General features: G+C 61.3%; 89 protein-coding genes, 1 tRNA gene and 2 pseudogenes (2 of these 92 cut by a window edge). 48 read left to right on the top strand and 44 right to left on the bottom strand.

Going from position 1 to position 115343, the window contains the following annotated elements; translation table 11 throughout:
* A protein-coding gene (locus ABWL43_RS20535) for an SDR family oxidoreductase (protein ID WP_404483999.1) crosses the window boundary here: on the bottom strand, positions 1-246 show its beginning. The gene continues 627 nt to the left of window position 1, outside the view; the window shows 246 of its 873 coding nt (coding positions 1-246); its start codon is at positions 244-246; the stop codon falls past the left edge of the window.
* 13 nt (positions 247-259) lie between these two features.
* Positions 260-2038, bottom strand: coding sequence for an acyclic terpene utilization AtuA family protein (locus ABWL43_RS20530; RefSeq protein WP_404483996.1), 1779 nt, complete (start codon positions 2036-2038; stop codon positions 260-262).
* Between the two features lie 153 nt (positions 2039-2191).
* Here ABWL43_RS20530 and ABWL43_RS20525 point away from each other — a divergent pair, with 153 nt between their 5' ends.
* Both ABWL43_RS20525 and ABWL43_RS20520 read left to right on the top strand, forming a co-directional pair.
* Positions 2192-2815, top strand: coding sequence for a TetR/AcrR family transcriptional regulator (locus tag ABWL43_RS20525; protein WP_145158829.1), 624 nt, complete (start codon positions 2192-2194; stop codon positions 2813-2815).
* 93 nt (positions 2816-2908) lie between these two features.
* Positions 2909-3697, top strand: a complete 789-nt coding sequence (locus tag ABWL43_RS20520) for an ABC transporter substrate-binding protein (RefSeq protein WP_145158827.1) — start codon at positions 2909-2911, stop codon at positions 3695-3697.
* Positions 3698-3737: 40 nt separating this feature from the next.
* Here ABWL43_RS20520 and ABWL43_RS20515 read toward each other — a convergent pair whose 3' ends face one another.
* Positions 3738-4289 carry an RNA polymerase factor sigma-70 gene (locus ABWL43_RS20515; protein ID WP_145158825.1) on the bottom strand — a complete coding sequence of 184 codons (552 nt, stop codon included), beginning with the start codon at positions 4287-4289 and terminating at the stop codon, positions 3738-3740.
* A gap of 337 nt (positions 4290-4626) precedes the next feature.
* Between ABWL43_RS20515 and ABWL43_RS20510 the strand changes: the two genes are divergently transcribed.
* From ABWL43_RS20510 to ABWL43_RS20495, 4 genes and pseudogenes are all read left to right on the top strand, one after another.
* Positions 4627-5379 carry a thioesterase II family protein gene (locus tag ABWL43_RS20510; protein WP_404483992.1) on the top strand — a complete coding sequence of 251 codons (753 nt, stop codon included), beginning with the start codon at positions 4627-4629 and terminating at the stop codon, positions 5377-5379.
* A gap of 51 nt (positions 5380-5430) precedes the next feature.
* Complete coding sequence (locus ABWL43_RS20505; RefSeq protein ID WP_404483990.1) at positions 5431-18327, top strand: non-ribosomal peptide synthetase; 12897 nt, start codon at positions 5431-5433, stop codon at positions 18325-18327.
* A 248-nt stretch (positions 18328-18575) separates the two neighbouring features.
* Complete coding sequence (locus ABWL43_RS20500) at positions 18576-19211, top strand: lytic polysaccharide monooxygenase auxiliary activity family 9 protein (protein WP_404483987.1); 636 nt, start codon at positions 18576-18578, stop codon at positions 19209-19211.
* A 40-nt stretch (positions 19212-19251) separates the two neighbouring features.
* Positions 19252-20250: pseudogene (locus ABWL43_RS20495) on the top strand (chitinase); the annotation flags it as partial.
* A gap of 266 nt (positions 20251-20516) precedes the next feature.
* Here ABWL43_RS20495 and dsbG read toward each other — a convergent pair.
* The 3 genes from dsbG to dsbD are packed head-to-tail and all read right to left on the bottom strand — an operon-like array spanning position 20517 to position 23826.
* Positions 20517-21278 (bottom strand): thiol:disulfide interchange protein DsbG, encoded by a 762-nt coding sequence (gene dsbG / locus ABWL43_RS20490; RefSeq protein ID WP_404483984.1) that lies wholly within the window; start codon positions 21276-21278, stop codon positions 20517-20519.
* Positions 21254-22099, bottom strand: coding sequence for a TlpA disulfide reductase family protein (locus ABWL43_RS20485; protein WP_106576499.1), 846 nt, complete (start codon positions 22097-22099; stop codon positions 21254-21256). Before ABWL43_RS20485 ends, dsbG begins: the two co-directional genes overlap by 25 nt.
* A complete protein-coding gene (gene dsbD, locus ABWL43_RS20480; protein WP_404483981.1) occupies positions 22099-23826 on the bottom strand; it encodes a protein-disulfide reductase DsbD in 1728 nt (575 codons plus the stop codon). The genes ABWL43_RS20485 and dsbD overlap by 1 nt, the downstream gene beginning before the upstream one ends.
* Before the next feature lie 177 nt (positions 23827-24003).
* Between dsbD and ABWL43_RS20475 the strand changes: the two genes are divergently transcribed.
* From ABWL43_RS20475 to ABWL43_RS20465, 3 genes are all read left to right on the top strand, one after another.
* Positions 24004-24699, top strand: coding sequence for a response regulator transcription factor (locus ABWL43_RS20475; protein WP_106576501.1), 696 nt, complete (start codon positions 24004-24006; stop codon positions 24697-24699).
* Positions 24699-26018: an ATP-binding protein gene (locus ABWL43_RS20470; RefSeq protein ID WP_242195561.1), complete on the top strand. Its 1320-nt coding sequence runs from the start codon at positions 24699-24701 to the stop codon at positions 26016-26018. Before ABWL43_RS20475 ends, ABWL43_RS20470 begins: the two co-directional genes overlap by 1 nt.
* Positions 26019-26141: 123 nt before the next feature.
* Positions 26142-26909, top strand: coding sequence for an N-acetylmuramoyl-L-alanine amidase (locus ABWL43_RS20465; RefSeq protein WP_404483978.1), 768 nt, complete (start codon positions 26142-26144; stop codon positions 26907-26909).
* A gap of 346 nt (positions 26910-27255) precedes the next feature.
* On the opposite strand, the gene ABWL43_RS20460 is transcribed toward ABWL43_RS20465, so the two are convergent.
* Positions 27256-28080, bottom strand: a complete 825-nt coding sequence (locus ABWL43_RS20460; protein WP_404488431.1) for an IS3 family transposase — start codon at positions 28078-28080, stop codon at positions 27256-27258.
* 8 nt (positions 28081-28088) lie between these two features.
* Positions 28089-28391, bottom strand: coding sequence for a transposase (locus ABWL43_RS20455; protein ID WP_014717988.1), 303 nt, complete (start codon positions 28389-28391; stop codon positions 28089-28091).
* A gap of 520 nt (positions 28392-28911) precedes the next feature.
* Here ABWL43_RS20455 and ABWL43_RS20450 point away from each other — a divergent pair.
* Both ABWL43_RS20450 and ABWL43_RS20445 read left to right on the top strand, forming a co-directional pair.
* Complete coding sequence (locus ABWL43_RS20450) at positions 28912-30324, top strand: aspartate aminotransferase family protein (RefSeq protein WP_404483975.1); 1413 nt, start codon at positions 28912-28914, stop codon at positions 30322-30324.
* A gap of 83 nt (positions 30325-30407) precedes the next feature.
* Complete coding sequence (locus tag ABWL43_RS20445; RefSeq protein WP_028617283.1) at positions 30408-30632, top strand: MbtH family protein; 225 nt, start codon at positions 30408-30410, stop codon at positions 30630-30632.
* Positions 30633-30744: 112 nt separating this feature from the next.
* Here ABWL43_RS20445 and ABWL43_RS20440 read toward each other — a convergent pair whose 3' ends face one another.
* The 8 genes from ABWL43_RS20440 to minC all read right to left on the bottom strand — a co-directional run bounded on the left by ABWL43_RS20440 (position 30745) and on the right by minC (position 38992).
* Complete coding sequence (locus tag ABWL43_RS20440) at positions 30745-32091, bottom strand: amidohydrolase (protein WP_404483972.1); 1347 nt, start codon at positions 32089-32091, stop codon at positions 30745-30747.
* Positions 32092-32107: 16 nt separating this feature from the next.
* Positions 32108-34273 (bottom strand): mechanosensitive ion channel family protein, encoded by a 2166-nt coding sequence (locus ABWL43_RS20435; protein ID WP_145158801.1) that lies wholly within the window; start codon positions 34271-34273, stop codon positions 32108-32110.
* Positions 34274-34345: 72 nt separating this feature from the next.
* On the bottom strand, positions 34346-34522 hold the full coding sequence (locus ABWL43_RS20430) for a hypothetical protein (protein ID WP_178119653.1): 177 nt from the start codon (positions 34520-34522) through the stop codon (positions 34346-34348).
* 245 nt (positions 34523-34767) lie between these two features.
* Entirely contained in the window at positions 34768-36057 is a 1290-nt protein-coding gene (locus tag ABWL43_RS20425) for a M18 family aminopeptidase (protein WP_404483969.1), read from the bottom strand.
* Positions 36058-36252: 195 nt separating this feature from the next.
* On the bottom strand, positions 36253-36888 hold the full coding sequence (locus ABWL43_RS20420; protein ID WP_106576508.1) for an RluA family pseudouridine synthase: 636 nt from the start codon (positions 36886-36888) through the stop codon (positions 36253-36255).
* A gap of 96 nt (positions 36889-36984) precedes the next feature.
* Positions 36985-37239, bottom strand: a complete 255-nt coding sequence (gene minE / locus ABWL43_RS20415) for a cell division topological specificity factor MinE (protein WP_003175252.1) — start codon at positions 37237-37239, stop codon at positions 36985-36987.
* A gap of 3 nt (positions 37240-37242) precedes the next feature.
* Positions 37243-38055 carry a septum site-determining protein MinD gene (gene minD / locus ABWL43_RS20410; RefSeq protein ID WP_003175251.1) on the bottom strand — a complete coding sequence of 271 codons (813 nt, stop codon included), beginning with the start codon at positions 38053-38055 and terminating at the stop codon, positions 37243-37245.
* Positions 38056-38254: 199 nt separating this feature from the next.
* Positions 38255-38992: a septum site-determining protein MinC gene (minC, locus tag ABWL43_RS20405; RefSeq protein ID WP_106576509.1), complete on the bottom strand. Its 738-nt coding sequence runs from the start codon at positions 38990-38992 to the stop codon at positions 38255-38257.
* A 117-nt stretch (positions 38993-39109) separates the two neighbouring features.
* Here minC and ABWL43_RS20400 point away from each other — a divergent pair, with 117 nt between their 5' ends.
* The gene (locus ABWL43_RS20400; protein WP_145158797.1) at positions 39110-40045 is read left to right on the top strand and encodes a lipid A biosynthesis lauroyl acyltransferase; all 936 of its coding nucleotides are present in this window, start codon (positions 39110-39112) and stop codon (positions 40043-40045) included.
* Positions 40046-40073: 28 nt separating this feature from the next.
* Positions 40074-41222 carry a patatin-like phospholipase family protein gene (locus ABWL43_RS20395; protein WP_404483964.1) on the top strand — a complete coding sequence of 383 codons (1149 nt, stop codon included), beginning with the start codon at positions 40074-40076 and terminating at the stop codon, positions 41220-41222.
* Between the two features lie 109 nt (positions 41223-41331).
* Here the strand turns inward: ABWL43_RS20395 and ABWL43_RS20390 are convergent, their stop codons facing one another.
* From ABWL43_RS20390 to puuE, 7 genes are all read right to left on the bottom strand, one after another.
* The gene (locus ABWL43_RS20390; protein ID WP_262207082.1) at positions 41332-42117 is read right to left on the bottom strand and encodes an outer membrane protein OmpK; all 786 of its coding nucleotides are present in this window, start codon (positions 42115-42117) and stop codon (positions 41332-41334) included.
* Between the two features lie 444 nt (positions 42118-42561).
* Positions 42562-43905 (bottom strand): nucleobase:cation symporter-2 family protein, encoded by a 1344-nt coding sequence (locus tag ABWL43_RS20385; RefSeq protein WP_145158791.1) that lies wholly within the window; start codon positions 43903-43905, stop codon positions 42562-42564.
* Positions 43906-44101: 196 nt separating this feature from the next.
* Positions 44102-45403 (bottom strand): urate hydroxylase PuuD, encoded by a 1302-nt coding sequence (locus ABWL43_RS20380; protein WP_262207079.1) that lies wholly within the window; start codon positions 45401-45403, stop codon positions 44102-44104.
* A 50-nt stretch (positions 45404-45453) separates the two neighbouring features.
* The gene (locus ABWL43_RS20375) at positions 45454-45957 is read right to left on the bottom strand and encodes an ureidoglycolate lyase (protein WP_106576515.1); all 504 of its coding nucleotides are present in this window, start codon (positions 45955-45957) and stop codon (positions 45454-45456) included.
* Positions 45958-46083: 126 nt separating this feature from the next.
* Positions 46084-47079: an allantoicase gene (alc, locus tag ABWL43_RS20370; RefSeq protein ID WP_242195532.1), complete on the bottom strand. Its 996-nt coding sequence runs from the start codon at positions 47077-47079 to the stop codon at positions 46084-46086.
* 78 nt (positions 47080-47157) lie between these two features.
* The gene (gene uraD, locus ABWL43_RS20365) at positions 47158-47673 is read right to left on the bottom strand and encodes a 2-oxo-4-hydroxy-4-carboxy-5-ureidoimidazoline decarboxylase (RefSeq protein ID WP_404483960.1); all 516 of its coding nucleotides are present in this window, start codon (positions 47671-47673) and stop codon (positions 47158-47160) included.
* Positions 47670-48596 carry an allantoinase PuuE gene (puuE, locus tag ABWL43_RS20360; protein ID WP_145158784.1) on the bottom strand — a complete coding sequence of 309 codons (927 nt, stop codon included), beginning with the start codon at positions 48594-48596 and terminating at the stop codon, positions 47670-47672. The genes uraD and puuE overlap by 4 nt, the downstream gene beginning before the upstream one ends.
* A gap of 388 nt (positions 48597-48984) precedes the next feature.
* Between puuE and uraH the strand changes: the two genes are divergently transcribed.
* Positions 48985-49338: a hydroxyisourate hydrolase gene (uraH, locus tag ABWL43_RS20355; RefSeq protein ID WP_106576519.1), complete on the top strand. Its 354-nt coding sequence runs from the start codon at positions 48985-48987 to the stop codon at positions 49336-49338.
* 153 nt (positions 49339-49491) lie between these two features.
* A complete protein-coding gene (locus ABWL43_RS20350; protein ID WP_404483956.1) occupies positions 49492-54765 on the top strand; it encodes a dermonecrotic toxin domain-containing protein in 5274 nt (1757 codons plus the stop codon).
* Here ABWL43_RS20350 and ABWL43_RS20345 read toward each other — a convergent pair.
* The 3 genes from ABWL43_RS20345 to ABWL43_RS20335 form a co-directional block, all read right to left on the bottom strand.
* The gene (locus ABWL43_RS20345) at positions 54740-55381 is read right to left on the bottom strand and encodes a LysE family translocator (protein WP_169367315.1); all 642 of its coding nucleotides are present in this window, start codon (positions 55379-55381) and stop codon (positions 54740-54742) included. The two genes, ABWL43_RS20350 and ABWL43_RS20345, sit on opposite strands and share 26 nt — an antisense overlap.
* A 66-nt stretch (positions 55382-55447) precedes the next feature.
* A complete protein-coding gene (locus tag ABWL43_RS20340) occupies positions 55448-56794 on the bottom strand; it encodes an NCS2 family permease (RefSeq protein ID WP_145158778.1) in 1347 nt (448 codons plus the stop codon).
* A 188-nt stretch (positions 56795-56982) separates the two neighbouring features.
* Positions 56983-57417 carry a MarR family winged helix-turn-helix transcriptional regulator gene (locus tag ABWL43_RS20335; protein ID WP_404483952.1) on the bottom strand — a complete coding sequence of 145 codons (435 nt, stop codon included), beginning with the start codon at positions 57415-57417 and terminating at the stop codon, positions 56983-56985.
* Between the two features lie 81 nt (positions 57418-57498).
* Here ABWL43_RS20335 and ABWL43_RS20330 point away from each other — a divergent pair, with 81 nt between their 5' ends.
* Both ABWL43_RS20330 and ABWL43_RS20325 read left to right on the top strand, forming a co-directional pair.
* Positions 57499-58665 carry a PLP-dependent aminotransferase family protein gene (locus ABWL43_RS20330; protein WP_404483949.1) on the top strand — a complete coding sequence of 389 codons (1167 nt, stop codon included), beginning with the start codon at positions 57499-57501 and terminating at the stop codon, positions 58663-58665.
* Positions 58666-58675: 10 nt separating this feature from the next.
* The gene (locus ABWL43_RS20325) at positions 58676-59278 is read left to right on the top strand and encodes a glutathione S-transferase family protein (protein ID WP_145158772.1); all 603 of its coding nucleotides are present in this window, start codon (positions 58676-58678) and stop codon (positions 59276-59278) included.
* 347 nt (positions 59279-59625) lie between these two features.
* On the opposite strand, the gene ABWL43_RS20320 is transcribed toward ABWL43_RS20325, so the two are convergent.
* The 5 genes from ABWL43_RS20320 to ABWL43_RS20300 form a co-directional block, all read right to left on the bottom strand.
* Complete coding sequence (locus ABWL43_RS20320) at positions 59626-59997, bottom strand: glutathione S-transferase N-terminal domain-containing protein (protein WP_094951448.1); 372 nt, start codon at positions 59995-59997, stop codon at positions 59626-59628.
* Between the two features lie 103 nt (positions 59998-60100).
* Positions 60101-60646, bottom strand: coding sequence for a GTP cyclohydrolase I FolE (gene folE / locus ABWL43_RS20315; protein ID WP_003442011.1), 546 nt, complete (start codon positions 60644-60646; stop codon positions 60101-60103).
* 78 nt (positions 60647-60724) lie between these two features.
* On the bottom strand, positions 60725-61282 hold the full coding sequence (locus ABWL43_RS20310; RefSeq protein ID WP_369301216.1) for a Smr/MutS family protein: 558 nt from the start codon (positions 61280-61282) through the stop codon (positions 60725-60727).
* A 75-nt stretch (positions 61283-61357) separates the two neighbouring features.
* On the bottom strand, positions 61358-61678 hold the full coding sequence (locus tag ABWL43_RS20305) for a hypothetical protein (protein ID WP_053257227.1): 321 nt from the start codon (positions 61676-61678) through the stop codon (positions 61358-61360).
* 141 nt (positions 61679-61819) lie between these two features.
* Positions 61820-62410 (bottom strand): cysteine hydrolase family protein, encoded by a 591-nt coding sequence (locus tag ABWL43_RS20300; RefSeq protein ID WP_242195513.1) that lies wholly within the window; start codon positions 62408-62410, stop codon positions 61820-61822.
* A gap of 239 nt (positions 62411-62649) precedes the next feature.
* On the opposite strand from ABWL43_RS20300, the gene prmB reads away from it, so the two are divergent.
* Positions 62650-63558 carry a 50S ribosomal protein L3 N(5)-glutamine methyltransferase gene (gene prmB, locus ABWL43_RS20295; RefSeq protein WP_106576533.1) on the top strand — a complete coding sequence of 303 codons (909 nt, stop codon included), beginning with the start codon at positions 62650-62652 and terminating at the stop codon, positions 63556-63558.
* 139 nt (positions 63559-63697) lie between these two features.
* Here prmB and ABWL43_RS20290 read toward each other — a convergent pair whose 3' ends face one another.
* Positions 63698-64504: a hypothetical protein gene (locus tag ABWL43_RS20290; RefSeq protein ID WP_242195510.1), complete on the bottom strand. Its 807-nt coding sequence runs from the start codon at positions 64502-64504 to the stop codon at positions 63698-63700.
* A gap of 99 nt (positions 64505-64603) precedes the next feature.
* A complete protein-coding gene (locus ABWL43_RS20285; RefSeq protein WP_242195507.1) occupies positions 64604-65566 on the bottom strand; it encodes an alpha/beta hydrolase in 963 nt (320 codons plus the stop codon).
* Positions 65567-65709: 143 nt separating this feature from the next.
* Here ABWL43_RS20285 and aroC point away from each other — a divergent pair, with 143 nt between their 5' ends.
* The 4 genes from aroC (at position 65710) to ABWL43_RS20265 (ending at position 69022) form a co-directional block, all read left to right on the top strand.
* Positions 65710-66801, top strand: a complete 1092-nt coding sequence (gene aroC / locus ABWL43_RS20280; RefSeq protein ID WP_404483942.1) for a chorismate synthase — start codon at positions 65710-65712, stop codon at positions 66799-66801.
* Between the two features lie 52 nt (positions 66802-66853).
* Positions 66854-68020 (top strand): MFS transporter, encoded by a 1167-nt coding sequence (locus ABWL43_RS20275; protein ID WP_404483940.1) that lies wholly within the window; start codon positions 66854-66856, stop codon positions 68018-68020.
* Positions 68017-68547, top strand: coding sequence for an acireductone dioxygenase (locus ABWL43_RS20270; RefSeq protein ID WP_145158763.1), 531 nt, complete (start codon positions 68017-68019; stop codon positions 68545-68547). The genes ABWL43_RS20275 and ABWL43_RS20270 overlap by 4 nt, the downstream gene beginning before the upstream one ends.
* A gap of 208 nt (positions 68548-68755) precedes the next feature.
* On the top strand, positions 68756-69022 hold the full coding sequence (locus tag ABWL43_RS20265) for a response regulator transcription factor (protein WP_262207943.1): 267 nt from the start codon (positions 68756-68758) through the stop codon (positions 69020-69022).
* Between the two features lie 57 nt (positions 69023-69079).
* Here ABWL43_RS20265 and ABWL43_RS20260 read toward each other — a convergent pair whose 3' ends face one another.
* Positions 69080-69358 (bottom strand): DUF3509 domain-containing protein, encoded by a 279-nt coding sequence (locus tag ABWL43_RS20260; protein ID WP_016970113.1) that lies wholly within the window; start codon positions 69356-69358, stop codon positions 69080-69082.
* A gap of 393 nt (positions 69359-69751) precedes the next feature.
* Here ABWL43_RS20260 and ABWL43_RS20255 point away from each other — a divergent pair, with 393 nt between their 5' ends.
* The 5 genes from ABWL43_RS20255 (at position 69752) to ABWL43_RS20235 (ending at position 75541) form a co-directional block, all read left to right on the top strand.
* Positions 69752-71578 (top strand): long-chain-acyl-CoA synthetase, encoded by a 1827-nt coding sequence (locus ABWL43_RS20255; RefSeq protein WP_404483936.1) that lies wholly within the window; start codon positions 69752-69754, stop codon positions 71576-71578.
* Between the two features lie 111 nt (positions 71579-71689).
* Positions 71690-72205, top strand: coding sequence for an ankyrin repeat domain-containing protein (locus ABWL43_RS20250; protein WP_124418126.1), 516 nt, complete (start codon positions 71690-71692; stop codon positions 72203-72205).
* A gap of 41 nt (positions 72206-72246) precedes the next feature.
* Positions 72247-72777 carry a hypothetical protein gene (locus ABWL43_RS20245; RefSeq protein ID WP_262207939.1) on the top strand — a complete coding sequence of 177 codons (531 nt, stop codon included), beginning with the start codon at positions 72247-72249 and terminating at the stop codon, positions 72775-72777.
* A 67-nt stretch (positions 72778-72844) separates the two neighbouring features.
* Positions 72845-73036: a PLDc N-terminal domain-containing protein gene (locus ABWL43_RS20240; protein ID WP_003172956.1), complete on the top strand. Its 192-nt coding sequence runs from the start codon at positions 72845-72847 to the stop codon at positions 73034-73036.
* A 417-nt stretch (positions 73037-73453) separates the two neighbouring features.
* Positions 73454-75541, top strand: coding sequence for an LTA synthase family protein (locus ABWL43_RS20235; RefSeq protein ID WP_262207937.1), 2088 nt, complete (start codon positions 73454-73456; stop codon positions 75539-75541).
* A gap of 55 nt (positions 75542-75596) precedes the next feature.
* Here ABWL43_RS20235 and ABWL43_RS20230 read toward each other — a convergent pair whose 3' ends face one another.
* On the bottom strand, positions 75597-75749 hold the full coding sequence (locus ABWL43_RS20230; protein ID WP_003236711.1) for a DUF3309 family protein: 153 nt from the start codon (positions 75747-75749) through the stop codon (positions 75597-75599).
* A 329-nt stretch (positions 75750-76078) separates the two neighbouring features.
* On the opposite strand from ABWL43_RS20230, the gene ABWL43_RS20225 reads away from it, so the two are divergent.
* Together ABWL43_RS20225 and csrA are read left to right on the top strand one after the other, a co-directional pair.
* The gene (locus ABWL43_RS20225; protein WP_262207934.1) at positions 76079-76894 is read left to right on the top strand and encodes an SDR family oxidoreductase; all 816 of its coding nucleotides are present in this window, start codon (positions 76079-76081) and stop codon (positions 76892-76894) included.
* A 228-nt stretch (positions 76895-77122) separates the two neighbouring features.
* Positions 77123-77314, top strand: a complete 192-nt coding sequence (gene csrA, locus ABWL43_RS20220) for a carbon storage regulator CsrA (RefSeq protein WP_369301208.1) — start codon at positions 77123-77125, stop codon at positions 77312-77314.
* 7 nt (positions 77315-77321) lie between these two features.
* On the opposite strand, the gene ABWL43_RS20215 is transcribed toward csrA, so the two are convergent.
* From ABWL43_RS20215 to ABWL43_RS20200, 4 genes are all read right to left on the bottom strand, one after another.
* The gene (locus tag ABWL43_RS20215) at positions 77322-77549 is read right to left on the bottom strand and encodes a YheU family protein (RefSeq protein WP_064453367.1); all 228 of its coding nucleotides are present in this window, start codon (positions 77547-77549) and stop codon (positions 77322-77324) included.
* Between the two features lie 73 nt (positions 77550-77622).
* Positions 77623-78807: an osmoprotectant NAGGN system M42 family peptidase gene (locus ABWL43_RS20210; protein ID WP_404483930.1), complete on the bottom strand. Its 1185-nt coding sequence runs from the start codon at positions 78805-78807 to the stop codon at positions 77623-77625.
* A 259-nt stretch (positions 78808-79066) separates the two neighbouring features.
* Entirely contained in the window at positions 79067-80815 is a 1749-nt protein-coding gene (ngg, locus tag ABWL43_RS20205; RefSeq protein ID WP_242195481.1) for an N-acetylglutaminylglutamine synthetase, read from the bottom strand.
* Positions 80816-80818: 3 nt separating this feature from the next.
* A complete protein-coding gene (locus tag ABWL43_RS20200) occupies positions 80819-82591 on the bottom strand; it encodes an N-acetylglutaminylglutamine amidotransferase (protein WP_404483927.1) in 1773 nt (590 codons plus the stop codon).
* A 310-nt stretch (positions 82592-82901) separates the two neighbouring features.
* On the opposite strand from ABWL43_RS20200, the gene ABWL43_RS20195 reads away from it, so the two are divergent.
* Positions 82902-87731, top strand: coding sequence for an NEL-type E3 ubiquitin ligase domain-containing protein (locus tag ABWL43_RS20195; RefSeq protein WP_404483925.1), 4830 nt, complete (start codon positions 82902-82904; stop codon positions 87729-87731).
* 11 nt (positions 87732-87742) lie between these two features.
* Here ABWL43_RS20195 and mnmC read toward each other — a convergent pair whose 3' ends face one another.
* Entirely contained in the window at positions 87743-89731 is a 1989-nt protein-coding gene (gene mnmC / locus ABWL43_RS20190) for a bifunctional tRNA (5-methylaminomethyl-2-thiouridine)(34)-methyltransferase MnmD/FAD-dependent 5-carboxymethylaminomethyl-2-thiouridine(34) oxidoreductase MnmC (protein ID WP_404483922.1), read from the bottom strand.
* A gap of 155 nt (positions 89732-89886) precedes the next feature.
* Between mnmC and pap the strand changes: the two genes are divergently transcribed.
* From pap to ABWL43_RS20175, 3 genes are all read left to right on the top strand, one after another.
* Positions 89887-91404: a polyphosphate:AMP phosphotransferase gene (gene pap, locus ABWL43_RS20185; protein WP_145158741.1), complete on the top strand. Its 1518-nt coding sequence runs from the start codon at positions 89887-89889 to the stop codon at positions 91402-91404.
* A 338-nt stretch (positions 91405-91742) separates the two neighbouring features.
* Positions 91743-92927 carry a thiolase family protein gene (locus tag ABWL43_RS20180; RefSeq protein ID WP_262207924.1) on the top strand — a complete coding sequence of 395 codons (1185 nt, stop codon included), beginning with the start codon at positions 91743-91745 and terminating at the stop codon, positions 92925-92927.
* A gap of 195 nt (positions 92928-93122) precedes the next feature.
* A complete protein-coding gene (locus ABWL43_RS20175; RefSeq protein ID WP_242195467.1) occupies positions 93123-94079 on the top strand; it encodes a DMT family transporter in 957 nt (318 codons plus the stop codon).
* Between the two features lie 386 nt (positions 94080-94465).
* Here ABWL43_RS20175 and ABWL43_RS20170 read toward each other — a convergent pair whose 3' ends face one another.
* Positions 94466-95854: a class II fumarate hydratase gene (locus tag ABWL43_RS20170; RefSeq protein ID WP_242195464.1), complete on the bottom strand. Its 1389-nt coding sequence runs from the start codon at positions 95852-95854 to the stop codon at positions 94466-94468.
* A 193-nt stretch (positions 95855-96047) separates the two neighbouring features.
* On the opposite strand from ABWL43_RS20170, the gene ABWL43_RS20165 reads away from it, so the two are divergent.
* From ABWL43_RS20165 to ABWL43_RS20135, 7 genes are all read left to right on the top strand, one after another.
* Entirely contained in the window at positions 96048-96566 is a 519-nt protein-coding gene (locus ABWL43_RS20165; protein ID WP_003175221.1) for a DUF2059 domain-containing protein, read from the top strand.
* 6 nt (positions 96567-96572) lie between these two features.
* Entirely contained in the window at positions 96573-96866 is a 294-nt protein-coding gene (locus ABWL43_RS20160; protein WP_262207922.1) for a BolA family transcriptional regulator, read from the top strand.
* 188 nt (positions 96867-97054) lie between these two features.
* Positions 97055-97996 (top strand): rhodanese-related sulfurtransferase, encoded by a 942-nt coding sequence (locus ABWL43_RS20155; protein ID WP_131700399.1) that lies wholly within the window; start codon positions 97055-97057, stop codon positions 97994-97996.
* A 36-nt stretch (positions 97997-98032) separates the two neighbouring features.
* Positions 98033-98635: a DsbA family protein gene (locus ABWL43_RS20150; RefSeq protein WP_177410076.1), complete on the top strand. Its 603-nt coding sequence runs from the start codon at positions 98033-98035 to the stop codon at positions 98633-98635.
* The gene (locus ABWL43_RS20145; protein WP_404483917.1) at positions 98628-100430 is read left to right on the top strand and encodes an ABC transporter ATP-binding protein; all 1803 of its coding nucleotides are present in this window, start codon (positions 98628-98630) and stop codon (positions 100428-100430) included. Before ABWL43_RS20150 ends, ABWL43_RS20145 begins: the two co-directional genes overlap by 8 nt.
* 195 nt (positions 100431-100625) lie before the next feature.
* On the top strand, positions 100626-103100 hold the full coding sequence (locus tag ABWL43_RS20140; RefSeq protein WP_145158729.1) for an EAL domain-containing protein: 2475 nt from the start codon (positions 100626-100628) through the stop codon (positions 103098-103100).
* A gap of 77 nt (positions 103101-103177) precedes the next feature.
* Entirely contained in the window at positions 103178-103951 is a 774-nt protein-coding gene (locus tag ABWL43_RS20135; protein WP_372241439.1) for a TenA family transcriptional regulator, read from the top strand.
* 22 nt (positions 103952-103973) lie between these two features.
* Here the strand turns inward: ABWL43_RS20135 and ABWL43_RS20130 are convergent, their stop codons facing one another.
* Positions 103974-104903, bottom strand: a complete 930-nt coding sequence (locus tag ABWL43_RS20130; RefSeq protein ID WP_145158725.1) for a GGDEF domain-containing protein — start codon at positions 104901-104903, stop codon at positions 103974-103976.
* Between the two features lie 281 nt (positions 104904-105184).
* Complete coding sequence (gene lldD / locus ABWL43_RS20125) at positions 105185-106327, bottom strand: FMN-dependent L-lactate dehydrogenase LldD (protein WP_242195446.1); 1143 nt, start codon at positions 106325-106327, stop codon at positions 105185-105187.
* A gap of 101 nt (positions 106328-106428) precedes the next feature.
* On the opposite strand from lldD, the gene ABWL43_RS20120 reads away from it, so the two are divergent.
* The 5 genes from ABWL43_RS20120 (at position 106429) to ABWL43_RS20100 (ending at position 112008) form a co-directional block, all read left to right on the top strand.
* Entirely contained in the window at positions 106429-107313 is an 885-nt protein-coding gene (locus ABWL43_RS20120; protein ID WP_404483914.1) for a LysR family transcriptional regulator, read from the top strand.
* An 86-nt stretch (positions 107314-107399) separates the two neighbouring features.
* Positions 107400-107475 (top strand) — tRNA-Asn (locus tag ABWL43_RS20115).
* Positions 107476-107609: 134 nt separating this feature from the next.
* Complete coding sequence (locus ABWL43_RS20110) at positions 107610-108116, top strand: sigma-70 family RNA polymerase sigma factor (RefSeq protein WP_404483911.1); 507 nt, start codon at positions 107610-107612, stop codon at positions 108114-108116.
* On the top strand, positions 108113-109078 hold the full coding sequence (locus ABWL43_RS20105) for a FecR domain-containing protein (protein ID WP_404483908.1): 966 nt from the start codon (positions 108113-108115) through the stop codon (positions 109076-109078). Before ABWL43_RS20110 ends, ABWL43_RS20105 begins: the two co-directional genes overlap by 4 nt.
* A 95-nt stretch (positions 109079-109173) precedes the next feature.
* The gene (locus tag ABWL43_RS20100) at positions 109174-112008 is read left to right on the top strand and encodes a TonB-dependent receptor domain-containing protein (protein WP_404483905.1); all 2835 of its coding nucleotides are present in this window, start codon (positions 109174-109176) and stop codon (positions 112006-112008) included.
* Positions 112009-112074: 66 nt separating this feature from the next.
* Here the strand turns inward: ABWL43_RS20100 and ABWL43_RS20095 are convergent, their stop codons facing one another.
* Positions 112075-113937 (bottom strand): DUF3857 domain-containing transglutaminase family protein, encoded by a 1863-nt coding sequence (locus ABWL43_RS20095; protein ID WP_404483902.1) that lies wholly within the window; start codon positions 113935-113937, stop codon positions 112075-112077.
* 258 nt (positions 113938-114195) lie between these two features.
* Between ABWL43_RS20095 and ABWL43_RS20090 the strand changes: the two genes are divergently transcribed.
* From ABWL43_RS20090 to ABWL43_RS20080, 3 genes and pseudogenes are all read left to right on the top strand, one after another.
* Positions 114196-114849 carry a hypothetical protein gene (locus ABWL43_RS20090; RefSeq protein WP_242195426.1) on the top strand — a complete coding sequence of 218 codons (654 nt, stop codon included), beginning with the start codon at positions 114196-114198 and terminating at the stop codon, positions 114847-114849.
* Between the two features lie 48 nt (positions 114850-114897).
* A pseudogene (locus ABWL43_RS20085) lies at positions 114898-115176 on the top strand (MFS transporter); the annotation flags it as partial.
* Positions 115177-115305: 129 nt separating this feature from the next.
* Positions 115306-115343 carry the beginning of a DNA/RNA non-specific endonuclease gene (locus tag ABWL43_RS20080; protein ID WP_404483900.1) on the top strand. 829 nt of this gene lie beyond the right edge of the window, so 38 of the gene's 867 nt are visible here — the first part of the coding sequence; it begins with the start codon at positions 115306-115308; its stop codon lies beyond the right edge, outside the window.

Genomic DNA, 115343 nt, shown 5'->3' with positions numbered 1-115343 from the left:
GACCAGCGCCTTCACCGCGTCTTCATCGCGTATATCGCAAGCCTGCCAATGCGCCGTGCCGCCGTCTTCGGCAATTTCAGCGGCCACCGTTTGCAGTTTTTCCGGTTTGCGCCCCACCAGAATCACTTGAGCGCCGAGGGCTGCGAGTTCATGCGCGGTGCAGCGGCCAATGCCACTGCCGCCACCGGTGACGATCACGGTTTGCCCGTAGAACAGGTCGGCTTTGAAGATTGAGTCGAAGGCCACGGCAACGCTCCTTTTATTTGAGTTGATCGGCGATGTGTTGCGGCACGGCGATGGGGATTTCCAGCAGTTGCTGGGCGAAGGCTTTGCCCTGCGGGTCGATGCGCAGGCTGGCGATACCGCCGCCGCCCAAGGCGTTTTCCAGCAGGAAATTCAGGCTGTGGCTGCCGGGCAAGTACCAGCGTTCGACGCGGCCGTGGAAGGGGTCGAGCACGTGGCTCATCCAGTCGACGATCACTTGCGGGGTCAGCACTTCGGCGATCCACGGCAAGTAGTCGGGGTGGCGGGCGATCACGCCGATATTGCTGTGGTTGCCTTTGTCGCCGGAGCGCGCGACGGCCAGCTTTACCAGGGGCACGCTGGCGTCGGCGCGGCCTTGAGGCTTGGGCGGGTCGATCGGCTCAGCCGGGGTGACCAGTGGCGCAGAGGCGGGCAGTTCAATGGCGTGGCGCTGGCCTTGGAAGTCGATCACCAGCTCACAGGATGATTTATCGATCAGGAACGAAAACAGCCGAATCAGCGGATACACCGTCGGGCGGCCGCCAACAATTCCGGTTAACCCCGGCGCCATACCGGTGGCTGCCTGGGCGATCTCGCGGGCGAACAGCACCAGCGCCTGTTTGCTCGGATGCCGCACTGCCAGTTTCACCACCACCTCGCGGCAATCCTGACGCTGGGCGTGGGCGCCGTAGGTGGCTTCGCTGCCGAGCAGTTCGATGTTGACCTCGGTGTAAGGCGCCCAGCCGCGCTGGCTGAACAGTTGGGAGGTCTTGTTGATGAGCGCCTGGCTGACACGCTCGGCCTTGGCCACCGCGTCGATCCCGGCGATCAGGCAGCTGGCGGTGCAACGAAAACCGTCCGGGTAGGTGGCGCTGACTTTGTACTGATCGGTGGGCGGCAAACCTTTGGCGCCGTGCAGGCGCACTTGGTTTTTGCCTTGCTGCTGCAGTTTGACCTGGCTGAAATCGCAGATCACATCGGGCAGCAGGTAGGCGCGCGGGTCGCCGATTTCATACAGCAACTGTTCGGCCACGCTGAGTTCGCTGATCAGCCCGCCCGTGCCGTCGACTTTATTGACGGTGAACTGGCCGTCGGCGCTGACCTCGACGATGGGAAAACCAATGTGCTCGTAGTCCGGCACGTCACGCCAATCGGTGAAGTTGCCGCCGGTGCACTGTGCGCCGCATTCGATGATATGCCCGGCCAGTGCAGCCTGGGCGAGACGGTCATAGTCCTGCCATGACCAGTTGAATTCGTGCACCAGTGCGGCGCTGACCACGGCGCTGTCGACCACGCGGCCGGTGATCACGATGTCGGCGCCCAGCTCAAGTGCCTTGGCAATGCCTGGCGCGCCGAGGTAGGCGTTGGCCGACACGCACATCGGCGGCAGCGGCGCGCCGTTGAACATATCGCTGACGCCGTGCAGGTGCTTGAGCTGCGGTTGCAGGTCATCGCCCAGCTGCACGGCGATTTTAAGCGGGATTTGCGCCTTGTCGCAGGCCGCTTGCAGGGCGGCGGCGCACGCTTGCGGGTTGATGCCGCCGGCATTGCTGATCACGCGGATGCTCTGGCGCTGGATGTCGCCCAGCAGCGGCGTGAGCACTTCGACGAAATCCGTGGCGTAGCCGGCCTGAGGGTCTTTCATTCGTGCGCCGGCAAGGATCGACAGGGTGACTTCCGCCAAATAGTCGAACACCAGGTAATCCAGCGCGCCGCCGTGCACCAGCTGGGCGGCGGCGGTGCAGGTGTCACCCCAGAAAGCGCTGGCGCAGCCGATACGTACCGTCTTGCTCATGAGAAATCCGTCCTCGAATGGCTGGCGTCGAGACTACCAAGCAAGCGCTTGGTTTGTAAACTCTGTACACAAGTTTTGCCCAAGCGCTTGCTTGGGTGACGGCCACGGCCTAAATTGCCGCCCACGACGTCAGCACACGTGAAGGAGAGAGGCATGGATGAGCAAAAAGCCCTGAGGGTGATGCGCACCATGGTCGATGCCGGCCAATTGACCGACCCCGACAGTGCCCGGGGCAAATTGCTGCAAACCGCAGCTCACCTGTTTCGCAACAAAGGCTTTGAGCGCACCACCGTGCGTGACCTGGCCAGCGCGGTGGGCATTCAGTCCGGCAGCATCTTTCATCACTTTAAGAGCAAGGACGAGATCCTGCGCGCGGTGATGGAGGAAACCATCCACTACAACACCGCGATGATGCGCGCCTCACTTGAAGAAGCGAACAGCGTGCGTGAACGCGTGTTGGCGCTGATTCGCTGTGAGTTGCAGTCGATCATGGGCGGCAGCGGCGAAGCCATGGCGGTGCTGGTCTACGAATGGCGTTCGCTGTCGGCCGATGGCCAGGCTCAGGTGCTGGCGCTGCGGGATGTGTACGAAGACATCTGGTTGCAGGTGCTGGGCGAGGCCAAGGCCGCCGGATACATCAGGGGCGATGTATTTATCACCCGGCGTTTCCTCACCGGCGCGTTGTCGTGGACCACCACGTGGTTCCGCGCTCAAGGCAGCATGACCCTGGAGCAATTGGCCGAAGAAGCCCTGCTGATGGTGCTGAAGGCCGATTAAGGCGCAAGCCATTAATTTGCCGATGGAAAGTTGTCTCACCTGACAAAAACGCCTAGCTTATCGCCATCAGAGTATTAAACGGTGTGTGCCTCAATGTTTTCGCCATGGCGGCTGGCTGCAGGACTAACTTTATGGGCACTGGGCACCGCGGGGTGGATGCCGGCTTCGGCTGCGCAATTGGTGAGGATCGGCGCCGCGCATTTTCCGCCCTACACCGTACGCCCCGAGCAGGGCGCCGACACCGGTTTACTGCCGCAACTGGTCGAGGCGCTGAACGCCTCGCAAACCGACTACCAATTTGTACTGGTGCCGACGTCGATCCCACGGCGTTTTCGCGATTTCGAGCAAGGCCGGGTCGACATGGCGATCTTCGAAAACCCCGATTGGGGCTGGCAGAACATTGACCACACTGCCGTGGACATGGGGCTTGAAGACGCGGAAATTTTCGTCGCCCAACGTGAGCCCGGTCGCGATCAGCGTTATTTCGCCGACCTCAACGGCAAGCGTCTGGCCGTGTTCAGCGGTTATCACTACGCCTTTGCCAACTTCAACCCCGACCCCAAGTACATGACCGAGCATTTCAACGCCACGTTGACCTATTCCCATGACAGCAACTTGCTGATGGTGGCGCGCGGGCGTGCGGACATCGCGCTGGTCACGCGTTCGTACTTGAGTGATTTCATGGTGCGCAACGCGGACATGGCCGGGCAGTTCCTGGTCTCGGAGCGGATTGACCAGGTGTACCACCACTACGCGTTGCTGCGGCCAAAGGCACCGATTACCGGAGCGGCGTTTGCCGAGATGCTCAAGCGCCTGCGCGATAACGGGCAGCTGTTGAAGATCTTCGAGCCGTATCGCATTGATGTGACAGCGGTGCACTGAGCGCGGATCAGGCTTGCCACAACAAGCCCTTTCCCCACACTCAGACTCGCCGTGCAAACGTATCGCTGTGGCTGCCCGACACCTTGCGGCAATGCACCAGCGCATCACGAATCATGAAGTTCACCAGGGTCGGCGAGACGCCGAGTTCCTTGGCGATGTCCTTTTGCGGCACGCCGTGCAGGCGATACATCTCGAACGCGTAACGGGTGCGTTGGGGCAATTGCGTCAGGGCGTCGGCGATGTTTTCCAGGGTGTTGAAGTTGATGTGCGAGGTTTCCGGTGAAGCGCCGTGAATGACCACATTCAAGCCTTCCTCTTCGGTTCCGGAGTATTTGAGTTCCAGGGCCTGCTTGCGGTAGTGATCGATCGCCAGGTTGCGCACGATCTGGAACAGATAACTCAGTTGGGCCTTGAACGATGAGGTGATCGTCGGCGCCGATTGCAGCCGGAAGTAGGCGTCCTGCACGACGTCTTCGGCGCGCGAGCGGCAGCCGGTAATGCGTGCCGCGATCTTCACCAGAATCAAACGATTGTCGACGAATGCCTGGAGAAGCGGTGAGTCGCACCTGCCTGTGAATACTTGTTCCGTCATGGAAATCACCTTGTCGCAAAAGAGGTTAGGGGAGGGCGTCCGTGCTGAGGCCTCCTACACATCGGGCAACAAATTATGCTTAATGATAATGATTGTCAAATGAGAAGACGAACTAATCTTATGCCTTCCTGAAAGGTGTGAACCAGGTCTCGCGCTTGACCGCAGACTAATTATTTGCCGGCACCGTCCGTTCTCATGGGTGACAGGTCCGTTAACAAACGGCCAAGGATCAGCGCCCGCAGGAGGACGACATGGGTTTGTACGGTGCATACAGCGTGTTTCAGTTTGGAGCCTTTAGCCTATCGGGCACCCTCAGCCTGATGAGAGCGCTCAGCCGATGAGTGCCGCCACGCGACTGCGCCTGTTTTGCCTGCCCTATTCGGGGGCCAGCGCCATGGTCTATGCGCGTTGGCGTCGGGCTCTGCCGGATTGGTTGCAAGTGTGCCCACTGGAATTGCCGGGGCGCGGCATGCGCATGGATGAGCCGTTGCAGCGCGACATCAAGGCCTTGGCAGCGCAGTTGGCGGATGAAATCAGCCGCGACCTGAACGGCCCGTATGCCCTGTTCGGCCACAGCCTCGGCGGCCTGCTCGCCTTCGAATTGGCCCACGCCCTGCGCGAGCGCGGTGCGCCTGAGCCGCTGGCGTTGTTTGCCTCTGGCACCGCCGGCCCGGCGCGTCGTGATGTGAGCGACTACGCCATTGAAAAGACCGATCAACAACTGATCGCCCGCCTGCGCGAACTGCAGGGCACCGCCGAAGAGGCCCTGGCCAACCCCGAATTGATGCAGTTGATGCTGCCGATCCTGCGCGCCGACTTCCTGCTCTGCGGCAGCTTCACCTACGGCCAGCGCGAACCGCTGGGCATGCCGATCCACGTGTTTGGCGGCAAGCAAGACAGCGTGCGCGCCGACCAGTTGCTTGACTGGCAGGCCGACGCCGCCAGCGGCTTTTCCCTGGACATGTTCGACGGCCACCACTTCTTTCTCGTGCAGCACGAAAGCGCCGTGCTGCGTTGCCTGCGGCGCTACGCCGACGAGCACCTCGCACGCTGGCGCAGTGACGCGGCGCGGCAGCTGGCCGCCGGCTGAACGCTCTCTATTTCTCGATTTTCCCGTAAGCCGATTTCAGGCAGGAACCCCATGATGGACGCCTTCGAACTTCCCCGCACTCTGGTCCAGTCCCTTCAACGCCGCGCCGCGCAGACCCCGGACCAGGTGGCCCTGCGCTTCCTCGCCGACTCTGCCGAGCAAAACGTTGTGCTCAGCTACCGTGACCTGGACCAGCGCGCCCGCGCCATCGCCGCCGCCTTGCAGGCCAATGCGGCGTTGGGCGAGCGCGCGGTGCTGTTGTTCCCCAGCGGCCCGGACTACGTCGCGGCGTTCTTTGGCTGCCTGTACGCCGGGGTCATCGCAGTGCCGGCGTATCCGCCAGAGTCCACGCGCCGGCATCATCAGGAGCGCCTGCTGTCGATCATCAGTGACGCCGAACCGCGCTTGCTGCTGACCATCGCCAGCCTCGGCGACGGCCTGGCGCAGATCGAAAACGCACCCCCGGTGCTGAGCGTCGACACCCTGGATGCACAGCTCGCCGAGCGCTGGGTCGAACCCGAACTGCACGCCGACGACATCGCCTTCCTGCAATACACCTCCGGCTCCACCGCATTGCCCAAAGGCGTGCAAGTCAGCCACGGCAACCTGGTGGCCAACGAAGTGCTGATCCGCCGTGGCTTCGGCATCGACCTCAACCCGGATGACGTGATCGTCAGCTGGCTGCCGCTGTACCACGACATGGGCCTGATCGGCGGCCTGCTGCAACCGATCTTCAGTGGCGTGCCGTGCGTGTTGATGTCGCCGGCGTACTTCCTTGGCCGGCCGCTGCGTTGGCTGGAGGCGATCAGTGAATACCGCGGCACCATCAGCGGTGGCCCGGACTTCGCCTACCGCCTGTGCAGCGAGCGGGTCAGCGAATCAGCCCTGGAGCGCCTCGACTTGAGCACCTGGCGCGTGGCCTATTCGGGCTCTGAACCGATCCGCCTCGACACCCTGGAGCGCTTCGCCGAGAAGTTCGCGACGTGTGGCTTCACCCCGAACAATTTCTTCGCCTCCTACGGCCTGGCCGAGGCGACCCTGTTCGTCGCCGGCGGCACCCGTGGCCACGGCATCCCGGCCTTGCGCCTGGATGAACAGGCGTTGGCCGCCAACCGCGCCGAACCGGGGCAGGGCAGCGCGATCATGAGTTGCGGCACCAGCCAGCCGGAGCACGCGGTGTTGATCGCCGACCCGCACACGCTGAGCGAACTGCCGGATAACCACGTCGGCGAACTGTGGGCCAGCGGCCCGAGCATCGCCCACGGTTACTGGCGCAACCCGCAAGCGTCGGCCAAGACGTTTGTACAACACGCCGGTCGCACCTGGCTGCGCACCGGCGACCTGGGTTTTATCCGCGAGGGCCAGGTGTACATCACCGGCCGCCTCAAAGACCTGCTGATCGTGCGCGGCCATAACCTGTATCCCCAGGACATCGAACAGACTGTGGAGCGCGAAGTGGAAGTGGTGCGCAAGGGCCGCGTTGCCGCTTTTGCAGTGAATGACCAGGGCCTGGAAGGCATCGGCATCGCCGCCGAAATCAGCCGCAGCGTGCAGAAAATCCTGCCGCCCGAGGCGCTGATCAAAGCCATCCGCCAGGCCGTGGCCGAGGCGTATCAAGAAGCCCCGAGCGTGGTGGTGCTGCTCAACCCCGGCGCCTTGCCGAAGACCTCCAGCGGCAAAGTGCAGCGCTCGGCCTGTGCCCTTCGCCACGCCGATGGCAGCCTCGACAGCTACGCGCAGTTCCCCGACCTGCAAGCGCAAGCGAGCGATGCGGCGTTGGAATCCGATCTGCAAAACCAGATCGCCGCCATCTGGTGCGAGCAGTTGCAGGTCGCAACCGTCGCGGCCGATGACCACTTTTTCCTGCTCGGCGGTAACTCCATCACCGCCACCCAAGTGGTCGCCCGCCTGCGCGAAACCCTGGGGCTGGAGCTGAACCTGCGCATGCTGTTCGAAGCGCCGACCCTGGCGAGCTTTGCCGCAAGCGTTGCGCAATTGCAGCAGGACGGCGGCGTTGCTCAAGGCGCGATTCATGCCTTGTCGCGCCAGGACGACCTGCCGCAATCCCTGGCGCAAAACCGCCTGTGGATCACCTGGCAACTTGACCCGCAGAGCAGCGCCTACACCATCCCCGGCGCCTTGCGTTTGCGCGGCGAGTTGGACGAAGACGCGGTGCGCGCCAGCTTCCAGCACTTGATCGAGCGTCACGAAGCCCTGCGTACGCGTTTCTACGAGCGCGACGGCCAGGCCTTCCAGCGTGTGCAGGCAAGCGCCGAATTCGACCTGCAAATTATCGACCTCAGCGACCTGCCGGGCGCCGAGCGTGAGGCGCGCGCGCAGCAGATCCGCGAAGACGAGGCGCGCACCCAGTTCGACCTGGAAAAAGGCCCGCTGCTGTGGGTGACCCTGGTGCGCCTGGACGATGAAGATCACCAATTGCTGGTGACGCTGCACCACATCATTGCCGACGGTTGGTCGCTGAATATCCTCATCGACGAATTCTCGCGCCTGTATGCCGCCGCAACGCAAGGCCAGACCCTGGAGCTACCACCATTGGCCCTGCAATACGCCGACTACGGCAGCTGGCAGCGCCAATGGCTGGCCGAAGGCGAAGGCCAGCGGCAACTGGCGTACTGGAAAACCCAGTTGGGCGAGGAACATCCGAGCCTGAGCCTGGCCACCGACCATCCGCGCTCGTCGCAACAACGCCACAGCGCGTCGCGCCATAGCGTGCGCCTGGAGGCCGGCCTCAGTGCAGCGATTCGCCAGACCGCCCAAGACCACCAAGCCACCCCGTTCATGCTGCTGCTGGCGGCGTTCCAAAGCCTGCTCTACCGCTACAGCGGCCAGCGCGATATTCGCATCGGCGTGCCGAATGCCAACCGCCCGCGCCAGGAAACCCAAGGCCTGATCGGCTTCTTCATCAACACCCTGGTGCTGCGCGCCGAGCTGGATGGCCGTCTGCCGTTCGATCAATTGTTGGCGGCTACCCGTCAGGCTGCGTTGGGCGCCCAGGCGCATCAGGACCTGCCGTTCGAGCAACTGCTGGAAGCCTTCCCGCACGCCCGCGAACAGGGCCTGTTCCAGGTCATGTTCAACCACCAGCAACGCGACCTGAGTGCCTTGCGCCGCCTGCCGGGCATGCTCGCCGATGAGTTGCCCTGGCACAGCCGCGAGGCCAAGTTCGACCTGCAACTGCACAGCGAAGAAGACCGCAACGGGCGCCTGAGCCTGTCGTTCGACTACGCCGATGAGCTGTTCGAAACCAACACCATCCGGCGTCTCGCCGAGCACTTCATTAGTCTGCTGCACGCCGTGTGCGAGCAACCGCAACAGGCCATCGGCGACTTGCAGCTGATGCAAGCCGACGAACAACAGCCGTGGAGCGCCGCGCCGTGCACGCCGGCGCAGCAGTGGCTGCCCGAGCTGCTCAGCCAACACACCGCGGACAACACCGCGTTGGTCTGGCAGGACGGCAACCTGACCTTCGCCCAACTGCACACCCAGGCCAACCGCCTGGCCCATTACCTGCGTGACAAGGGCGTTGGCCCGGATGTGTGCGTGGCCATCGCCGCCGAACGCTCGCCGCAACTGTTGATCGGCCTGCTGGCGATCATCAAGGCCGGTGGCGCCTATGTGCCGCTCGACCCGGATTACCCCGCCGACCGCCTGGCCTACATGCTCCAGGACAGCGGCGTGCACCTGCTGTTGACCCAAACCTCACTGCTCGATCTGCTACCGGCACCCGAAGGCGTGTGCGTGATCGCCATGGACAGCCTGCACCTCGACAGCTGGCCGACCCAAGCACCGGGTTTGCACCTGCATGGCGACAACCTCGCCTACGTGATTTACACCTCCGGCTCCACCGGCCAGCCCAAGGGCGTGGGCAATACCCATGCGGCGCTGGCCGAGCGTTTGCAGTGGATGCAAGCCACGTATCAACTCAACGACACCGATGTGCTGATGCAAAAAGCACCGATCAGTTTCGACGTGTCGGTGTGGGAGTGCTTCTGGCCATTGATCACCGGTTGCCGCCTGGTGCTGGCCGGTCCCGGCGAGCATCGCGACCCGCACCGCATTGCGCAGTTGGTGCAGGAACACGGCGTAACCGCCCTGCACTTTGTGCCGCCGCTGTTGCAGCTGTTTATCGATGAGCCGCGGGTGGCCGAATGCACCAGCCTGCGCCGCCTGTTCTCCGGCGGTGAAGCCTTGCCCGCCGAACTGCGCAACCGCGTCTTGGCACAGTTGCCGGCGGTGCAATTGCACAACCGTTATGGCCCGACGGAAACCGCGATCAACGTCACCCACTGGCAGTGCCATGCCGAAGACGGCGAACGCTCGCCGATTGGCCGGCCGCTGGGCAATGTGATCTGTCGCGTGCTGGACGAACACCTCAACCCATTGCCGGCCGGTGTGCCGGGCGAATTGTGCATCGGCGGCATCGGCCTGGCGCGCGGTTACCTCGGCCGCGCCGGGTTGACCGCCGAACGTTTCGTCGCCGACCCACTGGGCGAGGCGGGCACACGCCTGTACCGCACCGGTGACCGCGTGCGCTGGAGCGCTGACGGCGTACTCGACTACCTCGGCCGGCTCGATCAGCAGGTCAAACTGCGTGGCTTTCGCGTGGAACCGGAAGAAATCGAAGCACGCCTGTTGGCCATGGACGGCATCGCTCAAGCCGTGGTGCTGGTGCGTGACCAGCAACTGATCGGCTACTACACCGCCAGCACTGCGCTGGACGAGCAGCAGGTAAAAACCGCCCTGGCCGCCGAGCTGCCGGAATACATGGTGCCCGCGCAACTGCTGCGGCTGGAGGCGATGCCGCTGAGCCCCAGCGGCAAACTGGACCGCCGTGCCTTGCCGGCGCCGGTGTGGCAAACCCGTGAACACATCGAACCCCAAACTCCGTTGCAGCAGCAGATTGCGGCAATCTGGCGCGAAGTCCTCGGCCTGCCTCGCATTGGCCTGGGCGACGACTTCTTCGCCCTCGGTGGCCACTCGTTGCTGGCCACGCAAATCATCTCGCGCACCCGCCAGGCCTGCGACGTCGAGCTGCCGCTGCGCACCTTGTTCGAAGCCAGCGAGCTGGGCGCGTTTGCCGAGCAAGTCGGGCTGATCCAGGCCTCGGGCCAGCGCAACCAGCAAACCGCTATCGCCAAGGTCGACCGCAGCGCGCCGGTGCCGCTGTCCTATTCGCAGCAGCGCATGTGGTTCCTCTGGCAGATGGAACCGGACAGCCCGGCGTACAACGTCGGCGGCATGGCGCGCCTGCGTGGCGTGCTGGATGTGGGGCGTTTCGAGGCGGCGTTGCAAGCCTTGATCATGCGTCACGAAACCCTGCGCACCACCTTCCCGAGCCTCGACGGCGTGGCCCAGCAAAAGGTCGCGCCGCAAACCGGCCTGCGCATGGACTGGCAGGATTTCTCGGCGCTCACTGAAGCCGAGCGTCAGCTGCGCCTGCAACAACTGGCCGACCACGAAGCCCATACACCTTTCAACCTGGAAACCGGGCCATTGCTGCGCGCGTGCCTGGTCAAGGCCGGCGAGCAGGAACACTACCTGGTGCTGACCCTGCACCACATCGTCACCGAAGGCTGGGCGATGGACATCTTCGCGCGTGAACTCAGCGCGCTGTACGAGGCTTTTATCGACGAGCGCGATTCGCCGCTGGCGCCGTTGCCGGTGCAGTACCTCGACTACAGCGTGTGGCAGCGCCAATGGCTGGAGTCCGGCGAGCGTCAGCGCCAACTCGACTACTGGATCGGGCAGCTTGGGCATGAGCATCCACTGCTCGAACTGCCCGGCGACCGCCCGCGTCCGCCGGTGCAAAGCCATCAGGGCGAGCTGTACCGCTTTGACCTGAGCGATGAACTGGCCGCCCGCGTGCGCGCCTTCAATGCCGAACGCGGCCTGACCCTGTTCATGACCATGACCGCCACCCTGGCCGTGTTGCTCTACCGCTACAGCGGCCAGACCGACCTGCGCATCGGCGCGCCGGTGGCCAACCGCATTCGCCCTGAAAGCGAGGGCCTGATCGGCGCATTCCTCAACACCCAGGTGCTGCGTTGCCAGCTCACTGGGCAGATGAAGGTGGGCGAGTTGTTCGAGCAGGTGCGCCACACCGTGATTGAAGGCCAGTCCCATCAGGACCTGCCGTTCGATCATTTGGTGGAAGCCCTGCAACCCCCACGCAGCGCGGCCTACAACCCGCTGTTCCAGGTGATGTGCAACGTGCAGCGCTGGGAATTTCAGCAGAGCCGCCAACTGGCTGGCATGACCGTCGAGTACCTGGCCAACGACGCGCGTGCGACCAAGTTCGACCTCAACCTGGAAGTCACCGACCTCGACCACCGCCTGGGTTGCTGCCTGACCTACAGCACCGACCTGTTCGACGAACCGCGTATTGCGCGCATGGCTGAGCATTGGCGCAACTTGCTGGAGGCACTGATCGCCAACCCGCAGCAGCGCCTCAGCGAATTGCCGTTGCTGACCGCCGTCGAGCAGCGCGCGTTGCAGGACAGCCTCGGTATGGAAGCGGGCGAGCATCGCCTCGATCAGTGCATTCATCAGTTGTTCAGTCAGCAGGCGAGCAAGCGTGCCGATGCGCCGGCACTGACCTTTGCCGGTGAAACCCTTACCTACCGCGAACTGGACGACCGCGCCAACCGCCTGGCGTGGATGCTGCGCGAGCGCGGCGTGGGCCCACAGGTGCGCGTCGGCCTGGCGTTGCCGCGTTCTCTGGAAATGGTGATTGGCTTGTTGGCGATTCTCAAGGCCGGTGGCGCCTATGTGCCGCTCGACCCGGAATACCCGCTGGACCGCTTGCACTACATGATCGAAGACAGCGGCATAGGCCTGCTGCTCAGTGACGCGGCACTGTTCGAAGCCCTCGGTGAACTGCCGGCGACGGTGGCGTGCTGGTGCCTGGAAGATGACCTGCCGATGCTCGCCAATTACCCGGCCGACGAGCTGCCCTTTATCAGCTTGCCGCAACATCAGGCGTACTTGATCTACACCTCAGGTTCCACCGGCAAGCCCAAAGGCGTGGTGGTGTCCCACGGTGAAATCGCCATGCATTGCCAGGCGGTGATCAAGCGCTTTGGCATGCGTGCGGACGATTGCGAACTGCACTTTTATTCGATCAATTTCGACGCCGCCACCGAGCGTTTGCTGGTGCCGCTGCTCAGCGGCGCGCAGGTGGTGTTGCGCGCCCAGGGCCAGTGGGATGCCGAAGAAATCTGCGCGCTGATTCGCACCCATCGCATCAATATCCTCGGCTTCACCCCAAGCTATGGCAGCCAGTTGGCGCAGTGGCTGGCGACTCAGCAGCAAACCTTGCCGGTGCGCATGTGCATCACCGGCGGTGAGGCGCTGACCGGCGAACACTTGCAGCGTATCCGCGCAGCGTTTCAGCCCGAGGTGTTTTTCAACGCCTACGGCCCGACTGAAACCGTGGTCATGCCGCTGGCCAGTCTGGCGCCCGAGCACGTGGAGGAGGGCGCTGGCAGCGTGCCGATCGGCAGCATCATTGGCGACCGCGTGGCCTACATTCTCGACGCCGACCTGGCGCTGGTGCCGCAAGGTGCGACCGGCGAGTTGTATGTCGGCGGGGCCGGTCTGGCCCAGGGTTACCACCAGCGCCCGGGCATGACCGCAGAGCGTTTTGTCGCCGACCCGTTTGCTACCAATGGCGGGCGTTTGTACCGCACCGGCGACCTGGTCCGCCAACGCGCCGATGGCCTGGTGGAGTACCTGGGCCGTATCGACCATCAGGTGAAAATTCGCGGTTTCCGCATTGAACTGGGTGAAATCGAAACCCGCCTGCTGGAACACCCAGCGGTGCGTGAGGCGGTGGTGCTGGCGCTGGATTCGCCGAGTGGCAAACAGTTGGTGGCTTATCTGGTCAGCGACGCCGACCACGGCACACTGCGCGACGCGCTCAAGGCACACCTTAAGGCGCAACTGCCGGACTACATGGTGCCTGCGCACCTGATCGTGCTGGACAGCATGCCGCTGACCGCCAACGGCAAGCTCGACCGCCGCGCCTTGCCGCAACCGGACCCGGAGGCGAACCGCCAAGACTACGTGGCGCCACGCAACGAACTGGAGCACACCCTGGCCGCGATCTGGTGCGCCGTATTGAACGTGCAGCAGGTCGGCATGGACGATAATTTCTTTGAACTGGGCGGCGACTCGATTCTGTCGATCCAGGTGGTCAGCCGTGCGCGGCAGGCCGGGATTCACTTCAGCCCGCGCGACCTGTTCCAGCATCAAACCGTGCAAACCCTGGCGGCCGTGGCCACGCGGTCCGAGCGGGTCAGCGCCGAACAAGGGGTGCTGACGGGCAGCTCGGGCCTGACGCCGATCCAGCATTGGTTCTTCGATACGGCGATTCCGAATCGTCAGCACTGGAACCAGGCGTTGCTGCTCAAACCGCTGCAACTGCTCGACCCTCATCGCCTGGAGCAAGCGCTGCTGGCCGTGCTGGAACACCACGACGCCCTGCGCCTGAGCTTTACGCCGCGCGACGCCCAATGGCACGCCGAGCACTTGGCCGTGCCGCGAGGCGGCGTGCTGATGCAGGCGCAAGTGCGCGATATGGCGCAGTGCACCGCGCTGTTCACCGATACCCAACGCAGCCTCGACCTCGAACACGGTCCGCTGCTGCGCGCCTTGCTGGTGGATGGCCCGCAGGGTCAGCAACGCCTGCTGATCGCGATTCATCACCTGGTGGTGGATGGCGTGTCGTGGCGCGTATTGCTTGAGGACCTGCAAACGGTCTACCGCCAACTGAGCGACGGCCAATCGGTCAGCCTGCCGGCCAAGACCAGCGCCTTGCGTGATTGGGCTGCGCGTTTGCAGGCCTATGCGAGCAGTGAATCCCTGCGTGAAGAGTTGAGCCTTTGGCAAGACCGGTTGGCCGGTGCTGCGGCGGTATTGCCGGTGGATCGCCCACACGGTTCGCTGCTCACTCGGGATGCCGACACAGTCAGCGTGCGCCTGGACGCGCAACACACCCGCCAGTTGCTGCAACAGGCGCCAAGCGCCTATCGCACTCAGGTCAACGACCTGCTGCTGACGGCGTTGGCCCGTGTGCTGTGCCGCTGGAGTGGTCACGATTCAGCGCTGGTCCAGCTGGAAGGCCATGGCCGTGAAACCTTGTTTGATGACATCGACCTGACCCGCAGCGTCGGCTGGTTTACCAGCGCTTACCCATTGCGCTTGACCCCGCAAGTTGAGCAGGGCGCGTCGATCAAGGCGATCAAAGAGCAACTGCGCGGCGTGCCGCACAAAGGTTTGGGCTATGGCGTGCTGCGTTACCTGGCGGACGATCTGTGCAAGCAGACCATGGCTGCACTGCCAAGCGCCGACATCACCTTCAACTACCTCGGCCAGTTCGACCAGAGCTTCGGCGCCGATGCGCTGTTCCACCCGCTGGATGAGCCAGCCGGCCTGGCGCATGACCCGCAGGCGCCGTTGCCCAATGAGTTGAGCGTCGACAGCCAGGTGTACGGCGGCGAACTGGTGCTGCGCTGGACCTTCAGCCGCGAGCGCCACGATCAACAGACCATCCGCGAACTGGCCGAGGCCTACCTGGGCGAACTGCAAAGCCTGATCGCGCATTGCCTGAGCGACGCTGCCGGCGGCCTCACGCCGTCGGACTTCCCGCTGGCGCACCTGACCCAGCCACAACTCGACAGCCTGCCGGTGCCGGCCAGCGCCATCGAAGACGTGTACCCGCTGACGCCGATGCAGGAAGGCCTGCTGCTGCACACTTTGCTGGAACCGGGCACGGGCCTCTACTACATGCAGGACCGCTACCGCATCAACAGCGCGCTCGACCCGCAGCGGTTTGCCCAAGCCTGGCAGGCGGTGATCGCCCGTCACGAAGCCTTGCGCGCGTCGTTCTGCTGGAACGTCGGCGAAGACATGCTGCAAGTGATCCACAAGCCGGGCAGCACGCCGATCGAGTACCTGGACTGGAGCGCCGATCCGGAAAGTGAACAGGAGCCGCGCCTGCAAGCCTTGCTCAAGGCCGAGCGTGAAGCCGGTTTCGATCTGCTTAACCAGGCGCCGTTTCACCTGCGCCTGATCCGCGTCGGTGAAGCGCGCTACTGGTTCATGATGAGCAACCACCACATCCTCATCGATGCCTGGTGCCGTTCGCTGTTGATGAATGACTTCTTTGAAATTTATATGGCCCTGGGCGAAGGTCGCGAAGCACAGTTGGCCACACCGCCGCGCTACCGCGATTACATTGCCTGGCTGCAACGCCAGAACCTCGCCGAAGCGCGCCAGTGGTGGCAGCACAACCTGCAAGGTTTCGAGCGCACCACACCGATCCCGAGCGACCGGCCGTTCCTGCGTGAACATGCGGGCCATAGCGGCGGCATGGTGGTGGGCGACTGCTACACCCGCCTTGAGGCACGCGACGGTGCGCAACTGCGTGAACTGGCGCAGGCCCATCAACTGACTGTCAACACCTTCGCCCAGGCGGCATGGGCGTTGGTGCTGCGTCGCTTGAGCGGCGAGCGTGATGTGTTGTTCGGCGTTACCGTGGCCGGGCGCCCGGTGGACATGCCCGAGATGCAACGCACTGTCGGCCTGTTCATCAACAGCATCGCGCTGCGGGTGAAACTGCCTGAAGACGGTCAGCGCTGCAGCGTGCGCCAGTGGTTGAGCGGCTTGCTTGACAGCAACATGCAGCTGCGCGAGTACGAGTACCTGCCGCTGGTGACCATTCAGGAACACAGCGAATTGCCCAAGGGCCAACCGCTGTTCGACAGCCTGTTCGTGTTCGAGAACGCGCCGGTGGAAGTCTCGGTGCTGGACCACGCGCAAAGCCTGAATGCCACCTCGGATTCCGGCCGCACCCACACCAACTTCCCGCTGACCGCGGTGTGCTACCCGGGCGATGACCTAGGTTTGCACCTGTCCTACGACCAGCGTTACTTCGACGAAAGCACCGTGCAGGGCATGCTCGGCGAGTTCAAACGCCTGCTGCTGGCGCTGGTGCAAGGCTTCCATGGCGACATGGCCGACCTGCCGTTGATTGGCGCGCAGGAACGTGAATTCCTGCTCGACGGCTGCAACCAGAGTGAGCACGTCTACCCATTGGAGCGCAGCTATGTCGAGCTGTTCGAGGCGCAGGTGGCCGAGCATCCACAGCGCATCGCCGCCAGCTGCCTCGACCAACAGTGGAGTTACGACGAATTGAATCGGCGCAGCAACGGTTTGGGTCACGCGCTGATCGCAGCAGGCGTTGGCCTGGACCAGCCGGTGGCACTGCTGGCCGAGCGCAACCTCGACTTGCTGGGCATGATCATCGGCAGCTTCAAGGCCGGCGCCGGTTATCTGCCGCTGGACCCAGGCCTGCCAAGCCAGCGCCTGAGCCGGATTATCGACTTGAGCCGCACGCCGTTGCTGGTGTGCACCGAGGCGTGTCGCGAGCAGGCGATTGAATTGCTGGAAGGCACCGACTGCCAACTGTTGGTCTGGGAGGAAGTGCCGGGCCGTGGGGAAAATCCAGGTGTCTACAGCGGCCCGGACAACCTCGCCTACGTGATCTACACCTCGGGCTCCACCGGCCTGCCCAAAGGCGTGATGGTCGAACAGCGCGGCATGCTGAATAACCAGTTGAGCAAAGTGCCTTATCTGGACCTGAGCCCGGCGGATGTAATCGCCCAAACTGCGTCGCAAAGTTTCGATATTTCCGTGTGGCAATTCCTCGCTGCGCCGCTGTTTGGCGCGCGGGTGGATATTGTGCCGAACACCCTTGCCCATGACCCGCAAGGCTTGCTGGCCCATGTGCAGGCCCAGGGCATTACTGTGCTGGAAAGCGTGCCGTCGCTGATCCAGGGCATGCTCGCCCAGGAACGCATGAGCCTGGACGGCCTGCGCTGGATGCTGCCGACGGGCGAAGCGATGCCGCCGGAGCTGGCGCATCAGTGGTTGCTGCGGTATCCAGACATTGGCCTGGTCAACGCTTATGGCCCGGCGGAATGTTCGGATGACGTGGCGTTCTTCCGCGTCGATCTGGCGTCAACCCAAAGCACTTATTTGCCGATTGGCACCCCGACCGACAACAACCGGTTGTATGTGCTCGATGGCGCACTGGCGTTGGTGCCACAGGGCGCGGTTGGCGAGCTGTGTGTGGCAGGGACTGGTGTGGGCCGTGGTTACGTCAGCGATCCGTTGCGCACGGCGCAGGTGTTTGTGCCCAACCCGTTTGGCGCACCCGGCGAGCGTCTCTACCGCACCGGTGACCTGGCACGTCGGCGCAGCGATGGCGTGCTGGAATATGTGGGGCGTATCGACCACCAGGTGAAGATTCGCGGCTACCGCATCGAGCTGGGTGAAATCGAAGCGCGCCTGCATGAACAGCCGCAGGTGCGTGACGCCGCGGTGGGCGTACAAGAGGGCGTCAACGGCAAGCACTTGGTGGGTTACCTGGTGGCGGCGGATGAATGCCTCAACCCGAGCGAGCGCCTGGACCGCATCAAGCAACGCCTGCGCGCAGAGCTGCCGGAATACATGGTGCCACTGCACTGGTTATGGCTTGAGCGCCTGCCGCTGAACGCCAACGGCAAACTCGACCGCAAGGCCCTGCCGGCGTTGGAGATCGGCCAGTTGCACAGCCAGGATTACTTGGCGCCGCGCAACGAACTGGAAACGACGTTGGCGGCTATCTGGGCCGAGGTACTGAAAGTCGACAAGGTGGGCGTACAGGACAACTTCTTCGAGCTGGGCGGGCATTCGTTGCTGGCCACGCAGATTGCCTCCCGGGTGCAGAAAACCCTGCAACGCGATGTACCGCTGCGGGCGATGTTTGAGTGCAGCACGGTGGCGGAGTTGGCCGAGTACATCGAGGGCTTGGCGGCGAATGAGATCAGTGCCGAGAAGGTGGATCGGTTGAGTGATTTGATGGCGGAGTTGGAGGGGCTTTAAGGAAAACTGGAACAACTGGCGGTGAGAGAAATTGTGCTTATTTCCGCCTTTGTTTGTAGGATATCGACCTCGAGTGGCGTAGGTGGTTTCCATAATACTGTTTTTATATACAGTGTTTTAAGGGCTGTTGCCTGATGGGAAGCAAATGAGTGAAAAACGGGCCTGTGGCAAAAAAAGGCAACTCCGTTAGGTTGAGGTTCTCTCCTTCAGGAAGGGAGAGTTCTTAATCACTATCAATGGAGTCACACATGAACAAACCACACACCCAGACACCTCTTCGCCATGGTCGTGTCACGTCCCCTTCCAGCCGTGGCGCAGTCGCCGTGGATCTCGGCCTGCTGGCTACCTGGCAGGTCAATGAAATGGAAGGCGGCAAGAACTTTCCGGCACTGATTGCCGGTCCGTTCCCGGCGCCTTATCAAACCGACAGTGACAGCGTCACCCCACCCGCCGACGGCTTCATCCTCAGCGGCGGCAAGACCGATGCCCGTGACTGCATCAACTTCACCAACGAGGAAATGGCCAAGAAACTCAACCGTGCTTTCACCTGGCCGCTGCTCAATGTCGACCCGGGTCAGACCTTCGAGGTCACCTGGGAATACACCGCGCCGCACACCACCCGTGGCTATCGCTGGCTGATCACCAAGGATGGCTGGGATCCGAAACAGCGCATCACCCGTGCACAACTGGAAACCCAGCCGTTCGCCGAAGACTTCTATACCCAGGTGCCGTACTTCAGCCATGCAGGTGAACTGAAGGCCAAGGTCAATCACGAAGTGAAACTGCCGGCCAACAAAAAGGGCAAGCATGTGATCGTATTGATGTGGATCGTCGCCAACACCGGCAACGCCTTCTATCAAGCCTTCGACGTGGACTTCAAATAAGCCCGCGCCGTTAAACCCATACGTTCTGAAGGATTAGAACATGACAAATATTGACTTCAACTCACTGAAATCGCCGCTGAACGATGTCGCTTCGCTGATGCCGAGCATTGCCGGCAAAAAGATCCTCATGGGCTTCTGGCACAACTGGCCTGCCGGCGCGAGCGACGGTTACCAGCGTGGCCAATTCGCCAATATGAACCTGGCGGACGTGCCGAAGGATTACAACGTGGTGGCCGTGGCCTTCATGAAAGGCAACGGTATCCCAACGTTCAAGCCATACAACCTTTCCGACGCCGAGTTCCGCCGCCAGGTGGGCGTGCTAAACAGTCAGGGCAGGGCGGTGCTGATTTCCCTTGGCGGCGCTGATGCGCACATCGAGCTGCATAAAGGCAACGAACAGCCACTGGCCAACGAGATTATCCGCCTGGTGGAAACCTATGGCTTTGATGGCCTGGACATCGATCTTGAACAGAGCGCGATTGATTTCGCCGACAACAAGACTGTCCTGCCCGCCGCGTTGAAACTGGTCAAGGACCATTACGCCGGTGAAGGCAAACACTTCATTATCAGCATGGCGCCGGAGTTTCCTTACCTGACCACCGCCGGCAAATACGTCGGTTACATCCAGGCGCTGGAAGGCTATTACGACTTCATTGCCCCGCAGTATTACAACCAGGGGGGCGACGGGATCTGGGTGCAGGAGGCCAACAACGGCAACGGTGCCTGGATTGCCCAGAACAACGACGCGATGAAAGAGGATTTCCTGTTTTACCTGACCGAAAGTCTGGTGAGCGGAACGCGAGGGTTTACCAAAATCCCGGCGGACAAGTTCGTCATTGGTCTGCCGGCCAACGTCGACGCAGCCGCCACCGGTTATGTGATCAACCCCGCAGCCGTGACCAATGCATTCAAGCGTTTGGACGCCAAAGGGCTGTCGATCAAGGGCCTGATGACATGGTCGGTGAATTGGGACAACGGGATCAGCAAAAACCACGTGCCCTACAACTGGGAATTCAGCCGCCGTTATGGGCCGTTGATCACAGGCACTCATCTGTCTGGCCTCGGTGAGGATGAGGCGGATCTCGACGTCGCCAATCGGCGGTAGCGCAAAGAGACATCGGGCAGACGTGCCTGATCTCAAACAGCTATGTTTATGAGCTGATCGTTGGCTTTATCAAATAGAATCCGATGCCCTCTTTGGGCATCGGATTTTCTGCGTCAGGCTCAAGTTTTCATCCGGTTTTTATGAATTTGCTTTGCTCGTTTCTGTTGCGCAAGCCCGAAGCAGTCTTAGGCAAACGCCGATTACTTGGGCCCCAGAATCTTCGCCAGCTTGTCCGGCGACGGTGCGCCTTGCTGTTGCTGCAACCCGCCTTTGTCATCCAGATAGAAAATCGCCGGCGTCGCCGACAATTCCAGCTCTTCCATCAACTTCATGTTGGCATCGAGCTTGGCTTCGATGTCCGCCGGGATCTTGTCCAGCGCCTGCAATTTGCTGCCTTTGCCGGCGGCTTCGTGTTCTTCCAGGGCTTTTTGCGGGTCTTTGGCGGCGAACAGCGCAGCCGACTTGCCTGGGCTGTCCTCGCGGATAATGCCCACCATGATGTGGCGCAACTGCACCTTGCCGGCTTTTACCCACGGCCGTGCCTGTTCCCAGAACATGTTGCAGTACGGGCAGTTGGGGTCGCTGAACAGGTAGACGATACGTGGCGCGTTTTTATCGCCGTCCTGAATCCAGTTGCTGTGTTCCATCTTGGCCCAGACTTCCTTGGCCATCGGCGCATACACCAGTTTTTCCAGGGGCGCGCTGCTCAGGTCTTTACCGTCGGCGTCGTACAGGTTGCCGGCAATCACACTTTTGCCGTCGGCGGTCAGGTACAGCGCCATGCCACGGTTCTGGTACTGCGCGGCGTAGCCAGTGAGGCCGCTGGGCGCATCGAACTTGCCGAGGATCTTGGCGCCTTTGGCTTCGATCTGTTTGATCGGTGCCGGCCAGTCTTCGGCCTGGGCCAGGGTGGCCGCGAGCGTCAGCGGCAGCAGGGTCAGCAGGTGGCGGAGGCTTGGCATGTCGGTTTCCTTTCAGGGGCGGTGTCGAAGGGTTCCATGGCACGGGCCAGGCTGGCTTGGGACAGCTCACCGAGGTGGCTGTTGATCAGGCGCCCATCGGCTTGGTAGAACAGCGTGGTCGGCAAGGCCATGGAGCCCACGGCCTGGCCGAGTCGGCCGCTGGCGTCAAACAATACGTTATCGAGGGTCAGGCCTTGGGTCGCGAGGAAGGTGCTGACGCTTTGCATGCTTTCGGCCTGGTTGACGAACAGGAAGGTCACGTCGGGGCGCTGGTGCTGGGCGCGCTCCAGTACCGGCATTTCCCGGCGGCACGGTGGGCACCAGGTGGCCCAGAGGTTGATCACCAGCGGGCCGCCTTTGTAGTCGGCCAGTTGCACCACGTCGCCATTGGCGTTGCGCAAGGTGATGTCCGGCAGTTGCGCGCCTTTGTCGTACAGGCTCAGCGATAAACTGGTCAGGCCCCAGAACACCAAGCCCGTGACCACCCCGGCGCTCAACGGTTTGCGCAGGGCAGGGCGGCGCCAGCCGTACAACAGGGCGCCGAGTACCAGTGCAATCACGCCGGGCCAGGCGAGGAAACCACCGTCGCGCAGGTCGACCATCTGCAGGGGATCGCGGCTGTAATCGCTCCAGTACATCACGACAAAGCTGACGCGCGCGGCCAACATGCCCAGCAGGAACAGGGTGAACAGCACCGATTCGGGGTTTTCGCCGCCACGCTTGGCCACCCGCCAGCCCACCAGGGTGGCGAGAATCAACGCGCTGATCAGCAGGATGTGATTCAGGGCGATGGCGAAGGTGCCGATGGTCAGGGTCAGCATCAGCGTGCGTCTCGGGTTTGCGTCCAGCGTTGCAGGAAGGCGGCGGCATCCACTTCGCCGGTGATGCGTTGGGCGCGACGTTCTTCACCGTTGGGGCCGATCCACACAAAGCTCGGTGGTCCCGGTACCTTGTAGCGACCCAGCAGCTCACGGCTGGCAGCGTTGTCGGCGGTGACGTCGAGGCGCAGCAGGCGCACATCTTTAAGAGCGTCCATCACCTCCGGTTTGCCGAATACCTGTTTTTCCATGATCTTGCACGACACACACCAGTCGGCGTAGTAATCCACCAGCACCCATTGGCCCTGGGCCTTGGCACTGTCGAGCTGGGTCTGCAGCACGGCCGGGTTATTGATGGTCATGAACGCGTCATGGGCGCTCGGTGCGGCGGCAGCCCGCGAGCCACCGTAGACTTTCAGCGGTTGCCAGAGGTCGTCGCTGCCACCGGCCGCGCCCACCACCAGCACTGCGCCCCACAGGCCCAGCACCAGGGAGCCTGCGCCAAACACTTTGGCCGCCAGCCCGTATTCGCGCGCCAGGCCCCAGCCGCAGTAAGCCATCACCAGGGCCAATACGCCCCACAGGCCGAGCCACAGGCTTTCGCCGACCACCGGGCGAATCATCAGCACCGCGGTGCCCAGGAACAGGAAGCCGAAAACGCCCTTGAGCACGTTCATCCAAGTGCCCGGTTTCGGCAGGAAGCGGTTGCCCACCGTCACCAGCAGCAACAGCGGGATGCCGATGCCGATGCCCATGGCGAAGAGAATCAGGCCACCGTGCAGCGCATCGCCGCTCTGGGCGATATACAGCAGCGCGCCGGCCAGTGGCGCGGTCATGCACGGCCCCACCAGCAAGCCGGAGAGCGCACCGAGCACGCCGGCGCCTACCAGGCTGCCGCCGCTTTGCTGACGGCTGACGTTGTCCAGGCGATCACGCAGGAAGGCCGGCAATTGCAGTTCAAAGAAACCAAACATTGGAAGGGCGAGGATCACAAACAGCGCGGCGAAACTGCCAAGAATCCACGGCGTTTGCAGCCATGCTGCGAGGTTGCCGCCGAGCAGCGCGGCCAGTACGCCCAGCGCTGCATATACCAGCGCCATGCATATCACGTAGCTGCTGGCCAGGGCGAAACCACGACGCGGGCTCGCGCCACTGCCGACCACCAGGCCTGCGAGAATCGGCAGCATCGGCAGCGAACACGGGGCAAATGCCAGCAGCAGGCCCAGACCAAAGAACACCAGCAGGCTCCAGCCCAGGCTGCGCTGTTGCAGGCCGCTGGCCAGGCTCTGGTCCTGGGCTTGTGCGGTGGCGGCGACGGCGGGGTTGCCGCCCAGGTCCACGGTGATCGACTGCGGCGGGTAGCACAGGCCGGCATCGGCACAACCCTGCCAGCCGAGCTTGACCTGGCCGGTGGCGCCGGCCGGAATCTTCACTTCCAGGCCCTGGCGATACACTTGCTGCTCACCGAAGAACTCGTCGCTGTGGGCTTCGCCTTGCGGCAATACCGGCTTTTCGGCCAGGCCGTCGAACTTCATGCGTTGCTGGTACAGGTAGTAACCGTCGGCAATCTGCCAATACAGCTGGGTCTCGCCAGACTCCAGGCGTTCGGAGGTAAAGGTGAAGGCTTTGCCCACCGGGAGGAAATCGGGTTTGCTTTCAAAAGGGTTGCCCGGCGCGGCCTGGGCGAATCCCGCGAACATTACCAGTAGAAAGGTAAACAGATGCCGCATGGTCAAGCCTTAGTTTGGTGCAAGTTAGGGACACAATGTGTGGCGTTGATTAACCGATGATTAACCGGGGGCTATTCTAAAGTGAAGGGCGTGTCTGAGCGCGCCTCTTTTCACGGCATAATCGGCGCTTAATCCGCTGCACCTTTAATTCTCCCCATCTTTCATGAAGGGTTCACCATGCACGTACTGGTCTGTGAAGACGACGAACTGATCGCCAGCGGCATCGTGGCCGGCCTCGGCGCTCAGGGCTTTACCGTCGAACGCGTGGCCACGGCCGCGGCTGCACGGGCGATGCTCAAGGCGGCCACGTTCGACATCATGGTGCTCGACCTCGGTTTGCCCGACGAAGACGGCCTCAAGCTGCTGCAACAGCAGCGCAGCCAGGGACTGGAGATTCCGGTGCTGATTCTGACGGCGCGCGATTCTGTGACCAACCGTGTCGACGGCCTGCAAGCCGGTGCCGACGATTACCTGCTCAAGCCCTTCGACCTGCGCGAGCTTGCCGCCCGCCTGCAAACCCTGCTGCGGCGGGTGGCGGGGCGCCGGGTCAACCTGATCGAACACGGCCGCCTCGCCTACGACCCCAGCAGCCGCGAAACCTTCCTGGGCGGCGAGCCGGTGGATCTTTCCCGTCGCGAACAAGCGTTGTTGCAGGCCTTGTTGCATAACAAAGGCCGGGTGCTGTCCAGCGAACAGCTCAAGGACAGCGTCTACGGTTTTAACGACGAACTGGAAAGTAACGCCCTCAACGTGCATATCCATCACCTGCGGCGCAAATTGGGCAACGGCATCGTCGAGACCGTACGCGGCCTCGGTTATCGCCTGGGCACGGCCGATGGTGGCGTGGCCGATGATGGAGAACACGCCTCGTGATGAGCCTGCGCCTGCGCCTGACATTCAAGCTGGGCGCTGCATTCGTGTTGATCTGGCTGCTGGCGGCGGCCTGGATGCTCAACGATCTGCGCAACCAGATGATGTTCTCCCTCGACCAGCGTCTGGTGGCGTCGGCGCGCATGGTCGCGGGGCTGACCGAGCAGATGCCGGGCCTGGCCAGTGTGAGCGGCGGTACGCACCTGCGCACCGAGCAACTGAATGTGCCGGGTGGCATGGCCTGCCAGGTCAGCTCCCTGCGTGGGGAAATTCTGGCGCGCAGCCACATGACCCCGGATGAAGGCCTGGAGTCGCGCAAGAGTGGCTTTCGCGATCAAGTCATCGACGGCGTCGGCTGGCGCAGTTTCACCCTGTCCCGGGGGGACTTGTTGATCACCACGGCCGACCGTCAGGTGGAGCGCGAGGCGCTGAACCTGTCGATCCTGCTGGCGGCTTCGGTGCCGGTCGGCGTAGCCTTGCTGGGTTGCCTGTGCCTGCTGTGGCTGGGCATCGGCCAGAGCCTGTTGCCGCTCAACCGCATGCGTGACGCGTTGATGCGCCGCAGCGCCGATTCGCTCGAACCCTTGCAGATTCACCCTCTGCCCAGCGAGCTTAAACCGCTGCTCGACACCCAGAACCAACTGTTGCAACGCATCGCCAAGACCATCGAGCGTGAGCGCCGCCTCACCGGTGATGCCGCGCATGAGCTGCGCAGCCCGCTGACGGCGATCAAGACCCACCTGCAAGTGGCGCGCATGACCGACGGCGCGGCGCGCGACCAGTCCCTGGCCCATGCCGAGGAGGGCGCTGACCGCCTGCATCGCACCCTTGAGCAATTGCTGCTGTTGGCGCGGGTGGAAGGCAGCCTGTCGTTCGATGACGGCCTGCAATCAAGCGCCGAACAGGTCGCACGGCTGGCGATCCAGGATGCCAACGCCGGTGACAACCGGCGTATCGACCTGATCCTGTCGGCCAACCTCACCGATACGCCGGTGGAAATGCCGGTGGCCCTGGCGGTCGCGGCCTTGCGCAACCTGCTGGATAACGCGCTGCGCCATACGCCGGGTGATACCCGGGTGGAGCTGAGTGTGTTCACCACTGCCGACACGGTGGTGTTCCGCGTGCGTGATCATGGCAAGCAGATTTCCAGCGAGGACCTGCAATACCTGACCCAACGCTTTTGGCGCAATGGCAGCAGCGAGGGCTGCGGGCTGGGTCTGGCGATTGTGCAGGCGATCGTGCAGCGCTGCTCCTGCTCGCTGAAATTCGACAGTCAGGCAGATGGCTTGCGGGTCGATCTGGGGATGCCGTTGCGGCGCTGAGCACTTTTCTTCAAGCACCAAATAGTTACCGCCCGCCTGACATTCTTCCCTTCAGGATGGCGGTAATTTTTTTGCGCTTGAGCGGGCTGAATGACTCGGCCTGTACTGAAAAGGACGGTTCTTATGTTGGTGGTCGATAGCAGTTTCCCCGCCAGGGGTTTCAATGAGCGTAACGCTGAGCCCGTGCAGCAGGTGGTTTTGCATTACACCGCGGCGCCTTTTGCTTCATCCCTGCGTACGCTCACACAAGAGGGTGTCAGCGCTCACTACTTGCTGCCCGATCCGGATGACCCTGGCTACCGCGCCACCGGCCATGACGAATTGCGCGTGTTTCGGCTGGTGGACGAGGATAAGCGTGCGTGGCATGCCGGGGTCAGTCATTGGGGTGGGCGGGATGATCTCAATAGCCGGTCGATTGGTGTCGAGATTGTTAATTTGGCGCGGGATGAGGGGGGCGTGTTTACGTTTCCAGCGTATGGCGAAGAACAGGTTGATGTGTTGATTGCGTTGGTTCGCGATGTGCTTGGGCGCTATCCGCAGATTGGGCCTGCCGATGTGCTTGGGCATTCGGATGTTGCCTATTGGCGCAAGAGCGATCCGGGGCCTCGGTTGCCTTGGCGGTGTTTGTTCGAGGCAGGGGTTGGGGCCTGGTTTGATGAGGCGACGCGGGGCATGTACCAGCGGCGGTTTTGTCTTGGGTTGCCGCCGGAGGTTGAGGTGGAGCGGGCGTTTCAGCGGTATGGGTATAAGCCGGCCCAGAATCGCCGGGCGTTTGAGCTGAGGACGCGGGCGTTTCAGATGCACTTTCGGAGTCGGGATTATGGTGGGGTTTTGGATGGGGAGACGTGTGCGATTTTGTATGCGTTGAATGATCGTTATCGGGGGATTTGAGCGCCTTATTTGGGGGGTGGACATATCCGTTGCTGCGGTAACGGCCACTGGCGGTTCCGCTCTTACAGCGGGTCACTTTTGGCAAACGCCCGGAATGCCGGCCCAGCCAAAAGTAACCAAAAGGTCTTTGCCCCACCACTCGGCCCCTCGCCTAGGCTCGGCATGCCTGCGCTCGGCCAGCGTGGTTGACGGGGCCTGTCAGATCAAAAGCAAAAGCACGGCGGCCTGGTAGCCGACCTGAGTGGTAGAAGCAAAAGCACAGCAACACACTTCTATCTAATACACAGAGATCCAAATGTGGGAGCGGGCTTGAACTGGTCAAGTAATCTTGGACACCGATTAAGGTTTACGCCGTCAATCGCTCTTGCGCGACCGGCGACCGGTAGTCGTTGTAGCTGTGAGGTCTGCTGATGTTGTAGCGCGAGACATAGCGCTGCACGTCTGCCCGGGCCTCATGCTCCAGTTTGTAGCCCTTTTCAGGCACCCACTCTGATTTCAAGCTACCAAAGAAACGCTCCATCGGGGCGTTGTCCCAACACTCGCCTTTACGGCTCATACTCTGCCTAAACCCCTGTTTCAGCAGCTCATTTCGGAATTTATGACTGGTGTACTGACAACCTTGGTCAGAATGAAACAACACATCCTGAGGATGGCCGCGTAGCTCCACCGCCATACGTAGCGCTTCGCAGGTCAGGTTGGCATCAGAAATCATCGAGAACGACCAGCCAACGATCCTACGAGCGTACAAATCCAGAACGACGGCGAAGTACAACCATCGCTTGCCGACCTTGATGTAAGTCACGTCGCCACACCACACCTGATTAACCGCCGTCACATCAAATTTCCGCTTGAGCACATGCGGTGCCACCAAGGCCTCTACACCCGGCGACTTGTATTTATGACGCCTGCGCTGACGACTGGCGATGCCTGCTTCGCGCATCAGACTGCGAACCATGTACCGACCGACACGATGCCCTCTAGCTTGCAGCTCTTTGGCCAAAGTACGTGCGCCCGCCGATTCTCTCGACGCCTTGTGATGCCTGACCAGCGCGGCTTTGAGTTTCTCTCGCTCAGGATTTTCTTTTCCTTGGCGCTGGCGCCAGGCGTAAAAGCTACTGCGGTTGACCCCGAACGCGCGGCAACACCTTCTAACGCCGTACTGCTCGTCCAGCTCCTCGATCAGCGTGAATGATCTTTGGCGTCCAAAAGCAGGAGAGCACTGGCCTTTTTTAGGATTTCAATGTCCAGGTCTTTCTCCCTGAGCAGAGCTTTGAGCCTCTGGATTTCTCGTTGATCAGCGGTAATCGCCTTGGCCCCCACCGGAGTAGAACCCAAGCGTTCTTTTTGCACTTGATCGACCCAGCGACGCAGGGCCGTAGGGCCAATATCCAGGCTGGCACAGACCTCGGTAACAGGCTGACCTTCATCCAGCACCATGCTGGCGGCCTTGAGCTTGAACTCACTCGAATAAGATTTACGCATAGCCAAACACCTCAGATTTGAGCGCCATCATAGCGCCCGATTGAAGTGTCCAAAATCATTAGGCCAGTTCAGCTTGCCCGCGAATGCGGTGTGTCAGCTACACATGAGTTGACTGACCCACCACCTTCGCAAGCAAGCCCGCTCCCACAAGTCGACCGAGTACAGACCGCCACCACCGCACTGCTTTGCTTTTCTGTGGGAGCTGGCTTGCCTGCGATGCAGACACCTCGGTCCATCAGGTACACCGGGTTGATGCCATCGCAGGCAAGCCAGCTCCCACCTTTGATTGAGTCCCAGCTTCCAGAATCAGGCCGCCTTGCTTTCGCTTTTGATCTAACCACTAGGCCTAGGTAAGGGCGAAACCCCTGCCCGCCATCACCAAAAAACCGGATATTCCCCACCTCAAAAAACCATAACAAGCCTAAATCCCCCACCGCCTGGTGCGTCTCCAGAACATGAAATCCGCGCGCGCGCGGATCGCCAGTTTGGTCACCCCACCCGCGTATTGAGGGATCGAGAGATGTCAGTCGCTACCAGCCGTATCGAAGACGCCCCGGTGCACGCCAGCCCGGCGTGCGCAGAAACACTCTACCAATTCGAAGAAACCCCGATACTGGCCCGCCAACGCCAGCAGGAGTCCAACGCCCGCAGCTACCCTCGGCGTATCCCCCTGGCGCTCAAGCGCGCCAAGGGCATCTATGTGGAAGACGTTGAAGGCCGTCGTTTCATCGACTGCCTGGCCGGCGCTGGCACCCTGGCGTTGGGCCACAACCACCCGGTGGTGATCGAAGCCATTCAGCAGGTTCTGAGCGACGAACTGCCGCTGCACACCCTCGACCTGACCACTCCGGTGAAAGACCAGTTCGTGCAGGACCTGTTCGGCCTGCTGCCGACCGAACTGGCACGTGAAGCGAAAATTCAGTTCTGCGGCCCCACCGGCACCGATGCCGTCGAAGCCGCACTGAAGCTGGTGCGCACCGCCACCGGGCGCAGCACCGTGTTGTCTTTCCAGGGCGGTTATCACGGCATGAGCCAAGGTGCGCTGAGCCTGATGGGCAGCCTGGGGCCGAAAAAGCCCTTGGGCGCTTTGCTCGGCAATGGCGTGCAATTTCTGCCTTACCCTTACGACTACCGTTGCCCCTTCGGCCTGGGCGGCACCGAAGGCGTGCGGGTCAACCTGCATTACCTGGAAAACCTGCTCAATGACCCGGAAGCCGGCGTGTTGTTGCCGGCGGCAGTGATTGTCGAAGTGGTGCAGGGCGAGGGCGGTGTGATCCCGGCCGATCTCGACTGGCTGCGCGGCCTGCGCCGCATCACCGAGCAAGCCGGTGTGGCGCTGATCGTCGATGAGATCCAGAGCGGCTTCGGGCGCACCGGCAAGATGTTTGCCTTCGAGCACGCCGGCATCATCCCGGATGTGGTGGTGATGTCCAAAGCCATCGGCGGCAGCTTGCCGCTGGCGGTGGTGGTGTATCGCGACTGGCTCGACACTTGGTTGCCGGGCGCACATGCCGGAACATTCCGTGGCAACCAGATGGCGATGGCGGCGGGCTCGGCGGTGATGCGCTACCTAAAGCAACACGACCTGGCCGGCCACGCCGCCGCCATGGGCGAACGCCTTGGCGAGCACCTGCGCATTCTGCAGCGCGACTTCCCGCAGTTGGGGGATATTCGGGGACGTGGGCTGATGCTCGGCGTGGAACTGGTCGACCCGAGCGGCGCCGTCGATATCCAGGGCCATCCGCCTGTGCATCGCCAACTGGCGCCGCTGGTGCAGCGTGAATGCCTCAAGCGTGGGCTGATTCTGGAGCTGGGCGGCCGGCACGGCAGTGTGGTGCGCTTCCTGCCGCCGCTGGTGATCACCGCCGCCGAAATCGACCGCGTTGCCGAGATCTTCGGCCGCGCCCTGGCGGCAGCGGTCGCCAACCTCTAATTTTTCGCACGCTTGGTACGTTTCTACAGATATCAGCGCTGCGCGTGGTGCGCAGCCAGTTCTATGAGCGATGGAGAACAGCAATGACCTCAGTATTTGACCGCGACGACATCCTGTTTCAGGTAGTGGTCAACCACGAAGAGCAGTATTCCATCTGGCCCGACTACAAGGCCGTGCCGGAAGGCTGGCGCACCGTGGGCAAGAGCGGCATGAAAAAAGAGTGCCTGGCTTACATCGAGGAAGTCTGGACCGACATGCGCCCGCTGAGCCTGCGCCAGAAGATGGATGGCGCTGCGCTGGCGGGCTGACACGCTGCAATCCAATGTGGGAGCGGGCTTGCTCGCGAATGCGGTGTATCAGCTAGCCCATTCAGTGACTGGCGTACCGCATTCGCGAGCAAGCCCGCTCCCACATACAGCCTTACTGCGGCGTATGGGTGTACAGATAATCCGTCGCCAACGAAGCCAGCGTCCGCACGCCCACCACCAGCGCCGACTCATCCACAAAGAAGCCCGGATTATGATTCGGCGCCGCTTTGCTCATGTCCTGATCCCTTGGCGTCACCCCCAGAAACACAAACAGCCCCGGCGCTTGCTTGGCATAGAACGAAAAGTCCTCCGCGCCGCCCACCAATGGGGCCTGCACCACATCATCCTTGGCCGCCCAGCGCAGGCTTGGCAGCATGCTCTCGGTCAGCGCCGGGTTATTGATGGTCGGGTCGTACTTCTCGATGATCGTGACTTCGGCCTTGGCGCCGCCACTCTCGGCGATTTTCTCTACCGTCTGGCGCACGTCGGCGTGCAGCTTCTGACGAATGCCGTAGTCGTAGGAGCGAATGGTGCCGCTCATGTCCACCGACTCGGGAATGATGTTGTAGCGCGTGCCGCCGTTGATGGTGCCAATGCTCACCACCGATGGAAATGACGAGATGTCGGTGCGACGGCTGACCACGGTTTGCAGGCCGACAATGGTCTGCGCGCCGACGGTGATCGGGTCGATGCCGTCCCAAGGGCGGCCGGCGTGGGTCTGTTTGCCAAGGATCTTGATGCGCAGGTCATCGGAGCTGGCCAGGGTCGGGCCCGGGCGGTAGGCGATTTGCCCGGCAGGCACGCCGGCCCACACATGCAGGCCGAATACCGCGTCGGGCTTGGGCGCTTGCATCACGCCTTCCTGCACCATCATCTTCGCGCCCCAGGTGTTTTTGCCATCGGGGATAAAGTCGCTTGGGCCTTCTTCGGCCGGCTGGAAGTAAAACACCACGGTGCCGGGCAGCCGGTCGCGCATGCCGGTGAGAATCTTCGCCGTGCTCAGCAGGATCGCGGTGTGGGCGTCGTGGCCGCAGGCGTGCATCACGTCGACTTCCTTGCCCAGGTAGGTGCCCTTGGCTTTGGAGGCGAAGGGCAGGTCGGCGACTTCCTTGACCGGCAGCGCGTCCATGTCCGCGCGCAGGGCCACGGTTGGGCCGGGCAGGGCGCCCTTCAAGATCGCGACGACGCCGGTACGCGCCACGCCGGTTGTTACCTCAAGGCCCAACGCGCGCAGTTGCTTGGCGACCAGCTCGGCGGTGCGCGTTTCGGTGTTGCCCAGTTCGGGGTGGGCGTGGATATCGCGGCGGGTTTCCAGTAACGCCGGTTCAAGGATTTTTGCCTGCGCGGCGATTTCCTCCCGGGCGCTCTCCTGGCCGCTGCTGGCGGCAATCACTGCACTGCTGGCTAGCCCGCAGAGCATTCCGAAAACCCATGGGTGTGTCAGACCGTTCAAACGCATAAGTACCTCTCCCTCTTTATTGTTGTGGTTCTTTCTCCTGCACGGTGCCGGCAGTGACCACCTGCACACTCAAGCGCGGCGTCGCCAGGTCGAGCCCGGCTTCATCCAGCTGACGCTTGAGCGCCAGGTTGAACGCCCGCGACACTTCCCACTGCTTGATCGGCGCGGTCTTGAACCGCGCCCGCAGGATCGCACTGCCGGACTCAAAGCTTTCCACGCCCTGAATCTCCAGCGGCGACCAGATGTTGCGGCGTTGCAGTGGGTCGTTGCGCATTTTCTGGCCGACGTCGCGCATCAACTTGATCGCGTCGTCGATTTCCATGTTGTAGGGGATCGCCACGCGGAAGATCGCGTAGCCAAATTCCCGCGAGTAGTTTTTGATGCTCTTGATTTCGCTGAACGGAATGGTGTGCACGATGCCGTCGATGTCGCGCAGGCGCACGGTGCGGATGGTCAGGCCTTCGACGGTGCCAAGGTGGCCGCCGACATCCACGTAGTCGTCGATGGCCAGCGAGTCTTCGATGATGATGAACAGGCCGGTGATCAAGTCCGCCACCAGCGACTGTGCACCAAAACCGATGGCAATACCGATCACACCGGCACCGGCCAGCAGCGGCGTAACGTTCATGCCCATGTTCGCCAGCGCCACGATGGCGGCGATGATGAAAATGGTCACAAACAGCACGTTGCGGATCAACGGCATCATCGTCTGCGCACGCGCGTTCGCGAGGCCTTTGCGCGAGCGGGTCAGGGCGTGGTGGATGGCGGTGTCGCTGAGGATCCAGATCAGCCAGGCAAACAACAGCGTGCCGCCAAGGCCAAACAGCTTGACGCTGATTTCATGGCCGTCGCCTTCGGTAAAGCGAATCATCGACAGGCCCCATACACGCAGGCCGAGTTCGATAAACACCAGCCACACCACTAAGTGAGCCAGGGTATACACGAAGCTTTTCAGGCGATCGGAGTACAGCGCGTGGCGCTTGTGCCCGCGTTGTGGCTTGAGCGCATGGCGGCGCACCAGGCCGTTGATGACCATGCACAACACCAGCAACACCGTGCACAACAATGACTGGCGCAAGGCGGTGCTGGTGTCGCCGGCGGACAGGAAGGTGGCGAACAGTGAAATGCCCACCAGCAACAATGCCGGCAAGTACCAGAAGGTGCCGATGATCGACAGGGTATCGGTGAGGGCACGGCGCGTAAGGCGCCGCGACAGCGGCTGGTTGCGGATCAGGTGCGCGATCGGCCGGCGAAAACGCAGGATAAACACGCCGGTGGACAGCGCCGCCATCACATTGGCGACCGTCGCCGCCGTGTGGGCCAGATGCTGGCCCAGGGCCGTTACCAGCCGTGGGTCGCTCAGGGCTTCGCCAAAGGCGGCGAAACTGCCGATCCACCACAATGGACGGAAGGCCTGGTGACGCAGGATATACAGCGCCCGGTGGCGGTGCGGGCCGTCGAGTACGGAGAAGGCAATCACGCAGATCGCCGAGAAACAGGTGCCGACCACCAGCGCGTAAGCCAGCACCATCGCCAGGGATTTACCCAGGGACGAAGGCAGGGCGTAGCTCAGGTAAACGGTGATCACCAAGGCGATCAGCCACGGCCCCAACTTGCGCAGGGCGAAGCGCAGCATGTCCCAGGTGCGCGGGTGTTGCGGCAGTTCTTCGGGCAGGCCGAAACGTTCGCGTAGACGGTGGCTGAGCCAGATCAGCGCGGCGGCCAGCAGGCTCCACACGGCCAGGATCACGGCAAAACCGAAGATGATCGGCAGCCATTCACTGGCGGGCAGCATCAGGGCGCCCAGTTCATCCTTGGCCAGTTCGACCTCGTTGGACCAGCGTTGCACCGGGCTGTCGGCGCCGGAGAACTGCTGTTCGAGGTCGGACAGCGTGCTGCCGATCAACCCGAGCACGCCTTGTTCAGCGGCGGGTTGGGCTTTTTGCGTGGCTTCGCGCAGTTTCTTCAGGTCGCTCAACAGCTGGGTGCGCTGCTGGTCGTTTTCGAGGGTCTTGATCACCTCGTCCAGCGACTGCCCCAGCGGCACATCGGCCTGGGGTTGAGTCTTGTTGGCGCTGCCGAGCAGGCCGGGCAAGCTCACGGCTTGGGCAGGCGCTATCGGCAGCAACATCAGCAGGGCAATCAGGCAGTAGCAGGGCAGAGCAAAAAGACGCGAGAGCACGAGGCGGTCAACCTTGAAAACGACGAATTGACCGAGTGTACGAGGCCGTTATGCCCAATGCGAGTGCATTTGTCATTCCGCCAGTTTGGCGAGGATCTTGTAAACCACGGTGCCGAGGATCAGCAGCATGCCAATCCACATGCCAAACACGCCGACCGGCTTGTCGCGAAAGTTGAAGCCGACGGCCAGCAGGATCATGCCGATGAGGATCGGGATGAGCATGGCGTGGAAGGAGGACATGGAGATCATGGGGCGACGGCCTTGTCGGAGTGGGAATACTGACAAGTCTAGGTCGGATTATGGAAAGTGCAGATGATGCAGATCATGTGTACCCACAACTGAATGTGGGAGGGGGCTTGCCCCCGAATATGCGGTGTCAGTGACTGAATCTGCCCACTGATGGACCGCCTTCGCGGGCAAGCCCGCTCCCACATTTGACTGTATTTACAGGTCAAGTGGGGGCGCGGGTTGCCTGCCTTGGTCGCGCCCCGACATCAGGGCAGATCGCGGCTCGCATAGAACGCACCGAGCACCTTCACCAAATGCGCCAGGTCATGGCTGCCACACAGCTCACGGATCGAGTGCATGGCAAACGTCGGCAGGCCGATGTCCACCGTGCGCACGCCCAGGTGGCTGGCGGTGATCGGGCCGATGGTCGAGCCGCAGCCCATGTCGCTGCGCACCACGAAGCTCTGCACCGGTACTTCCTGGGCCATGCACAGGTGGCGGAAGAAGCCGGCGGTTTCGCTGTTGGTGGCGTAGCGCTGGTTGCTGTTGACCTTTATCACCGGGCCCGCGTTGAGTTTCGGGCCGTGGTTGGCGTCGTGTTTCTCGGCGTAGTTGGGGTGCACGCCGTGAGCATTGTCCGCCGACACCAAGAGTGACTTCTGAATGGTGCGTACGAATTCATCACCCTCAGGCAACAGGCGGCGCAATGTCTGTTCCAGCATCGGGCCATCGGCACCGCACGCCGAGCAGGAGCCGACTTCTTCATGGTCGTTGCACACCAGCACACAGGTTTCGTCGGTTTCGCTGGTGAGCAAGGCTTGCAGGCCGGCGTAGCACGACAGCAGGTTGTCCAGGCGCGCACCGGCGATGAAGTCACCATTGAGGCCAATCACCGCGGCGCTTTGGGTGTCGTAGAAGCTCAACTCGTAGTCGAGCACCACGTCGGCGTTCAAACCATGTTCACGCGCCAGTTGCTCGGTGAGCACGGCGCGAAAGTCCACGCGTTCGTCACCGGCAAATTGCGCGAGGATCGGCGGCAGCTCGGTCTGCGCATTGATCGCCCAGCCCTGGTTGGCTTCACGGTTCAGGTGAATGGCCAGGTTGGGGATGATCGCGATGGGCAGCTTGAAGTCGATCAGTTGGCTTTCGACTTTGCCGTCACGGCGGAAGGTCACGCGGCCGGCCAGCGACAGGTCGCGGTCGAACCACGGCGCCAGCAGCGCGCCGCCGTAGACTTCCACGCCCAGCTGCCAGAAGCCCTGGCGTTGCAGCTCCGGCTGGGGCTTGACGCGCAGGCACGGGCTGTCGGTGTGGGCGCCGACCAGGCGAATCCCGCCTTGCAGCGGCGAGTGGCGAACGAGCTTGAAGGCGATGATCGACGAATCGTTACGGGTCACGTAGTAACGACCGTTGGCCTCGGTGGTCCAGGTTTCGCGCTCGTCGAGACGCTGATAACCGGCCGCTTCCAGGCGCTGGGCGAGGGCGGCAGTGGCATGAAAAGGAGTAGGGGAGGCCTTGAGGAAGTCGATCAGGCCTTGATTCAACGCTTCGCGCATAAATAGCTCCAGACAGCAATGCGCGGAGTTTACCGTATTGGCTCCACATTTGAAGTGAAGCTACCTGCTTGAGCACAACTCAAAACGACTGTGGGAGCTGGCTTGCCTGCGATAGCGATGTGTCAGCCATGTATTTGGCACAGACAGATCGCTATCGCAGGCAAGCCAGCTCCCACATTTGACTGTGTTCGCACCTTAAAAAGGCGCAGGGCACTCGAAGCGCAGCCGCTCGCCGCTTTGCGGGTGGGTGAAGCTCAGCATGCTCGCGTGCAGGCACAGGCGTGGCCAGGCGGCCAGGGCTTGTTCGTGGGCGTACAGGCCGTCACCCAACAGTGGATGCCCGATCGACAGCATGTGCACGCGCAACTGATGCGAACGCCCGGTGATCGGCGTCAGCTCGACGCGGCACCAGTCGCCGCAACGCTCCAATACCTTCCAGAAGGTCAGCGCGTGTTTGCCGAACTCGTGGTCGACCACATGGCGTGGCTTGGTCGGCGGGTCGTAGCGCAGGGGCAGGTCGATGCTGCCGCTGTCCAGTGCCGGCTGGCCCCACGCCAGGGCGGTGTAGGCTTTTTCGGTTTCGCGGTCGTGAAACTGGCGCGACAGCTCGCGGTGGCTATCGGCGTCGCGTGCAAGCAGGATGATCCCTGAGGTTTCCCAGTCCAGGCGATGGACTATGCGGGCTTCGGGGTAGCCGTTTTCCTGCAGGCGGGTGATCAGGCAGTCCTTGTTGTCATCGGCGCGGCCGGGCACCGAGAGCAGCAGGGTCGGCTTGTTCACCACCAGGACAGCGTCGTCCTGGTGCAGGATATGGATAGTGGACAGCGGCATTAAACAGCCTCGTAACAAACGCCAACGGCGGCTCGCCCACCCGGTTCCCCAACAGGGATCAAGGTGACCGAGCCGCCGTGGCGGCCGCCTTTTCGATTAACGATCAGGCAGGGTGATATTGAGTTCCAGAATCGAGCAGCTGCCGTCGTTTTCCAGGGCGACATGCACGTCATCGTTGCCGATATTGACGTACTTGCGGATCACCTCGACCAGTTCCTTCTGCAAGGCTGGCAGGTAGTCCGGGGTGCTGCGTTGGCCGCGTTCGTGCGCCACGATGATCTGTAGACGCTCTTTCGCTACCGACGCGGTACTTGGCTTTTTGTTGGCGCGAAAGAAGTCGAGAAATTTCATTGTTTAGTTGCCTCCAAAGATACGCTCGAAGAATCCCTTCTTCTTAACATCGAGGAAGCGATGTTCCACGGTCTTGCCCAGCAAGCGATCAACGGCATCGCTGTACGCCTGGCCGGCGTCGCTCTGGTCGTCAAGAATCACTGGTACGCCCTGGTTGGAAGCCTTCAGGACGGCCTGGGATTCCGGGATCACGCCCAGCAGGGTCACTGCGAGGATCTCCTTCACGTCTTCAACGCCAAGCATTTCGCCGTTGCTGACGCGCTCAGGGTTGTAGCGGGTGAGCAGCAAGTGCTCCTTGATCGGGTCCTGGCCTTCTTCGGCGCGCTTGGACTTGCTGGCCAACAGGCCCAGCATGCGGTCCGAGTCACGTACCGAGGAGACTTCCGGGTTGGTCACCACGATGGCTTCATCGGCGAAGTACATTGCCAGGTGAGCACCGGTTTCGATACCGGCCGGCGAGTCACACACCACGTATTCGAAGGTTTCTTTCAGCTCGGCGAGGACTTTGCCTACGCCTTCTTTGGTCAGCGCGTCTTTGTCGCGGGTCTGGCTGGCGGCCAGTACGTACAGGTTCTCAAGGCGCTTGTCCTTGATCAGGGCCTGTTGCAGGTTGGCTTCGCCGTTCACCACGTTGACGAAGTCGTACACCACGCGGCGTTCGCAGCCCATGATCAGGTCGAGGTTACGCAAACCGACGTCGAAGTCGACGATGACTGTCTTGTGGCCGCGCAAAGCGAGGCCGGTACCGATAGCGGCGCTGGTGGTGGTCTTACCCACACCACCCTTGCCGGATGTAACCACGAGAATCTTGGCCAAGGTGTTTCACCCCTAAGGAAAAAGGACTTTTCAGCCCCTGAAAAACATCTCTTGGAACTCGCTGCAGGCGGACAGCCTTTGTAGGAAAAGATGTGGTTTCCCAAGGGGAAACGCCAACTTCGAATAATCCTACGCAAATCTTGCCGGTTTCGCTGTGCTATCAGAGTCTAGAGATGCTTGGAAAATGCGGCAGTATCCGTTAAAGACGGATGATGTTCAACACATCGCCCGACAGGCTGACTTGTACCCCGGCCCCCCACAGCGGATCACGGCGCAAATCTTCTGAAACCTTGTACTGGCCTGCGATGGACACTAGCTCAGCGGTCAACTGCTGGCAAAAAATACGGGCCTTGGTATCACCCTTGATGCCGGCGAGGGCACGTCCGCGCATCGGGCCGTATACATGGATGTTGCCATCGGCAAGAAGTTCCGCACCCGGACTGACGGGAGCGATCACCACCAGGTCGCCGCCCTGGGCGTAAATCTGCTGCCCGCCGCGTACGGGGGAGGTGATGATCTTTGTAGGCTTGACGGTGGGCTCCGGCGGTTTCTCCGGTTTTTTCTTTACTTCACCTTCGCTCGGGTCCAGCGGTCGCTCGCGGGCACCCGACGGTGGCAGTACTGGCAGTTCAATAGCGATTGCCGCAGCGATGTCTTCAATACGGCTGGCGCGAATCGCCAGGGTGCGCAAACCATGCGAGCGGCAAACGCGCATCAGCCCGGGCAAATCAATCGCGCCCTGGCCGGCCGGGAGTTTGTCCAGGGCCAACACCAGCGGGGCATTGTTGAAGAAGTTCGGCGCCAGGGCGACCTTGGCGGCCAGTTGGCGGTCCAGGGCATCGAGGTCATTGCGGGCCAGTTCCAGCACGGTGATGGCGAGCATGCTGCCTTTCAGCTGGAACACGGGATCTTGGTCTAGCGGTTCGGTTTGGCTCATGGTCGGCAAAAGCGGCTTGTCACGAAAAGTGTCGAGACTTATAACGAGAACATCCACGGGCCGCAAGCCGAGTCGAACGTTGTAGAATGCGCGGCCCTGTCTTTACCGGAATCTGTAATGGATCGCCCGCGTTTTCGAGCTGTATTTTTTCACCCGCGTTTTTGGCTGCTATGGCTGGGACTCGGCCTGCTGTGGCTGATCACACAGTTGCCATACCGTGCGTTGTTGACCATTGGTCGTTTATTAGGCGCGGGCATGTACCGCGTGGCTGGCGAGCGCCGCCGCATCGCCGCGCGCAACCTGGAACTGTGCTTCCCGGAAAAATCCGCCAAAGCGCGCAAGAAGCTGCTCAAGGAAAATTTCGCTTCCACCGGCATCGCGTTTTTCGAGATGGCCATGAGCTGGTGGTGGTCGCGTCAACGCCTGGCACGCCTGGCCCATGTCGAAGGGCTGGAGCACCTCAAGCAGGCGCAGCTCGATGGCAAGGGTGTGATTCTTATGGCCCTGCACTTCACCACGTTGGAAATCGGCGCGGCGCTGCTCGGCCAGAAACACACCATCGATGGCATGTACCGCGAGCACGGCAACCCGCTGTTCGACTTCGTTCAGCGCCGTGGCCGCGAGCGGCATAACCTCGATTCCCTGGCGGTAGAGCGCGAAGACGTGCGCGGCATGCTCAAGTTGCTGCGCGCCGGCCGCGCCATCTGGTACGCACCGGACCAGGACTACGGCGCCAAGCAAAGTATCTTTGTGCCGCTGTTCGGCATTCAGGCCGCCACCGTCACCGCCACCAGCAAATTTGCCCGCCTGGGCAAGGCGCTGGTGGTGCCGTTCACCCAGGAACGCCTGGCCGATGGCAGTGGTTACCGCCTGGTGATCCACCCGCCGTTGACCGACTTCCCGGGCGAAACCGATGAGATCGACTGCCTGCGCATCAACCAGTGGGTCGAGGCGTCGGTTCGCGAATGCCCGGAGCAATACCTGTGGACCCATCGGCGTTTCAAGAGCCGGCCACCGGGTGAGCCCAAGCTGTACGAAAAACGCCGTCGATAACGCTTTCTGCCCCACATGGAGTGATGCAATGCGCCCAACTGAACCGGTCACAGGCTTGATTCTTTCCGGCGGCGGGGCGCGAGCGGCGTATCAGGTGGGGGTCTTGGCAGCGATTGCCGAATTGCTGCCGCCAGGGGCGCCCAACCCCTTTCCGGTGATCGTCGGTACGTCAGCAGGGGCGATCAATGCGGTGAGTCTTGCCAGCGGCGCGACTGATTTCACTGCTGCCATCGAGCGCCTCACGGCGTTCTGGCAGGGCTTTCGCAGCCATCGGGTGCTGCGCAGCGACTGGCCTGGCGTTATCCGCCAGGCCAGTCGTTTCTTGATCCACAGCTTGCTCGGCCTGGGGGCTCAGGTGCCGGTCGCGTTGCTCGACAGTACACCGTTGCGCGCATTGCTCAACGACAAGCTGCACCTGGACGGCATCGATGCGGCCATTCGTAACAACCACCTGCACGCGGTCGCGGTCACCGCTTTCGGCTATGAGTCCGGGCAGGCAGTGACGTTTTATCAGGGCGGCGGCACTATCGATGCGTGGCTGCGCCATCGGCGTATCGGCATGCCCACCCAACTCACGGTTGAACACTTGCTGGCCAGTTCGGCGATCCCCTTGCTGTTTGCTCCGGTCAAACTTGGCCAGGAGTATTTCGGCGATGGCGCGGTGCGCCAATCCGCGCCGATCAGCCCGGCCTTGCACCTGGGCGCCAGTCGGGTGCTGGTGGTGGGCGTGAGTGGCAATCCGCGCGGCAATGAGCCTTCCACACAACGCACCTACACCGGCCAGGAACCCACCCTGGCGCAGATTGGTGGGCACATGCTCAACAGCACGTTCATTGACAGCCTGGAGAGCGATATCGAATTGCTCGAGCGTCTGAACCAGTTCAGCCACGTGTTGCCGGCGGATGCGGCGATCCAGGGCCTGGCACCTGTGGAGGTGTTGGTGATCGCGCCGAGCCAGCCGATTGATGAAATCGCCGCGCGGCATCGCCAGGAGTTGCCCGCAGCGTTGCGCCTGTTTTTGCGCGGGCCGGGCGCGACCAAAACCAGCGGGGCAGGGGTGCTGAGTTACTTGCTGTTCGAGGCGGGGTATTGCAGCGAGTTGATTGAGTTGGGCAGGAAGGATGCGTTGGCCAAGCGCGAGGAATTGTCCAGATTCCTTGGGCTGAACACGATCTGAATGTGGGAGCTGGCTTGCCTGCGATAACGGTGTGTCAGCCAGCACAGGTGGCATAGACAGAGTGCAATCGCAGGCAAGCCAGCTCCCACAGGGGATTGGCGTTGCTCAATCAGAAGTGGTACTTGACCAGGAAGCTCGCCGTGTCCTGGTTGGTCTTGAACGCGCCGGAATCTTCAATCCCGTACTTGTTCTTCCAGTAGTCGTATTCAAAACCCACATACAACTGCTTCTCGCCCCAGTGCAGCGCCTTGCCCAGGTCATATTTAACCTGCGGGTTGAAGTGCAGGTTGGCGTGGTAAGTGCCACGGGCGTTCTTGTCGTTGTCCACGACCCAGTCCATGAAGCCGTCGATCAACACGTTGGAGTTGCCCACGGGGATGGTGTAAGACCAGACCGGGGTGATTTGCCATACGCCGTCACCCGGCCGATTGCCTTCGGTCTGGCGCTGATAGAAGTTCAGCTGGAAGTAGTCGAAACCCGGGATGTTCAAGTCAAAACCCGGGCCCAACAGGTACGACTCGTTATCGCCTTCGCCGAACTCGTAAGTGAAGGCCAGCAATACATCTTTGATCGGGCCGAATGACAAGTCTTTGTCGAAAATCTTGCCGAACGACAAACGCGGGCTGAACTCGCCGTAGTAGGTACTTGGGCCGACGTTGCCGTCTTCCTTGCCGTTGTAAAAGATGCGGTCGACGAAAAAGAAGTTGTCGCCGTACTTCCAGGCATCGGCATGTTCAAACGTGACGGTCTGCTGAATCTGCGGGTTGACGGTGAAGTTCTTGCCCCATAGATACGTCAGGCTGTTGTTTTGCCACTGCAACAGATCGCCCGCGACGGCTTGGCCACCGGCCAGCAGGGATCCTGCCAGCATCAGGCCTTTCAACATAGGTTTCATTCGGTTGCTCCCGAGTCAAAGTTTTATGGTTGTTTTTCTACGCAGGCGCTCTGGTGTGGCGCCTTTGGGTTCGCTGAAAAAATCGTCTGTATGGTCAGCTTTAATGCTTTTAGCAAGAGCTGCGCCAAGGTGTTCAAAAAGCCAAAAAATCCCCGTCGGCTGCACAAACTGCAGTCGAATTCAGGGGGCTTTTGCGCACTTTGGCAGCCACTGCGGGGCCGGGATAAGTTGGCCCTGCAGTCAGCTTTTACATTCGCTGTTTTTTTTTGAGTCGATTCGAGCGGGCGCGGAGAATACTGGCTCCCAGGCCTTGGCTCAAGTGCGCTGTTAGAGAGCGCGAGGGGCAAGAATAGGGCGCGGCGGGTGGCCGGCCCTGGGTGGATGGCGTGCATGTGCGTGTTTCCTGTTGTTTATTATTTTTGTTGTTTTTAAAAACAGGTGGAATCAATGCGTGTGGGCGACAACGGGGCGTTCAGCACCTCCCAGAATGTTGAACAGTACATTCAGCGACAACGCGCTGAGGGTGGCCATGGCAATTCCGCTGTGGGTAATCGGGCTCATCCATAAGGGCAATTGCGCGAAGAACTCCGGACGCACCACCGGGATCAGGCCCATGCCGATGCTCACCGCCACCAGCAACTGGTTACGCCGGTCGGCGATATCGGCTTCCTGCAGGATCTTGATCCCGGTCGCCGCGACCATGCCGAACATGGCAATTGCCGCGCCGCCGAGTACCGCCGGTGGAATCGAGGCCACCAGAAAGGCGGCTTTGGGCAACAGGCTGAGCACAATCAAAAACGCGCCGGCCATGATCGTTACCGAGCGGCAACGCACCCCCGTCATCTGCACCAGGCCAATGTTCTGCGCGAACGAGGAATGGGTAAACGTATTGAAGAAGCCGGCAAAAAACGATGCGCCGGCATCACACAGCAGGCCACGGCGCAGCATCTTTGGGGAGACGTCCTGGCCGGTGATTTTGCCCAGGGCGAGGAACATGCCGGTGGACTCGACGAAGATGATGACCACCACCAGGCACATCGACAGGATCGGCGCCAACTCGAACCTGGGCATGCCGAAATGCAGTGGCGTCACCACCTGCACCCACGGCGCCTGCGCCAGGCCGCTGAGGTCAACCATGCCGAGCATGCCGCACAGGCCATAGCCGAGCGCCATGCCGATCAGCACCGAGATGTTCACCCAGAAGCCACGCATAAAGCGGTTGATCAGCAGGATGGTGCCCAGTACCAGCGCGGCAATCGCCAGGTAGACCGGCGAGCCGAACGTGGCGGCGGCGCTGCCTCCACCGGCCCAGTTCACGGCCACCGGAAACAGCGACAGGCCGATGGCGGTGATCACGGTGCCGGTCACCAACGGCGGGAAAAAACGCACCACCTTGGACATGAACGGCGCGATCAGCAGGCCGAAGAACCCGGCGGCGATGGTTGCGCCGAAGATCCCCTGCAAGCCGATACCGGGCATGCCGGCCATCGCCACCATGCTGCCGACGGCGGCAAAACTGGCGCCCATCATCACCGGCATGCGGATGCCCACCGGGCCGATGCCGAACGACTGCACCATGGTGGCGATACCGGCTACCAGCAGGTCGGCGTTGATCAGAAAGGCGATTTCTTCACGGCTCAAACCGGCGGCTTGGCCAATGATCAGGGGCACGGCGACGGCGCCGCCGTACATCAGCAAGACGTGTTGCAGGCCTACCAGAATCAGTTGCAAGAGGGGCAGCCGCACCATGGCGGGCGCGGCAGGAGTCTGCGGTTCTAACTGGGACATGCAACACCTCGAATCTTTTTATTTTTGTGTTGTTTGGCATTCAATTGCCGGGTGGAACTCGATCTTCAAAACGACGCCGATCCCAATTGTGAGAGCTGGCTTGCCTGCGATGGCGGTGGGTCATCCCACCCTTTCGGTGCCTGATACACCGCTATCGCAGGCAAGCCAGCTCCCACATGGGTTCTGTATGAATCAGTTAATTGGTGCGGGCTCCTTGGTTGATCCAGGTGCCGATCAGGTCGCGCTCCTGCTGAGTCATCTGGGTGATGTTACCCAGCGGCATGATCTGGCTGGCCACGGCCTGCGCCTGAATGCGCGGGGCCAATTGCTGGATCTGCTGCGGCGTATCAAACATCACGCCCGCCGGCGCGGTACTGAACAGGGGGCTGGTCGGCTTGGCCGAATGGCACACGGCGCAGCGTTCCTGAATCACCCCATGCACCTTGTCAAAATCAATCGATGCCTGCGCCGGTGCTGCTTCGGCGGGGGCCGGTGCGGGTGCCGCTGGCGCAGCCGGTTTGAGCCCGCCACCCAGTGCCGTTTCCGGCAGCGGCTGGTACTCGATGGCAGCCGGAGCCTTGGCCACATCTGGAGCCGTCGACACCGGTTTTGGACCGGTCACGTACGCCAGGCAAATCATCGCCAGTGCGCCAACCGGCAAGGTCCACGCGTACTTCTGGCTGTTATGACGGGTGTTGAAGTAGTGCCGTACCAACACGGCTGCCACCGCAATACCGGCCAGGATCAGCCAGTTGTATTGGCTGCCGTAGGTGCTCGGGAAGTGGTTGCTGATCATGATGAACAGCACCGGCAGGGTGAAGTAGTTGTTGTGCCGTGAGCGCAGCAAGCCTTTGGCGGGCAGCGCCGGGTCCGGCGTGCGGTTCTCGGCAATGGCCGCTACCAGTGCACGCTGGGCGGGCATGATGATGCGGAACACGTTGCCGACCATGATAGTGCCGATCACCGCACCCACGTGCAGGTAGGCACCACGCCCGCTGAACACTTTGCTGAAACCGTACGCGGCAGCAATCAACAGCACGAACAGGATCAAACCGAGCAGGGCAGGGCGTTTGCCCAGGGCCGAGTCGCAGAGGAAGGAGTAGATGAACCAGCCGACGAACAGTGAGCCGATGCCCAGCAGTACGCCTTCGGGGCCACTGAGACTGCTGCCCGGGGCCAGCAGGTACAAGGTCGGGTTGGCGTAGAACACCACGCACAGCAGCGCGATGCCGGACATCCAGGTGAAATAGGCTTCCCATTTGAACCAGTGCAGGTTGTCCGGCATGGTCGGCGGGGCCAGTTTGTATTTTTCCAGGTGGTAGATACCGCCACCGTGGATCGCCCACAAGTCACCGGCGAGGCCGTCCTTGGGGTTGACGCGATTGAGGTTGTTTTCCAGCCAGACGAAGTAGAACGAAGCGCCGATCCAGGCGACGCCGGTGATCATGTGAACCCAGCGCACGCTCAGGTTCAGCCATTCCATCAAATGTGCTTCCACAGTCTTTACCTCTCGCCTGTCACTCTGTTGTCGAGTGATCAGACCTTCTCTTATTGGTGGGGGGCGAGGATCAACCGCTCATCCTCTTTGAAAAAATGCTCATCGCAGTTATTGCCGGTGCCACTGCGATCAACCACCAGGAAGTCATCCCGCTTTTCGATCGTCAGCACCGGGTGGTGCCAGACGCCGCGATGGTAATTAATGCCCTGCCTGCCGTTGGTGACGAAGGCGCGGACCAAGCCCGATACAGGTGCATCGCCAAGTGGCGCGACCACGATCAGAAAGGGGTTGCCGAGCAGCGGAATGAAAGCCTGGCTGCCCAGCGGGTGTCTCTCCAGCATGCACACGGTCAGCGGCATGTCCTGCGCGTCGGCGCGGAAGATGCTGATGATCGCGTTGTCTTCAGGCTGCGCGGTTTCTACCGTTGCCAGCTTGTGAAAGCGCATGGTCGACCCGTTGTTGATCATGAAGTGATCGCTGCCGTCGGTTTCGATAACGTCTCCGAAAGGGGCGAAGGCCTCTTTGGTCAGGGGTTCGATCACTAGTGTGCGCATGGCTGTCTCTTATCCGAGGTCTGTGTTGTTTGTTCTATTGCTATCGCGGGCAAGCCCGGCTCCCACATTTTGATTTGCAAATACATTCAAATGTGGGAGCTGGCTTGCCTGCGATGGGCTCACCGCTTATTTAGCTACTTTGCCCAAGACCCGCAGGCGGCTCACACCACCATCGGGGAACACATTCAGGCGGATGTGAGTGATCGGGCCCAGCGCCTTGATCTGCTCGGCGAAGGTGTGTTCGGCGTGCATTTCCAGCTTCTGCGCCGGCAGCAGTTCGCGCCAGAACAGCGATTGGGTTTCGATCTGGCTGTCGGTGCCGCCTTTGACGAACGCGCCCTGGATGGAGCACGTGTCCGGGTAGTTGCCCTTGAAGTGCAGGGTGTCGACGATGATTTTCTCGATCTCGCCCGGGTGACCCAGCGCGACGATGACCCAGTCATTGCCTGGCGTACGACGACGTGCGGTTTCCCAGCCGTCGCCCATGTTGATGCCACGGCCCGGGTTGAGGATGTTGCTCATGCGGCCGAAGTGTTCATCGGAGCAGGCCAGCGCGCGCCCACCGTTCAAGGCGGCGGCCAGGTCGACTTGTTCGTTGTCGCCCACCGACGACCAGTCGCGGAACGGCACGCCATACACGCGCAGACGGGCTACGCCGCCATCCGGGTAGATGTTGAAACGCAGGTGGCTGAACGCCTGGTCGTTGCTGATTTCGTGGTAGTGGTGGCTGTTGCCTTGCAGCTCGACGGCCGACAGCACTTCCACCCACTGGGTGTTTTCATCAGGATCGCCCGAGGCCAGGAAGCACGCCTCCAGGGACGCCGACGGCGGGAAGTTGCCGGTGAAGAATGAAGTGTCGATGTCCACGCCCTTGATCGAGCCGGGCACGCCCAGGCGGATCACCGCGCTGTCGTAGCCTTCGAAGCGCTTGCGGCGCGACTCCCAGCCGTCCATCCACTTGCCGTTGTCATCGAAAACGCCCTCCTTCCACACGGCCGGGGTCGGCTGGAACAGGCGGTTGGCGTCAGCGAACCAGTCATCGGTCACCGAAAGGATCTTGGTGCCCAGACGGGCGTCGGCCAAGTTGACGAACTTCTCGAAAGGTACGGCGTAAGCTTTCATTCTTCTTGTCTGCCTTAAATAAAGTGGCTTGGGATGCTCGCCAGGCCCTGGGCGTCATGAGCGCTCGGGCCAGGTCTGCTAAAGGGTCAGTAATCGGAACAACGCGATTTTGTTGATCTCGGCCAGGGCGCATTTGAACTCGGCTTCCACCGAATTGTGAATGCGCGTTTCGAACGCGGCGAGGATTTGGTGCCGGTTGCTGCCTTTTACCGCCATGATGAAGGGAAACTTGAACTTGGCCTTGTAGGCATCGTTCAGCTCGGTGAAGCGAGAAAACTCCTCGCTCGAGCATTGGTGAATACCGGCGCCAGCCTGTTCATTCGTGCTGGCTTCGGTCAACTGGCCCTGGACGGCAGCTTTGCCCGCCAGGTCCGGGTGAGCGTTGATCAAGGCCAGCTGGCTGGCATGATCGGCGCTCAACAGGATGTCGCTCATGCGCTGGTGCAGGGTTTCGATCTGGTCGATTGAAGAATCCTGGCCCAGGTCGAAGGCCTTTTCGGCCACCCATGGCGAATGTTCGTAGATGTCGGCGAAGGCTGTCACGAATGCATCGCGGCTCAGGCTCGACGGTTTCAAGGTTCGGAACGCAGTCATTTCGCCGCTCCCGTGTACGGGTGGGTTTCGTGCCAGTGGCGGGCAATGTCGACGCGGCGGGTGAACCAGACGTGTTCATGGCCCTTGGCGTATTCGATAAAACGCTTGAGGGCGGCGAGGCGCGCCGGGCGGCCGATCAGGCGGCAATGCAGGCCGATGGAAAGCATCTTCGGTGCGTCAGCGCCTTCGGCATACAGCACGTCGAAGGCATCCTTGAGGTACTCGAAAAAGTCGTCGCCCTTGTTGAAACCCTGCACCTGGGTAAAGCGCATGTCGTTGGTGTCCAGGGTGTAGGGGATCACCAGGTGCGGCTTGCCGGTGGGGTTGTTGGGTTCCCAGTAGGGCAGGTCGTCGTCATAGGTGTCGCAGTCGTACAGAAAGCCGCCTTCCTCCATCACCAGCCGCCGGGTGTTGGGGCCGGTGCGACCGGTGTACCAGCCCAATGGGCGCTCGCCGGTCAGCTCGGTGAGGATGCGGATGGCTTCGAGCATGTGCTCGCGCTCCTGGGCCTCGTCCATGTACTGGTAGTCGATCCAGCGATAGCCGTGGCTGCAGATCTCATGGCCGGCGGCGACCATCGCGCGGATCACATCCGGGTGGCGCTGGGCGGCCATGGCCACGGCGAAGATGGTCAGCGGGATATCGAATTCTTTGAACAATTTGAGGATGCGCCACACGCCGGCACGGCTGCCGTATTCATACAGCGACTCCATGCTCATGTTGCGCTCGCCTTGCAGCGGCTGGGCCGAGACCATCTCCGAAAGGAATGCCTCGGACTCTTTGTCGCCGTGCAATATGTTGCGCTCGCCGCCTTCTTCGTAGTTGAGTACGAAAGACAGCGCGATGCGTGCCTTGCCCGGCCAGTGGGGGTGAGGAGGGTTACTGCCGTAACCGATCAGGTCGCGTGGGTAGTCAGCGCTCACTGCAGTCTTCCTTCTTGTTCGTCGTAGTAGCGATGAGTGATTGTATACAACTTATCGCCGACTTTGTAAGCCCGCATTTCTGCATTTTTTCTGAGCGGCGCGCACTCAAGCTATTGCAAGAAACCTGCCTGACTGGTCAGCTAAACGCTAAAAAGTTTTTCGCGGATGTCCAGCGGTAGGCGCTGGCTGGCCGGCGATCGCCTCAGTGGGTTTTATCAGGTGCACCGCGGTGGTCGGCGAACCGGTGGCTGCGAGGTGCGGGATATTTGTTGAATTTATTGTGTACAATTTTTTTAGAAAGTGTCTTAATCAGCCATCGCCGGCTTTTTCACTGCCCTGAAAGAGTGCGGATCACTTTTCTACTGCCTACGGGAGGCGCAAAGACGCCATGGGACGCTTGACCACACACGTTTTGGACGCCGCACATGGCTGCCCCGGCAGCGCGATCAAGGTTGAACTGTACCGCGTCGAAGGCGCGCAACTGGAGCTGGTCGCCACCGCCGTGACCAACAGCGACGGCCGTTGCGACGCGCCGTTGCTGCAAGGTGACGATTACCGCAGCGGTGTGTACCAGGTGCAATTCAGTGCCGGCGATTATTACCGGGCCCGCGGTGTGCAGCTTCCCGAACCGGCTTTCCTGGATGTGGTGGTGCTGCGTTTTGGCATCAGCGCCGAACAGGACCATTACCATGTGCCCCTGCTGATTTCGCCTTACAGCTACTCCACCTATCGCGGTAGCTGAGCGTCACCTCGCTTCACACCCCCAAAGCTCTTCGTTGGTTTTTCGCCCGCCCACACTGCGGGCTTTTTTTTGCCTGTTGCGCGTTCAACTATCTAGCACCTCTTGAGTGTCGGTGATGCCTAGGCTGGGTGTTTTCCTCAGAAGAAAACACCAATGGCCTCGTCCCCAGATCACCCAGGCGTTTTGCCCTCTTTCAGTTCCCTGCCCGAAGACGTTGATGCTGTCGTCGCTGCCCAAGCCGATTTGCAGGCCATTCGAGATCAACTGACCCAGCGGATCAACCGGTTTACCCATCCCAGCCGCCTGATCAATCAGCTCGCTCTTGCCGATTGGCGCTGCGGCGAGTCGGTACGCGCACTGGCACAGCTGATAGGGCGCTCGCCCAAAATCCTGCGAGTGATCCGTGCTCAACTGCGCAAAGCATTTGAGATGGAACCGGACACTCTGCTGTTTACCGAGACCAAGCGCCCAGGCGCACCGCAGATCATCAACAGCTTGACCGAGCGGGCCCTGTCGCTGCTGGCACGGCCCTCGGTGCCTATTAATGTCAATCAATTCACCACGCTCAGCATAAAAGGGCAGCCAAGCCGTCGGTTGCCCTATACCCCTTTGCAAGTCTTGCAGCGCGTCATTGCGATGCGACTTTTTGAGCGGCTGGTGCAGGCGGCAGACCACTATTGGGACACCTTGGCGCGGGGCTCATGGCTCACACGCCGCGAGCGCTGGGTTGAGCTGCACGCTGAACTGTTCGCTGACCGGGCCTTCATGGCACGGCAACTGGATGAGCTGTCACCGGCGGGCATGAGCCTGGTGCAGGCCGTGATCGATGCCCCGACCGCGACGGCACGCCAACGTGCAGGCGGCGATTGGGCCAGCGTACGGGTGGGCCTGCTGATGTGGCCCGGAACACCCGCGGTGGTGATGCCAGGCGTATTGCACTTTTATCGTGAGGGTGATCCCGCGCAGGCGCCGCAGGTGGTGTACCTGCCGGGTGTGGCCCGCACGTTCTACGAGTACCCGTCTTTTGCCGCCCTGCAGGAAGGCCTGTTGCCGCTGGACCGAGCGCAGCTGGACATGCTCTGGCAGGGGTTGGTGGCAAGTCGTCGCACTGGGTTATGCCAGCCCGCGCAGTTGTCTGCGGCGGGCGGATTTGTGCGCGGCCTGGAGGTGCTCGACGACGCGTTGGCGCTGAGCGCGCAAGCGTTGTTGCGCGGGCAATGGAACACCGAATTGGCATGTGCCGTGAGGGTCGATCCTCCCTTTGTTGCTGCACAACCGCCTCGGCCGGTGGCTGTCGCCGCGTTACTCGCGCAGGTGGAAGGGGCGCGAAAGCAGTGGGTTGGCAGCGCCCGGCTTGGCGCTCTTGCTGACCCGCTGCTCAAATGGGACCAGCAACGACGCAGCGCAGAAATAATCTTTGCCAGTACCTCACCCGGCTTGGCCTTGCGCACTGCTCAGCAGCAGGTCAAGCGTTACGAAAAAGGTCTGCTGGCCTTGCTGGATCCGTATGAGCCCGGCATCGAGACCCTCGCTTATCAGCAATTCATAGCGCTGAAGGCCCAGCTCGCGGCCCATGCCCAGGCGCTGAATTCGTTGCTGCAGGGTGCAGAGCACCGGCTGCTCGATCTGAAGTTCTGGACCGAGCGCCCCGGTGGCGCGCAAACGCCCAGGCGTGCTTCGTTGTTCATGCATGCCCAAGCCGAGGCACTGCGCTGCGAGGTTCAGCTGCAACACCGTCTCAAACTGCTGGGCACGGCCCACCGCGACCTGATTATCGACGTGCTGGACCCGCCTTCGCCCGCGGCACGCCCGGGCAGCCAAACCCAGGTGCTTTCAATCGCCGTGGGCAGTGAGCCCGATGCTTTTTATCCCCTGCATAATGTGTGGCTGGTGACCACCGCGGCCGCGCTGAGGGTGCCGGCCCGCCAGCTTCCGGTGGTGCTCTACGCCTTTGGGGAAGAGGGCGGGGTGCTGGGTTTTGCCGGGCTGGATGCCTTGACCCGAAGCGTCAAGGCGAGCCTCGGCAGCCGGGACGGCTCGGTGCTGTGGGGCGGTATCGAGCATGACAAGCGCAGCGATTTGCGCGCACATGCGCTGCGTGAAACCTTGGCTGTGCGCTACGTCCCCATCGACGGCAAGCCTGCATTGGCCGCGTTGAAAAAATTGCTCGGTTGCTACGATCGCCTGCACAAAAGCACTGAAGACATCACGCGTATTTTCAGTGAAGTGACGCAGGTCGGGCTCAGTCGCGCGCTGCTGCTGGCGGGGCTGGCGCAACAGCTCAAGGTTCCGGCCAATAGTGCCCTGAGCCAGGCTCAGGCGAACATCGAGTTACTGCGCAAGGCCGCGTCTGAAGCGCAAAAATTGCCAGCGGGCTGGGTGGGCGCCACGCGTGCCCAGCGTAAACGCTTCAAACGTTCGCAGCGTTTTTACCTCAGCAGCGCCTTCGCCTTCCAGACGCGGCTTGAGCAGCACCTGCCCGATTTGGACACGTTTGCCCGCCGTGCCTTGACGGCCCGTTTGCAGCAGGACGGCGTCCCTGCGTCGTGGCTGATCGACCAGCCCTTTATTGAAATGCCTGATGATGTTCATGGCCAGTTTTGTGGGTGGGCGAGCGGCTGCACTGTCGGTGATCGCACCATCGTCCTCACCCCGACCGCTACGCGTACCTCCTTCAGTCTGCTGCAACTGGCGCTGCACAACCTCGACCCGCTGGCGCCCTGGACGCAATGGCGATTGAACCGCGCCCGCTTTCTGCAACCTGAATGGCGACACCGGCTCAATGCCGGGTATTTGATCCAGATGGTCGCTTCGTTGGATATCGGCGGGCAGTACGACGCATTGATCAACCGCGCTTTTTATCCGCCTGCTGGCACCGACCGCGCCCTCAGCGAAGGACGCATTTCGCCCTTATTGAATCGCGCGTTGCACGCAGGCGTTGACCACCACCTGTTCCTGGCGCGGCAAAGCGGGCTGTCGGCGAACGCGCAAAGTGTGTTTAGCACCGCCATGGCGGCCCGCATGCCGCCAGACCTGCTGAACAACCCGCATGAGTTGCAACTGCACGTGGTGCACCTGGTGGGCCATACGATGCAGCACGACCGCTATGTCGCAGGCATTGTGGTGGTGCACGACAAGCGCTCCGGGTGTTGCGTGGTCTACTGGCCCGATGCCCCGCAAGCCTGGGTTCTCACCGAGTACAGCGACCTGCAACAGGCCCTTGCTGCATTGAACCGTATCGGCGCATCGGCCGATAACGCCAAAGTGCTCGCGCGACAGGTCGCACCTGGCTGGGCATTTGAGGCAATCACCCACCATCCGGACCGCGCCGATAGCCCAAGTCACCTGTTCAGCACGCTTGATCTGCCGCCTGCATTTTTTATGGTGAAGGGGATTTGGCGGGGGCTTGGCTTTATTCGCTCCTTTAACATCAAGCACCTGGAGCCGACGGCGTTGCTGGATGAGATCCAGGCCCACACCCTTGAGCAGATTGCCAGTGATCCGCAGGGCTGGCTGGCGATTGTCGCCACCTCTCACAGCGACGCCAGGGCATTGCTCTACCACGCCAGCGTGCTTGAGCTGCAGCGCCGCACTCAAGCCGCCAGCCATTCTGGCAAGGCGCTGCAGGCCTACCGCGCGCGCCGCCTTGGTGAGCAAAGCGAGACACGTACGCGGGCGCTGGTGGGGTTTTTCTGCCCGATGTACGGGATCTTTAATCAATTCCATGAACTGCTGCTTATGGCGCGGCGTTATCACCGCTTTGGCGACGCTCACACGGCGGTCGATGTGGGCTTTATGAGCGCGTTTCTGGCAATCGATTTGTTACTTAACTTTATTCCCGGCCCCGCCAGGGTGCCGGTTGCGGCGGCTCGTATGGCGCGGCCCGCCGCGCGGGCTGTGCTGGGGCGTATCCATCGTCTGCGCATGAGGGCCAGCGGGCTTGACCGCCTGGCGCCGCCACCGGTGGCTCAACTCAAGGACCTGGAGCGTTTCAAAATCAAGGGGGTGCCTCAAGGGGCTGTGGCGTTGAAAGGTATTGGTGAAAAAGGCGTGTATGTCAAAGATGGCGAGCTGTTCGTGGCGGATGACTCACACCATTACCCGCTTTATCGGCGCGGCGACGAACACGCGTTGCGCCTGAAAAACCGGCAGGCGCCTGGGCAAGACGAACTGATAGTGAACGTGCACCAGCCCGGGGAGTGGTTACTGGGCGCGGATGCGCCTCAGCCGATGGCGGGGACCAGTTCGACGCTGCTCAGCCCGTGGCGTGCGCCAGTGCATGCACCCCCGGACTGGCAGCCACCGACGGTGCGCGCCGCCACGCACAACCGCATCTATCGGTCACCGGCACCGGACCCCTATTGGTTCGAATGGCGTGTTCCGGATGCGACGGGGCAGGTGTCCGGCCTCTCGGCGTTCGGCACGTTTCATGTGCACATGGAGCCGCCGGGATTTCCCTACGATGCCGTCTACATCGGACCCCGGTATGACAGCCTCGCCGCTTCGGGGGCGGGTTATTACAGAGTGCTTCACCAGGGCGACAATGCGCCCTGGAATGGCATCGCGTTTATCACCCGCAATGAGCCGCTGATCTCGCTTGCCCGTGTTGATATTGAACGTTGGACGAGCACTGCGATGGGTGAACAGCCCATTCCGATATCACGCGGCGTATCGGGTGAGTGGCAGGTGCATGCCCCGTTGTTTGACCGGCCGCTGGAGCAGTCCTTGGGGCAGGCGTTCCCCAGCATGACCCGCCGCAGCCAGGCATTGGCAGCCGCAAGGCTGATTGAACTGGCCGATTCTTCGCGCTCGGCGACGGCCACGCACCTGCTCAATATCCGTTCGACGCTGGACAATTGGCTGATGTCGACTCCCAACGGGCCGGGTCAGACAGATGATTTGCTGAGAATGTTACGGCCCATTCAAAGGGCGGGCAGGGCGCTGCACATCGGTTACGAGGGCAAGGCCCCCGGCTTCACGCGTGTCGACTTCCGGGCCGTCGGGTTAGACCCTGCGTTGCAATCCGGCGTCGGTGAGGTCAAGCCTCAGCGGGTCGTCGCGCAGCGCGCCGCAGTCAAGCGCGCGCTGGAGCAGCAAGGGTTCAACGTGCAGGAACTGCAGCTCAGGCACGGGCGCAAGCCCACGCATGAGTTGATCGCGACCCATCCTTCTTCCCCTTCAAACACGCTGTACTACGTGTCCATCCACTGGATCGAGAGAGGCACGGTGAGGCTGGAAACCCGGCTGACGGACCGGTGGTTTGACGCCGCAATCAATACGCATCCCCGGTCGGTTGCGTTGATGGGCGTCAAGAGCGCCATGAACGAAAATCGCCTGGCTCGGATCGTCGCCGGCATTCAATGGCCTATGACGCAGGCGGCCCGCCCGAGCGTCTACTTTGTCAAAGTGAGCCCGTCCTCGCCTTGATCAGCGACACCATGCCCGCGGCGCCGAACAGTGCGGCGCTGACGCGATTGAACCAGCTCTGGCCACTGCCGCTGCGCAGGTAGCGCGCAGCCCCATGGGCACCCAGGCCGTAGGCCAGCTTGCACAGCAAGTCGAGTACGGTCCAAGTAGCAATCATGATCAGCAATTGCGGCAGGAACGCGTGCTCGCTGCTGAGAAACTGCGGCAAGAAGGCGGCAAAGAACAGGATGTCCTTGGGGTTGCTGGCGCCCAGCACAAACGCGCGACCGAACAAGGCGCGAAAACGCGGTGTGGCCACGGCCTGGGGCACCACGGCGCCCTGGGCCGGTTGGCGCGATTGCTGCCAGCTCTGCCAGGCGAGATAAAACAGGTACAGCGCACCGACGACCTTCAGGGCGCTGAACAACTGCTCCGAGGCCAGCAGCAATGCACCCAGCCCCAATGCCGAGGCACTCAACAGGCAGATCGAGGCGAACACGCCGCCCAGAAACGCCGGGTAGGACCGGCGCAGGCCGTAGTTCAGGCTGTTGCTGATCATCAACAGCGACAGCGGGCCGGGGATCAGGATCACGATCAATGCAGCGCCACTGAACAGCAGCCAGGTTTCCAGGGTCATTACAGTCCTCCATTCGTACAAAAGCCCCACCCGAAGGTGAGGCGGTTTTCGGCCGTTTCCTGCGAACTACAGGAAGATGAACTTCGCGATGAAAATCGCGCACAGCACCCACAGGCTGATGGAAATCTCGCGGTACTTGCCGGTGCCGGCCTTGAGCGCCACATATGTGATGAAGCCCAGGGCGATACCGTCGGCAACCGAGAACGTCAGCGGCATCATGATCGCGGTCACGATGGCCGGGATGCTGTCGGTGGCTTCATCCCAATTGATATGGGCCATGCTCGCCATCATCAGCATTGCTACGTAAATCAGTGCACCGGCGGTGGCATACGCAGGAATCATGCCCGCCAAGGGCGCGAAAAACATTGCCGCCACAAACAGCACGCCCACGGTCACGGCGGTCAACCCGGTGCGACCGCCCGCGGCGACACCGGCGGCACTTTCTACATAACTGGTCACCGGCGGCACACCGACCATGGCGCCAAACACGCTGGAGGCACTGTCGGCTTTCAGCGCGCGGGACAGGTTATGAATCTTGCCATCGGCGCCCACCAGCCCGGCGCGTTGCGCAACGCCCATCAGTGTACCGGCAGTGTCGAACATGTGTACAAAAAGAAACGCAAATACAACGCTGATCATGCTGACATTGAATACACCCTTCACGTCCATGGCCATCCAGGTCGGCGCCAGGCTGGGTGGGGTGGAGAGAATGCCGTTGTAGTGCACCAGGTCCAGGCCCCATCCGGCCAGGGTGACGGCGATGATGCTGATGAGGATTGCGCCGAACACGCGGTGATAGCTGAGGATCGCGATCAGCAAAAAGCACACCGCCGCCAGCAGGGGCGCAGGCTCGTGCAGCGACCCCAGCTTGATCAGCGTGGCCGGGCTGTCGACGATGATGCCGGCGGTTTTCAGGCCGATCACCCCCAGAAACAGGCCGACACCGGCGCCCATGGCGTGGCGCAGGCTGACGGGAATACTGTTGAGCAGCCATTCACGTACGCGGGACAGGGTCAGGCCCATGAACAATACCCCGGAAACAAACACCGCGCCCAGCGCCGTTTCCCAGTGATAGCCCATGGTGCCGACCACGGTGTAGGTGAAAAACGCGTTCAAGCCCATGCCGGGCGCCAGGCCCACGGGCCAGTTGGCGTAAAGGCCCATCAGCAGGCAACCGAGCGCAGCGGCGATGCACGTGGCGACAAACGCCGCACCGTGATCTATGCCCGCATCGGCCATGATGTTCGGGTTGACGAAGATGATGTAGGCCATGGTGATGAACGTGGTGAGGCCGGCGATCAGTTCGGTCTTCACTGTGGTGCCATGCAAACGCAGTTTGAACAGGCGTTCCAGCCAACCGCCTTGCGGCGCGGAGAGGTCCAGCGTTGGGGCTTCGGATTTGCGGCTTTCCACAGCAAGTACTCCTCAAGAGTTTTATTGTTATTTCCAGCGCCGGTCACAGGTGTGGGCAACAGCGCTTTGAGGTACTGGCGGGTTTTTGTTGACCAATAGGTCAGGAACTCGCACGAAGCGAATTATGCTTTTGTATACAAATAAAGCAAATAATGTTTTCGATTATGTGTTCGAAACAAGATGAAAGGCTAATTCACGGCACTCAGCGCCTGATTCACCGCCAGCCATCCCGCCACCGCGTCTTCGCCGGCTTCGCTGAAGGCGCGCTGCAACAGCTTCACCTGTTCGCGGCGCAGGGACTGCTCGAAGCGCTGGCCCTCGTCGCTCAATTCCAGCAGGCGCTTACGCTTGTCGGTCTCGGACGCCACGCTGTTTACCAAGTGCATTTCCTGCAGCTGTCGCAACGGTATGTTCAACGCCTGCTTGCTCACGCCGAGCAACTCCAGCAGTTGCTTCACGCTCAAGGTGGGGTAGCGCGCGATAAAAAACACGATGCGCTGGTGCACACGGCTCAGGCCTCGGCGTTCGAGCATCTCGTCGGCCTTGGCGGTAAAGGCCTGGTAGCCGAAAAAGAACGCTTCCATGGCTTGTTGCTGGCTGTTCTGGGTTTTAAGGTCAAGCATATTGACGTATCTACTCAAGTCGGCGTAATTTCGGTCAAGCAGTTTGACGTATTTTCCATGCGCTTTGCCACCGGTGACCTTATGGCCTTCTCTGAACGTGTTACGCGCCTCAAAAGCTCCTTGATCCGTGAAATCCTTGCTGCAGCCCAGCGCCCGGAAGTGATGTCGTTCGCCGGCGGCCTGCCGGCCGAAGCCATGCTGCCGGCACTGAACTGGGACGGCATGCCGCTCACCCTCGGCCAATATGGCATGAGCGAAGGCGAACCGCAGTTGCGCGAACTGCTCGCCGCCCAGGCCCGCGCGTTGGGCGTACCGTGCCAGGCGAGCCAGGTGCTGGTCGTCAGCGGGTCCCAGCAAACCCTGGACCTGGCCGCCAAACTGTATATCGACAAGGGCACCAAGGTTCTGCTGGAAGGCCCGACTTACCTGGCGGCGTTGCAGATCTTCCAACTGTTCGGCGCCGATTGCCTGACTGTGCAACTGGAGGCCGACGGTCCCAACCTCGCCACCTTGCGCAGCCTCCTTGAACACCATCGCCCGGCGTTCATCTACCTGATCCCGACGTTCCAGAACCCTTCGGCCGTACGCTACAGCGAGGCCAAGCGCGCGGCCGTCGCCGCTTTGCTCGATGAGTTCGGCGTCACCCTGATCGAAGACGAACCCTACCGCGAACTGAGCTTCGACGGCGCCAGTGCACAGCCCATCGCCGGCCGCCTGAAAAAAGCCAGCTGGATCTACACCGGCACCGTCTCCAAGACCCTGCTACCGGGCCTGCGCGTCGGCTACCTGATCGCCAGCCCGGATCTGTTCCCGCATTTGCTCAAGCTCAAGCAATCGGCGGACCTGCACACCAACCGCGTCGGCCAGTGGCAGGCCATGCAGTGGATCGGCACCCAGAAATACCAGCAGCACCTGGCGCAACTGCGCCGCTTTTACCGCGAGCGTCGCGATGCATTTCAGGCCGCGCTGGAGCGTCATTTTGGCGATCTGGCTGACTGGCAGACGCCTCAGGGCGGATTATTCTTCTGGCTGACCTTGAAACAACCGCTCGACACCCGCACCTTGTTGGCGCAAGCATTGGATCAGGACGTCGCGTTCATGCCCGGTGAACCGTTCTTTTCCGAGCCCGATCAACACCTCGGCTCGTTGCGCCTCAATTTCAGCCATATCGACCCGGCCCGTCTGGACGAAGGTCTCAAGCGCCTGGCCGCGGTGGTCCGTCAAGCACAGCACGCGCAAGCGGCATAAGGGGAGCCCCATGTACAAGGTTTATGGCGATTACAAGTCGGGCAACTGCTACAAGGTCAAATTGATGCTCAATCTGTTGGGCATCGAATACCAATGGATTGATGTCGATATTCTCAAGGGCGACACCCAGACCGCCGAATTCCTGGCCAAGAACCCCAACGGCAAGATCCCGGTGTTGGAGCTGGAAGATGGCACCTGCCTGTGGGAGTCCAACGCCATCCTCAACTTCCTGGCGGACGGCAGCGAGTTTCTGCCGGCGGAGCCACGCCTGCGTACCCAAGTGCTGCAATGGCAGTTTTTCGAGCAATACAGCCATGAGCCCTATATCGCGGTGGCGCGGTTTATCCAGTTTTACCTGAACATGCCGCAAGACCGACTGGAGGAATACAAAAACACCCATAAGGGCGGCTACAAGGCGTTGAGGGTGATGGAGCGTCAGTTGCAAGCCACGCCCTACCTGGTAGGCGAGCAATATTCGATTGCCGATATCGCGCTGTACGCCTACACCCACGTGGCCCATGAAGGGGGTTTTGACCTGACGCCGTACCCGGCGGTGCAGGCGTGGCTCAAGCGTGTGGCCAGCCATCCCAAACATGTGGCGATGCTGGACTGAACACAGGTCCAAATGTGGGCGCGGGCTTGCTCGCCAAGGGTGGGCAGTCACTGATGATTCGACTGATCCACCGCTTTCGCGAGCAAGCCCGCTCCCACCTTTAGCTGTCTGTTGTGGCAGACAGTTGATCCTTCAGCAATTCAAAACAGCGCTGCGCCGCCGGGCTCAAACCCGTGCAGCCGCCGATTCCGGCAACTGCCTGGGCTTGGCCTTGTTGGATATCGAATTGGCAACGCCGAACTAATGTGGGAGCTGGCTTGCCTGCGATAGCGTCACCTCGGTGTCACTGATAAATCGAGGTGTCTGCATCGCAGGCAAGCCAGCTCCCACACTGACCGCGGTGTTTATCAGACTGCGGCGAACCGCTTGTCGAGGTAATCAATGATCACCTTGGAGTCATACATCCAAGTGGTCTGGCCATTTTCTTCAATGCGCAGGCACGGCACTTTGATCTTGCCGCCTTGCTCCAGCAGGGTCTGGCGATCTTGCGCATTGTTCTTCGCGTCCTTCAACGCCACCGGCACATTCAGACGGTGCAACGTACGACGGGTCTTCACGCAGAACGGGCAGGCGTGGAACTGATACAGGGTCAGGTCCTTGGCCGCAGCGTTCACCTGCGCCTGTTGTTCGGCGGGGCGCTGCTTTTTGCGTGGGCGGGTAATGAAGTCGCCCGCGATGATGACGTGGCCGAGGCCCACTCGAAGTGCTTTGACGAACATGGCTGAAAACCTCTTGCCCATGAAGAAGGGGCCGCAGCTTACCTGAAATTTGCAGGCGAAAAAAAAACCGGCGATGAACGCCGGTCTTTTCCTGCACAGCCTGTTACTTGATCAGGCTGAGAAACTCGCTGCGCGTGGCCGCGTTTTCGCGGAACTCACCCAGCATCACCGAGGTGATCATCGAAGAGTTCTGTTTCTCTACACCGCGCATCATCATGCACATGTGCTTGGCTTCGATCACCACGGCCACGCCCAGCGCGCCGGTGACTTGCATCACGGCATCGGCGATCTGGCGGCTGAGGTTTTCCTGGATCTGCAGGCGGCGCGCATACATGTCGACAATCCGCGCCACTTTCGACAGGCCCAGCACTTTGCCGCTCGGGATATACGCGACGTGAGCCTTACCGATAAACGGCAGCAGGTGGTGTTCGCACAGCGAGTACAGCTCGATGTCCTTGACCAGCACCATTTCGCTGTTGTCGGAGCTGAACAAGGCACCGTTGGTGACTTCTTCGAGTGTCTGTTCATAGCCGCGGCAAAGGTACTGCATCGCCTTGGCGGCACGCTTTGGCGTGTCGAGCAGGCCCTCGCGGGAAACGTCCTCGCCGAGTTGGCCGAGGATCGCGGTGTAATTCTGTTCCAGGGACATGAAACTACCTGTGGGATTTTCGCAAAGCGCAAGGTTACGGTGGCGGACACATCGCTGCAAGCCTGACGATGGCACTTGTTACTCGTCGCGCCCCTCCATCATGGTGCGCTTGAGCATCACATACACCGCGCCCGCGCCGCCGTGGCGGGCCTGGCAAGAGGTAAAACCGAGCACTTGGGCATGCTGGCGCAGCCAAGTGTTGACGTGGCTCTTGATCATCGGCCGCTTGCCATCCAACCGCACGGCCTTGCCGTGGGTGACGCGCACGCAGCGGATTTCGAATTTGGTCGCTTCGGCCAGGAAGGCCCAGAGGGTTTCGCGGGCTTTTTCGACGTTCATGCCGTGCAGGTCAAGGCTGCCCTCGAACGGGATCTGGCCGATCTTGAGCTTGCGCATCTGGCTTTCCTGCACGCCGTCGCGGGCCCACATCAACTCGTCTTCGGGGCCTACGTCGATTACGAACTGGTCCGACAGGCCATCCACGGTGGTGGCATCAGTGCGCACGGTCGCGGCCTGGCGCAGCGTGGCGATCTGCGCCCGGTCGGTCTTGGGTTTGCCGGTGTCGGCGCGGTCGTGCTTGATCGGCTTGACGCCGCGCAGCTCGTTTTTGAACAGGGAAAAATCGTCGTCTTGCATGTCAGCCTCCGCGAAGGGCGGGCAGTTTACCTAAATCGCGGCGGCCGGGGCGCAGGAAACGCTATCCAAGCGCCATCAGTCGTGCTTTTTCATCAGGTGTGACGCAATGTTCAGCGACAACGGCTGGCGCATCCGCCGACGGCTGCGACGCCATAACCAGACGCCCAGCCAGAGCACCAACAGGCCGATCACCAACAAAATTGCCGAGCCGCCCGGGCTGGCATTCAGTTCGCCGAGTGCCGGCGAATGACCAAACAAACCGGCGCCACCGGCACCAGCCAGCAGCAAACCTACAATGGCCAGCAGCGCGGCAAAGCCGGCCACCAGGCGCAGACGCCAATTGCTCGGGCCCTTGGGGCGCAAGCGACGAGCGTCAAAACCATCGGATATCTTCATTCCGACCTTTCCTCCAGGGTATCGGCCCTTCGACCGGAAGATACACAGGTTGTTCCTGTACCAGAGGCAATTGCAGAAAATGAAAAGGTTTTGCGGATGAGCGGGGCAATAAACACGCCGCGCCGCTCATCAGAAGGTCAATCAGGTCAGATCTTTGGTCAACGCGAGGGTCGCGAAGTTATCGGCCATGATGGCCATTTCGGTCTGTTGCACATGTTCAGCGCTCAGGATGCCGCCTTTGTAAGGCAGGTCGCGCGTGGCGCAGGCGTCTTCCACCAGGGTGCAGCGAAAGCCCAGGTTCTTGGCGGCGCGCACGGTCGTGCTGACGCTGGAGTGGCTCATGAAGCCGCAGACGATAAGGTCCAGAGAGCCGAGATCCTGCAGGTGTTTTTCCAGCCCGGTGCCGTGAAACGCGCTCGGCAGCAGTTTGCCGATGATCGTCTCGTCGCCGAGTGGTTCCAGGCCGGGAATGAATTCGCCGCGCTCGCCCTGTGGGTCGAACAGGCCACCGACGGTGCCAAGGTGACGTACATGCACGATCGGACGCCCGGCATTGCGCGCGGCGGCAACCAACTGCTTGATGTTTTCGACCGCCGCGTCCATGCCCGAGAGGGCGAGTGGACCGCTGAGGTATTCCTTTTGGGCGTCGATGATCACGAGGGTCGCATGGTTCAGGTTGGCTGCTGCGTAACCGCGACCGCTGAGTTGAAACATCGTCTTTGGAACGGACATTCTGGGGCTCCTGTGAGGGGGGCTTTTGCGACATTGTCCACTGGCTGAGCGGTTCTGTGAATCGCTACCATCGTAAGGTACGCCGTTGTTGACGTGCAGCCATGTCAAGGGGGCGGCTTGTTTAAGCCTGCGATGGCAAATTGGATGAAATCCGACGGATGGCGAAGGGGTTTCGTACATCGTCGGTACAGGCGAAGGCTGTTAGAATCGCCAGTCGTTTTTTCCAGGAGCTTGTCCCCGTGATCACATCCCGCCTGCGCACACTGCGCGACCATATCCGTTGGGCTGTCAGCCGTTTCCATGGGGAAGACCTGTTTTTCGGCCATGGTACCGACAATGCCTGGGACGAAGCCCGGCAATTGGTGCTCGGTGCCTTGCACCTGCCTTGGGAAATTGCCGACAGCTACCTGGACTGCAACCTGGAAGAAGAGGAAATTTCCCACGTTCAGCGCTTGCTGCACCGCCGTATCCATGAGCGTGTACCCACCGCTTACCTGTTGAAGGAAGCCTGGTTCTGCGGCATGTCGTTTATCGTCGACGAGCGTGTGCTGATCCCGCGTTCACCGATTGGCGAACTGATCGAAAACCGCTTCGAACCCTGGCTGGCCCAGCCACCGGCGCGCATCCTCGACCTGTGCACCGGCTCCGGTTGCATTGGTATCGCGTGCGCCTACGAGTTCCAGGACGCCGAAGTGGTGCTGGGCGACCTGTCCTTCGAAGCGCTGGAGGTGGCCAACCAGAACATCGAGCGCCATGGCGTCGACGAGCGCGTCTACACCGTGCAGGGTGACGGCTTCGACGGTTTGCCGGGTCAGCGGTTTGATCTGATCGTGTCCAACCCGCCATATGTGGATGCCGAAGACTTCGCGGACATGCCCGACGAATACCAGCACGAGCCGGAGTTGGGCCTGGCCTGCGGCGATGATGGCTTGAATCTGGTGCGCCGGATGTTGGCTGAGGCCGCAGACCACCTCACCGAGAAAGGCTTGTTGATTGTCGAGGTTGGCAACAGCCAGGTGCACGTTGAGGCGTTGTACCCGGAAGTCGACTTTGCCTGGCTGGAGTTCCAGCGCGGCGGGCATGGTGTGTTCATGCTGACGGCCGAGCAGTGCCGCGCGCATCAAGCGGTATTTGCTGCTCGGGTTTAAACCCACCCAACTGTAGAAACCGACCCTGAATGTGGGAGCGGGCTTGCCCGCGAAGGCGGTATGACAGTCAACTTATCAGTGACTGATACACCGCTTTCGCGAGCAAGCCCGCTCCCACATTTTATTGCTTTCCAACGTGCTAGCGGTGCGTGGCAATCCAGATCAGCAACCCCGCCTGAAATACCGTAAACGCCACTAAACAGGTGATGGTAAAGCGCAGCCCGCTGTCCTCACGCTTGAACTTGGTGACCTTTTCCTCTTCCTTGCGCAGTTTCACTTCCTGCTCGGCCAGGTTCTGCTCGGCCTGTTGCAGCATCTGCGCGGCTTCGAGGATTTCCACGAACTGCACCTTCTCGGTGTTCCAGCTGTCCAGCACGTCGCTGACCTTGCCCGGCTGCACGTTGCCTTTGAGGTGTTGCACATCGGCGTAGGCCACATCAAAGCCCTGGATACGCAGGAAGTGATCGCGACGCAGGCGCGTGGCTTCGTTCAGCGCGTCTTTATTGGCCAGGTCTACGCCGTCGACGCGGTAGTGTGACCACTTCTTTTTTGCCCACGCCGCGCCTTGAGCGACGAGGAAGCGGCCGATCCCGCGGTTGGCCGGTTCGATTTCCAGGCTGTTGCCCGGGCCGAAGTGCACGCGGTGCTTATCGTGATCGACCCAGATATCCAAGTGGTTCTGCTCGCGGCGCACTCGCTGGCCCGGCAACTGGATGACCATGCGCAACAGGCTGTGGTGTTTGTCATTGCGTTCGGCATAGCCGAACTGCACGAACCGCAACGGCCGCGCACCGGTGGCACGGTCGGTGGCCAGGGGCGCCAGGCGCAGCATCTTGAAATGTTCGGCCTGCACGTCCGCCCACGGCAGGGCCGCTGCCTCGACGGCCTCGGTTTTTTCAGCCGCGGTGTCGGCAATAGGTTCTGGTGTAGCTTCTGTGGTTGTCATGCGGCGCGATCCTGTCCAAGCCCTGCAGGTCGACAGTCTTTTTACTGTCGACCCTGGGCTTATCGGCCGTTTTTCTCAGGACTGGAGGTAAATAGTCGCTTAACGGGGTTGAAGTCCGTCGATAAAGCGCACGATGCGCTCACCCAGCTCGGCGGCGAGCGGCAGTTTCGGGTCGTTGTAGGAGGCCAGTTGCTCTTTCACGTCCTTGGGCACAATGCGCATGACGTGGTTCATGCCTTCGATCACCGTCAAGTGCGCGTCGGGCTTGGCGTTTTTCAGTTGCCGGGCATCTGCGACGCCCACCTGAATATCGTTGGTGCCCTGGATGATCAAGGCCGGCATGGTCAGCTTGGCGAACGCGGCTGACGGGTCGGCGCGAAACAGGCTGATCAGATAAGGCTGCACGCTGGGTCGGAAAATACCTTCCAGCGGGCCGGGCACATCGGCATCCACTTGGCCGGCCTTGAGGTGGTCGAGGATCTCGTTGCTGCGCAGCAACAGGGCAGGGGGCAGGTGATCGGCCAACTGCTGGCGGATCACCTGATCCACCGGCCGCGCACTGCCAGACAGAGAAATAACGCCGGCCGGATTCAGTTGCGGTGCGGCGAGCGCGGCAACCAGCGCGCCCTCGCTGTGGCCCAGGACGATCAGCGGGCCCATGCGGCTGTCGGCCTTGAGCAGCTTGCCCCAGGCCACGGCATCGGATACGTAGGCGTCCAGGGTCAGGTTGCGTTCATCCGGCGTGGCCGCCAGGCTGGCGGCCACGCCGCGCTTGTCGTAGCGCACGCTGGCAATGTTGTGTCGGGCAAGCACCCAGGCCAGGCGCTTGAGGCTGTCGTTGCGTGCGCCGTCGGCACTGTTGCCGTTACGGTCGGTAGGCCCGGAGCCGGCAATGATCAACACCACCGGCACTGGTTTGTCGGATTGGGGCAGTAAAAGCGAGCCAAACAGCTCGCCGTTGCCGGTGTCCAGGCTGATCGGCCGTTGCAGCACGACAGGGGAGGCGGCGAAGCCCAGGCTGGAAAACAGGGTGAGGGTTAAAAGCAGAACTCGCAGCATCATCGCGCCATCATCAGGAAGGTGCCGGTTGGACCAACGTCTACCGGTAAGGTTTCGAGGATGAACTAGTCGGTTAGCCTGCGTATACTGGCCGCCTTAAGTTATTACGGTTGACTTGATTCAACTGATTTCACGGAGCGCCCTGCATGTCCGGCAATACCTTCGGCAAGCTGTTCACTGTCACCACCGCGGGCGAAAGCCATGGCCCGGCATTGGTCGCCATTGTCGATGGCTGCCCGCCAGGCCTCGAGCTGTCTCTGGACGACCTGCAGCGCGAGCTCGACCGCCGCAAGCCCGGCACCAGCCGCCACACCACCCAGCGCCAGGAGCCCGACGAAGTCGAGATTCTCTCCGGCGTGTTCGAAGGCCGCACCACCGGTTGCGCCATCGGCCTGCTGATTCGCAACACCGACCAGAAGTCCAAGGACTATTCGGCGATCAAGGACCTGTTCCGCCCGGCCCACGCCGACTACACCTACCATCACAAATACGGCGAACGCGACTACCGTGGCGGTGGCCGCAGCTCGGCGCGCGAAACCGCGATGCGCGTGGCTGCCGGTGCCATCGCCAAGAAATACCTGGCCACTCAGGGCATCGTGATCCGCGGCTACATGAGCCAGCTGGGTCCGATCGAGATCCCGTTCAAGACCTGGGACAGCGTCGACGACAACGCTTTCTTCAGCCCCGACCCGGACAAAGTGCCGGAACTGGAAGCCTACATGGACCAGTTGCGCCGCGACCAGGACTCCGTCGGCGCGAAGATCACCGTGGTTGCCGAAGGCGTCAAACCTGGCTTGGGCGAGCCGATCTTCGACCGCCTCGACGCCGAGCTGGCCCATGCGCTGATGAGCATCAACGCGGTGAAGGGCGTGGAAATCGGCGCCGGTTTCGCCTGTGTGTCCCAGCGCGGCACCGAGCACCGCGATGAACTGACCCCGCAGGGTTTCCTCAGCAACAACGCGGGCGGCATCCTCGGCGGTATTTCCTCGGGCCAACCGATCGTTGCGCACCTGGCCCTCAAGGCCACATCGAGCATCACCACGCCAGGCCGCTCGATTGATGTGCACGGCAACCCGGTGGATGTGATCACCAAGGGCCGCCATGACCCGTGCGTCGGCATCCGTGCCACGCCGATTGCCGAAGCCATGATGGCCATCGTGTTGATGGACCACCTGCTGCGCAACCGCGGGCAAAATGCCGATGTGCGCGTGAATACGCCGGTGCTGGGCCAGCTGTGACAGCCGGTGGCGGGCGAGCTTGCTCAGGCAGGGCCGCGAAGCGGCCCCGTGCATGGTGAGCCCGACCCTCCCGTACTGGCGCCTGTCCAGCTTCTATCTGTTCTACTTCGCCCTGCTCGGGGCGACGGCGCCGTTCCTGGCCCTGTACTTCGATCATCTTGGGTTCTCCAGCGCACGCATTGGTGAGTTGGTGGCTATCCCCATGCTGATGCGCTGCGTGGCGCCCAACCTGTGGGGCTGGCTCGGCGATTACACTGGGCGGCGCCTGGCCATCGTCCGGTTTGGCGCGGTGTGTACGCTGGCCAGCTTTTCATTGATTTTCTTCAGCAAGACCTACGCCTGGCTCGCGCTGGTGATGGCCCTGCATGCGTTCTTCTGGCACGCCGTGTTGCCGCAGTTTGAAGTGATCACCCTGGCCCACCTGCAAAAGCAGACCTCGCGCTACAGCCAGATCCGCCTGTGGGGCTCGATTGGTTTCATCCTCACCGTGGTGATCATGGGCCGCCTGTTCGACTGGCTGAGCCTGGACATTTACCCGGTGGTGGTCGTGGTGATCATGGCCGGCATCATCGGTGCCAGCCTGTGGATACCGAATGCGCAACCCGCGACCCACGACAATCGCCTGGCCGGTGACGGTTTTCTCAAGCAATTGCGCAGCCCTGGGGTGCTGGCGTTTTATGCTTGCGTGGCGCTGATGCAAATGAGCCACGGCCCGTATTACACCTTTCTCACCCTGCACCTCGAACATCTGGGCTACAGCCGTGGCGTGATCGGCATGCTCTGGGCCTTGGGCGTGGTCGCAGAAGTGCTGATGTTTCTGGCCATGAGCCGCATCCTCACGCGCTTTTCGGTGCGACGGGTGCTGCTGGCAAGTTTCCTGTTGGCGGCCGTGCGCTGGTTGTTGCTGGGCTCATTCGCCGAATTTTTCTGGGTGCTGCTGCTGGCGCAAGTGATGCACGCGGCCACCTTTGGCAGTTTTCACGCGGCGGCGATTGCCTTTGTGCAACGCAGCTTCGGCGCTCGCCAGCAAGGCCAGGGCCAGGCGCTGTATGCCGCACTGGCCGGCACTGGCGGCGCATTGGGCGCGCTGTATGCCGGCTATAGCTGGAACCTGTTGGGGCCGACCCTGACCTTCAGCATCGCCAGTGTCGCGGCCCTGGCCGCCGCCCTAATCATTGGCTTTCGATTGCAAGAGCCGAATAAAGGAACCGTGCAATGAGTTATGTCGCTGTTTACCCGCTCGCCACACCCGATACCCCGAACAAGGTGTTGACCCACTTCGACGATATCGTCTCGACCCTGGTTGAGCACGGCGTGGGTTTTGACCGCTGGCAGCCCAGCCCCCTCGAAAAGGGCGCCAGTGACGCTGAAATGATCGCGGCGTACCAGTCGCAGATCGATGCCCTCGGCTACGGCTCTGCTCAGGTATTGAGCGTAACGGGCGACCATCCGCAACGCGCCGAATTGCGCGCTGAAGGCCTCAAGGCGCGTCGCTACAGTGCAGACAACGTGCATTTTTTCATCGCGGGCCAAGGCTTGTTCTGCCTGCTCGTGGGCGAGTACGTCTACGCCGTGCGTTGTGAGAAGAATGACGTGCTGGTGGTTCCGGCCGGAATGCCGCATTGGCTCGACGTGGGTGAAAATCCGCACTGTGTGGCGCTACGTTTATTCCATACAGCCGAAGGGTGTGTGCCTCAGTTCACCGACGAGCACAGTGCCGCTGGTTTTCCAGGCTTGGACGATTAAGCGCGAATAGTTGAATGTTCAACCCCGGCAGGTTGGAAGTTGTTGTGGGAAGGAACTTATATAAATGTAAGACGTAGCTGTTTATGCGGCACCTTATGCTTTCAATCTATTCGTTATGTAACTCTCCCGACTCAATGTTTATACCGCCTGTCAATCGCAGGAATCCGAAAGGTGGTATGGCATCCACTGATACAGGAGAGAGAGAGTGATGAGTGGCCCAGAGCAGCCGTGTCGTGCGCTTGCCGTGCCGAGCGCCGTTGGAAAACGCCTGAGCCTGGCCGGCAAACCCCTGACGCCGACAGAGCTGGAGATCCTGCGCTGGGCCTCGGAAGGCAAGACCGTCTGGGAAATCAGCCAGATTCGCGCCACCTCCCAAGCCACGGTTAAATTCCATCTGCGTAACATCTACCTCAAGCTGCAAGTCACCAACCGCGTGCAGGCGATGAACGCAGCGGCCCGCCAGGGGCTTTGCTGAAGGCACAAAAAAGGCCGCGATGCTCAACGGCGTCGCGACCTTTTTTGCTCGGATTACTCAGGCCGAATGGTAGGTCGGCAGGGCAAAGCGATTCTGGCTTTGCAGCATCGAGATCTGTGGCAGCTCGCTGGCTTGTTCGGCCAGGTCGCGGCGAATGGCGCTGATGACCCAGGTCAGTTGGTCAGCGGTGTGCAGTTGTTGATACGAAATCGAACGCTTGACCTGTTTGCCTTCGCTGTTGCGCAGGGTCAACAGGATCCCGCCGTCTGGGCGTGGCTGAGTGGTGACGTCGTATTGGGAGAATACAGAAGCGAATTTATCTTGGATCAGGCTCATGTCTATCAGCTCCGTTGGCTCAAGTTGGCAAGCATGGAGTGATAGGTGCAGTGATTGTGCCAGTATTGGATTGTCTAAAAAATCGTTATAAATCAGTAGGTTAAAATTTTATAGGTTTTTCACTTTCGTGCAATTTGCATGAAAGGCCATCGTGCATCCTGCATTTTGCGTTATCGGGGCCGGGCATTTCGCTCTTCGTTACAGTTAATGACCGCATCGGCGCCGCGCAATTCCCTATTTCATGCTGGGCGGTACGGGATACAAAACTTTTCAAATCCCACATGTACAGCCGAAGAATGGCAGGCGTATTTTCCTGCAAGGCATTTGACCGCTTCCTACAGGGCCGAGGCTGTGTCTGGATCATACGAAGAATAAGAAAAAGGACGTTCCGCCATGAACCATCCGCACGACGACATGATCACCTGGGGCAAGCTACTGCGTAAGGTGCCGGCGATAGTTCGGGCCCTGCCACGCGTGGTACGCGGCATGCGCGCCGCGAACGTCACCGATCCCGGCCAGCCCTGCGGCCTGGGATGGCAATTCGAACAGGCCACCTCTCGTAACCCAGATGGCGCGGCGCTGTTATATGGCGACAGTGTGCTCAGCTACGCCCAAGCCAACCAGCGTGCCAACCGTATTGCCCATCACCTGCACGAGCAGGGCATCGGCAAGGGGGATGTGGTCGCGTTGTTCATCGAAAACCGCCCTGAACTGCTGTTGAGCGTGTTGGCCGTAGCCAAGCTGGGTGGCATTTGCGCAATGCTCAATACGTCGCAAACCCAGGCAACGCTGGTGCACAGCCTGAATCTGGTGAGCCCGGTGGCAATCGTGGTGGGCGCAGAGTTGGTGGCGGCCTACACGACCGTGCGTGAGCACGTGGCAATCGCCGCGCACAGGACCTGGTTTGTCGCCGATCAGCATTCAAGCACGCCTCCTGAAGGCTATACCGACCTGATGGCCGCCAGTGCCGACGGCTCGGTGGAAAACCCCGCCAGTACCGGACAAGTGTTCTTCAACGACCCCTGCTTCTATATCTACACCTCCGGCACCACGGGCTTGCCCAAGGCCGGCATCATGAAGCACGGGCGCTGGACCAAAACCGCGGTCAGCTTCGGCAGCATCGCGCTGGACATGGGCCCGGATGACGTCCTCTATTGCACGTTGCCGCTGTACCACGCCACCGGCCTGTGCGTGTGCTGGGGCTCGGCGATTGTCGGGGCCTCGGGCTTTGCCATCCGGCGTAAATTCAGTGCCAGCCAGTTCTGGGACGATGCGCGCAAATTCAACGCAACCACCCTGGGCTATGTCGGTGAGTTGTGCCGCTACCTGCTCGATCAGCCCGCCAGCGCTCAGGATCTCGATAACCGCGTGACCAAGATGGTCGGCAATGGCCTGCGTCCCGGCGTGTGGGCGCAGTTCAAGCAACGTTATGGCGTTGAGCATGTTTGCGAACTGTATGCCGCCAGTGACGGCAACATCGGATTCACCAACGTGCTGAATTTTGACAACACCATCGGCTTTTGCCTGCAGCACTGGGCACTGGTGGACTACAGCAACGACAGCGGTGAACCGGTGCGTGGCAGCGACGGCTTCATGCGCAAGGTGCAAACGGGCGGGCAGGGGTTGTTACTCGCCAGGATCGATGAAAAGTCACCGTTCGACGGCTACACCGACCCGGAAAAGAACCGCAAGGTGGTGCTGACCGACGTGTTCGAGAAGGGCGACCGCTATTTCAATACCGGCGACTTGTTGCGCAGCATCGGCTTCGGTCATGCGCAATTTGTCGATCGCCTGGGCGATACCTATCGCTGGAAGGGCGAAAACGTCTCGACCACCGAAGTGGAGAACGTGCTGCTGCAACATCCGCAGATCGCCGAAGTGGTCGCCTACGGCGTCGAGATCGAAAACACCAATGGCCGCGCCGGCATGGTCGCCATCACGCCAAGCGAATCGCTGGCCTCGCTGGACATGCGTGAATTGCTGCAATTCGCCCACGGCCAGTTGCCGCATTACGCGGTGCCGTTGTTCCTGCGGATCAAGGTGAAGATGGAAACCACCGGCACCTTCAAGTATCAGAAAGTGCGTCTCAAGGAGGAGGCCTTCGACCCGGGCAAGGCCGGCAATGAGCCGGTGTATGCGTGGCTGCCGGGCTCGGATTGCTATGTGCCGGTCACCGGCGACTTGTTGGCGCAGATTCAGGGTGGGCATTTCCGTTATTGAAAGCAGCGCTATTGATTCTGCCTATGACCGCTTTTGGCAAAAAAGCCATGACAGTGGGGAACTCCATCGCGACACTGGGCGCCTATAAAGCAACCAGACAAGGAGCCCCACATGTCAGACCAGCCTAAACAAATGACCGAAGACGAAGCCGCTGAATTTGCCGAGCAGGTCTTCGACGTGGCCCGCAAAGGCGATGCCGCCATGCTCGCCGCACTGCTGGCCAAAGGCTTGCCGCCTAACCTGCGCAATCACAATGGCGACACCTTGCTCATGCTCGCGGCCTATCACGGTCACGCCGACGCGGTGAAAGTGCTGCTGGAGTTCAAGGCCGACCCGCTGATCGCCAACGACAAGAACCAACTGCCGATGGCTGGTGCGGCGTTCAAGGGCAACCTGCCCGTGGTCAAGGCGCTGATCGACGGCGGCGCGCCGGTGGACGGCGCCTCCTCGGACGGCCGCACGGCGTTGATGATGGCCGCGATGTTCAACCGTGTCGAAATGCTCGACTACCTGCTCGGCCAGGGTGCCAACCCCAAGGCCACCGATGCTCAGGGTGCGACCGCACTGGCGGCGGCGCACACCATGGGAGCGGCGGATACGGCGGCGCAGTTGCAAAAACTGGTGTAGGCTACGCGCCCTCAAAAACCAGCTCGCCACAGGACCTTCCCATGCAAACCGCCCTCGTCGAACTCATCAGCAAAATCAGCGCCGGCGTCATGGGCGAGGACGAAGTGGCACGCATTGCCGAGGAAGCGGCCCAGGCCTACGCGGACCCTGCCGCTTTTCTGGCGGCCAACCCGGATATCAACTACGACGACACTTTCCCGATTCCGCTGGGTGAGTGGGTCGTGGTCGGTAGCTTGCCGGACACGGTGCTGTTTCAAGCCGACACCTATGGCGACCTGTTTGCACAGATCGTCGCGTCGTTCGGCCCGGGCGTGGCGTTTAATCTCAAGCCCAAGCAGTTAGCCAAGACCGAAGACCTGACGGCGCTGAACCGCATCCAGATCCAGATGAGCGCCCTGAGCCCGGAGGACGGTGGCTATGTGCTGCTCAACTTCAGTCAGTTGCTGGATGACGAGATTCAGGCGGTGCTGGTCTACGGCAACGACCTGCCGCGCGTGCTGGAACTGTGCGCTGAAGTCGGCATCAAGGCTGAGCCGTCCCTGGAAGCCCTGCGCGTTGCCGTTCACGTCTGAAATAAAACGGAACCCCTGCCAGGGCTGACTATCCTACAAGTGCATGCCCTCACTTAGGAGCGACACCATGGGTTCCACTTTTAATGGCTTGATTGGCCTGATCATCCTGGCGCTGGATATCTGGGCGATCATCAACGTGTTCAAAAGCGGCGCCAGCACCGGTGCCAAGGTGCTGTGGATTTTGCTGATCCTGTTGTTGCCTGTCTTGGGCCTGATCATCTGGGCAATCGCCGGGCCACGCGGTAACGTGCGGATCTGACGACACCTGGGCCCGCTCTGATCCTGAGTGGGCCCTGTCAATGTGGGAGCGGGCTTGCCCGCGATAACGGTTTATCAGCCATAGTTGTGCGGGCTGACACATCGCTATCGCGGGCAAGCCCGCTCCCGCATTCGTTTCCAGCGTAGTTAGAGTTTTGTGTGTCGAAAGTATTCGCTGTACGAAATTTTCACATCTTTTCCAAGACAATTCGCCGGCTTTATCACGCTGCCAAGGCTCTATCTCGAGTGCCGTTAAAGGCACAAGCGCGGCGCACGTTCAGTAATTAATAGCGTTGCTGCCATTGATCGGGCACCATTTGCGCCACCGCGTTAACCGCCTACCCCAGCCAGCCTGGGCGAGGGACGGACGCCACTGCATTTTTTCGCAACTTAAACTTCCAATGGGTCCTGAAACGACATGGCAAACCCGGACGCCCTGAGTCAGCAGCGAGCTTCAAATCGCCTGCTGCAACCGACCGTCAAATCCCATCTGGCGTACACGCTGCTCTGCGCATTGGTCATGATGGTGATGTTCTCCCTGCTGCGCCTGGCGCTGCTGGTGTACAACCGCGAGATGATCCTCGACACGCCGGCCTCGACCTTCCTGGAAGCGTTCGCCAACGGGCTGCGTTTTGACATACGCCTGGTGATGTACGTGCTGGTCCCGCTGCTGCTGGCCTTGTTCAGCGTACGGGCGATGGCGGCACGCGGGTTCTTCCGTTTGTGGCTGACCGTCGCGTCCAGCATTGCCCTGTTCCTGGGGCTGATGGAAATGGACTTCTACCGCGAATTCCACCAGCGCCTCAACGGCCTGGTCTTCCAGTATGTAAAGGAAGACCCGAAAACCGTGATGAGCATGCTCTGGTACGGTTTCCCGGTGGTGCGTTACCTGCTGGCCTGGGCCGTGGGCACGCTGATCCTGAGCATGGCCTTCAAAGGTGCCGACCGTGCAACGCGCCCCCGCGGCCCGTTCAGCGGCGGCAGCATCGGTACCCGCCAAGTGGCGCCGTGGTACAGCCGCATCGCCGTGTTTGTGGTCTGCCTGTTGATCGCCGTAGTCGCCATCCGCGGCACCTTGCGTCAAGGCCCGCCGCTGCGTTGGGGTGATGTCTACACCACCGACTCGAACTTCGCCAACCAGCTGGGCCTCAACGGCACGCTGTCGCTGATCGCTGCGGCCAAGGCGCGCTTCTCCGAGGAACGTTCCAACATCTGGAAGGCCACCCTGGACCAGCCGCTGGCCACCCAGACCGTGCGCGACATGCTGGTGCTGCCGCAAGAGAAACTGGTGGATACCGACACCGCCGCCGTGCGCCGTGACTACACGCCACCGGCCGAGAAGACCCTGCCGATCAAGAACGTCGTGGTCATCCTGATGGAAAGCTTCGCCGGTCACTCGGTGGGCGCCCTGGGGCGCCCGGGCAACATCACGCCGTACTTCGACAAGTTGTCCAAGGAAGGCCTGCTGTTCGATCGCTTCTTCTCCAATGGCACGCACACCCACCAGGGCATGTTCGCCACCATGGCGTGCTTCCCGAACCTGCCGGGTTTCGAATACCTGATGCAGACCCCGGAAGGCAGCCACAAGCTGTCGGGCCTGCCGCAGTTGCTCAGCGCGCGTAAATTTGACGACGTGTATGTCTACAACGGCGATTTCGCCTGGGACAACCAGTCGGGCTTTTTCAGCAACCAGGGCATGACCAACTTCATCGGGCGTAATGACTTCGTCAACCCGGTGTTCTCCGACCCGACGTGGGGCGTGTCCGACCAGGACATGTTCAACCGTGGCCTGGAAGAGTTGAAAGCCCGCGAAGGCGGCAAGCCGTTCTACGCACTGCTGCAAACCCTGTCCAACCACACGCCGTACGCGTTGCCGACGCCATTGCCGGTCGAGAAAGTCACCGATCGTGGCAGCCTCAACGAGCATTTGACGGCCATGCGTTACTCCGACTGGGCCCTGGGCCAGTTCTTTGAAAAGGCCCGCAAAGAGCCGTACTTCAAGGAAACCCTGTTCGTGATCGTGGGCGACCATGGCTTTGGTAACGAACAGCAGATCACCGAAATGGACCTGGGCCGCTTCAACGTGCCGATGCTGATGATTGCACCGGGCATGCAGGAGAAGTTCGGCGAGCGTGACCACACCGTGGGCACTCAGATCGACATCGTGCCGACCATCATGGGCCGCCTCGGTGGCGACACCCTGCACCAGTGCTGGGGCCGTGACCTGCTGAACCTGCCGGAAGGCGACAAGGGCTTTGGCGTGATCAAGCCGTCGGGCAGCGATCAGACGGTGGCGCTGGTTACCGCAGACCGCATTCTGGTACTGCCCAAGGAGATGCCGCCCAAGCTGTGGGAGTATGAATTGGGCGCGAACCCGACCGGTAAAGTGATTCCCGAGTCACCGGACGAAGCGGCGCTGAAGCAGAAACTCGAGTCGTTCCTGCAGACGGCCACCAAGAGCCTGTTGGATAACACTGCCGGCGTGATTGACGGCAAGCCGGATTAATTAACCGGGCATAAAAAAAGAGGCCTCATTGAGGCCTCTTTTTTTTGTGCGGAATTTATATCCGACCGAGCAGCAACAGTACCACCAGCACTACCAGGACAACGCCCAGGATACCCGACGGGCCATAGCCCCAGTTACGCGAGTGCGGGAACACCGGCAGGCCGCCGACCAACAGCAGGATCAAGATAATGATCAGAATGAGGCTCATGGTTTTTTTCCTTATAGGGCCTTCTGAAAAGACCGGTTATTAACGACAGGCCCGTGGGTTTATTACGGACGCCTTAATAACTCCGACTCTGTCACTTCAAAGAAAATTCCCTGCTTTTTTAAAGCATTTTGCAAAGTTGCTTATTTCTTTTAATGCGTTCGCAATCAGGTGCGCTTAGTTGAAATTTATTGAACTTACGCTATAAACCATCCTCGCACCGAGCCTCAGGTTTGCCCGAGGCATTCATCAATTGGATGGTGCGTGGGTGTCGCAAAAACCTTCGCTACACTGCCGGTCACTTCCTATGTGAACCACAAGGCTTATTTCCTATGCAAAATCGCATGATGATCACCGGCGCCGGGTCCGGCCTGGGCCGCGAAATCGCGCTGCGCTGGGCCCGTGAGGGTTGGCAGCTGGCCTTGTCGGATGTCAGCGAGCCGGGCCTGCAGGAAACGCTCAAGCTGGTGCGCGAGGCGGGTGGTGATGGGTTTGTGCAGCGCTGCGATGTGCGTGATTACAGCCAGCTCACCGCCTTTGCACAGGCGTGCGAGGTGAAATTGGGCGGTATCGATGTGATCGTCAACAATGCCGGTGTGGCGTCGGGGGGCTTCTTTGCCGAGTTGTCGCTGGAGGATTGGGACTGGCAGATCGCGATTAACCTGATGGGCGTGGTCAAGGGCTGCAAGGCGTTCCTGCCGTTGTTGGAGAAGAGCAGGGGCCGGATCATCAATATTGCGTCGATGGCGGCATTGATGCAGGGGCCGGCCATGAGTAATTACAACGTGGCCAAGGCCGGGGTGGTGGCGTTGTCGGAGAGCTTGCTGGTCGAGCTCAAGCATCAGGAAATTGGCGTGCATGTGGTGTGCCCGTCGTTTTTCCAGACCAACTTGCTGGATTCGTTTCGTGGGCCGACGCCGGCGATGAAGGCGCAGGTGGGCAAGTTGCTGGAGAGTTCGCCCATTTCGGCGGCTGACATTGCCGACTATATCTACCAGCGCGTGGCACAGGGTGAATTCATGATTTTGCCGCACGAGCAAGGGCGCATGGCCTGGGCGTTGAAGCAGAAAAATCCGCAGCTGCTGTATGACGAGATGACCAGCATGGCAGACAAGATGCGGGCCAAGGCTCAGGCGGTCAAGGCCTGAGGTGTTGGGCGTGTACCTAAGCGTTATGCCGGTAGCGGCGCGGCTGGATTGCGCCTTACCCGGCGACACCCCGGTAACGGATAGGTACCCGACCGGCCCAATGAGGCCGATGTCTGTCAGGCAAATTACCAGCTCGCGTAGGTCTCGCCTGATTTAGTGGCAAGCCATTGTCGCACCCCCTCCGAGCGCGCATGGTCAAGGTCCTGTCACTCCAAAAGGACAACCGCCATGCTGGTCTTAAGCCGCGCCGTAGGCGAAATCATTTCCATCGGCGATGACATCGCCTTGCATATCCTCGAGCTGAACGGAACCCAGGTGAAATTCGGCATCCAGGCACCGGTAGGGGTCAACGTGCACCGCGCCGAGGTGTATCAGAAAATCCTCGAACGCCAAGTCGCGCAAACTGAAACCAACCCCTAGCACCTCCTCAATCGAACAGATGCTTGGGCACGTCGTGCTTGAGCATCAACTGGCATTGCTCGCTTTCAGGGTCGAACACAATCAGCGCCTGCCCTTTGGTCAGCGCCTGGCGCACGCGCAGCACGCGGGTCTCCAAGGGCGTTTCATCGCCATTGTCAGTGCCGTCGCGGGTGACGAAGTCTTCGATGAGCCGGGTCAGGGTGTCGACTTCAAGTGCGTCGTAGGGAATCAGCATAAAAGCCTCAGAGGTAGAATCCCGGCGATGCTACTGCGCCGGGACCCGTCTTGCCAGTATCAGGTTGCCAGCCTCAGGACTTCTGTCCTACCAGGCTGTCCACCGATGGCACTCGTGTATCGCTCTCCATCTGCGTCTCGTGCTCGATCTGATGACTGAAGCGGTCGAGCGAACCCTGGGCCGGCTGCGCATCGCTGGCAAATACCGGCGGGCTGAGGATGTACGCGCTCAGCAGGCGACTCAAGGCCGCCAGGCTGTCGATGTGCGTGCGCTCGTAGCCGTGGGTTGCATCGCAACCGAACGCCAGCAGCGCAGTGCGAATGTCGTGCCCGGCGGTGACCGCCGAATGCGCATCGCTGAAGTAGTAGCGGAACAGGTCGCGACGCACGGGCAGGTCGTTTTCCGAGGCCAGGCGCAACAAATGCCGGGACAGGTGATAGTCGTACGGCCCGCCGGAATCCTGCATCGCCACACTCACGGCGTGTTCACTCGAATGCTGGCCGGGCGCGACCGGGGCGATGTCGATGCCGACAAATTCACTCACGTCCCAAGGCAATGCCGCGGCGGCGCCGCTGCCGGTTTCCTCGGTGATGGTAAACAGCGGGTGACAGTCGATCAGCAACGATTCGCCGCTGTCGATGATCGCCTTGAGCGCGGCGAGCAGTGCAGCCACGCCGGCTTTATCGTCCAGATGGCGCGCGCTGATGTGGCCGCTTTCGGTGAACTCGGGCAGTGGGTCGAACGCCACGTAGTCACCAATGCTGATGCCCAGCGAATCGCAGTCGGCGCGGGTAGCGCAGTAGGCGTCCAGGCGCAGTTCGACATGGTCCCAACTCACCGGCATTTCATCCACGGCGGTGTTGAAGGCATGCCCGGAGGCCATCAGCGGCAGCACGCTACCACGGATCACGCCGTTGTCGGTGAACAGGCTGACGCGGCTGCCTTCGGCAAAACGGCTTGACCAGCAACCGACAGGCGCCAGGGTCAGGCGGCCGTTGTCCTTGATCGCCCGCACGGCGGCGCCGATGGTGTCCAAGTGGGCCGAGACGGCACGGTCAGGGCTGTTTTTCTGGCCCTTGAGGGTGGCGCGAATCGTGCCGCGCCGGGTCATCTCAAAGGGGATCCCCAGCTCTTCCAGGCGCTCGGCAACGTAGCGCACGATGGTGTCGGTGAAGCCGGTAGGGCTGGGAATGGCGAGCATTTCCAGCAGCACCTTCTGCAGGTAGTTGAGATCCGGTTCGGGGATGGTTCGGCTCATAAAGACTCCTGATGAATGGGGGCGAGCGGATTTTGTGTGGCGAACGGGCCTGTTGTGGCAAGTGGGCGTGTTGTGGCGAGCGGGCTTGCCCCGCGTTGGGCTGCGAAGCAGCCCCAAAACCTGCCAACGCGTTCTGGCTGAAAGACTGCGGTGCCAGGGTCAGGGCCGCTTCGCGCCCCAACGCGGGGCAAGCCCGCTCGCCACAACAAGCCCACTTGCCACAACAAGCCCGCTAGCCACGACGGGCCCTCGCCACAGGTTATTGGGCGGTCGGCTGACTGTGCGGAAACAGCAAATCCACAAACTTCTCCGCCGTCGGTTGCGGCTCATGGTTGGCCAGCCCGGCCCGTTCGTTGGCTTCGATAAACACATACTCAGGTTGATCGGCGGCAGGCACCAGCAGGTCCAGGCCGACCATGGGAATGTCCAGCGCACGCGCCGCGCGCACGGCAGCGTCCACCAATGTGGGGTGCAAAATCGCCGTGACGTCTTCCAGGCAGCCGCCGGTGTGCAGGTTGGCGGTGCGGCGCACGGCCAGGGTCTGGCCACGCGGCAGGATGCTGCTGTAGTCAAAACCGGCGGCATGCAGAGTGCGTTGGGTTTCGTCGTCCAGCGGGATCTTGCTTTCACCGTCAGTGGCCGCCTGGCGACGACGGCTTTGGGCTTCGATCAGGGCGCCGATGGAATGCTGACCGTCGCCGGTCACCTCGGCCGGGCGCCGAATCGCGGCGGCAACCACTTCAAAACCGATCACCAGAATGCGCAGGTCGAGGCCTTCATGGAAGCTCTCGAGCAGCACGCGGCTGTCGAACTGGCGCGCTGTTTCGATGGCTTTCTGCACATCCTCGATGGTCTGCAAATCCACCGCCACGCCCTGGCCTTGCTCGCCATCCAGCGGCTTGACCACGATGCGCTGGTGTTCGTCGAGGAACTCCAGGTTGTCGTCGGCACTGCCCGCTAATTGCTGAGACGGCAGGTTCAAGCCGGCGGCTTTGAGCACTTTGTGGGTCAGGCTCTTGTCCTGGCACAAGGTCATGCTGATGGCGCTGGTCAGGTCGCTCAGCGATTCACGGCAACGCACGCGGCGCCCGCCATGGCTGAGGGTGAACAGGCCGGCATCGGCGTCATCCACGTGCACATCGATGCCACGTCGGTGGGCCTCTTCGACAATGATGCGCGCATAGGGATTGAACCCGGCCTGCGGGCCCGGGCCCAGAAACAGCGGCTGGTTGATGCCGTTCTTGCGTTTGATCGCAAAGGTGGTCAGCGCGCGAAAACCCAGCTTGGCGTAGAGGCTCTTGGCCTGACGGTTATCGTGCAGCACCGACAGGTCGAGGTAGCTCAAGCCGCGGCTCATGAAGTGCTCCACCAAGTGGCGCACCAGCACTTCACCCACGCCGGGGCGCGTGCACTGCGGGTCAACCGCCAGGCACCACAGGCTGCAGCCGTTTTCCGGGTCGTGAAAGGCTTTCTGATGGTTCAGGCCCATCACGCTGCCGATCACCGCGCCGCTGTCTTCGTCTTCGGCCAGCCAATACACCGGGCCGCCTTGATGGCGTGGGGTCAGGCGTTCAGCGTCGACCGGCAACATGCCGCGCCCCTGATAGAGCACGTTGACCGCCGCCCAATCGGCTTCGGTCTGTACCCGGCGAATACGAAAACCGCGAAACACGCGGGTAGCGGGGCGATAGTCGCTGAACCACAGGCGCAGGGTGTCGGACGGGTCAAGGAACAACTGCTGCGGATCGATCCCCAGAATCTGCTGGGGCGCTGCCACATACAGGGCGATGTCGCGCTCGCCAGGCTGTTCCTTGAGCAGTTCCTGGGCCAGGCTCGCCGGGTCCGGGAAAGTATGGCCGATCAACAACCGGCCCCACCCGCAATGCACGGCAATCGGTTCGGCGCCCAAGGGGCTGCCATCTTCAGCCAGGCGGGCTTGCAGGCGCTCGTAGGTCGGCGCCTGGCCCTTCAGCAAGCGTTGGCTGTAAGCCGCTGCGAGAGGTTTCATCAATCAGATTCCTTGTTCGCTGAGCCACAGGTTCAGCGCCGCCAGTTGCCACAGCTTTGAACCGCGCAGCGGCGTCAGTTGGCCTTGCGGATCGGTCAGCAGGCGATCGAGCATGGCCGGGTTGAACAGGCCGCGGTCCTGGCTCGGGTCCAGCAGCAGTTCACGCACCCAGTTCAAGGTGTCGCCCTGCAAGTGCTTGAGGCCCGGCACCGGGAAGTAGCCTTTTTTGCGGTCGATGACTTCACTCGGGATCACCCGGCGCGCGGCTTCTTTCAAGACTTGCTTGCCACCGTCGGGCAATTTGAATTTGCCGGGCACACGGGCTGACAATTCGACGAGGCGGTAGTCCAGAAACGGCGTGCGTGCTTCCAGGCCCCAGGCCATGGTCATGTTGTCGACGCGTTTGACCGGGTCGTCCACCAGCATCACCGTACTGTCCAGGCGCAGCGCCTTGTCCACGGCGGCGTCGGCGCCCGGCATGGCGAAATGCTCGCGCACGAAGTCACCGGCAGCATCGTTGGCGGTCAGCCATTTGGGGGCGACGGTGGCCGCGTAGTCGTCGTAGCTGCGGTCGAAAAAGGCGTCACGGTAGGCGGCATAGGGATCGCTGGCGCCATCCACTTGCGGGTACCAGTGGTAACCGGCGAAGAGTTCATCGGCGCCCTGGCCGCTTTGCACCACTTTGCAATGCTTGGCCACTTCCCGCGACAGCAGGTAGAAGGCGATGCAGTCGTGGCTGACCATCGGCTCGCTCATGGCACGGAACGCGGCGGGCAGTTGCTCGATGATCTCGCTTTCGGCGATGCGCAGTTGATGGTGACGGGTGCCGTAGTGCTTGGCGATCAGATCCGAATACTGGAATTCGTCGCCGCGCTCGCCGCCGGCGTCTTCAAAGCCGATGGAGAAGGTCGACAGGTCCTGCACGCCGACTTCACGCAGCAGGCCGACGAGCATGCTCGAATCGACACCGCCGGAGAGCAGCACGCCGACATCCACGGCGGCGCGTTGGCGAATGGCCACGGCTTCGCGGGTGCTGTCGAGCACGCGGTCGGTCCAGTCTTCCAGGGTGAGGTTTTTTTCATCGTCATGGGGGCCGTAGGGCAGGGTCCACCAGGTTTTCTGTTCAGTCTTGCCGTTGGCGTCGATGCGCATCCAGCTGGCCGGCGGCAGTTTTTCAACGCCTGCCAGCAACGTGCGCGGTGCCGGTACCACGGCGTGGAAGTTCAGGTAGTGATTAAGCGCGACCGGATCGAGCATCGGGTTGATATCACCGCCCTTGAGCAACGCCGGCAGTGCCGAGGCAAAGCGCAGGCGCTGGCTGGTGCGCGACAGGTACAAAGGTTTTACACCCAGGCGGTCGCGGGCGATGAACAGGCGCTGCGCGTCGCGCTCCCAGATGGCAAACGCAAACATGCCATTGAGCTTGGGCAGCAGTGCTTCGCCCCAGGCGTGGTAGCCCTTGAGCAGCACTTCGGTGTCACCACCGGAATAGAAGGCGTAGCCCAGGGCTTCCAGCTCTTGACGCAATTCCGGGAAGTTGTAGATCGCGCCGTTGAAGGCCAGGGACAGCCCCAGTTGGGCGTCGACCATCGGTTGGGCCGAGCCGTCCGACAGGTCCATGATTTTCAGGCGTCGATGGCCCAGGGCAATCGGCCCTTGGGCATGGAAGCCCCACGCGTCAGGACCGCGTGGTGCTAAATGATGGGTGATCCGCTCCACCGCTGCCAGGTCGGCAGGTTGGTGATCAAAACGTAACTCGCCAGCTAATCCGCACATATATTCCTTACCGGTTTTTCCGTTGGGGACAGACAAAAAAGGCACCGCACCAAAAGGGTGGGTACCCAGAGACTGACCCGGGCAGATTCACGGAGTTTTAGAACAATACGTTATAAGGCAAAGAGCCTTGAGTGGCCGCAAGCCACGTCGCGCGCCACCGGGGCGCCCGTCAAGGGTCGGTAGATAGGTCAATCACGGATGCAAAAAGTGGGGGGATGCGCCGCGTTATCCACCGACTATTTGAACCCTTCAGCGCCGGTGCGAGGGCTATTGTCCGGGTCATTATCCAACGCAATAAGGACTGTTGCCGATGACCCATCAACCGGCTGTAAGCCAGGCCGCTGCGCCTGTCTCTCAGGAGAAAATAACCGCTGCGCTGCTGGAAATCACTGGCGACCTGGACAAGGCCAACGTGCTGCAGCGTACGCTGCCTCCGTGGCTGGTAAGTGCCGCCGCCCCAACGCGCCAGGCGCTCGAAGCGGCGCATGCCAGCAGTCAGCAACCCCGCGAGCGGGCCGCGAGCCTGTTGCGCCGTGTAATGCCGCTCAGGTCATTTTGTGCCGAGCGACTCAAAGCGCTCCTGGTAACAAAAGGGCATGCAGGGCTGAATGTCGAACGTGACTGGCTGGAGTTGCCCAACCGGCACTTCGCCGCGTTGACCTTCGGCCGTGGCGTACGGCTGCAGACGATGTCCCTGGACAAGCACAACCTGCTGCAGGCGGCCATGCAAAATTTTACCCAGGACCAGGCCGAGGCGAAGGGGCTGCCCGTAGGCGCGGTGATTCGAACGGGAGCGGCGGGCCAACACGTGTCAACGCTGAGCGTTGGAGCCTTTGCGCGGTACTGCCGCGAACTGGACCTGGGCGCGGCCTATCAGCGGCACCTGCGTGAGGTGTTCAACCTCGCGGGGAGCGACGACGAGGACGGCGCTGAACGGGCCTACAACCCGGTGGTCGGCGAGGTCGGCCAGTGCAAGATCAAGGACATGCAAATCGACTTGCAGATTGCCCATGCCAAGGGCGATATCAGTGAGTCCGGCCATACCGCGTTGCAAGCCCTGCTCAATACACGCTTGCCCGCGCGGAACCTGCAGCATGTGCTGTTCCATGAGAAGCCGCTGGTCTGGCAAGGGATCAATGTGCATGGGGCATGCCTGTGGAGCGTGCTGGTGTTCGGCCATGCTTCCACGCACGGCTTTGCCGAGGGGCCCTTGCTGGTGTACATGCCAGGCGAGCCCGTGCGCCCGTGGTACGAATACCCCACGCTGGGTGATCTGACCGTCTACCTGACGCTCAAGCTTCAGGTGCCGGCCTATCGCAGCTTCTTCACTCGCTACCTGGATGAGGCCGAGCGGTTCGGTTTTTTCCAGCGTTTTGACAAACGCAGGACACTCGAACGCGTGGAGCCCGTGGAGGTGGACACTGGCCTGGAGCCGTTCTTTTTCGGCGCCTTGACCCGCAAGATCCAGCTGGACGCCGTTGCATTGGCCGTGCCGACGGCGCAAGTGGATGAGCAGGCGCGCCAGAAACGCCTTCAAGGCTATCAGGAGGCGGGCCTGAATATGCTGAACATCGCCGGCCTGATGGTGCCGGTGCTCGGGCAATTGATGTTGGGCGTGGCTGTCGGCGAGATGCTCGCCGAGGTCTTCGAGGGCGTGGATGATTGGACGCATAGCGACCAGGCCGAAGGCCTGGAACACTTGGTCAATGTGGCCGAAAACCTCGCGGCCATGGCCCTGTTCGCGAACGGTGTGAAGGTGGCGGGCAAGGTGTTCAGGGCGTTCAAGTCCAATCCCGCGGAGTTCTTTGAAGCGGTCGAAGCCGTGCAACTGCCTGATGCCGGTCCTCGCTTGTGGCGTCGGCGGCTCAAGCCTTACGGCCGGACGCTGGATGTCGACGCCCTGACGGTGGCCAACAGCCGTGGGATCTACCAGGCCGGCGGTCATTCATATGTCAGGATCAAGGGCGTGGTGTATTCGGTGGCCTACGATGCGCGGTCGGGTTACTGGCATGTGCTTCACCCGACGCGGACCACGGCCTATCGTCCGCGCCTGCTGCACAACCGCCAGGGCGGTTGGCGGTTTGCGTTCGAACACACTCAGGAGTGGGTGCCCCCGTCCTACATCCTCACTCGGCTCAACCCGCGCCTGGCCGCACTGCCCCCCGAGCAATTGAAATACGTGGCGAGCATTGTCGACATGGGCCCCTCCCGCCTGCACGCCCTGGCCCTGCAAAATAGCCCGCTGCCGGAGCGCTTCAACGACTGCGTGGCGCGTTTCGCCTTGAACCAGCAAGTCCGCGATCTGATCTGGCAGCTGGAACATCAGCCACGCCCGGATGCAGGCACCGCGCGCGTTCAGTTGCTGGCGTTGCCGCTGATGCCAGGTTGGCCGCAGGGACGGTTTTTCGAGGTGCTGGACCACCAAGGGGCGCGGCTCGAACGTTTTCCCGGCAGCGCAACCTTCGAGCATGGACACTTGAGCATCCACATCACTGAACAGGCGCTCAAAGACGGCGCAGTGATGGCGACTCTGCTCGACGTGCTGCCGCCGGACGAGATCGACACCTTGCTGGGCGGCTCGGTACCGCCAGACGAGCAGGGCGCGGTGCTTGCGCGCCAGTTACTGGCCTCGCTCAAGCGCACCCACCGAGAGGTTTTCCAGCAGCTGTATCAGGAAGCGGATGGCATTACCCATTCAGATCACGGGTTGCTCAAGGCGCATTTTCCGCTCTTGCCCAATCGCATCGCCTGGGAATTGTTGTCCAAAACGCCAACCGTGCATCGCTGGCAACTGCGCAGCACCCGGCGCGTGCCGCTGTCGCTCGCACAACGGGTACGCGAAGCGTTGGCGGTGCAGGAAGAAGACCAGGCGCTGATCGGCCTGTATCTGCCGGAGCTGGCGACAGCCCCCTCGCGACAGCTGGCCGTTCACCTGCTGGCGAAGGTCGCGGGGTGGCCGCAGGATTTGCACGTGCAGGTACGCCGGGACAGTTTGATCGGCGACCTGCTAGGCACCTCTGGCAGCCAGCATGCACGGTGGCAGCGCACACTGGTCGAGACTGGCGATGGGGTCCAGGCGTTCGACGACAAAGGTGCGCCACTGGGCGAAAAGGCCTCAGGCCCGGACGGGTTTTACCAGGCTCTGCTCGCCACCTTGTCGCCTGCGCAATTGGCAGCGCTGAACCTGTCGGGGGCAGAGCGTGCCAGTCGATTGCGCGATGCGATCCAGGCGTGCGCCGAGGACGAACGCCACGTGCTTTCACGCCATCTATGGCCCGAGCGTGCACTCCCTGAACCGGCGCCGGTGCCGTGCGTTCAGGCCATGGTGCGCTCGACGCGGCACCCGGCGGCGCTGGTGCGCAAAGTCAACAGGCTGTATCCCGGTTTTGACGAGCGGCAGGTGGCGACGTTCCTGGACGGTCAAGGCCCCGATCACCTGGCACGCGCCCAGTCCGTGGAGGCGCTGGAGCGACAGTTCGAGGCCCTGCATCGGGCGCTCAAGGCGTGGCGCAATGACGAGACGTCCCTCGCCGGTTTACCCCATCCCCAGGCGGATTACCGCTTGGGCCGTCACCAGGCGATGCAGGCCATCGAGGAGGGCTGGCGACAGACGCTCCTGTTGCCCGATGCCAGCGGGGTAAAGGTGCCAAGCCTAATACTCGATGGCCTGGTCGTGGGCCGACTGCCCACCTTGCCGGCGCAGGTCAGCTTTGCCCATGTCCGGCAGTTGTCGTTGAACAGAATGGGGCTCGACGATGACGTGGCGTATTTTCTCAAGCACTTCAAGCAGCTCGAGGCGTTGGAGCTGCGCAGCAACGAGGTGACACGCCTGCCGGAAGTACTGTCACAGATGCCCGCGCTCAAACACCTGTACCTCAACGACAACCACCTGCAACTCACCGAACACACCCGCGCCAAGCTGGCTGACCTGCGCGGCCTGCAGGTCTTGAACCTGAGCAACAACCCGTTGATCGACCCGCCTGCCATCGGCCACATGTTCGAGTTGCGTGAGCTGATGCTGCGTCATTGTCGTCTGCGCGCGTTTCCCGGTGGGGTACCGCGCCTGCCTTACCTGCATTACCTCGACCTGCGCGACAACGAGATCCCGGCCGTGCCTGGCTGGTTGTTCACCGCGCCACGCCCTGTGGCTGAAGCCATCAACCTGCGCCACAACCCGCTGGATGAAGCCAGCCGAAAGACCCTGGCCGATTATCGGAGCCGAACCGGCGTCGGCATGGGCTTCCTGGAAGATGACATCGCTCGCCTCAACGAGCAGAAAGCCCGGGAATTATGGCTGGCCGACAGCGCGGTTGCGCGGTACACACAAAAAGAGGCGGTTTGGACGGGACTTCAGCAAGAGCCAGAGTCTGAGAGCCTGTTCCGGTTATTGGCCGAACTGGGCGGCACCGGCGATGCTCAACTGGTGCGTGAGGACCTGGAACGACGCGTCTGGCGGGTGCTGGAGGCGGCCGGAACTGACACGCAGCTGCGCGATGAAATTTTTGACCGGGCCGCCACGCCACTCAATTGCGATGACAGTGCGGCGCTGAACTTCAGCAACCTTGAGGTGCTGGTGGAGATCCACGAAGCTGCCAAAGGGGTCGAAGGTGGCAAGTTGACCGCCAAGCCGCTGCTGAAGTTGGCCAAGGGCCTGTTTCGTCTGGATCAGTTGGACAGCTACGCACGATCGCACAGTCAGGCGCACCCGGAGGCCGACCCGCTGGAAGTCAGCCTGGCCTACCGAACAGGGCTGGCCAGCAAGTTTCATTTGCCGGGTCAGCCCCTGCACATGCGCTTTGCCCGCCTGGGCGGCGTCACGGTCGAAGCGCTCAACAGCGCCGAAGAACAACTCCGGGCGGCGGAGCGCTCACCCAAGCTCTTGAACTACCTGGTGGAGCTGCCGTTATGGGACAGTCACTTGAAAGTCGCCTTCAGCCGATCGTTCGAGGCGTTGAACGAGCCCTTTGACCAACGCCTGCAGGCGGTCTTTGAAAAAAGCACCGCGCTCAACGACGCCGACTACCTTGACCAGATGAACCAGATCCTGCGCGAACAGCAGGCGGCGCATAAGGGCGAAGCTGAGCGCCTGACCAAGGAGGCGCTGAAACTCGGCGACCTGTCGCCCTGTGTGATCCCGTGATTCAGCCAGGTCTAAGGCTTGCCGGCGTTGCTGCGAATCAGCGCGCGCAAGGCAAAACGGTTGGGGTGGCAAGCTTCGGCCACGCTGCTGGGCAAGGGCAAGGGTTCGGCGTCCAGCCAGGCTGCCAGCAGTTCGGCGCACAGCGGCGCGGTGACCAGGCCACGTGAGCCATGGCCGCTGTTGATGTAAACGCCGTCCAGCCATGGGCAGGGTGTGGACGGCACGTGGCGAGCGTCCTTGCGCAGGACCGCGTAGGCCTGGTCGAACGCCTCGCGTTCGGCCAGCGGCCCGACAATCGGCAGGTAGTCGGGGCTGGTGCAGCGGAAGGCGGCGCGGCCTTCCAGGTGCTCGGCAGAGCAGGCATCGGCGCCGAGACGGTCGGCCAGGTCGAGGGAGATTTCCCGCAGCATCTCCAGATTACCGGCGTGCTCGGCGGCAGTGGGCGTCAGGTCGTCGCTCTTGAAGTCGAAGCTGGCGCCCAGGGTGTGTTCACCCAGGCGCGCAGGGGCGACATAGCCTTCGGCGCACACCACGGTGGCCAGCGCCTGGCTCGCCGTCGTTTCTGCCAGCCGTGTGATCTGCCCGCGAATGCGTTTGAGCGGCAGGTCGGCACTGAACGCAAACCGCTTGATCTCGGCGGCACCTGCCAGCACCACCACGCTCGCGCTCGCCAGCAGGCTGTCGCCGGCCAGGGCTTGCCATTGACCGTCAACGCGCTGCAACTCGAGGGCTTCGTGATGAGGCAGCACGTCGATCAACGGGTGCTGCGCTTGCCATTGGCATAATGCCGGCGGGTGCACCCAGCCGCCCTCGGGGTAAAACAGCCCGCCGTGTTCGAGCGCCACGCCGGCGCGTGCCTGGGCTTGAGCCTGGTCAAGCAGGTGCAGCAGGCCCGGCGCAAACGCGGCGGCCAGTTGGGCCTGGCGCTCGGCTTCCTTGGCGTTGAAGGCCAGTTGCAGCACGCCGCAACCGTCCCAATCGACGCCGCGGTGCAGGTGCTCAAGCAAGCGTCGCGTGTGGCCGAAACCGCTGAGGATCAGTTGCGAAAGCGCCGTGCCATGAGCCGAGAGCTTGAGGTAAAGCACGCCTTGCGGGTTGCCCGACGCTTCCTGGGCCAGGGCGCCGTGGCGCTCCAGCAGGCTCACGCGCCAGCCACGTGCCGCCAGGCTGGCCGCGGTGGCGCACCCGGCCAGGCCGCCGCCGATCACCAGGGCGCTGCGCTCACCAGGCACCGGCGCCGGGCGGGCGAACCACGGTTTGCTGTGGGCCGGTGGCGGCGTTTCGGCCGGCCAACCGAGGAATTCACCGCGCAGGATCTCCCACTTATGCCCGATGCCTGGCGTGCGTTTCATCTTGAACCCGGCGGCGTTGATCAGCCGGCGTACCCAGCCGGTGCTGGTGAAGGTGCTGATGGTCGAGCCAGGTGCCGCCAGGCGGGCCAGTTCGGCAAACAGTTCGGCGGTCCACATCTCGGGATTTTTTGCCGGGGCGAAGCCGTCGAGAAACCACGCATCGACCTGGGCATCCAGTTGCGGCAACTGCTCCAGGGCATCGCCGATCAACAGGGTCAGCGTCACGCGGCCGTTATCCAGCACCAGCCGCTGGAAGCCTGGGTGGATGGCAATGTAGTGCGCCAGCAGTTGCTCGGCGAAGGGCGCAAGCTCTGGCCAGAGGGCGAGGGCGCGTTGCAGGTCGGCGTGGCTCAGCGGGTACTTTTCCACGCTGACAAAATGCAGGCGCGCGCCCGCCACCGCGTGCTGTTCGAACAGCTGCCAGGCGCACAGAAAATTCAAGCCGGTGCCAAACCCTGTTTCGCCGATCACCAGCCGCCCGTTCACCGGCAGGGCGGCAAAGCGCGCCTGCAAACGGTTCTGTTCGAGGAACACGTAGCGGGTTTCTTCAAGGCCCGACTGGTCGGAAAAATACACATCGTCGAAGACCCGCGAGTGCGGGCGACCTTGGTCGTCCCAGTCGAGCTGGGCGTGGGTGATGGGGGTCATGGGCGGCTCATAAAATAACAGCGGGCAACAGCAAGGCGGCCATTCTAGCTGATCAATGGGCTTTGAATTGACCCACGGCACGTTGGCGTGGAATTTCCTCCCGCGCGTTGTTGCCCAATCCGCTAGTCTTGATCCATCTTGAAACGGAGCTGCCCATGTTCGAATCCGCCGAAATCGGTCACGCCATCGACAAAGACACCTATGAAGCCGAAGTGCCGGCCCTGCGCGAAGCGTTGCTGGAAGTGCAGTACGAGCTGCAGCAGCAGAAGCGCTTCCCGGTGATTATCTTGATCAACGGCATTGAGGGCGCCGGCAAGGGCGAGACCGTCAAGCTGCTCAACGAATGGATGGACCCGCGCCTGATCGAAGTGCGCACCTTTGACCAGCAGACCGACGAAGAACTGGCGCGCCCACCGGCCTGGCGCTACTGGCGGCAATTGCCGGCCAAAGGCCGCATGGGCATTTTTTTCGGCAATTGGTACAGCCAGATGCTGCAAAGCCGTGTGCACGGCGAGATCAAGGATGCACGCCTGGACCAGGCCATCGCCGGTGCCGAGCGCCTGGAAAAGATGCTCTGCGACGAAGGTGCGCTGATCTTCAAGTTCTGGTTCCACCTGTCCAAGAAACAGATGAAAGCGCGGCTCAAGGCGTTGGCCGATGACCCGCTGCACAGCTGGCGCATCAGCCCGCTGGACTGGCAGCAGTCCCAGACCTACGACAAATTTGTGCATTTTGGTGAGCGCATCCTGCGCCGCACCAGCCGCGACTATGCGCCGTGGCATGTGATCGAAGGCGTTGACGCGCACTACCGCAGCCTCACCGTGGGCAAGATCCTGCTCGAAAGCCTGCAAAATGCGCTGAAGTTGCCCAAGGGCAAGGCCAGCGGCATGAACCCGGCGCCGTTGTTGGCCTCGGTGGATCAGAAGAGCCTGCTCGACAGCCTCGACATGACTTTGAGCCTGGACAAGGACGATTACGAAGAACAGCTGATCACCGAGCAGGCGCGTTTCTCCGGCCTGATGCGTGACAAGCGCATGCGCAAGCACGCGCTGGTTACCGTGTTCGAAGGCAACGATGCGGCGGGCAAGGGCGGGGCGATCCGGCGTGTGGCGGCGGCGCTGGACCCGCGTCAGTACCACATCGTGCCGATTGCCGCGCCGAGTGAAGACGAGCGTGCCCAACCGTACCTGTGGCGGTTCTGGCAGAAGATTCCGGCGCGCGGCATGTTCACGGTGTTCGACCGCTCGTGGTACGGGCGCGTGCTGGTGGAGCGCATCGAAGGTTTCTGCACCCCGGCGGACTGGATGCGCGCCTATGGCGAGATCAATGACTTTGAAGAGCAGCTGCGCGACGCCGGTGTGATCGTGGTCAAGTTCTGGCTGGCGATTGACAAGGACACCCAGTTGGAGCGCTTCCAGGCCCGCGAGAACATCCCGTTCAAGCGCTTCAAGATCACCGAAGACGACTGGCGCAACCGCGACAAGTGGGACGCCTACCGTGCCGCCGTGGGCGATATGGTCGACCGTACCAGCACTGAAGTCTCGCCCTGGACGCTGGTGGAAGCCAACGACAAGCGCTGGGCGCGGGTCAAGGTATTGCGCACCATCAACCGCGCGCTGGAAGAGGCGTTCGACAAAACCGACAAGCACGACAAGAAGAAAAAGAAAAAATAGCGTTGGCGGGCGCTGACCTGTGGCTGGCAGGCTTTTTGTGGTGAGCAGGCTCTTTGTGGTGAGCAGGCTTGCCCTGCGTTGGGCTGCGAAGCGGCCCCATCGTCGGTTAATGCGTTCTAAATGAAAGAACGCGGCGTCTGGATCAGGGCCGCTTCGCGCCCCAACGCAGGGCAAGCCTGCTCGCCACAACCAGCGTGTCCGCCACAACATCCCACTTGGCAGAACCAGCCTGCTCATTGCCATGCTTTTGTATAGGCGGGGTGAATGATCATCGCGGTGGGGAGGGCCTGGATTTATCCTCGGTTGATCTCCCAACAACGACAAGATCGAGGTAGCCCATGCGTGAAGTAGTGATCGTCGACAGTGTGCGAACCGGCCTGGCCAAATCCTTTCGTGGCAAGTTCAACCAGACCCGTCCGGACGACATGGCGGCCCATTGCGTGAATGCACTGCTGAGCCGCAATGGCATCGACCCGGCGACGGTCGAGGATTGCATCGTCGGTGCCGGTTCCAATGAAGGCGCGCAGGGCTACAACATCGGGCGCAATGTGGCAGTGCTCTCGCAATTGGGCACAGGCACGGCCGGCATGACCCTCAACCGCTTCTGCTCCTCGGGCTTGCAGGCGATCGCGATCGCGGCCAACCAGATCGCTTCGGGTTGCAGCGACATCATCGTCGCCGGTGGCGTCGAATCGATCAGCCTGACCCTCAAAAGCGTCAACACCGACAACCTGATCAACCCGCTGCTGAAAGAGCAAGTGCCGGGCATCTACTTCCCGATGGGCCAGACCGCCGAAATCGTCGCGCGTCGCTATAACGTCAGCCGCGAAGCGCAGGACCGTTACGCCTTGCAGAGCCAGCAGCGCACCGCGCAGGCTCAGGCTGACGGTTTGTTCGACGATGAAATCGTGCCGATGCCGGTCACCTACAAGGTTGAGGACAAGCATACCGGCGCGGTTCAGATCCTTGAAGGCGTGGTGGATCGCGATGACTGCAACCGCCCGGACACCACGCTGGCCAGCCTGCAAGGGCTCAACCCCGTGTTTGCCGAAGACGGTTCGGTGACGGCTGGCAACTCCTCGCAGCTTTCCGATGGCGCGTCGATGACACTGGTGATGAGCCTGGAAAAGGCCCTGGCACTGGGGCTCAAGCCCAAGGCGTTTTTCCGCGGGTTTACCGTGGCCGGTTGCGAGCCGGACGAGATGGGCATTGGCCCGGTGTTCTCGGTGCCCAAGTTGCTCAAGGCCAAGGGCTTGCAGGTCGCGGATATCGACCTGTGGGAACTCAACGAGGCGTTTGCCTCGCAGTGCCTGTATGCGCGTGACCGCCTGGAGATCGACAACGCCAAATACAACGTCAATGGCGGCTCGATTTCCATCGGGCATCCGTTCGGCATGACCGGTTCGCGACAAGTCGGGCATTTGGTGCGCGAGCTGCAACGGCGCAACCTGCGTTACGGCATCGTCACCATGTGCGTGGGCGGCGGCATGGGCGCCACTGGGCTCTTCGAAGCCGTACGCTAGATCCCACTGAAGAAACCCGGCTTAAAAATGTGGGAGCGGGCTTGCCCGCGAAAGCGGTGTATCAGTCAACACAGGCAAGGCTGACCCACCGTGTTCGCGAGCAAGCCCGCTCCCACATTTGAATTGTGCCGTATCCCAATTCGTGCGCTTGCCCCTAGAATGCCCGTTCCACTTCCTCAGGCATTCGGGGCACTCATGCACATCTCTTCCGGCCGCTGGGTCTATGGCTTTGGCTTGACCCTGCTGACCGCGTTCCTGTGGGGCATCCTGCCGATCAAACTCAAACAAGTGCTGCGGGTGATGGACCCGGTCACCGTCACCTGGTTTCGCCTGGTTGTCGCCGGTAGCTGCTTGTTTATCTACTTGGCCCTCACCCAGCGCCTGCCCAGCCGCAAAGTGCTCGGCCCCAAGGGCGGTTGGCTGGTAGCCATGGCGGTGTGCGGGCTGGTGGGCAATTACGTGTTGTACCTGGTAGGCCTGAAAATGCTCAGCCCCGGCACGGCCCAGTTGGTGGTGCAGATGGGACCGATCTTTCTGATGGTCGCCAGCGTGTTTGTGTTCAAGGAGCGTTTCAGCCTGGGGCAGGGTGTAGGCCTGGTGGTGTTGATCATCGGCTTCGGGCTGTTCTTCAACCAACGCCTGGTGGAAATGCTCACGTCCCTGGGCACCTACACCGCCGGGGTGCTGACGATTCTGCTCGCCACTACCACCTGGGTGTTTTACGCCTTGGGCCAGAAGCAGTTGCTGACGGTATGGAATTCGCTGCAGGTGATGATGGTGATCTACCTGTCGTGCGCCGCGCTGCTCACGCCGTGGGCGCATCCGCTGGAGGCGCTGCAGTTGAGCCCGCTGCAAGGCTGGCTGTTGCTGGCGTGCTGCATGAATACGCTGGTGGCTTACGGCGCGTTTGCCGAGGCGTTGGCGCATTGGGAGGCCTCGCGGGTCAGTGCGACGTTGGCGCTGACGCCGTTGGTGACGTTTGTGGCAGTAGCGTTGGCAGCGTGGTTATGGCCGGCGTTCGTGCAGGCCGAAGAGATCAACGCCTTAGGCTATGTCGGGGCGCTGGTGGTGGTGCTGGGGTCGGCGACGGTGGCGCTGGCGCCGTCGTTGCTGGCGGGGCTCAGGGCTCGGCGGGTGCGGCTGGCGTCTTGATGCCTGGCGTGGCGGCCGGGTCATCGCCGCGGCTTTAGGGGGGAAAGCGGTGTAAATGTGGGAGCTGGCTTGCCTGCGATGGTGGCCTCTGGGGCAACCCGTATCTCGCTGACGCAACACTGTTAACTGTGGGAGCGGGCTTGCTCGCGAAGGCGGCATGTCAGTTGGCTGGGATATCTAGTCGGCGTACATATCCATTTCTGCGGTAACGGCTGCTATTGGTTCCGCTCTTACAGCGGCTCACTTTTGGAAGGACCGGAATGCCGGCCCAGCCAAAAGTAAGCAAAAGGTCCTCGCCCCACCACTCGGCACCTCGCCTAGGCTCGGCGTGCGGCCAGCGTGGTTAACGGGGCGCCTTAGATCACAAGCAGATCAAAAACCTGAGGTTAGTGGCCGGCTTCGAGCATGTTTTCCGGGCGTACCCACTGGTCGAACTCTTCATCAGTCAAGAAGCCCAGCGCCAGCGCGGCTTCACGTAGCGTCAGGCCCTCGGCATACGCCTTCTTGGCGATCTGCGCCGACTTATCGTAGCCAATGTGCGGGTTGAGTGCGGTCACCAGCATCAGGCCGCGTTCCAGGTGTTCGGCCATTTGTTCTGCATCCGGCTCAAGGCCGGCAATGCAGTGTTCCTGGAAGTTGTTGCAACCGTCGGCCAGCAGGCGGATCGATTCCAGCAGATTGTGGATGATCACCGGCTTGTACACGTTCAACTGCAAGTGCCCCTGGCTGGCGGCAATGCCGATGGTCACGTCATTGCCCAGCACCTGGCAGGCCAGCATCGACAGCGCTTCGCATTGGGTCGGGTTGACCTTGCCCGGCATGATCGAACTGCCCGGCTCGTTGGCTGGCAACTTGACCTCGGCCAACCCGGCGCGCGGGCCGGAGCCGAGCAGGCGCAGGTCGTTGGCGATTTTCATCAACGCCACGGCCAGGGTTTTCAGCGCGCCGTGCAGGGTTACCAGCGGCTCGTGGCCGGAGAGGGCGGCGAATTTGTTCGGGGCGGTCACAAAGGGCAGCCCCGACAAGGCGGCCAACTCGGCAGCAATCGCCTCGCCAAAGCCGTGGGGCGAGTTGAGCCCGGTGCCGACGGCGGTGCCGCCCTGGGCCAGTTCGCACACCGGGGGCAGGGCGCTGCGGATCGCGCGTTCGGCGTAGTCGAGCTGGGCGATAAACGCCGAGACTTCCTGGCCAAAAGTGATTGGCGTGGCGTCCATCATGTGGGTGCGGCCGGTCTTGACCAGTTTCATGTGCCGCGCCGACAGTTCCGCCAGCCCACCCGAGAGGTTGGTGATCGCCGGCAGCAGTTGCGTGTTGATCGCCTGCACCGTCGCGATGCTCATGGCGGTGGGGAAGCAGTCGTTGGAGCTTTGGGAGCGGTTGACATGATCGTTCGGGTGCACCGGGCTTTTGCCGCCGCGGGTCTGGCCCGACAGTTCGTTGGCGCGGCCGGCGATCACTTCGTTGGCGTTCATGTTGCTCTGGGTGCCGCTGCCGGTCTGCCAGACCACCAGTGGGAACTGGTCGTCATGCTGACCGTCGAGCACTTCATCGGCGGCCTGTTCGATCAGGCGGGCGATATCGGCAGGCAAGTCGCCGTTGCGATCGTTGACCCGCGCCGCTGCTTTCTTGATCAGGGCCAGGGCATGCAGCACGGCCAAAGGCATGCGTTGCTCGCCGATGGCGAAATTCACCAGCGAGCGTTGGGTCTGCGCGCCCCAGTAAGCGTCATCCGGGACATGCACTTCTCCCAGGCTGTCGGTTTCGATACGGCTCATCGGGCACACTCCTTCAGGTTCGTTTGCGCAGTTTAGGCCGTGATAGGCCTTGGGGGTTCCATAAAAGACTTTTCATCGCAGGCAAGTCCTGCAAATCCAGGCCGAACAAGGCCTGGGGTTGAGCCGCGAGGTTTTTTAGGCGCAGAATGGTCGCCCTTGGGGTCTTACCTCGCCTGCTAGAAAAGGAAACTCGATGACTCGTCTTCGTGCCATCTGTACCGCGGTTGCTCTGGTTTGCGCCAGCGGCCAAGTTTTTGCCGATACCGCCAGCCATAACGCCAGTGCCGAAGCCTTCCTTACCCTGGCCCACGCTGACAAGCTGGGTACCCCGGTGTACATGCAAGTGCAGCAAATGTTCGCCCAGCGTTTCGAACAGACCAAGGCGCCTGCCGCCAAGCAGTCCGTACTGGACAGCTACCAGGCCAAGGCCAACGCCGCGCTGGACCAAGCCATCGGCTGGCCGAAGCTGAAGCCGGACATGGTCAAGCTCTACACCACCAACTTCAGCGAATCCGAACTTAAGGATCTGGTTGCCTTCTACCAGTCGCCACTGGGTAAAAAAGTCCTGGAAAAAATGCCGCAACTGACCCAGCAATCGGCCCAGATGACCCAGGCCAAGCTGGAAAGCGCTGTGCCGGTAGTCAACAAGCTGTTGGAAGACATGACCAACGAGCTGGCGCCAAAAGCCGCCGCACCGGCCAAGAAGAAGTAAGCAGGAATGACCATGCAACAGCGTATCGAAACGGCGCTCGCCGCCCTGAGCCCGCAACACGTGAGCGTGCTGGACGAAAGCCATATGCACAGCCGTGGGTTGCAGACCCACTTCAAGGCCGTGCTGGTCAGCCAGCAGTTCGAAGGGCTTAACCGCGTCAAGCGCCATCAGACGGTCTACGCCACGCTGGGTGACCTGATGAGCGAGTTTCATGCGTTGGCGCTGCATACCTACACGCCTGAAGAATGGGCGAAAATCGACGCAGCCCCGGCCTCGCCGACCTGCGCCGGAGGGCATTGAAGCAGCCACAAGTTGTCAGCTGCACGCGACAAGATTAGAGCCCTCGCAGCTGCCTTCTTGCTACAATCCCCAACGCGCCGCCTAGTCGGCGCGTTTTTTTTGCTTTTACTTGCAGCTTGCGGCTAAAAAACCCAGCTGCCGTTATCCGGTTCACCCCTTACGAGGGTAGCCACCTGGAGAGAACACCCATGACTCAACCGATTGTCGTGGCGGCACTGTATAAGTTCGTCACCCTCGAAGATTACGTCGCCCTGCGCGAGCCACTGCTGCAGGCGATGGTCGACAACGGCATCAAAGGCACGTTGCTGATCGCCGAAGAAGGCATCAACGGCACCGTTTCCGGCAGCCGCGAAGGCATCGATGGCCTGATGGCCTGGCTGAAGAACGACCCACGCATGGACGACATCGACCACAAAGAGTCGTACTGCGATGAGCAGCCGTTCTATCGCACCAAGGTCAAGCTCAAGAAAGAGATCGTGACCCTGGGCGTCGAAGGCGTCGACCCGAACAAAAAAGTCGGCACCTATGTTGACCCGCAGGACTGGAACGCGCTGATCAGCGACCCGGAAGTGCTGTTGATCGACACCCGTAACGATTACGAAGTGTCCATTGGCACCTTTGAAGGCGCGATTGACCCGAAAACTACCAGTTTTCGCGAATTTCCCGACTACATCAAAGCCAACTTCGACCCGGCCAAGCACAAGAAAGTCGCCATGTTCTGCACCGGCGGCATTCGCTGTGAAAAGGCTTCGAGCTACATGCTCAGCGAAGGCTTTGACGAGGTTTACCACCTCAAGGGCGGCATTCTGAAGTACCTCGAAGAGGTGCCGCAGGCAGAGACCAAATGGCAGGGCGACTGCTTTGTGTTCGACAACCGCGTGACCGTGCGCCACGACTTGAGCGAAGGCGACTACGATCAATGTCATGCCTGCCGTACACCGGTGAGCGTCGAAGACCGCGCGTCCGAGCACTATGTGGCTGGCATCAGCTGCCCGCATTGCTGGGATAAGCTGCCGGAGAAGACCCGTCGCAGCGCGATTGACCGGCAAAAGCAGATCGAGCTGGCCAAGGCCCGCAATATGCCGCACCCGATTGGCTTCAACTATAAGCAAACCCCTTCCGAGGCCTGACCCATGCCCGCGCGCCTGCTCTATGTGATGGACCCGATGTGTTCCTGGTGCTGGGGCTTTGCCCCGGTGGCCGAGGCGTTGGTCGAGCAGGCCCAGGCTGCGGGCGTTGAGCTGCACCTGGTGGTGGGTGGTTTGCGCACCGGCAGTGGCGCGGCATTGGAGCCGACCACCCGGCGCTACATCCTTGAGCACTGGCAGGCGGTCACCGAGGCCACCGGTCAGCCGTTCACACGTGAAGGCGCGTTGCCCGATGGTTTTGTCTATGACACCGAGCCCGCGTGCCGCGCCATCGTCACGGCGCGCAGCCTGGCGCCGGATTGCGCGTGGAAGCTGCTGGGGCTGATCCAGCGCGCGTTTTACGTCGAGGGCCGCGATGTGACCCTGGCCAGCGTGCTGGTCGAACTGGCCGAGGAGGCGGGCATCCCGCGTATCGAGTTTGCCGGCGCGTTCGACCGCGCCGAGCAGCACGCCGCGACGGCCGCTGATTTCACCTGGGTGCAGGATTTGGGCATTGCCGGTTTTCCGACCCTTCTGGCGGAGCGTAACGGTCAGTTGGCCTTGTTGACCAACGGCTACCAGCCGCTGTCCGAGCTGTCGCCATTGCTCGCCCGCTGGTTGGAGCGAGCCACCTGTGCATGACCAGCCCGACCGTACCGACCGACTGACCTGGGCGGAAATTCGCCGTCTGGCCCTGCGCCACAAAAAATCGCTGTGGATTGCCAATGGCGTCGCTGTGCTGGCGACATTGTGCAGCGTGCCGATTCCCTTGCTGTTGCCTCTGCTGGTCGACGAAGTGTTGCTGGGCCGTGGCGATGCCGCGCTCAAGGTGATGAACAACGCGTTGCCCCTGGGCTGGCAGAAAGCTGCCGGTTATATCGGCCTGATGTTGTTGGTGACACTGTGCCTGCGTTGCGGCGCACTGGTGTTCAATGTGGTGCAGGCGCGGCTGTTTGCGCGGCTGGCGAAGGACGTTGTCTATCGCATTCGCGTGCGCCTGATCGAGCGGCTCAAGCGCATTTCCCTTGGCGAATACGAAAGCCTGGGCAGCGGCACGGTCACCACGCACCTGGTCACCGACCTGGATACGCTGGACAAATTTGTCGGCGAAACCCTCAGCCGCTTCCTGGTGGCCATGCTCACGCTGGTCGGCACTTCGGCGATTCTGGTGTGGATGCACTGGCAGTTGGCGCTGCTGATCCTGCTGTTCAATCCGCTGGTGATCTACGCCACGGTACAGCTGGGCAAACGCGTCAAACACTTGAAGAAGCTTGAAAACGACAGCACGTCGCGCTTCACCCAGGCGTTGACCGAAACCCTCGACGCGATTCAGGAAGTGCGTGCGGGCAACCGCCAGGGCTTTTTCCTCGGGCGCCTTGGCCAGCGCGCCCAGGAAGTGCGCGACTACGCGATCCACTCCCAATGGAAAACCGACGCCTCCAGCCGTGCCAGTGGCTTGTTGTTTCAGTTTGGCATCGACATCTTCCGCGCTGCGGCGATGCTCACCGTGCTGTTTTCCGACCTGTCCATCGGCCAGATGCTCGCGGTGTTCAGCTACCTGTGGTTCATGATCGGGCCGGTGGAGCAACTGTTGAACCTGCAATACGCTTACTACGCGGCGGGCGGGGCGTTGACGCGGATCAACGAGCTGCTGGCGCGCGCCGACGAGCCGCAGTATGCCGGCGGCGCAGACCCGTTTACCGGGCGTGAGACCGTCGGCATCGAGGTGCGCGGTCTGGATTTCGGCTACGGCGACGAGCTGGTGCTCGACCAGTTGAACCTGGCCATTGCGCCGGGTGAGAAGGTCGCGATTGTCGGCGCCAGTGGCGGCGGCAAAAGTACTCTGGTGCAACTGCTGCTGGGGCTGTATACGCCGCAAGCCGGCAGCATTCGCTTCGGCGGGGCCACCCAGCAGGAAATCGGGCTTGCGACCATCCGCGAAAACGTCGCCGTGGTGCTGCAACACCCGGCGTTGTTCAACGACACCGTGCGCGCCAACCTGACCATGGGGCGTACCCGCAGCGACCAGGCCTGTTGGCAGGCACTGGAAATCGCCCAGTTGGATGCTACCGTCAAGGCACTGCCGTTGGGGCTGGACAGCGTAGTGGGGCGCTCCGGCGTACGCTTTTCCGGCGGTCAGCGTCAACGCCTGGCCATTGCGCGAATGGTGTTGGCCGAGCCCAAAGTGGTGATTCTGGATGAGGCCACGTCCGCCCTGGACGCCGCCACCGAGTACAACCTGCACCAGGCGCTGGCGCGGTTTCTCAGTGGGCGTACTACACTGATCATCGCGCACCGGCTTTCAGCGGTGAAACAGGCTGACCGGGTACTGGTGTTTGATGGTGGGCACATCGCCGAGGATGGCGATCATCAGCAGTTGATCGCTGACGGTGGCCTGTACGCCAAGCTCTACGGACATTTGCAGCAAGTTAGGTGATGTTGGGTTTGCAATGATTGACTCTGGCAGGCACAAGAGTCTCCCCAGGAAATAGCGGCTTTCCTGCGCCGTTCAAGGTTCAGGCGCTGAATCGAGCCGGCGCCCTTGAGCGGATCGAGCGAATTTGGCCAAGATTGTGCTGTCAGGAGCGTTAATCACTCGCCTGTTTTTGGTAGTGCTTGTGCAAGGGACCTCATGAAGCAAAAGCGCACTCTCGGAACGACGTTAAGTACGCCTCGGTTGTTGGGCATCGTCTGGCCGTTTATCGCGGTGGTACTGTTCCAGGCATTGCTGGGTTGCGTCAGCCTTTACATGCTCTCGGCGGTACGCGGTTATGTGGCCGGTGAAAGCCTGTGGTCCAAGGGCCAGAAAGATGCGATCTACTACCTGACCCTTTACGCCGACAACCGCGATCCGGCCACTTACCTCAAATACCAGCAAGCCATCTCAGTGCCCCAGGGCGGGCATGAATTGCGCATTGCCCTCGACCGGCCCACCCCCGACCTGACGGCCGCGCGCCTGGGTATCCTCAAGGGCGGCAACCATCCTGATGACGTTTCCAGCCTGATCTGGCTGTACCTCAACTTCCGCCATTTCAGTTATCTGGAAAAGGCCATCGAGCTGTGGACCGTGGGCGACGGTTACCTGGTGCAACTGGATGACCTGGCGCGCGCCATGCATCGGGCGATCAGCGCTGACCAGGCCAGCAGCACCGACGTGCACGCCTGGAAAACGCGCATCACCGCCATCAACGACGGCGTTACGCCGGCTGCCAAGGCCTTCAGTGATGCTCTGGGCGAGGGCTCGCGGGTCATCCTGCGTCTGCTGTTGATCACTAACCTGGCCACCGCACTGGGCCTGATCGTGCTGGCCCTGCTGCGCACCCACAAGTTGCTGACCCAGCGCCATGCCTTCGCCGATGCCCTGCAGGTGGAGAAGGAGCGAGCGCAGATCACCCTTGAGTCGATCGGCGACGGCGTGATCACCACCGACGTCGACGGCGCCATTGCCTACATGAACCCTGCGGCGGAGGCACTGACTCACTGGCGCTCGGCGCAGGCACAAGGGCTGCCCCTGGCGGCGCTGTTCAAGCTGCTGGACGAAAACGCCGAGCCGGACGGTTTTACGCTGTTGGAGCACATTATCAAGGGCCAGCTCAGTGGTGGCAGCGAACATTCGAAGCTGATCCAGCGCCTGGACGGCAGTACCGTGTCAGTGACGTTGGTGGGCGCGCCGATTCGCAGTGCAGGCAAGGTCAGCGGCGCGGTGCTGGTGCTGCACGACATGACTCAGGAGCGTCAATACATTGCCAACCTCTCCTGGCAAGCGACCCACGATGCGTTGACCGGCCTGGCCAACCGCCGCGAATTCGAGTATCGCCTTGAGCAAGTGCTGCACCCTGCGGGGCGCCAACAAAGCGGACGGCATGCGCTGATGTTCCTCGACCTTGACCAGTTCAAACTGGTCAACGACACCTGCGGTCATGCAGCGGGGGACGAATTGCTGCGTCACATCTGCGCACTGCTGCAATCGGACCTGCGTGAGGGTGACACGCTGGCGCGGCTGGGCGGGGACGAGTTTGGCATTCTGCTGGAGAACTGCCCGGTACCTGTGGCGGAAAAGATCGCCGAGAGCCTGCGCCATACCGTGCAAAGCCTGCATTTTGTGTGGAAGGGGCGGCCCTTCATGACCACCGTCAGTATTGGCCTGGTGCACATTTCGCAAACCCCGACCACGCTGGAAGCCTCGTTACGAGCCGCCGACATGGCGTGCTACATGGCCAAGGAGAAGGGCCGCAACCGTGTGCAGGTCTACCACGCGGATGACTCGGAGTTGTCCGTGCGTTTTGGCGAGATGGCTTGGGTGCAGCGCCTGCACATGGCGTTGGAGGAGAATCGCTTTTGCCTCTACGCGCAGGAAATCTCCCCGCTGGGCCAAACAGATGGCGGCAATGGCCATATTGAAATCCTGCTGCGCCTGCACGACGAGGCGGGCCGGATCATCCTTCCCGACAGTTTTATCCCGGCCGCCGAACGTTACGGTTTAATGACTTCGCTGGACCGCTGGGTGGTGGAGAACGTATTCAAGATCATCGCTCGTTGCATGCACGAGCGTGCGGGCCGACCTATGGCCATGTGTGCGATAAATCTGTCAGGGATAACTATTGGAGATGACGATTTTCTTGGGTTTTTACGTGAGAAATTCGAGACTTACAGCATTCCGCCTGAAATGATTTGTTTTGAAATAACCGAAACCAGCGCTATAGCGAATTTGGGCAGTGCAATTCGCTTTATTAATGAACTCAAAGCCTTAGGTTGCCATTTTTCGCTCGACGATTTTTGCGCCGGAATGTCCTCATTCGCCTATCTGAAACATTTACCTGTAGACTTCCTGAAGATCGATGGAAGTTTCGTAAAGGATATGCTGGACGACCCGATTAACCGCGCTATGGTCGAAGTGATCAACCACATCGGCCATGTCATGGGTAAGCGCACAATTGCCGAGTTTGTTGAAACACCGCAAATCGAACAGGCGTTACTGGAGATAGGTGTGGATTACGCTCAGGGCTACCTGATTGAACGCCCGCAATTGTTTACCTTTGACAGCTTGCAGTGTCGACCTGTGCGGCCGCAGCCTCTGTTATTCAAGGCGCCCGGCACATTCCGCTGAAACTTTGCTGGTCTGTACAATCACACTTAAAAAGGAGCCTTACAGTGATCGACACATTCAACAGAACCGGCCCGCTTATGGAAGCCTCGAGTTACCCCGCCTGGGCGCAGCAATTGATCCAGGACTGTAGCGAGAGCAAGCGCCGAGTTGTCGAGCACGAACTGTATCAGCGCATGCGTGACAACACGCTCAGCGCCAAGACCCTGCGTCACTACCTGATCGGTGGCTGGCCAGTGGTTGAACAGTTTGCCTTGTACATGGCACAAAACCTCACCAAGACCAAGTTTGCCCGTCATCCTGGGGAGGATATGGCGCGCCGGTGGTTGATGCGCAATATTCGCGTGGAGCTCAACCACGCCGACTATTGGGTGCATTGGGCCCGTGCCCACGGCGTCAGCCTGGAAGAACTGCAAGCGCAGAACGTACCGCCTGAACTGCACGCACTGAGCCATTGGTGCTGGCATACCAGCTCGGCCGATTCGTTGATTGTCGCGATTGCCGCCACCAACTACGCGATCGAAGGTGCAACCGGTGAGTGGTCGGCGGTGGTGTGCTCGACCGGTGTTTACGCGGCAGCCTTCCCTGAGGAAGACCGCAAGCGCGCCATGAAGTGGTTGAAGATGCACGCGCAGTATGACGACGCCCACCCATGGGAAGCGCTGGAAATCATCTGCACCCTGGCCGGGACGAACCCCAGCAAAGCCCTGCAGGTAGAGCTGCGTCAGGCGGTGTGCAAGAGCTACGACTACATGTACCTGTTCTTGGAAAGCTGCATGCGGTTGGAGAACGAAAAAGCAAAGGCGCCTGCGGCTACTCGCGAACGTCAGGTTCGCGTCGCCAGCGAGGCGTGATGTAAGCGTGATGGTGGGGTGTTTACCCCGCCATTGCCAAGCGGTTGCGACCTTCGCGCTTGGCCACGTACAAGGCGTTGTCGGCACGGCGCAACAGGCTTTCGGCAGACTCGGCGGCCAACAGCGTCGAACATCCCAGGCTCACTGTGAGTTCTACCCGTGTGGTCTCCGCCCAATAGTCCTGAGCTTGTGCCGCTTTGCGCAGGCGCTCGCCGACCATACCTGCCGCGTCCCGGCCGGTGTTGGAGAGCAGGATCAGAAACTCTTCCCCGCCAAATCGAAACACCATGTCGACATTGCGCAGCTGGCTCTTGATCGCCCCGGCCACAGCGCGCAGGACGGTGTCGCCGGTTGCATGGCCGTGAGTGTCGTTGATCTTCTTGAAGTGATCGATGTCCAGCATCAGCAGGGACAACGGGTTCATGTGCCGCCGGGCCATGTCGATTTCGCGTTGCAGGGTTTGGTCCATGGCCACGCGATTACCGGTTTCGGTCAACGGGTCGCGCAGAGCACTGCGAGTGGCGGCGCGGTAGAGCAGGGCATTGCGCATCGGATAAAGCAAGGTTGCCAGCAGCGCTTCAAGCTGGACCAGTTCGTCTTCCAGCAAGCGTTGATTGCGTCGAAATACCAGCTCGCCCAAGTGCTCACCTTCATGGCTCAAGGCATAGCTCACCGAGTGGTGGCCGCGATGACCAAATTCCAGGCGCAGGTCGCTGGCTTCGTGGCGATACTGCAATGCGTCCAGGGGCACCAGGCGCTGAATCTCGCGAAAGAACAGGCCAAGGATGCGCTGGGGCTCCAGACTGACTTGCAATTGTTGGCTCAATTGCTGACGAAGCTGGGCAAACGACGTCGGTCGACGGGGTGGCAGGAGAGATGGCTGACCAAAACCCAGGCGTTGCAATTTGGCACTGTCGAAGTCAATTGCGTGAGTCTGGGTCGGTGTTTTCATAAGCTATCTGCCTCTAAGCACTTAACTGTCTTACAGGCTGCGTGAGAGTGGCGAGTGCCAAGCGTCTTACTGTTCCTTCAGTTCCGTAAAACATTGGTAACAGTTTAAACCGCTTTACCATGGGTTATAACCCCTGGATACCGCCGCACGTCTTGTCATCGCCTAACCTGCTTGAAAGGGATTAGAGCGAGATTCATGCCATTTCGTTTAACTTATTAAAACTTCTTATAAATCAACGACCGTTTTACAGAGTAAAAACAGTCGTTGGGTAATGACGTCAGTTATTTGGCTGATTGAACCAGCGTAGTGCTGTCAATCTGGTCAATCGACGTCACGCCGGTCAGCGTCATGGCCACGCGCATCTCCTTGGCGAAGATGTCCAGCAGGTTTTCAACGCCGTGCTGGCCATCGGCGGCCAGCGCGTAGGCCGTCGCGCGTCCCAGCAGGCAGGCCTTGGCACCCAGCGCGAGCATGCGCACCACATCCAGCCCGGAACGGATGCCCGAGTCGACCAGTACCGTCAGATCATCGCCAACCACATCAGCAATCGGCGGCAAGGCTCTGGCGGTGGAGAGCACGCCATCGAGCTGACGGCCGCCGTGGTTGGAGACCACGATACCGTCGGCGCCGAAACTCAGCGCATCCTTGGCATCCTGCGGGTCGAGAATGCCTTTGATGATCATCGGGCCTTTCCAGAATTCACGGATCCACTCCAGGTCTTTCCAACTGATGGACGGGTCGAAGTTGTTGGCCAGCCAACCGATGTAATCTTCCAGATGAGTAGGCTTGCCGAGGTATTTTGAGATATTGCCCAGGTCGTGCGGGCGGCCCATCAGGCCTACGTCGAAGGCCCATTGCGGTTTGGTGACCGCTTGCAGCATGCGTCGCGATGCCGCGAACGGCCCGGACATGCCGGAGTGCGCATCGCGGTAACGCGCGCCAGGCGTCGGCATGTCCACGGTGAATACCAGTGTGGTGACCCCGGCAGCCTGCGCACGCTCCAGCGCATTGCGCATGAACCCACGGTCCTTGAGCACGTAGAGCTGGAACCAGATCGACTGCGGGCTCTGCGACGCCACTTCTTCAATCGAACACACCGACACCGTCGACAAACAAAACGGAATGCCCTGATTCGCCGCTGCCTTTGCCGCTTGCACCTCACCGCGCCGCGCGTACATGCCGGTAAGCCCCACCGGGCTCAGGATCACGGGCATGGCCAGTTCCTGGCCGAACAGGTGGGTCTTGAGGCTCAGGTTGTCGACATTGCGCAGGATGCGCTGGCGCAGGCTGATCTCGGCCAAATCCGAACTGTTGGCGCGCATCGTGTGTTCGGCGTAGGCGCCGCCGTCGATGTAGTCGAACAGAAAGCGCGGCAGTTTGCGCTTTGCGGCTGCGCGGTAATCGGAAGCGGACGAGATGATCATCAACAGGGTCTCCACAAGGCAAGGTGGGTTCAGCATAAGGAAATATCTGGCATGATAAAAACAACTTTTATCGCTAGCAGCCAGTCGCAAAAGGAATACCGATGAACCTCAGAACATTGCGCGCCTTTGTCGAAGTGGTGCGCCAGGGCGGTTTCTCCCAGGCGGCCCAAGTGGTGTCCCTGACTCAGTCCACCGTGAGCAAGGCGGTCAAGACGCTGGAAGATGAGTTGGGTGCGCCGCTGCTCAATCGCCTCGGCCACAGGAACGAACTGACCGCCGCTGGCGAAATTGCCTACCGCCGCGCGCTGGTGTTGCTCGCTGAACGCAACGACTTGGTGGCCGAGATCAACGACCTGCGCGGGCTCAAGCGCGGTGTATTGCGCATTGGCTTGCCGCCCGTGGGCTGCGGCGTGCTGTTTGCCGCGATGTTCGCCGCTTACCGCAGGCGGTATCCGGACATCGATATCGAGCTGACCGAATATGGCAGCAAGAAATTGCGTGAATGCCTGGAAGCCGGCGAGGTCGATCTGGCGGCGCTGCTGTTGCCCATGGACGAAGATTTCGACTACCAGTCGGTGCGCAACGAACCCCTGATGGCCGTGCTGCCCATGAGCCATCCACTGGCCCAATGTACGCGCATTGATTTCAACGACCTGGCGGATTCGCCGTTTATCCTGTTCGAAGCGGGTTTCGCCCTGAATGCCAAGATCCTTGCGGCCTGTGAACGCAAGGGCGTGACGCCGAGGGTAACGGCACGCAGCGGCCAGATCGACTTTATCGTCGACTTGGTGGCGGCGGGACTAGGCGTCGCTTTCCTGCCGCGCATGCTTGCGCACAAGCATCAGCAACCCGGCATCGCCCTGATTGCGCTGGACGAGGCGCACACCGATTGGCACATCGCCTTGGCGTGGCGCGCCAGTGCACACCTGCCGCCCGCCGCCCGCGCCTGGCTGGACCTGGCCAAGGAAATGGCCACCCCGGTATAGACGTTTGCAGTGGTTATCCGAGGGAATTCTGGAAAATATGCCTCGGTGCTTGACTTCTTCTTTTTAATCAGTAACATACGGCGCATTCCGCGATAGCTCAGTTGGTAGAGCAAATGACTGTTAATCATTGGGTCCCTGGTTCGAGTCCAGGTCGTGGAGCCAGATAGAGAAAAGCCTGCAGAGATGCAGGCTTTTTTTTGCCTTGGATTTGACTAATGGCAGCCACTCCAACCCCTATACAACGCCCACCCCAAAGCCATAAGATGAGAAGCATTATCATTTAATGCGGACCTGACATGCACGACGACAGCATTGCCTCGCCGGTCGCCAAGCTGTATGCGAATCACCATGGCTGGCTTCGAAGCTGGCTGCATCGGCGTTTGGGGCACAGTGCCGATGCCGAAGACCTGGCACACGACACCTTTATCCGCGTGCTGCGCTCCAAGGAAGATGTGCGCGAGCTGCGCCAGCCCATGGCGTTTCTTGCCACGATCGCCAATGGTTTGCTGATCAATCGCTGGCGTCGCCAAGCGATCCAGCGGGCGTACCTGGAAGCGCTGGCGGCGCGGCCGGTGGCCGAGGAGCCGTCGCCGGAGGAGCGCCACTTGATGATCGAGACGTTGTTGCAGCTCGATTCGCTGCTGGTCGGGTTGTCGGCGCGGGTTCGGCAGATTTTCTTTTTGTCCCAGCTCGATGGGCTGACCTATCCACAGATCGCCGCGCAGTTGAGCCTGACCGTGGCCCAGGTGCAGCGCGCCATGGGCAAGGCGTTCAGTGTTTGCTACGCGAGCCGGTTCGAATGAGTGGCGCCGCGGTTGATCCTCGCGTGCGGGACGTTGCCATCGATTGGCTGGTGCGGATGCAATCCGGGTTGATGAGTGCTGGCGAGCATCAGGCCTTGCAGTTATGGCGCCAGGCCAGTGCCGAGCATGAGCATGCGTGGCAGCGGGTAAGCAGCTTGCCCCTGCTGCTTCAGCCGGGCGCCAATCTATTAGCCGATGCCACGGCGCGCCGGGCGTTGCAGGCGGCCGGGGCTGATCCGCAGCGTCGTCGCCAGGTGCTCAAGTGTTTGCTGGCGTTGGGGCTGCTGGGTGGGATCTCCTGGCAAACGGCGGATTCCACCTTGGTGCGTTCGGCATTGGCGAGCTATCGCACGCGCGTTGGCGAGCGGCGCCACTGGGCCCTGGCGGATGGCTATTCGCTGTGGCTGAACACCGCCAGTGCGGTGAACCTGGACATGAGCGCGGGGCGGCGCAGCGTGCAGTTGATCGAGGGCGAATTGGCCCTGGATACTCCGGCAAGTTCCGCGTCGTTGGAGCTGCTGACCCCAAACGCGGTGCTCTACAGCCATGGCGCCCACCTGCTGGTGCGCCATGATGGCCATGGCACGCAAGTGACGGTCTTGCGCGGTCTGGCGCAAGTGAGCACGCGGCATCAGCCAGCACCTGTACCGTTGCAGGCTGGCTGGCAACTACGGGTTGATGAGCACGGAGCGGGGCACCCGACCGCTATCGACGTGTTGCTGGCCCAGGCCTGGATGCGCGGCATCCTGCCCGCCGAGCGCATGCGCCTGGATCAATTGCTGGCTGAACTCTCGCGCTATCGCCAAGGCTTCTTGCGTTGCAGCGAAGCAGTGGCGGGCCTGCGTATAACCGGCAGTTTCCAGCTGGACGATACCGACGCAGCGCTGGCGCTGGTCGTCAATACCTTGCCGGTGCGCATCGAACGAAGAACGCGTTATTGGGTGACGGTGGTGCCCGCGTAAAATTTTTTTCAGCGGCGCGATAGTTTTTTCGATCTGGCTTGGCCTTTAGGTATTACCCACCGGCACAGGTGGGTGTCGATCCTTAGGAGCCTTGCATGATTGCCCCCGCTCGTGTCTTGCGTACCCATACGTTCAGCCTGCTGTTTCTCAGCCTCCAGCCGCTCTATGGCGAGTTGGTTTTTGCGGCCGGTGAACGCCCCTACAGCATCAGTGCCGGCCCGTTGGACAAAGTGCTGTCGAGCTTTGGTGCCGAGGCTGGGATCAGCATGGCGGGCAGTTCGCTGATCACTGCCGGCAAGACCAGCCAGGGCCTGCAGGGCGATTTCAATACCGAGGCGGGCCTGACTCAGCTGCTGTCGGGCACGGGCCTGGGCTATCAGCGCCAGGCGGACGGTGGCTATGTCTTGCGCCCGCACCAACAGGCAATTTCCCTGCCGACACAAAAGGTGATCGGCGAAAATTTCGATGAGGAAGAGGTCTACCCTGCGCCGCGTTCGTCGGTGTATATCTCCGGCGAAGACATGCAGCGCTTCGGCGTGGTCTCGGTGGGCGATGTTCTCAAGGGCCAGCCTGGCGTGCAGGTCGGCGACAGCCGTAATGGCGGCGGCCTGGATGTGAATATCCGTGGCATCCAGGGCCAAAGCCGCGTGGCCGTCACGGTAGACGGTTCGCAGCAGGCATTGGATGTTTATCGCGGTTACGCCGGTACCCAGCAGCGCAGTTACATCGACCCGGACCTGATCAGCGACATCACGATCGACAAGGGCCCAAGCCTGACCTCCAGCGCCATCGGCGGCACGGTGAAGATGCGTACCCTCACTGTCGACGACATCCTCAAAGACGGCCAGAACATCGGCCTGCGCCTCAAGGGCGACCTGTGGAACAACGGCGTCGCCCCAGCCTCCCGAGACCCGCATTCCAAAACCCAGGAGCTGTACTCAGAACCGCACCAGAGTCGCGGTGGGTTGTTTGGCTCAGAGGCGCAGGCTGGCAGTGCGGCGTTTGCCTATACCCATGAGTTTTTCAACGTCGTGGCGGCCTATGCCAAGCGCGATCAAGGCAACTATTTTGCCGGCAAGAAGGGGCAGGATCGCTACCGTACTTACGACCGCTGGGGCGATGAGCAGAGCAGTGTGGCCACCGCCTACAACGCCGGCGAAGAAGTGCTGAATTCCTCGTCGAGCACCGAATCGTTCCTGCTCAAGACCACCCTGCGCCCGGCGGACGGGCATACCTTCGACCTGGGCTATCGCCGTTATGACGGACGCATCGGCGAAATCATGCCTTCGGATATCTTCCGCTTCGGCACCGGCGGCATCTATCAGTACCCGCTGGGTCACACCAAGATCGACACCTACACAGCGCGTTACAACTACTTGCCTTCGGGTAACCCGTTGATGGACCTGACTGCCGACCTGTGGCTGACCGACGCGCAAACCAGCCAGCTCACCTCGGTCAAGGCGCCGGCGTCCCAGGCCTATCGCTCGGACCGCGCCTGGAGCCGTCAGGCTAACCAACGCATTGGCGGCGGCCTGGCCAATACCTCGCGCTGGGCCACCGACTACGGCGACTTGAAGCTGGACTTGGGCGGCTCGTTCCAGCTCGAAGCACTGCGCCCGCAAAAAGGTGTGGTCACCAACCAGGACGATATCAACGCCAACCGTATGTTGCGCGAAGGGTCGCGGCAGGAGTTCAGCTTCAATGGCAAGCTGGAATACAAGCCTGTGGACAGGCTCACGTTATGGGGCGGCGGACGTTACACCCACTATCGCAGCAAAGACCACATCGCCAATGCCACGGCACGGCGTGAGGAGCGAGACCTGCGCTACCTGCGCGTCTACAACGGCGGCAATTCCGGCAACATGATGTGGTTCCCTGATCAGAACGGCGATTACACCGACGCCACCGATCCACGCCTGAACAATGGCATTGTCTTCCAGAACACTAACTTTCCTTTCGAGGGCGTTCGGTACAACAACTTTGGCGTGGTTGATTCCACGGTCTATCCGTCCCAGGTCGGGGAGGTGGTTACTGGTTATGACTATTCTGCCAAGGCAAGCAACAGCGGCGGCGCCTTTGCCCCCGCGGTGGGCATCAATATCGAGGTGCTGCCGGACACCTTTGTGTATGCCTCTTACACCCAAGGCTTTCGTATGCCTTCGCTGTTCGAAACCAGCCAGGGCGTGTTGCAGACCATGCCCGGCAAGGGCCTGAAGCCCGAGCGTTCGAGCAATTGGGAGATCGGCGCCAGCACGCTGCAAAAGGGGCTGTTGTTCGATGACGACTCGGCGGCGATCAAGCTGGCCTACTTCAACAACACCATCAAAAACTACATCACCCGCTACTACGATCCCAGCCCTGGCCTGTGGGGCTTGATGCGCTTCAGCAATACCGACAGCTACAAAACCAGCGGCCTGGAGTTCCAAACCCGCTACGATACCGGACGCGTATTTGCCGACCTGTCGTCCACCTACTACCTGAAGACCGAAACCTGCGATTCGGCCTTCGCCGCCACACTGCGCGCCACCAGTGACCTTTATCAGCAAACCGGTAATACGCCGAACTGCACGCCGGGCAGCTTCATGGGTTCTTACACCAACACCCAGAACCCACCACGCTTCGCCGGCAACCTCACCACAGGCCTGCGTTTCTTCGATCAGAGCCTTACGCTCGGTACGCGCATCACCTACACCTCAGGCCCCACCGTCACCGCCGACAAACCCTGGCAGACTGGCGCCACCACGCCGCAATTGAATTACCGCGAAGTGGCCTTGGTCGATCTGTTCCTTAACTACAAGTTGCAAGAACACGCTGGCCTGAACGTGTCACTGCAGAACCTGACCGATCGCTACTACCTGGACCCGCTGGCGCAGAGTTTCATGCCGGCACCGGGGCGCACACTGCGAGTGGGAGTGCAGGCGAAGTTCTAAAGGGGAGGGTGGAGATCCTCGCGCGGCGGTGCATCAGCCCGTCACGCGAGAATCGGCAAGGTGGGGTTACAGCGTCTGCACAATAATCTGGCTTTTCAGGTCGTTGACCATACTTTCAATCGCCGGCTTCATGGCGACGAAATCCTGTGGGCTGCACACCACGTCGGGGTGGTTAAACGCGTAGCTGCGGGTGATCAGTACGCTGTTGCCTTCCTTGACGTAAGTGGTCTGATAGTTGAATCCGCCGGTGTTCAGGGCGACGGCCTTGGGCACCGCCAGGATGTTCACTTCTTTGGGAAAATCGAAGCGTGCCTTTTCTTCGATCGTGCCGGAAGTACAGGTGAAGTTCTGAGTACGCTCCTGTTCCGACAGGAAGCTGAACACGTTCTGGCCGATACCGCCCGCCAGGCTGCTAAGCGTGGGCACGCCGGTAGGGCCGGGCAGGTTGACCAAGTTGTCGGTACGCCCCTTGACCGTGGAGGTGAAGGTGACAGCGTTGCTGTCCAGTGGGTCGGTTTCGATCTTGCCGCTGCCGGTTTGCCCGTACAGGCTGAGGACTTTCTGGGTCAGTTGGTCAAGGTCGGCAGGCATCATCGATTTGAACAGGAAACGGTTGAGTTCCGTCGCCCAGCCTTCCACCGTGGTGCCATTGGTGAAGTCCGCCGCGCCGCTCGGGTCGATTTTGAAATGCAGTGTGCCGTCCACTTTGCCCAGTTGGTTTACGGGTGTACGCGCCAGTTCGCCGCGCTGGGTCAGCAACACAGGTTTGCCCAATTCGGGAAGCAGCAAGTAGCCGGCGGCGATGGGGGTGGCGGTGGAGTCCAGATAAAGATCGAGGGCCGGAATGTAAGTGATCGCATGGTTAAGCACACCCAAGGTCGGCACCTTTGGTAGTACATAGGCGTCGCCGAGGTTGATCAGTGCGGGGGAGCTTTCAATGGCCACGGCCTTGAGTAGCGCTTCAAGCAAGGCCACATGGTCCTTGCAGTCGCCATAACGGTTATCCAGCACCGCCTGCGCCGAATGCGGCACCACGCCGCCATTGCCGACGTAAACCGCGACGTAGCGAATGTTCTTGCGCACCCAGTCACTCAACACCAGCGCTTTGCTGCGCGGTGAATCCAGGTTGGCGGTGAGTTTCTTGGCCAGTTGGGTAATGGCCGGTGTTACTTCGACCTGCGCCCTGGCGGCGTACGCCTGGGCAAACTGTTTGTAGTCGGTGAACGTCGAAACCGCCAGACGTTGGCCGTAATCGGTGTAGGCAACAGAGCCGACTTCAACGCGGTTTTTCTCGGTGGGCTCCAGGTTCCAGCGGTAGATCTTGCGCCCGTTGGCTAGGGTGGGCGCGATGGCTTTGAAACCCTTCACGTCAGCGAACAACGGCATGTCTGCCGGCATGTCGTAAGTGAGGTGGATTTGCTGGCTCTCGTAGAAGTCCGGTGCATACAGGTCTTCGAACTGACCGGGGAACATCGGCGTGGTGCGCTGGCGTTGGTAGTGCAACACCATACGGTCACCCACGGCAACGTCCGGGAAGATCACCACTTTGACCCGCGAGTCCTGGAACATCGGCGCTTCGGCTGAAGCCTGTTCCTGCTGCTCCTTGATCTGGTCGGTGGCGACCGGCACTTTGCGGCCATCAGCTTTGAGCGTGTAGGCATCCATGATGTCCACGGTTTCCAGCGTACGGTTGAAACTCACCGAGCGCTCGGCGTTGGGCTTGATCGCGCGCTCTTCATTGATGCGCCGGACCAGCTCGACGTCGAGCACAAAACTGCCGTCGGCATTCACTACGTAAGACTGGTTATTTTTTTCGACAGTCAGCGAGCGGTCGGTGTAATCGGCACTTGCCTGCGCGCTGAACAGCCCGCAGATGACCACCGCCAGTGCACCGAACAGGCGCGTCGGCAAGAGAGTTGCGCTTTGCATAGAGATCCTTCTAAACGATGACGCGCACCGTCTGGAGGAGGGTGCACGTTCCTTGGTAAACCGCCAAATGCGAAGCGTTACTATAAAGAGGTGGCGATGAGCCTGCAGATTTTTGTAGCTTAAAGAGGTGTAGGAGCGTTCTGGGTATCGCTCTGTAAAGCCCTACCGATACGGCCGGCAGAGCGCCCGGTGGCGTTTATTGCTTGATCGCAGAGGGTTGCCGTAAGTTTGCTCGCTTTGTTCAGGAGCAACCTCTGTATGACTCGCACGCCGTCTAAAAAAACCTCTCAGCGACGCAGCCATTGGGAGCTGCTGCAAATCAAGGTGGGGGTGGTTGCCAGCCTGCTCTCCCTTGTCGGCCTGTTGTGCGTGGGCGGCTGGACGGTCTGGGTGACTTACTACGTTAAGCAGGACTCACAACTGAGCGCGCTCCTGATCAAGGAATTGCAGTTGAAAACCGAATTGAGCGCGCATGTAGGGGCAACCTTGGCGACTCACCTGAAGCCTACCGAAGGGGGTTCCAGCTTGTTGGAAGTAGGCGTCACGCTGTCCAACAGTGGCAACGACATTGCCAGGCTGAACCTTGATCGGCGGGTTTTATCGATCATCAAAGTCCAGCGTTTCGAGGCAGGCCTGCCGGTTTATGGGCCCGCCTGGGACGTAGCAACGGCCCGGTACGATGGTCTGAGCTCGACGTTGTGGGTCTTTCCTTACCTGGATATCGGCCCGTCTGAGTCCTATGAACTCAAGTACGTCGTTAAACTCGATGAGCCAGGTTTGTACCTGGTGCGCTTTCTTTCGCGGATGAAAAGCGACCATATCGAACGGCATAAACTCAAAATGAGTACACCGTCGATCATTGAGTATTCAACCGGAGCCGACGCATTTATCACAGTGCCCAAGGGGGCATGAGATTCTTGTATTTAAGGCCGAGAGACTGGTAAGTATGGCGTCGACTATTTTGGCGGCGCGGCGACCTTGCTGCAAACAGCCCTCGCGGACGCGGCGGGTGACGGCGCAGACGTGGCGCTGTCGCTGAACGTGGTGGCATGGAACAGCGCGATTGCCGGCAGTGGCGTGGTGGGCGGCGTACTGCTCGATACCTGGGGCGTTGCCTCATTTCCCTGGGCGATGGCGTTGTTGGTCGCGCTGTCGTTTGCGATTGCCTGGCGCGCGCGGACCCATGCCTTCAAGCCAGGCTCGCGCGGGGCGGGCAAGCCCGCCGTGGCGGGGCATTGACAGGGTTGCTGAAAAGCGCGTGAAGCGGCCGCACTAAAATGCCTTGCGAGGGTCAATAAACCTCGCAAGATCATCCACTTGGCTCCGCCAGCGGAGCCTGCCGCTTACTCCCTTTCAAAGAAGTCATGCATGCACCTGCGCAAAATTGCAGTCGGGCTGTCAGCCCT

The sequence above is a fragment of the Pseudomonas sp. HT11 genome (genome assembly GCF_044875395.1).
Lineage (GTDB): Bacteria > Pseudomonadota > Gammaproteobacteria > Pseudomonadales > Pseudomonadaceae > Aquipseudomonas.
Note: the sequence above shows the minus strand (reverse complement) of the source record. Positions and strands in the feature narration are given on the sequence as shown.

What these genes read in the sequence shown, in the direction of transcription:
- ABWL43_RS20530 (WP_404483996.1), bottom strand. Translation starts at nt 2,038, where the DNA reads ATGAGCAAGACGGTACGTATCGGCTGCGCCAGCGCTTTCTGGGGTGAC.
- ABWL43_RS20525 (WP_145158829.1), top strand. Translation starts at nt 2,192, where the DNA reads ATGGATGAGCAAAAAGCCCTGAGGGTGATGCGCACCATGGTCGATGCC.
- ABWL43_RS20520 (WP_145158827.1), top strand. Translation starts at nt 2,909, where the DNA reads ATGTTTTCGCCATGGCGGCTGGCTGCAGGACTAACTTTATGGGCACTG.
- ABWL43_RS20515 (WP_145158825.1), bottom strand. Translation starts at nt 4,289, where the DNA reads ATGACGGAACAAGTATTCACAGGCAGGTGCGACTCACCGCTTCTCCAG.
- ABWL43_RS20510 (WP_404483992.1), top strand. Translation starts at nt 4,627, where the DNA reads ATGAGTGCCGCCACGCGACTGCGCCTGTTTTGCCTGCCCTATTCGGGG.
- ABWL43_RS20505 (WP_404483990.1), top strand. Translation starts at nt 5,431, where the DNA reads ATGATGGACGCCTTCGAACTTCCCCGCACTCTGGTCCAGTCCCTTCAA.
- ABWL43_RS20500 (WP_404483987.1), top strand. Translation starts at nt 18,576, where the DNA reads ATGAACAAACCACACACCCAGACACCTCTTCGCCATGGTCGTGTCACG.
- dsbG (WP_404483984.1), bottom strand. Translation starts at nt 21,278, where the DNA reads ATGCCAAGCCTCCGCCACCTGCTGACCCTGCTGCCGCTGACGCTCGCG.
- ABWL43_RS20485 (WP_106576499.1), bottom strand. Translation starts at nt 22,099, where the DNA reads ATGCTGACCCTGACCATCGGCACCTTCGCCATCGCCCTGAATCACATC.
- dsbD (WP_404483981.1), bottom strand. Translation starts at nt 23,826, where the DNA reads ATGCGGCATCTGTTTACCTTTCTACTGGTAATGTTCGCGGGATTCGCC.
- ABWL43_RS20475 (WP_106576501.1), top strand. Translation starts at nt 24,004, where the DNA reads ATGCACGTACTGGTCTGTGAAGACGACGAACTGATCGCCAGCGGCATC.
- ABWL43_RS20470 (WP_242195561.1), top strand. Translation starts at nt 24,699, where the DNA reads ATGAGCCTGCGCCTGCGCCTGACATTCAAGCTGGGCGCTGCATTCGTG.
- ABWL43_RS20465 (WP_404483978.1), top strand. Translation starts at nt 26,142, where the DNA reads ATGTTGGTGGTCGATAGCAGTTTCCCCGCCAGGGGTTTCAATGAGCGT.
- ABWL43_RS20455 (WP_014717988.1), bottom strand. Translation starts at nt 28,391, where the DNA reads ATGCGTAAATCTTATTCGAGTGAGTTCAAGCTCAAGGCCGCCAGCATG.
- ABWL43_RS20450 (WP_404483975.1), top strand. Translation starts at nt 28,912, where the DNA reads ATGTCAGTCGCTACCAGCCGTATCGAAGACGCCCCGGTGCACGCCAGC.
- ABWL43_RS20445 (WP_028617283.1), top strand. Translation starts at nt 30,408, where the DNA reads ATGACCTCAGTATTTGACCGCGACGACATCCTGTTTCAGGTAGTGGTC.
- ABWL43_RS20440 (WP_404483972.1), bottom strand. Translation starts at nt 32,091, where the DNA reads ATGCGTTTGAACGGTCTGACACACCCATGGGTTTTCGGAATGCTCTGC.
- ABWL43_RS20430 (WP_178119653.1), bottom strand. Translation starts at nt 34,522, where the DNA reads ATGATCTCCATGTCCTCCTTCCACGCCATGCTCATCCCGATCCTCATC.
- ABWL43_RS20425 (WP_404483969.1), bottom strand. Translation starts at nt 36,057, where the DNA reads ATGCGCGAAGCGTTGAATCAAGGCCTGATCGACTTCCTCAAGGCCTCC.
- ABWL43_RS20420 (WP_106576508.1), bottom strand. Translation starts at nt 36,888, where the DNA reads ATGCCGCTGTCCACTATCCATATCCTGCACCAGGACGACGCTGTCCTG.
- minE (WP_003175252.1), bottom strand. Translation starts at nt 37,239, where the DNA reads ATGAAATTTCTCGACTTCTTTCGCGCCAACAAAAAGCCAAGTACCGCG.
- minC (WP_106576509.1), bottom strand. Translation starts at nt 38,992, where the DNA reads ATGAGCCAAACCGAACCGCTAGACCAAGATCCCGTGTTCCAGCTGAAA.
- ABWL43_RS20400 (WP_145158797.1), top strand. Translation starts at nt 39,110, where the DNA reads ATGGATCGCCCGCGTTTTCGAGCTGTATTTTTTCACCCGCGTTTTTGG.
- ABWL43_RS20395 (WP_404483964.1), top strand. Translation starts at nt 40,074, where the DNA reads ATGCGCCCAACTGAACCGGTCACAGGCTTGATTCTTTCCGGCGGCGGG.
- ABWL43_RS20390 (WP_262207082.1), bottom strand. Translation starts at nt 42,117, where the DNA reads ATGAAACCTATGTTGAAAGGCCTGATGCTGGCAGGATCCCTGCTGGCC.
- ABWL43_RS20385 (WP_145158791.1), bottom strand. Translation starts at nt 43,905, where the DNA reads ATGTCCCAGTTAGAACCGCAGACTCCTGCCGCGCCCGCCATGGTGCGG.
- ABWL43_RS20375 (WP_106576515.1), bottom strand. Translation starts at nt 45,957, where the DNA reads ATGCGCACACTAGTGATCGAACCCCTGACCAAAGAGGCCTTCGCCCCT.
- alc (WP_242195532.1), bottom strand. Translation starts at nt 47,079, where the DNA reads ATGAAAGCTTACGCCGTACCTTTCGAGAAGTTCGTCAACTTGGCCGAC.
- uraD (WP_404483960.1), bottom strand. Translation starts at nt 47,673, where the DNA reads ATGACTGCGTTCCGAACCTTGAAACCGTCGAGCCTGAGCCGCGATGCA.
- uraH (WP_106576519.1), top strand. Translation starts at nt 48,985, where the DNA reads ATGGGACGCTTGACCACACACGTTTTGGACGCCGCACATGGCTGCCCC.
- ABWL43_RS20350 (WP_404483956.1), top strand. Translation starts at nt 49,492, where the DNA reads ATGGCCTCGTCCCCAGATCACCCAGGCGTTTTGCCCTCTTTCAGTTCC.
- ABWL43_RS20345 (WP_169367315.1), bottom strand. Translation starts at nt 55,381, where the DNA reads ATGACCCTGGAAACCTGGCTGCTGTTCAGTGGCGCTGCATTGATCGTG.
- ABWL43_RS20335 (WP_404483952.1), bottom strand. Translation starts at nt 57,417, where the DNA reads ATGCTTGACCTTAAAACCCAGAACAGCCAGCAACAAGCCATGGAAGCG.
- ABWL43_RS20330 (WP_404483949.1), top strand. Translation starts at nt 57,499, where the DNA reads ATGGCCTTCTCTGAACGTGTTACGCGCCTCAAAAGCTCCTTGATCCGT.
- ABWL43_RS20325 (WP_145158772.1), top strand. Translation starts at nt 58,676, where the DNA reads ATGTACAAGGTTTATGGCGATTACAAGTCGGGCAACTGCTACAAGGTC.
- ABWL43_RS20320 (WP_094951448.1), bottom strand. Translation starts at nt 59,997, where the DNA reads ATGTTCGTCAAAGCACTTCGAGTGGGCCTCGGCCACGTCATCATCGCG.
- folE (WP_003442011.1), bottom strand. Translation starts at nt 60,646, where the DNA reads ATGTCCCTGGAACAGAATTACACCGCGATCCTCGGCCAACTCGGCGAG.
- ABWL43_RS20310 (WP_369301216.1), bottom strand. Translation starts at nt 61,282, where the DNA reads ATGCAAGACGACGATTTTTCCCTGTTCAAAAACGAGCTGCGCGGCGTC.
- ABWL43_RS20305 (WP_053257227.1), bottom strand. Translation starts at nt 61,678, where the DNA reads ATGAAGATATCCGATGGTTTTGACGCTCGTCGCTTGCGCCCCAAGGGC.
- ABWL43_RS20300 (WP_242195513.1), bottom strand. Translation starts at nt 62,410, where the DNA reads ATGTCCGTTCCAAAGACGATGTTTCAACTCAGCGGTCGCGGTTACGCA.
- ABWL43_RS20290 (WP_242195510.1), bottom strand. Translation starts at nt 64,504, where the DNA reads ATGACAACCACAGAAGCTACACCAGAACCTATTGCCGACACCGCGGCT.
- ABWL43_RS20285 (WP_242195507.1), bottom strand. Translation starts at nt 65,566, where the DNA reads ATGATGCTGCGAGTTCTGCTTTTAACCCTCACCCTGTTTTCCAGCCTG.
- aroC (WP_404483942.1), top strand. Translation starts at nt 65,710, where the DNA reads ATGTCCGGCAATACCTTCGGCAAGCTGTTCACTGTCACCACCGCGGGC.
- ABWL43_RS20275 (WP_404483940.1), top strand. Translation starts at nt 66,854, where the DNA reads ATGGTGAGCCCGACCCTCCCGTACTGGCGCCTGTCCAGCTTCTATCTG.
- ABWL43_RS20270 (WP_145158763.1), top strand. Translation starts at nt 68,017, where the DNA reads ATGAGTTATGTCGCTGTTTACCCGCTCGCCACACCCGATACCCCGAAC.
- ABWL43_RS20265 (WP_262207943.1), top strand. Translation starts at nt 68,756, where the DNA reads ATGAGTGGCCCAGAGCAGCCGTGTCGTGCGCTTGCCGTGCCGAGCGCC.
- ABWL43_RS20260 (WP_016970113.1), bottom strand. Translation starts at nt 69,358, where the DNA reads ATGAGCCTGATCCAAGATAAATTCGCTTCTGTATTCTCCCAATACGAC.
- ABWL43_RS20255 (WP_404483936.1), top strand. Translation starts at nt 69,752, where the DNA reads ATGAACCATCCGCACGACGACATGATCACCTGGGGCAAGCTACTGCGT.
- ABWL43_RS20250 (WP_124418126.1), top strand. Translation starts at nt 71,690, where the DNA reads ATGTCAGACCAGCCTAAACAAATGACCGAAGACGAAGCCGCTGAATTT.
- ABWL43_RS20245 (WP_262207939.1), top strand. Translation starts at nt 72,247, where the DNA reads ATGCAAACCGCCCTCGTCGAACTCATCAGCAAAATCAGCGCCGGCGTC.
- ABWL43_RS20240 (WP_003172956.1), top strand. Translation starts at nt 72,845, where the DNA reads ATGGGTTCCACTTTTAATGGCTTGATTGGCCTGATCATCCTGGCGCTG.
- ABWL43_RS20235 (WP_262207937.1), top strand. Translation starts at nt 73,454, where the DNA reads ATGGCAAACCCGGACGCCCTGAGTCAGCAGCGAGCTTCAAATCGCCTG.
- ABWL43_RS20230 (WP_003236711.1), bottom strand. Translation starts at nt 75,749, where the DNA reads ATGAGCCTCATTCTGATCATTATCTTGATCCTGCTGTTGGTCGGCGGC.
- ABWL43_RS20225 (WP_262207934.1), top strand. Translation starts at nt 76,079, where the DNA reads ATGCAAAATCGCATGATGATCACCGGCGCCGGGTCCGGCCTGGGCCGC.
- csrA (WP_369301208.1), top strand. Translation starts at nt 77,123, where the DNA reads ATGCTGGTCTTAAGCCGCGCCGTAGGCGAAATCATTTCCATCGGCGAT.
- ABWL43_RS20215 (WP_064453367.1), bottom strand. Translation starts at nt 77,549, where the DNA reads ATGCTGATTCCCTACGACGCACTTGAAGTCGACACCCTGACCCGGCTC.
- ABWL43_RS20210 (WP_404483930.1), bottom strand. Translation starts at nt 78,807, where the DNA reads ATGAGCCGAACCATCCCCGAACCGGATCTCAACTACCTGCAGAAGGTG.
- ngg (WP_242195481.1), bottom strand. Translation starts at nt 80,815, where the DNA reads ATGAAACCTCTCGCAGCGGCTTACAGCCAACGCTTGCTGAAGGGCCAG.
- ABWL43_RS20200 (WP_404483927.1), bottom strand. Translation starts at nt 82,591, where the DNA reads ATGTGCGGATTAGCTGGCGAGTTACGTTTTGATCACCAACCTGCCGAC.
- ABWL43_RS20195 (WP_404483925.1), top strand. Translation starts at nt 82,902, where the DNA reads ATGACCCATCAACCGGCTGTAAGCCAGGCCGCTGCGCCTGTCTCTCAG.
- mnmC (WP_404483922.1), bottom strand. Translation starts at nt 89,731, where the DNA reads ATGACCCCCATCACCCACGCCCAGCTCGACTGGGACGACCAAGGTCGC.
- pap (WP_145158741.1), top strand. Translation starts at nt 89,887, where the DNA reads ATGTTCGAATCCGCCGAAATCGGTCACGCCATCGACAAAGACACCTAT.
- ABWL43_RS20180 (WP_262207924.1), top strand. Translation starts at nt 91,743, where the DNA reads ATGCGTGAAGTAGTGATCGTCGACAGTGTGCGAACCGGCCTGGCCAAA.
- ABWL43_RS20175 (WP_242195467.1), top strand. Translation starts at nt 93,123, where the DNA reads ATGCACATCTCTTCCGGCCGCTGGGTCTATGGCTTTGGCTTGACCCTG.
- ABWL43_RS20170 (WP_242195464.1), bottom strand. Translation starts at nt 95,854, where the DNA reads ATGAGCCGTATCGAAACCGACAGCCTGGGAGAAGTGCATGTCCCGGAT.
- ABWL43_RS20165 (WP_003175221.1), top strand. Translation starts at nt 96,048, where the DNA reads ATGACTCGTCTTCGTGCCATCTGTACCGCGGTTGCTCTGGTTTGCGCC.
- ABWL43_RS20160 (WP_262207922.1), top strand. Translation starts at nt 96,573, where the DNA reads ATGACCATGCAACAGCGTATCGAAACGGCGCTCGCCGCCCTGAGCCCG.
- ABWL43_RS20155 (WP_131700399.1), top strand. Translation starts at nt 97,055, where the DNA reads ATGACTCAACCGATTGTCGTGGCGGCACTGTATAAGTTCGTCACCCTC.
- ABWL43_RS20150 (WP_177410076.1), top strand. Translation starts at nt 98,033, where the DNA reads ATGTGTTCCTGGTGCTGGGGCTTTGCCCCGGTGGCCGAGGCGTTGGTC.
- ABWL43_RS20140 (WP_145158729.1), top strand. Translation starts at nt 100,626, where the DNA reads ATGAAGCAAAAGCGCACTCTCGGAACGACGTTAAGTACGCCTCGGTTG.
- ABWL43_RS20135 (WP_372241439.1), top strand. Translation starts at nt 103,178, where the DNA reads ATGGAAGCCTCGAGTTACCCCGCCTGGGCGCAGCAATTGATCCAGGAC.
- ABWL43_RS20130 (WP_145158725.1), bottom strand. Translation starts at nt 104,903, where the DNA reads ATGAAAACACCGACCCAGACTCACGCAATTGACTTCGACAGTGCCAAA.
- lldD (WP_242195446.1), bottom strand. Translation starts at nt 106,327, where the DNA reads ATGATCATCTCGTCCGCTTCCGATTACCGCGCAGCCGCAAAGCGCAAA.
- ABWL43_RS20120 (WP_404483914.1), top strand. Translation starts at nt 106,429, where the DNA reads ATGAACCTCAGAACATTGCGCGCCTTTGTCGAAGTGGTGCGCCAGGGC.
- ABWL43_RS20110 (WP_404483911.1), top strand. Translation starts at nt 107,610, where the DNA reads ATGCACGACGACAGCATTGCCTCGCCGGTCGCCAAGCTGTATGCGAAT.
- ABWL43_RS20105 (WP_404483908.1), top strand. Translation starts at nt 108,113, where the DNA reads ATGAGTGGCGCCGCGGTTGATCCTCGCGTGCGGGACGTTGCCATCGAT.
- ABWL43_RS20100 (WP_404483905.1), top strand. Translation starts at nt 109,174, where the DNA reads ATGATTGCCCCCGCTCGTGTCTTGCGTACCCATACGTTCAGCCTGCTG.
- ABWL43_RS20095 (WP_404483902.1), bottom strand. Translation starts at nt 113,937, where the DNA reads ATGCAAAGCGCAACTCTCTTGCCGACGCGCCTGTTCGGTGCACTGGCG.
- ABWL43_RS20090 (WP_242195426.1), top strand. Translation starts at nt 114,196, where the DNA reads ATGACTCGCACGCCGTCTAAAAAAACCTCTCAGCGACGCAGCCATTGG.